This window comes from Chryseobacterium sp. CFS2 (genome assembly GCF_036543225.1).
Taxonomy (GTDB): Bacteria; Bacteroidota; Bacteroidia; order Flavobacteriales; family Weeksellaceae; genus Chryseobacterium; species Chryseobacterium culicis_A.
The window spans coordinates 57,672-173,014 of record NZ_JAZHQU010000010.1 but is presented as its reverse complement, the minus strand read 5'-3'; the positions used below and the strand labels follow the sequence as shown (position 1 = coordinate 173,014).

Annotated in this window: 112 protein-coding genes and 1 tRNA gene (2 of these 113 cut by a window edge); 77 read left to right on the top strand and 36 right to left on the bottom strand. The window is 35.7% G+C overall.

What is annotated here, in order from left to right; all coding sequences use genetic code 11:
• From ODR02_RS20820 to gcvP, 25 genes are all read left to right on the top strand, one after another.
• A protein-coding gene (locus tag ODR02_RS20820) for a VOC family protein (protein WP_209784003.1) crosses the window boundary here: on the top strand, positions 1-250 show its 3' portion. 98 nt of this gene lie to the left of the window's left edge; 250 of the gene's 348 nt are visible here — the last part of the coding sequence; its start codon lies off the left edge, out of view; it ends in the stop codon at positions 248-250.
• A gap of 12 nt (positions 251-262) precedes the next feature.
• Positions 263-667: a glyoxalase superfamily protein gene (locus ODR02_RS20815; protein ID WP_209784004.1), complete on the top strand. Its 405-nt coding sequence runs from the start codon at positions 263-265 to the stop codon at positions 665-667.
• A 36-nt stretch (positions 668-703) separates the two neighbouring features.
• Entirely contained in the window at positions 704-1,537 is an 834-nt protein-coding gene (locus tag ODR02_RS20810; RefSeq protein ID WP_309513336.1) for an AraC family transcriptional regulator, read from the top strand.
• A 49-nt stretch (positions 1,538-1,586) separates the two neighbouring features.
• On the top strand, positions 1,587-2,717 hold the full coding sequence (locus ODR02_RS20805) for an FAD-dependent oxidoreductase (protein ID WP_309513335.1): 1,131 nt from the start codon (positions 1,587-1,589) through the stop codon (positions 2,715-2,717).
• Positions 2,718-2,808: 91 nt separating this feature from the next.
• Positions 2,809-4,020 carry a DUF763 domain-containing protein gene (locus ODR02_RS20800; RefSeq protein WP_209784007.1) on the top strand — a complete coding sequence of 404 codons (1,212 nt, stop codon included), beginning with the start codon at positions 2,809-2,811 and terminating at the stop codon, positions 4,018-4,020.
• 260 nt (positions 4,021-4,280) lie between these two features.
• Positions 4,281-4,871 (top strand): Crp/Fnr family transcriptional regulator, encoded by a 591-nt coding sequence (locus ODR02_RS20795; protein WP_209784008.1) that lies wholly within the window; start codon positions 4,281-4,283, stop codon positions 4,869-4,871.
• A 77-nt stretch (positions 4,872-4,948) separates the two neighbouring features.
• Positions 4,949-5,356, top strand: coding sequence for a VOC family protein (locus ODR02_RS20790; RefSeq protein WP_105681848.1), 408 nt, complete (start codon positions 4,949-4,951; stop codon positions 5,354-5,356).
• A gap of 119 nt (positions 5,357-5,475) precedes the next feature.
• Complete coding sequence (locus ODR02_RS20785; RefSeq protein WP_105681849.1) at positions 5,476-5,886, top strand: VOC family protein; 411 nt, start codon at positions 5,476-5,478, stop codon at positions 5,884-5,886.
• 29 nt (positions 5,887-5,915) lie between these two features.
• On the top strand, positions 5,916-6,377 hold the full coding sequence (locus tag ODR02_RS20780) for a hypothetical protein (RefSeq protein ID WP_209784010.1): 462 nt from the start codon (positions 5,916-5,918) through the stop codon (positions 6,375-6,377).
• Between the two features lie 224 nt (positions 6,378-6,601).
• Entirely contained in the window at positions 6,602-7,102 is a 501-nt protein-coding gene (locus ODR02_RS20775) for a DinB family protein (protein WP_245169676.1), read from the top strand.
• Between the two features lie 2 nt (positions 7,103-7,104).
• Positions 7,105-7,881, top strand: a complete 777-nt coding sequence (locus ODR02_RS20770; RefSeq protein WP_309513334.1) for an alpha/beta fold hydrolase — start codon at positions 7,105-7,107, stop codon at positions 7,879-7,881.
• 129 nt (positions 7,882-8,010) lie between these two features.
• Positions 8,011-8,442: a VOC family protein gene (locus tag ODR02_RS20765; protein WP_105681853.1), complete on the top strand. Its 432-nt coding sequence runs from the start codon at positions 8,011-8,013 to the stop codon at positions 8,440-8,442.
• A 78-nt stretch (positions 8,443-8,520) separates the two neighbouring features.
• On the top strand, positions 8,521-8,934 hold the full coding sequence (locus ODR02_RS20760; RefSeq protein WP_309513333.1) for an SRPBCC family protein: 414 nt from the start codon (positions 8,521-8,523) through the stop codon (positions 8,932-8,934).
• Between the two features lie 35 nt (positions 8,935-8,969).
• Complete coding sequence (locus ODR02_RS20755; RefSeq protein ID WP_245169677.1) at positions 8,970-9,209, top strand: hypothetical protein; 240 nt, start codon at positions 8,970-8,972, stop codon at positions 9,207-9,209.
• 144 nt (positions 9,210-9,353) lie between these two features.
• Positions 9,354-10,220, top strand: coding sequence for a VOC family protein (locus ODR02_RS20750; protein ID WP_309513332.1), 867 nt, complete (start codon positions 9,354-9,356; stop codon positions 10,218-10,220).
• A gap of 47 nt (positions 10,221-10,267) precedes the next feature.
• A complete protein-coding gene (locus ODR02_RS20745) occupies positions 10,268-11,101 on the top strand; it encodes an SDR family oxidoreductase (protein ID WP_309513331.1) in 834 nt (277 codons plus the stop codon).
• A 130-nt stretch (positions 11,102-11,231) separates the two neighbouring features.
• Positions 11,232-11,660, top strand: a complete 429-nt coding sequence (locus tag ODR02_RS20740; RefSeq protein ID WP_209784017.1) for an SRPBCC domain-containing protein — start codon at positions 11,232-11,234, stop codon at positions 11,658-11,660.
• Positions 11,661-11,747: 87 nt separating this feature from the next.
• Positions 11,748-12,206: an SRPBCC family protein gene (locus tag ODR02_RS20735; RefSeq protein WP_209784018.1), complete on the top strand. Its 459-nt coding sequence runs from the start codon at positions 11,748-11,750 to the stop codon at positions 12,204-12,206.
• A gap of 138 nt (positions 12,207-12,344) precedes the next feature.
• Positions 12,345-12,803 carry a DoxX family protein gene (locus ODR02_RS20730; RefSeq protein ID WP_309513330.1) on the top strand — a complete coding sequence of 153 codons (459 nt, stop codon included), beginning with the start codon at positions 12,345-12,347 and terminating at the stop codon, positions 12,801-12,803.
• A gap of 175 nt (positions 12,804-12,978) precedes the next feature.
• On the top strand, positions 12,979-14,982 hold the full coding sequence (locus tag ODR02_RS20725) for a S9 family peptidase (RefSeq protein WP_209784020.1): 2,004 nt from the start codon (positions 12,979-12,981) through the stop codon (positions 14,980-14,982).
• A 787-nt stretch (positions 14,983-15,769) separates the two neighbouring features.
• A complete protein-coding gene (locus ODR02_RS20720; RefSeq protein WP_228421575.1) occupies positions 15,770-16,324 on the top strand; it encodes an RNA polymerase sigma factor in 555 nt (184 codons plus the stop codon).
• An 11-nt stretch (positions 16,325-16,335) separates the two neighbouring features.
• A complete protein-coding gene (locus ODR02_RS20715) occupies positions 16,336-16,668 on the top strand; it encodes a hypothetical protein (protein WP_105681861.1) in 333 nt (110 codons plus the stop codon).
• A gap of 91 nt (positions 16,669-16,759) precedes the next feature.
• On the top strand, positions 16,760-17,017 hold the full coding sequence (locus tag ODR02_RS20710) for a hypothetical protein (protein ID WP_309513329.1): 258 nt from the start codon (positions 16,760-16,762) through the stop codon (positions 17,015-17,017).
• Between the two features lie 355 nt (positions 17,018-17,372).
• Positions 17,373-18,020 carry a J domain-containing protein gene (locus ODR02_RS20705; protein ID WP_309513328.1) on the top strand — a complete coding sequence of 216 codons (648 nt, stop codon included), beginning with the start codon at positions 17,373-17,375 and terminating at the stop codon, positions 18,018-18,020.
• Positions 18,021-18,657: 637 nt separating this feature from the next.
• Positions 18,658-21,516: an aminomethyl-transferring glycine dehydrogenase gene (gene gcvP, locus ODR02_RS20700; protein ID WP_309513327.1), complete on the top strand. Its 2,859-nt coding sequence runs from the start codon at positions 18,658-18,660 to the stop codon at positions 21,514-21,516.
• Positions 21,517-21,761: 245 nt separating this feature from the next.
• Here the strand turns inward: gcvP and ODR02_RS20695 are convergent, their stop codons facing one another.
• From ODR02_RS20695 to ODR02_RS20675, 5 genes are all read right to left on the bottom strand, one after another.
• Positions 21,762-22,595, bottom strand: coding sequence for a hypothetical protein (locus ODR02_RS20695; protein ID WP_309513326.1), 834 nt, complete (start codon positions 22,593-22,595; stop codon positions 21,762-21,764).
• 439 nt (positions 22,596-23,034) lie between these two features.
• On the bottom strand, positions 23,035-23,457 hold the full coding sequence (locus ODR02_RS20690) for a hypothetical protein (RefSeq protein WP_209784025.1): 423 nt from the start codon (positions 23,455-23,457) through the stop codon (positions 23,035-23,037).
• Between the two features lie 6 nt (positions 23,458-23,463).
• Complete coding sequence (locus ODR02_RS20685) at positions 23,464-24,210, bottom strand: YggS family pyridoxal phosphate-dependent enzyme (RefSeq protein ID WP_309513325.1); 747 nt, start codon at positions 24,208-24,210, stop codon at positions 23,464-23,466.
• 9 nt (positions 24,211-24,219) lie between these two features.
• Positions 24,220-24,627 (bottom strand): hypothetical protein, encoded by a 408-nt coding sequence (locus tag ODR02_RS20680; protein ID WP_309513324.1) that lies wholly within the window; start codon positions 24,625-24,627, stop codon positions 24,220-24,222.
• Between the two features lie 150 nt (positions 24,628-24,777).
• Positions 24,778-25,494, bottom strand: coding sequence for an AAA family ATPase (locus tag ODR02_RS20675; protein ID WP_309513323.1), 717 nt, complete (start codon positions 25,492-25,494; stop codon positions 24,778-24,780).
• Between the two features lie 1,127 nt (positions 25,495-26,621).
• On the opposite strand from ODR02_RS20675, the gene ODR02_RS20670 reads away from it, so the two are divergent.
• Positions 26,622-26,957 (top strand): DMT family transporter, encoded by a 336-nt coding sequence (locus tag ODR02_RS20670; protein ID WP_209784029.1) that lies wholly within the window; start codon positions 26,622-26,624, stop codon positions 26,955-26,957.
• Here the strand turns inward: ODR02_RS20670 and ODR02_RS20665 are convergent.
• The 3 genes from ODR02_RS20665 to ODR02_RS20655 all read right to left on the bottom strand — a co-directional run bounded on the left by ODR02_RS20665 (position 26,954) and on the right by ODR02_RS20655 (position 29,273).
• A complete protein-coding gene (locus ODR02_RS20665; RefSeq protein WP_209784030.1) occupies positions 26,954-27,610 on the bottom strand; it encodes a glycosyltransferase family 32 protein in 657 nt (218 codons plus the stop codon). The genes ODR02_RS20670 and ODR02_RS20665 overlap by 4 nt on opposite strands.
• 255 nt (positions 27,611-27,865) lie before the next feature.
• Positions 27,866-28,837 carry a DUF6268 family outer membrane beta-barrel protein gene (locus ODR02_RS20660; protein ID WP_309513322.1) on the bottom strand — a complete coding sequence of 324 codons (972 nt, stop codon included), beginning with the start codon at positions 28,835-28,837 and terminating at the stop codon, positions 27,866-27,868.
• A 7-nt stretch (positions 28,838-28,844) separates the two neighbouring features.
• Positions 28,845-29,273 (bottom strand): hypothetical protein, encoded by a 429-nt coding sequence (locus ODR02_RS20655; protein ID WP_209784032.1) that lies wholly within the window; start codon positions 29,271-29,273, stop codon positions 28,845-28,847.
• A gap of 191 nt (positions 29,274-29,464) precedes the next feature.
• Between ODR02_RS20655 and ODR02_RS20650 the strand changes: the two genes are divergently transcribed.
• On the top strand, positions 29,465-30,541 hold the full coding sequence (locus ODR02_RS20650) for a sensor histidine kinase (RefSeq protein WP_209784033.1): 1,077 nt from the start codon (positions 29,465-29,467) through the stop codon (positions 30,539-30,541).
• A complete protein-coding gene (locus ODR02_RS20645) occupies positions 30,541-31,263 on the top strand; it encodes a LytR/AlgR family response regulator transcription factor (protein WP_309513321.1) in 723 nt (240 codons plus the stop codon). The genes ODR02_RS20650 and ODR02_RS20645 overlap by 1 nt, the downstream gene beginning before the upstream one ends.
• Positions 31,264-31,458: 195 nt before the next feature.
• Here the strand turns inward: ODR02_RS20645 and ODR02_RS20640 are convergent, their stop codons facing one another.
• Positions 31,459-32,193 carry a DNA-formamidopyrimidine glycosylase family protein gene (locus tag ODR02_RS20640; RefSeq protein WP_309513320.1) on the bottom strand — a complete coding sequence of 245 codons (735 nt, stop codon included), beginning with the start codon at positions 32,191-32,193 and terminating at the stop codon, positions 31,459-31,461.
• Between the two features lie 89 nt (positions 32,194-32,282).
• Complete coding sequence (locus ODR02_RS20635; RefSeq protein ID WP_309513319.1) at positions 32,283-32,912, bottom strand: class I SAM-dependent methyltransferase; 630 nt, start codon at positions 32,910-32,912, stop codon at positions 32,283-32,285.
• 202 nt (positions 32,913-33,114) lie between these two features.
• Between ODR02_RS20635 and ODR02_RS20630 the strand changes: the two genes are divergently transcribed.
• Positions 33,115-34,470, top strand: a complete 1,356-nt coding sequence (locus ODR02_RS20630) for a deoxyguanosinetriphosphate triphosphohydrolase (RefSeq protein ID WP_309513338.1) — start codon at positions 33,115-33,117, stop codon at positions 34,468-34,470.
• A 7-nt stretch (positions 34,471-34,477) separates the two neighbouring features.
• Here the strand turns inward: ODR02_RS20630 and ODR02_RS20625 are convergent, their stop codons facing one another.
• The 6 genes from ODR02_RS20625 to ODR02_RS20600 all read right to left on the bottom strand — a co-directional run bounded on the left by ODR02_RS20625 (position 34,478) and on the right by ODR02_RS20600 (position 38,233).
• Positions 34,478-35,551, bottom strand: a complete 1,074-nt coding sequence (locus ODR02_RS20625) for an NAD(P)H-dependent flavin oxidoreductase (protein ID WP_309513318.1) — start codon at positions 35,549-35,551, stop codon at positions 34,478-34,480.
• Positions 35,552-35,581: 30 nt separating this feature from the next.
• Positions 35,582-36,034 carry a nuclear transport factor 2 family protein gene (locus tag ODR02_RS20620; RefSeq protein WP_309513317.1) on the bottom strand — a complete coding sequence of 151 codons (453 nt, stop codon included), beginning with the start codon at positions 36,032-36,034 and terminating at the stop codon, positions 35,582-35,584.
• A complete protein-coding gene (locus ODR02_RS20615; RefSeq protein WP_309513316.1) occupies positions 36,031-36,765 on the bottom strand; it encodes an SDR family NAD(P)-dependent oxidoreductase in 735 nt (244 codons plus the stop codon). The genes ODR02_RS20620 and ODR02_RS20615 overlap by 4 nt, the downstream gene beginning before the upstream one ends.
• Positions 36,766-36,773: 8 nt before the next feature.
• Positions 36,774-36,992: a tautomerase family protein gene (locus ODR02_RS20610; RefSeq protein ID WP_105681882.1), complete on the bottom strand. Its 219-nt coding sequence runs from the start codon at positions 36,990-36,992 to the stop codon at positions 36,774-36,776.
• Between the two features lie 27 nt (positions 36,993-37,019).
• Positions 37,020-37,553 (bottom strand): YceI family protein, encoded by a 534-nt coding sequence (locus ODR02_RS20605; RefSeq protein ID WP_309513315.1) that lies wholly within the window; start codon positions 37,551-37,553, stop codon positions 37,020-37,022.
• A gap of 107 nt (positions 37,554-37,660) precedes the next feature.
• Positions 37,661-38,233: a Crp/Fnr family transcriptional regulator gene (locus ODR02_RS20600; protein ID WP_105681884.1), complete on the bottom strand. Its 573-nt coding sequence runs from the start codon at positions 38,231-38,233 to the stop codon at positions 37,661-37,663.
• 196 nt (positions 38,234-38,429) lie between these two features.
• Between ODR02_RS20600 and ODR02_RS20595 the strand changes: the two genes are divergently transcribed.
• A complete protein-coding gene (locus tag ODR02_RS20595; RefSeq protein ID WP_309513314.1) occupies positions 38,430-39,368 on the top strand; it encodes an SPFH domain-containing protein in 939 nt (312 codons plus the stop codon).
• A 128-nt stretch (positions 39,369-39,496) separates the two neighbouring features.
• Here ODR02_RS20595 and ODR02_RS20590 read toward each other — a convergent pair whose 3' ends face one another.
• Positions 39,497-40,111, bottom strand: coding sequence for a DUF4377 domain-containing protein (locus ODR02_RS20590; protein ID WP_245169678.1), 615 nt, complete (start codon positions 40,109-40,111; stop codon positions 39,497-39,499).
• A gap of 135 nt (positions 40,112-40,246) precedes the next feature.
• On the opposite strand from ODR02_RS20590, the gene ODR02_RS20585 reads away from it, so the two are divergent.
• From ODR02_RS20585 to ODR02_RS20575, 3 genes are all read left to right on the top strand, one after another.
• A complete protein-coding gene (locus tag ODR02_RS20585) occupies positions 40,247-42,268 on the top strand; it encodes a hypothetical protein (protein ID WP_309513313.1) in 2,022 nt (673 codons plus the stop codon).
• 136 nt (positions 42,269-42,404) lie between these two features.
• Positions 42,405-42,863 carry a lipocalin family protein gene (locus ODR02_RS20580; protein ID WP_309513312.1) on the top strand — a complete coding sequence of 153 codons (459 nt, stop codon included), beginning with the start codon at positions 42,405-42,407 and terminating at the stop codon, positions 42,861-42,863.
• Positions 42,864-42,888: 25 nt separating this feature from the next.
• A complete protein-coding gene (locus ODR02_RS20575) occupies positions 42,889-43,353 on the top strand; it encodes a hypothetical protein (RefSeq protein WP_309513311.1) in 465 nt (154 codons plus the stop codon).
• Between the two features lie 333 nt (positions 43,354-43,686).
• Here ODR02_RS20575 and ODR02_RS20570 read toward each other — a convergent pair whose 3' ends face one another.
• The 4 genes from ODR02_RS20570 to ODR02_RS20555 form a co-directional block, all read right to left on the bottom strand.
• Positions 43,687-44,019, bottom strand: coding sequence for a DUF962 domain-containing protein (locus tag ODR02_RS20570; protein ID WP_209784045.1), 333 nt, complete (start codon positions 44,017-44,019; stop codon positions 43,687-43,689).
• Positions 44,020-44,173: 154 nt separating this feature from the next.
• Positions 44,174-45,856, bottom strand: a complete 1,683-nt coding sequence (locus tag ODR02_RS20565) for an APC family permease (protein ID WP_209784046.1) — start codon at positions 45,854-45,856, stop codon at positions 44,174-44,176.
• 104 nt (positions 45,857-45,960) lie between these two features.
• Positions 45,961-48,213 (bottom strand): CocE/NonD family hydrolase, encoded by a 2,253-nt coding sequence (locus tag ODR02_RS20560; protein ID WP_309513310.1) that lies wholly within the window; start codon positions 48,211-48,213, stop codon positions 45,961-45,963.
• Positions 48,214-48,362: 149 nt separating this feature from the next.
• Positions 48,363-50,603 (bottom strand): CocE/NonD family hydrolase, encoded by a 2,241-nt coding sequence (locus ODR02_RS20555; RefSeq protein WP_309513309.1) that lies wholly within the window; start codon positions 50,601-50,603, stop codon positions 48,363-48,365.
• Between the two features lie 257 nt (positions 50,604-50,860).
• On the opposite strand from ODR02_RS20555, the gene ODR02_RS20550 reads away from it, so the two are divergent.
• The 10 genes from ODR02_RS20550 to ODR02_RS20505 all read left to right on the top strand — a co-directional run bounded on the left by ODR02_RS20550 (position 50,861) and on the right by ODR02_RS20505 (position 60,743).
• On the top strand, positions 50,861-53,824 hold the full coding sequence (locus tag ODR02_RS20550; RefSeq protein WP_209784049.1) for a tetratricopeptide repeat protein: 2,964 nt from the start codon (positions 50,861-50,863) through the stop codon (positions 53,822-53,824).
• A gap of 3 nt (positions 53,825-53,827) precedes the next feature.
• Complete coding sequence (locus tag ODR02_RS20545) at positions 53,828-54,319, top strand: hypothetical protein (RefSeq protein WP_209784050.1); 492 nt, start codon at positions 53,828-53,830, stop codon at positions 54,317-54,319.
• Between the two features lie 34 nt (positions 54,320-54,353).
• Complete coding sequence (locus tag ODR02_RS20540) at positions 54,354-56,117, top strand: TonB-dependent receptor (protein ID WP_209784051.1); 1,764 nt, start codon at positions 54,354-54,356, stop codon at positions 56,115-56,117.
• 69 nt (positions 56,118-56,186) lie between these two features.
• A tRNA-Arg gene (locus ODR02_RS20535) sits at positions 56,187-56,258 on the top strand.
• A 168-nt stretch (positions 56,259-56,426) separates the two neighbouring features.
• Positions 56,427-57,065, top strand: a complete 639-nt coding sequence (locus ODR02_RS20530; protein WP_309513308.1) for a peroxiredoxin — start codon at positions 56,427-56,429, stop codon at positions 57,063-57,065.
• Positions 57,066-57,117: 52 nt separating this feature from the next.
• The gene (locus tag ODR02_RS20525; protein WP_309513307.1) at positions 57,118-57,843 is read left to right on the top strand and encodes a carbonic anhydrase; all 726 of its coding nucleotides are present in this window, start codon (positions 57,118-57,120) and stop codon (positions 57,841-57,843) included.
• A gap of 428 nt (positions 57,844-58,271) precedes the next feature.
• Positions 58,272-58,607, top strand: a complete 336-nt coding sequence (locus ODR02_RS20520; RefSeq protein WP_309513306.1) for an HvfA family oxazolone/thioamide-modified RiPP metallophore — start codon at positions 58,272-58,274, stop codon at positions 58,605-58,607.
• Positions 58,608-58,677: 70 nt separating this feature from the next.
• Positions 58,678-59,514, top strand: a complete 837-nt coding sequence (locus ODR02_RS20515; protein WP_309513305.1) for an HvfB family MNIO-type RiPP peptide maturase — start codon at positions 58,678-58,680, stop codon at positions 59,512-59,514.
• A complete protein-coding gene (locus tag ODR02_RS20510; RefSeq protein ID WP_309513304.1) occupies positions 59,504-60,244 on the top strand; it encodes an HvfC/BufC N-terminal domain-containing protein in 741 nt (246 codons plus the stop codon). The genes ODR02_RS20515 and ODR02_RS20510 overlap by 11 nt, the downstream gene beginning before the upstream one ends.
• A gap of 61 nt (positions 60,245-60,305) precedes the next feature.
• Complete coding sequence (locus ODR02_RS20505) at positions 60,306-60,743, top strand: HvfX family Cu-binding RiPP maturation protein (protein ID WP_309513303.1); 438 nt, start codon at positions 60,306-60,308, stop codon at positions 60,741-60,743.
• A 501-nt stretch (positions 60,744-61,244) separates the two neighbouring features.
• On the opposite strand, the gene ODR02_RS20500 is transcribed toward ODR02_RS20505, so the two are convergent.
• Positions 61,245-61,463 (bottom strand): hypothetical protein, encoded by a 219-nt coding sequence (locus tag ODR02_RS20500; RefSeq protein WP_309513302.1) that lies wholly within the window; start codon positions 61,461-61,463, stop codon positions 61,245-61,247.
• Between the two features lie 851 nt (positions 61,464-62,314).
• On the opposite strand from ODR02_RS20500, the gene ODR02_RS20495 reads away from it, so the two are divergent.
• From ODR02_RS20495 to ODR02_RS20415, 17 genes are all read left to right on the top strand, one after another.
• The gene (locus ODR02_RS20495) at positions 62,315-63,334 is read left to right on the top strand and encodes a hypothetical protein (protein ID WP_309513301.1); all 1,020 of its coding nucleotides are present in this window, start codon (positions 62,315-62,317) and stop codon (positions 63,332-63,334) included.
• 348 nt (positions 63,335-63,682) lie between these two features.
• Positions 63,683-64,018, top strand: a complete 336-nt coding sequence (locus tag ODR02_RS20490; RefSeq protein WP_309513300.1) for a hypothetical protein — start codon at positions 63,683-63,685, stop codon at positions 64,016-64,018.
• A 227-nt stretch (positions 64,019-64,245) separates the two neighbouring features.
• The gene (locus tag ODR02_RS20485) at positions 64,246-64,476 is read left to right on the top strand and encodes a hypothetical protein (RefSeq protein WP_309513299.1); all 231 of its coding nucleotides are present in this window, start codon (positions 64,246-64,248) and stop codon (positions 64,474-64,476) included.
• A gap of 205 nt (positions 64,477-64,681) precedes the next feature.
• A complete protein-coding gene (locus tag ODR02_RS20480; protein ID WP_309513298.1) occupies positions 64,682-64,942 on the top strand; it encodes a hypothetical protein in 261 nt (86 codons plus the stop codon).
• A 48-nt stretch (positions 64,943-64,990) separates the two neighbouring features.
• Entirely contained in the window at positions 64,991-65,680 is a 690-nt protein-coding gene (locus ODR02_RS20475) for a hypothetical protein (RefSeq protein ID WP_309513297.1), read from the top strand.
• 104 nt (positions 65,681-65,784) lie between these two features.
• Complete coding sequence (locus ODR02_RS20470; protein ID WP_309513296.1) at positions 65,785-67,749, top strand: type IV secretory system conjugative DNA transfer family protein; 1,965 nt, start codon at positions 65,785-65,787, stop codon at positions 67,747-67,749.
• Between the two features lie 133 nt (positions 67,750-67,882).
• Complete coding sequence (locus ODR02_RS20465) at positions 67,883-68,290, top strand: M23 family metallopeptidase (protein WP_309513295.1); 408 nt, start codon at positions 67,883-67,885, stop codon at positions 68,288-68,290.
• A gap of 3 nt (positions 68,291-68,293) precedes the next feature.
• Positions 68,294-69,472, top strand: coding sequence for a conjugative transposon protein TraM (gene traM, locus ODR02_RS20460; RefSeq protein WP_309513294.1), 1,179 nt, complete (start codon positions 68,294-68,296; stop codon positions 69,470-69,472).
• 52 nt (positions 69,473-69,524) lie between these two features.
• Positions 69,525-71,882: a TraG family conjugative transposon ATPase gene (locus ODR02_RS20455; protein ID WP_309513293.1), complete on the top strand. Its 2,358-nt coding sequence runs from the start codon at positions 69,525-69,527 to the stop codon at positions 71,880-71,882.
• Positions 71,879-72,739: a DUF4138 domain-containing protein gene (locus tag ODR02_RS20450; RefSeq protein WP_309513292.1), complete on the top strand. Its 861-nt coding sequence runs from the start codon at positions 71,879-71,881 to the stop codon at positions 72,737-72,739. Before ODR02_RS20455 ends, ODR02_RS20450 begins: the two co-directional genes overlap by 4 nt.
• A 21-nt stretch (positions 72,740-72,760) precedes the next feature.
• Positions 72,761-73,258 carry a hypothetical protein gene (locus tag ODR02_RS20445; RefSeq protein ID WP_309513291.1) on the top strand — a complete coding sequence of 166 codons (498 nt, stop codon included), beginning with the start codon at positions 72,761-72,763 and terminating at the stop codon, positions 73,256-73,258.
• A 309-nt stretch (positions 73,259-73,567) separates the two neighbouring features.
• A complete protein-coding gene (locus ODR02_RS20440) occupies positions 73,568-74,155 on the top strand; it encodes a hypothetical protein (protein WP_309513290.1) in 588 nt (195 codons plus the stop codon).
• Positions 74,156-74,184: 29 nt separating this feature from the next.
• Complete coding sequence (locus ODR02_RS20435; RefSeq protein WP_309513289.1) at positions 74,185-74,739, top strand: hypothetical protein; 555 nt, start codon at positions 74,185-74,187, stop codon at positions 74,737-74,739.
• A gap of 20 nt (positions 74,740-74,759) precedes the next feature.
• On the top strand, positions 74,760-75,317 hold the full coding sequence (locus tag ODR02_RS20430) for a hypothetical protein (protein ID WP_309513288.1): 558 nt from the start codon (positions 74,760-74,762) through the stop codon (positions 75,315-75,317).
• Positions 75,304-75,882, top strand: coding sequence for a hypothetical protein (locus ODR02_RS20425; protein WP_309513287.1), 579 nt, complete (start codon positions 75,304-75,306; stop codon positions 75,880-75,882). Before ODR02_RS20430 ends, ODR02_RS20425 begins: the two co-directional genes overlap by 14 nt.
• Before the next feature lie 56 nt (positions 75,883-75,938).
• Positions 75,939-76,784 (top strand): hypothetical protein, encoded by an 846-nt coding sequence (locus ODR02_RS20420; protein ID WP_309513286.1) that lies wholly within the window; start codon positions 75,939-75,941, stop codon positions 76,782-76,784.
• Between the two features lie 62 nt (positions 76,785-76,846).
• On the top strand, positions 76,847-77,719 hold the full coding sequence (locus tag ODR02_RS20415) for an EboA domain-containing protein (RefSeq protein WP_309513285.1): 873 nt from the start codon (positions 76,847-76,849) through the stop codon (positions 77,717-77,719).
• A 201-nt stretch (positions 77,720-77,920) separates the two neighbouring features.
• On the opposite strand, the gene ODR02_RS20410 is transcribed toward ODR02_RS20415, so the two are convergent.
• The 4 genes from ODR02_RS20410 to ODR02_RS20395 all read right to left on the bottom strand — a co-directional run bounded on the left by ODR02_RS20410 (position 77,921) and on the right by ODR02_RS20395 (position 85,166).
• A complete protein-coding gene (locus ODR02_RS20410; protein WP_309513284.1) occupies positions 77,921-78,751 on the bottom strand; it encodes a hypothetical protein in 831 nt (276 codons plus the stop codon).
• Positions 78,752-78,924: 173 nt separating this feature from the next.
• The gene (locus tag ODR02_RS20405; protein WP_309513283.1) at positions 78,925-80,601 is read right to left on the bottom strand and encodes an SGNH/GDSL hydrolase family protein; all 1,677 of its coding nucleotides are present in this window, start codon (positions 80,599-80,601) and stop codon (positions 78,925-78,927) included.
• 949 nt (positions 80,602-81,550) lie between these two features.
• Positions 81,551-82,186: a response regulator transcription factor gene (locus tag ODR02_RS20400; protein ID WP_309513282.1), complete on the bottom strand. Its 636-nt coding sequence runs from the start codon at positions 82,184-82,186 to the stop codon at positions 81,551-81,553.
• Positions 82,179-85,166 carry a ligand-binding sensor domain-containing protein gene (locus ODR02_RS20395; RefSeq protein WP_309513281.1) on the bottom strand — a complete coding sequence of 996 codons (2,988 nt, stop codon included), beginning with the start codon at positions 85,164-85,166 and terminating at the stop codon, positions 82,179-82,181. The genes ODR02_RS20400 and ODR02_RS20395 overlap by 8 nt, the downstream gene beginning before the upstream one ends.
• Before the next feature lie 1,039 nt (positions 85,167-86,205).
• Here ODR02_RS20395 and ODR02_RS20390 point away from each other — a divergent pair.
• On the top strand, positions 86,206-87,342 hold the full coding sequence (locus ODR02_RS20390; protein ID WP_309513280.1) for a hypothetical protein: 1,137 nt from the start codon (positions 86,206-86,208) through the stop codon (positions 87,340-87,342).
• Between the two features lie 132 nt (positions 87,343-87,474).
• Here ODR02_RS20390 and ODR02_RS20385 read toward each other — a convergent pair whose 3' ends face one another.
• Both ODR02_RS20385 and ODR02_RS20380 read right to left on the bottom strand, forming a co-directional pair.
• Positions 87,475-88,113 (bottom strand): response regulator transcription factor, encoded by a 639-nt coding sequence (locus tag ODR02_RS20385; RefSeq protein ID WP_309513279.1) that lies wholly within the window; start codon positions 88,111-88,113, stop codon positions 87,475-87,477.
• Complete coding sequence (locus tag ODR02_RS20380) at positions 88,106-91,075, bottom strand: ligand-binding sensor domain-containing protein (RefSeq protein WP_309513278.1); 2,970 nt, start codon at positions 91,073-91,075, stop codon at positions 88,106-88,108. Before ODR02_RS20380 ends, ODR02_RS20385 begins: the two co-directional genes overlap by 8 nt.
• 590 nt (positions 91,076-91,665) lie before the next feature.
• Between ODR02_RS20380 and ODR02_RS20375 the strand changes: the two genes are divergently transcribed.
• The 4 genes from ODR02_RS20375 (at position 91,666) to ODR02_RS20360 (ending at position 94,241) form a co-directional block, all read left to right on the top strand.
• The gene (locus tag ODR02_RS20375; protein WP_309513277.1) at positions 91,666-92,133 is read left to right on the top strand and encodes a hypothetical protein; all 468 of its coding nucleotides are present in this window, start codon (positions 91,666-91,668) and stop codon (positions 92,131-92,133) included.
• Between the two features lie 39 nt (positions 92,134-92,172).
• Positions 92,173-92,592, top strand: coding sequence for a transposase (locus tag ODR02_RS20370; protein WP_309513276.1), 420 nt, complete (start codon positions 92,173-92,175; stop codon positions 92,590-92,592).
• Positions 92,568-92,900 carry a helix-turn-helix domain-containing protein gene (locus ODR02_RS20365; RefSeq protein WP_309513275.1) on the top strand — a complete coding sequence of 111 codons (333 nt, stop codon included), beginning with the start codon at positions 92,568-92,570 and terminating at the stop codon, positions 92,898-92,900. Before ODR02_RS20370 ends, ODR02_RS20365 begins: the two co-directional genes overlap by 25 nt.
• A 312-nt stretch (positions 92,901-93,212) precedes the next feature.
• The gene (locus ODR02_RS20360; protein ID WP_309513274.1) at positions 93,213-94,241 is read left to right on the top strand and encodes an alpha/beta hydrolase family protein; all 1,029 of its coding nucleotides are present in this window, start codon (positions 93,213-93,215) and stop codon (positions 94,239-94,241) included.
• Between the two features lie 292 nt (positions 94,242-94,533).
• Here the strand turns inward: ODR02_RS20360 and ODR02_RS20355 are convergent, their stop codons facing one another.
• A complete protein-coding gene (locus ODR02_RS20355; protein WP_309513273.1) occupies positions 94,534-95,019 on the bottom strand; it encodes a hypothetical protein in 486 nt (161 codons plus the stop codon).
• A gap of 247 nt (positions 95,020-95,266) precedes the next feature.
• Here ODR02_RS20355 and ODR02_RS20350 point away from each other — a divergent pair, with 247 nt between their 5' ends.
• The 3 genes from ODR02_RS20350 to ODR02_RS20340 all read left to right on the top strand — a co-directional run bounded on the left by ODR02_RS20350 (position 95,267) and on the right by ODR02_RS20340 (position 98,797).
• Positions 95,267-96,088: an SDR family NAD(P)-dependent oxidoreductase gene (locus ODR02_RS20350; protein WP_309513272.1), complete on the top strand. Its 822-nt coding sequence runs from the start codon at positions 95,267-95,269 to the stop codon at positions 96,086-96,088.
• A gap of 52 nt (positions 96,089-96,140) precedes the next feature.
• Positions 96,141-97,511, top strand: a complete 1,371-nt coding sequence (locus ODR02_RS20345; protein ID WP_309513271.1) for an NAD-dependent succinate-semialdehyde dehydrogenase — start codon at positions 96,141-96,143, stop codon at positions 97,509-97,511.
• 71 nt (positions 97,512-97,582) lie between these two features.
• Positions 97,583-98,797: an epoxide hydrolase family protein gene (locus tag ODR02_RS20340; protein WP_309513270.1), complete on the top strand. Its 1,215-nt coding sequence runs from the start codon at positions 97,583-97,585 to the stop codon at positions 98,795-98,797.
• Between the two features lie 122 nt (positions 98,798-98,919).
• On the opposite strand, the gene ODR02_RS20335 is transcribed toward ODR02_RS20340, so the two are convergent.
• Positions 98,920-99,792, bottom strand: coding sequence for a helix-turn-helix domain-containing protein (locus ODR02_RS20335; RefSeq protein WP_209784096.1), 873 nt, complete (start codon positions 99,790-99,792; stop codon positions 98,920-98,922).
• Between the two features lie 305 nt (positions 99,793-100,097).
• On the opposite strand from ODR02_RS20335, the gene ODR02_RS20330 reads away from it, so the two are divergent.
• Both ODR02_RS20330 and ODR02_RS20325 read left to right on the top strand, forming a co-directional pair.
• Complete coding sequence (locus ODR02_RS20330; RefSeq protein ID WP_309513269.1) at positions 100,098-101,897, top strand: POTRA domain-containing protein; 1,800 nt, start codon at positions 100,098-100,100, stop codon at positions 101,895-101,897.
• A gap of 207 nt (positions 101,898-102,104) precedes the next feature.
• Positions 102,105-102,674, top strand: coding sequence for a hypothetical protein (locus ODR02_RS20325; protein ID WP_209784100.1), 570 nt, complete (start codon positions 102,105-102,107; stop codon positions 102,672-102,674).
• Between the two features lie 104 nt (positions 102,675-102,778).
• Here ODR02_RS20325 and ODR02_RS20320 read toward each other — a convergent pair whose 3' ends face one another.
• The 4 genes from ODR02_RS20320 to ODR02_RS20305 all read right to left on the bottom strand — a co-directional run bounded on the left by ODR02_RS20320 (position 102,779) and on the right by ODR02_RS20305 (position 106,330).
• Positions 102,779-103,237, bottom strand: a complete 459-nt coding sequence (locus tag ODR02_RS20320; RefSeq protein ID WP_309513268.1) for an organic hydroperoxide resistance protein — start codon at positions 103,235-103,237, stop codon at positions 102,779-102,781.
• Positions 103,238-103,268: 31 nt separating this feature from the next.
• The gene (locus tag ODR02_RS20315; RefSeq protein WP_309513267.1) at positions 103,269-104,567 is read right to left on the bottom strand and encodes an epoxide hydrolase family protein; all 1,299 of its coding nucleotides are present in this window, start codon (positions 104,565-104,567) and stop codon (positions 103,269-103,271) included.
• Between the two features lie 274 nt (positions 104,568-104,841).
• Positions 104,842-105,648 carry an SDR family NAD(P)-dependent oxidoreductase gene (locus ODR02_RS20310; protein WP_209784104.1) on the bottom strand — a complete coding sequence of 269 codons (807 nt, stop codon included), beginning with the start codon at positions 105,646-105,648 and terminating at the stop codon, positions 104,842-104,844.
• Between the two features lie 94 nt (positions 105,649-105,742).
• A complete protein-coding gene (locus ODR02_RS20305) occupies positions 105,743-106,330 on the bottom strand; it encodes a TetR/AcrR family transcriptional regulator (protein WP_209784106.1) in 588 nt (195 codons plus the stop codon).
• Between the two features lie 194 nt (positions 106,331-106,524).
• Here ODR02_RS20305 and ODR02_RS20300 point away from each other — a divergent pair, with 194 nt between their 5' ends.
• From ODR02_RS20300 to ODR02_RS20270, 7 genes are all read left to right on the top strand, one after another.
• Positions 106,525-107,457 carry a helix-turn-helix domain-containing protein gene (locus tag ODR02_RS20300; protein WP_309513266.1) on the top strand — a complete coding sequence of 311 codons (933 nt, stop codon included), beginning with the start codon at positions 106,525-106,527 and terminating at the stop codon, positions 107,455-107,457.
• Between the two features lie 95 nt (positions 107,458-107,552).
• The gene (locus tag ODR02_RS20295; RefSeq protein ID WP_209784108.1) at positions 107,553-108,293 is read left to right on the top strand and encodes an SDR family oxidoreductase; all 741 of its coding nucleotides are present in this window, start codon (positions 107,553-107,555) and stop codon (positions 108,291-108,293) included.
• 25 nt (positions 108,294-108,318) lie between these two features.
• The gene (locus ODR02_RS20290) at positions 108,319-108,804 is read left to right on the top strand and encodes a DUF1097 domain-containing protein (RefSeq protein WP_245169680.1); all 486 of its coding nucleotides are present in this window, start codon (positions 108,319-108,321) and stop codon (positions 108,802-108,804) included.
• 37 nt (positions 108,805-108,841) lie between these two features.
• Positions 108,842-109,594: an SDR family oxidoreductase gene (locus ODR02_RS20285; protein WP_209784111.1), complete on the top strand. Its 753-nt coding sequence runs from the start codon at positions 108,842-108,844 to the stop codon at positions 109,592-109,594.
• Between the two features lie 9 nt (positions 109,595-109,603).
• Positions 109,604-110,029, top strand: a complete 426-nt coding sequence (locus ODR02_RS20280) for a nuclear transport factor 2 family protein (RefSeq protein ID WP_209784113.1) — start codon at positions 109,604-109,606, stop codon at positions 110,027-110,029.
• A gap of 189 nt (positions 110,030-110,218) precedes the next feature.
• Positions 110,219-111,094: an AraC family transcriptional regulator gene (locus tag ODR02_RS20275; RefSeq protein ID WP_209784114.1), complete on the top strand. Its 876-nt coding sequence runs from the start codon at positions 110,219-110,221 to the stop codon at positions 111,092-111,094.
• Between the two features lie 66 nt (positions 111,095-111,160).
• Positions 111,161-112,327 (top strand): iron-containing alcohol dehydrogenase, encoded by a 1,167-nt coding sequence (locus tag ODR02_RS20270; protein ID WP_209784115.1) that lies wholly within the window; start codon positions 111,161-111,163, stop codon positions 112,325-112,327.
• A 100-nt stretch (positions 112,328-112,427) separates the two neighbouring features.
• Here ODR02_RS20270 and ODR02_RS20265 read toward each other — a convergent pair whose 3' ends face one another.
• Both ODR02_RS20265 and ODR02_RS20260 read right to left on the bottom strand, forming a co-directional pair.
• Positions 112,428-113,663: a PKD domain-containing protein gene (locus tag ODR02_RS20265; protein ID WP_309513265.1), complete on the bottom strand. Its 1,236-nt coding sequence runs from the start codon at positions 113,661-113,663 to the stop codon at positions 112,428-112,430.
• Positions 113,664-113,890: 227 nt separating this feature from the next.
• Positions 113,891-115,343: the 3' end of a reprolysin-like metallopeptidase gene (locus ODR02_RS20260; RefSeq protein WP_309513264.1), read on the bottom strand. The gene runs 1,550 nt beyond the window's last position; the window shows 1,453 of its 3,003 coding nt (coding positions 1,551-3,003); its start codon lies off the right edge, out of view — the gene reads right to left on this strand; it ends in the stop codon at positions 113,891-113,893.

The window sequence follows — 115,343 nt, the reverse complement described above, 5'->3', positions numbered from 1 at the left end:
TGGATGGATCAAAACATTGGGAAATAACGAAGAGGCAAAAGTTCAGATCAGCTTTGCCGGACAGGGAGGAAACAATACAGAAGTTCCTGATTTCTCCATTGAAGTGGATAACGTAGATGAAATCTATGGTAAAATGAAAGATGCTGGTTTTGAAATCGCTTATGAGTTGACCAATGAGGAATGGGGCGTTCGCCGTTTTTTTGTTAAAGATCCATTTGAAAAACTGATTAATATACTGTCTCACCAATAAATATTTTTCCCAATGAAAGCAGAAAAAATTATTCCTGTACTAAGAATTTTCGACTATCAGAAAACAAAAGAGTTTTATGTAGACTGGCTGGGATTTGAGATTGTATGGGAACATTATTTCGAAGAAAATACACCAGTTTATATGGAAGTGAAAAAAGAGAATATCATTTTCCATTTAAGTGAACATCATGGTGATGGAACACCTGGAACAAAGGTGTCGATCTGGGGTGAAGGCGTTCCTGAATATCATAAGGAACTGATTGAAAAAAAATATAAATACAACCGCCCGGGACTCGAAAAAACGTTTTATGGAGCTGTATCCTTTACGGTAATTGATCCTTTTGGGAATACAATCACTTTCGAAGAAGAATATGATGAGGCAAAACACAAAGACCTGCAATTGTATTCTAATGATTGATTTCGCTCAAACAACATAACTGATTTTTAGTAAATTATGTTTTCAAATATACATCAGGAATTTGAAGTCCCGGAAGAACTTCGGGATACCATAAAATGCTTTTGGTATAACAGAAGAGATTATGGAGAAGAACTGTCGGAATTTACAGTACTGCCGGATGGTTATACCGAAATTATCTTTCACTTTGGCAACGGATGCAGTATTTCTCATCAGGGAATTTTACAGGCTTTACCTTCTCCGTTTATCATGGGGTTACTCAACCAGCCAGCTCTTTTTTATGCTCAAAATCAACTGGAAATCATCGGAATCAGGTGTTTTCCATGGGCAGTTTTTGATTTATTGGGACTTTCATCCGAAAAAACAGAAAACGGAGTTCATAAGTTTGAAAATCCCGTTGCACAGCTTCAATCTGCCTTGAATGATCTTATTACTCAGGGAAAAATGGAGGATGCTATCTTTCAGGTGGAACAATATTTTCTGAAATTACACTCACAGATTACGATAGACAGTCTGCTTTTCAAAGCCGGTGCGGCTATGAGAAAAAATTACGGAGCTATTCCAGTAAACCAGGTTGCTGATTCTGCCCATACAACAGTTCGGACATTAGAAAGAAAATTCAAGCAGTCTTCGGGACACACGGTAAAAGATGTATCCGGAATTATGCGTTTTGAACAGATAAGAAACCGTTTATGGCATGCTCCTGAGACTTCTATTGCAGCACTCGCACAGGAATTCGGATACACCGATCAATCTCACTTAAGCAGAGAATTTAAACGATACAGCGGTTCTACACCCGCAGCTTTTGCAAGAGAAGCAAGAAAAAGAAAGCAGGCGATAAGCAATGATTTTGTCGCATTTGTACAAGCATGATACAACTGTATTCCTGAATTTTGTGGCATAATAAATACATCACAAAATTATGGTACTGAATCATAAAAAAGTAGCCATCATTGGCGCTGGCCCTGTGGGTTTAACCATGGCCGTCTTATTACAGCAAAAAGGCGTTGAAGTCAATGTTTATGAAAGAGATGTGAATGCACAGGCGAGAGTCTGGGGCGGTACATTGGATCTTCATCAGGACTCAGGGCAGAAAGCGATGGAAAAGGCGGGATTGTTGGATAAATATTACGAGATTGCCTTGCCTATGGGAATCAACATTGCTGATGAGCAGGGCAACATACTCTTTACAAAGGAAATTACCCCAGAAAATCAATATGACAACCCGGAAATCAACAGAAATCATTTAAGAGAAATCTTACTGGAAAGTCTGGCAGATCATACCGTAATCTGGGATATGAACTTTACCGGAATGGAAGAACATGACGGAAAATGGCTGCTTCATTTTAAAGATAGACCTGATGTGGCTGCAGATCTTGTTATTGGTGCAAATGGTGGGATGTCCAAAGTAAGAAAATACGTGACAGATGCTGAAGTGGAAGAAACAGGAACGATTATTATTCAGGGAGATATTCCTCAGCCCGGGAAGGCATGCCCTGAATTTTTTGAATGGTGTGACGGAAAAAGACCAATGGCTGCGTTTGAAGGGAATTTATTGGTGGCTAATCCATTTAATAACGGAGCTTTGACGTATGGAGTCATATTCAAAAAGCCTGAGGAATGGAAAGATGGCTGTAATTTGGATTTTAAAAATACAGAACAGGTCCGTCAGTTTCTTTCTGAAAGACTGTCTTCATGGAAAGGGCTTTATCAGCAGTTATTTAACTCAACTTCCTTTTTTGTAGGATTGCCGACAAGGAAAATTCCATTAGATAAACCCTGGAAAAATAATCGCCCTTTACCTGTAACATTGATTGGGGATGCCGCTCATCTCATGCCTCCTTTTGCAGGACAGGGAGTGAACAGCGGACTGATGGATGCTTTAATTTTATCGGAGAATTTAACGGAAGGAGCCTATCAAACTATATCCGAAGCCATTGAAGCTTACGAACAAAAAATGTTGATCTATGCCGGAGAAGCACAGCTGGAATCCTCCAAAAATGAGTTGGAGATGCGCGATATCAATTTCTCTTTTACAAGCCTTATCCACTAGTTGCTGATTCAATAGCACAATTAATGATCCGGATCATTAAATAGTAAGATGAATAAAACTTACCTTTACATTTTAATAATAGAATAATAGAATGAAACGTTCAGGAACAGCAGATTTACCTCTTCACTATGGCAAAGTACCACCATGGCTGTATGAGCGTATGTCTGTTCTGGGACTTTCTATTATCGAAGTAATTCTCATGGATTACGGTAAAGATGAGGTATTACGCAGATTGGCAGATCCGTTTTGGTTTCAGAGCTTTGGAGCGGTAATGGGAATGGACTGGCATTCTTCAGGAATTACCACTTCCGTTATGGGAGCATTGAAACGTTCCATTAATCCGAATTCACAATCGTTGGGACTTTATATCTGTGGCGGAAAAGGGAAGTTTTCCCGTGAAACTCCGTCAGAACTGATCAGAATTGCCGATAAAACAGGACTCAACGGAACAGAGCTGGTAAGAGCCAGCAAGCTTTCCGCAAAAGTGGATAATACGGCTATTCAGGATGGCTATCAACTATACCTGCACAATTTTATTCTGTCAGATAACGGAAACTGGAGTGTCATTCAGCAGGGAATGCATGAGTCGGACGGAACAGCAAGACGCTATCACTGGCATTCTGAAAATATCACATCATTTGTAGAAAAACCTCACACAGGAATTAATGGAATTTCAAGAGGGAAAATTCTGAATCTTACGGATACCGAAGCTTCAGAAAACAGAAAAGGAATTTTAGATATTTCCCATACCGATTCAGCAGAAGTGATGAAAGATTTTGCCAGACTGATTCTTCCTGCCCACCATGATGTTCAGGCTTCAGATGTAGATTTAAAACGTCTGGGAGCACTTCTGTATGTAACCCGGGAACAGCAGCCTCAGAATTTTGAAGATTTGCTGATGCTGGAAGGAGTAGGCCCCAGAACCATGCAGTCCTTGGCTTTGGTAAGTGAAGTGATTCATGGAGCACCCTCAAGATTTGCAGATCCTGCAAGGTTTTCCTTTGCTCATGGAGGTAAAGACGGACATCCTTTCCCTGTTCCCATCAATACCTACGATGAAAGTATCAGCATTCTCAGAAAAGGAATAGAAAAGTCCAAACTGGGAAATTCTGATAAATTAAGCTCTTTAAATAAACTTCATCAGATCATAACCGAAGCAGAAAAAGATTTCACTCCGGATTTTGATATTCAGCAGGTCATTGAAGAAGAAAGACAAAACTCCTGGCGTTTTGGTGGGAAAACTGTATTTGGAGATGCCCAGAAACCCAGCCCTCCAAAACCTATACAGCTTTCTCTGTTTTAAAATTTCTTTTCCTTTAAAAGTCTAAGATCACAATCATCAACAAATAGTCATTCCTATTCTTTGGAGGGGTGGCGAAAATTCAAAGAATTTTTGACAGGGTGGTTTTAAATAACTGTTTAAAAAAATAATAAGTTTAAAATTCCTTTATTTCAATAGGGTATCTGATTGTCTGTGAAAGTATTCAATTCACTGTTTAATGTTTTTTTGCTCTTAATTCAATTAAAAATTTTATTTTTAAAGTCTTAAAAAAATTGACACCAATGACCAGTAAAGCCTTAGAAATCTGCTATGACTTTCCATTTTTTTTCAAGGAAGAACTTGAAGAGATATTTCAGGCTCACGAAAAAAGATCCTTCCAAAAAGGTGATTTCATTCTTGAAGAAGGTAAAACAGCCAATGAATACTATATTCTGGAAAGTGGGCTGGCACGCTCGTATGTGAATGATTTCAATGGGAATGAAGTAACCACTCATTTTTTCACGGAGAATGAAGTGATTATTGAAGTTTTATCAATGTTTCAGAGAATACCTTCTCAGGAAAATATCGTTTGTATTACAGATTGCGAATGCTGGAGGCTGGATTATGATACTTTTCAGGAGCTATTCCATAAAATCCCGAATCTCAGAGAATGGGGAAGATCATGGATGTCTCAGGAACTGTTTGCCTATAAACAAAGGTCGGTAGAAATGTTTACCCTTTCAGCCACCAAAAGATATCTTAATCTGCTGGAGCAGAAACCTAAAGTAATACAATTTGCACCCTTGAAACAGATTGCTTCCTATCTGGGAGTTACGGACACTTCTTTGAGCCGAATCCGTAAAGAAATCGTTTCCCATCCTAAGAAAATTTAAATCTTGCCTTATGACAAGTTGATTTTCATTGCACCTTGGTAATTTTGGATAACAGTTTAACACTAAAATTACAAAAAATGAAAGTCAATCAAATTTATGTAAACCTTCCGGTAAAAGATGTACAGAAAACAAAAGATTTCTGGACCAGGGTAGGTTTCCCGATTAATGAACAGTTTTCAGATGATAAAGCAGCCTGCGTTGTTTTGAATGATACCATCTATGCAATGTTTTTGCAGGAAGATTATTTTATGACCTTCACCAATAAGCCTGTGGCAAAAGAGAATACCAGTCAGGTTCTTGTTGCGGTAGGACTCAACAGCCGTGAAGAAGTAGATAAAATAGTAAACACTGCGGTAGAAAATGGGGCGTGGCAGCATGAAGAACCTCAGGATTACGGATGGATGTATCAGAATTCTTTCTGGGATCTGGACGGACATGGCTGGAATATTACTTTTGCAGATCTATCGCAAATGCCAACAGAATAGTTTTCATTTCAGATAACAAGACTTTTCTGAAGTTTAACAAATAAATCTTGTCTTATGGCAAGCTCATTCTTATCAGACCTTGGTAATTTTGAGTACAATTCACCACTAAAATTTACAAAATGAACATTACCGATATTTACGTCAATTTACCCGTAAAAGACGTTCAAAAAACCAGAGAATTCTGGACAAAGCTTGGCTTTTCTATCAATGAACAGTTTTCAGATGATAAAGCAATATGTGTTGCAATGAAAGAAAATCATATCTATACGATGTTTCTTAAAGAAGAGTTTTTCCAAACCTTTACTAACAGACCTTTTGCGAAAGGAGATACAACGCAGGTGCTTTTGGCTATTGGAGTCAGCAGCCGTGATGAGGTAGATGATATGGTAAAAACAGCTATCGAAAACGGAGGTTCAAAATATAGTGAACCAGTGGATTACGGATGGATGTATCAGAGCAGTTTTGCAGATATCAACGGCCATCAGTGGGAAGTGATGCATGGAGATGCCTCTCAAATTCCTACAGAATAATTCTTTATTGTTCTTTAAATACCAATCACATGGAAACACAATCAAACGATATAGAAATCATAAAAAATCAGGTAGCCAGCAACTATTATGTGATTACTATGAATATTGACGGCATCTCCCACGAAGAGTCTATGATTTTTCCGAATGGTGAAGCCAACTGTATGAACTGGGTTCTGGGACATTTAATCTACATCAGAAATCCCTTACTGAATATTTTAGGAGAAGAATCTGTCTGGGACAGCGAAAAATTTTCCTTCTATAACAGAGGTGAAATTGCCTTGAACCGAAAAGATAAACTGGTAAGCTTTGAAGATTTGCAATCCTATTTGAAACAATCTCAGGACAAACTGGAAGCAAAACTCAACACTATTGAAAGTTTTCAGCCCGAAACAGTTAAAGATATATCCACTTTAAGCCTTCATGAAATTTACCACAGCGGGCAGCTGGGCTATCTCCGCAGAATTTTAGGAAAACCTGGAGCAATAAAATAGCATGCTATTTTTAGATTCCTTGCTTGGCTCGCAATGACAAGTACATCGCTGACATATTAGTATTACATTTTTAGAAGAGTACAATTTTATCGAAGATAAAATTCTCGCGCCTTAAAACATACAGTAGGTAAAACACTTTGCGCCTTTGCGTTTCTCCAAAATTCTAACCTCTAATTTCTAACTTCTAATCTCTAATTAAAATGGACACATCAAAATCAAAAAAAATGGAAGTCATTATTCCGGCTTACAGAATGCATTCCCAAAGCTTTATGAATGTTTTGGACGGCATTTCAGAAGAAGATGCATTGAAAAGAATTGAAAATAAAACCAATCACATTGTATGGATGGCAGGAAACTTTGTCAACATGCGCTACGGCTTAGGCTGGGTGCTTGGAATACAGGAAGAAGATCCTTACAGCGACTTGTTTTTTCAGGGAAAAGCTTTGGATGAAAGTTTTAAGTATCCCACTTTAACTGAACTGAAGGAAAACTTTCATAAAATTTCCGCTAAAGTATACCAAAAACTTCATGAAGTAACAGATGAAGAACTGGATGAGATATTTGAAATAGGAATGAATATCCCCTTCATCAAAGAAACAAAACTCAATTTTGCCGGAATGTGTATCGGCCGTGAAGACTATTTATGCGGGCAGATTGGCCTGATGCGTAGAATTTTGAACTACCCGGGAATGAAGTATGATGTAGACGAAAAACTTACCTATTAACAATGACTCCAGTAGAAAAAGGCTATAAAAAAGTCAATGGAATCCAGCTGTATTACGAAATCTACGGATCAGGAAAACCTTTGGTTTTGATTCATGGCGGAGGTTCTTCCATTCTGTATGATTTTAAAGAAGTCATAGTCAGGCTGGAAGACAAATTCCAACTCATAGGGATCGATCTGCAAAACCACGGACGTAGCGAACACCGTGATATTCCTGAAACATTTGAACAGGATGCTGATGATGTTGCCGGACTTTTAGCAGAATTAAACATAAGAAAAGCTTCCTTTTGGGGATTCAGCAATGGAGGAAGTACCGTAATGCAAATTGGCCACCGCCATCCCGGAATTGTAGAAAAACTGGTCGTTGCCTCAGCATTTTATAAAAGAAACGGAATGATAGACGGCTTTTTTGAAGGAATGCAGGACGCCACTTTTGAATCAATGCCGGAACCTTTTAAAATCAATTTTTTAAATCTCAATCCGGATTTTTCAAAACTGGAAAACCTTTTTGAGAAAGACTGCAAAAGGATGCAGACTTTTGAAGACTGGGATGATGAAGTACTGACTTCCATACAATCGCCCACATTGTTCATCAGTGGGGACCAGGATGTCATGAAACCGGAACATACCGCAGCAATGTGGCGTCTGGTGAAAGATTCCCGGCTTATAATACTTCCCGCTACTCATGGTATTTATATGATGCCAGACTTTGACGGAAGTATTGATACAAACTTAATAGACTTTACCGTCAACGAAGTAGAAAAATTTTTAAACCATTAAGACTTTAAGAATAGCAAGCTGGCTTCCGGGAATGGAAACCGCCTTTACGATTCATATTAACTTAATTAATTCTTAATGAACCAGCAGTAGAACCTATATTTTATAATAATAACTTTAAAATTAAAAATCATGGCTAAATTAAATCCGTATCTAAATTTTGATGGAACAGCTGAAGAAGCGTTCAATTTTTACAAAACTGTTTTCGGTGGTGAATTCGTCGGAGGAATTCATAAAATGGGAAATGCTCCCGGTACTGAAAACCTTTCTGAAGAAGAAAAAAACAGAGTTATGCATATTGCTTTGCCTATCGGAGGTGACCTGTTAATGGCATCGGATATTGTACCCGGATTTGGACAGACTCTTACCGTAGGAAATAATAATTATGTATCTGTTTTCCCGGACTCCAGAAATGAAGCAGACAGAATCTTTAAAGAGCTTTCTGACGGTGGAAATGTAGAAATGCCGATTGAAGACCAGTTTTGGGGAGATTATTTTGGTTGCTTTCAGGATAAGTATGGTGTTCATTGGATGGTGAACTATAATGAAGAATATGCAAAATAATCTTATATTTAACTAATAATAATAAAGAGGTGCTCATTTTTGGGCAGCTCTTTATTCAAACGTAAAAAAATTAGAACTATGGATCCAATTAAAATAGACATTACAATTTTAGCACCGGTGGAAAAGGTTTGGAATTATTTCAATGAACCCAAACACATCACAAAATGGAATTTCGCCCACGAAAGCTGGCAGTGTCCTAGTTCTGAAAACAACCTTACAGTAGGAGGCAAATTCAAAAACAGAATGGAAGCTAAAGACAAAAGTTTCGGATTTGATTTTGAAGGTGTATATGATGAAATTATCCCTCATGAGATTATCAAATACCACATGGAAGATGGAAGGAAAGTAGAAGTTGTTTTCGATAAAATAGATGAAAATACAACGAAAGTGATTGAAATTTTCGATCCGGAAAAACAAAATTCTGTGGAAATGCAGCGAGATGGCTGGTATGCTATTTTGAACAATTTCCATAAGTATGTTGAGAATCATTAACAATATTTTTTGTAGCCATGATCAATCTAGTTATCATGTCAAAGAGTTTAAATTCCATTTATACTTTTAATTATGACTCTGAAGAAGAATTTCTTCACGGGGTTATTGCAATACCGGCAAGAAGAGCCTTAGAAAAAGAAAAGATAAATTCTTTGGAAAAACTTTCGGATTATTCCGAAAAAGAAATTATGCAGCTTCATGGTTTTGGTAAAAATGCAATGATGAAACTGAAGAATTACATGCAGGAAAATCAGGTCTCTTTTAAAGAAGTATAATAAGTAAGTAACTGAAAGCTTGTTGGAATGTCTTGCCATAAAACGGAATCATTTCGTTCAAATTCAAGGACATAAGATATCTTTTGCTGTTGCTTCATGAATAAGCTAGAAATATAAATACACCCCTTATTAAAATGTAAAATTATGAATAAAGATATTTTCCCATGTCTCTGGTATGATGGAGACGCCAAGCAATCTGCCGAATTTTATTGTAAAGTTTTTGGAGGCGAAATTACGGCAGATACTCCTGTGGTAATGAACATTGATGTGTTCGGGCAAAGATTGATGCTTCTGAACGGAGGTCCTCAATTCAAAAAAAATCCTTCCATATCTTTCATGGTGATCTGTGAAACAGAAGAGGAAGTTCAAAAATACTGGGATCAGTTACTGGATGGCGGTATAGCGCTAATGGAACTGGGATCTTACTCATGGAGCCCAAAATACGGATGGGTTCAGGATAAATATGGGGTAACATGGCAGTTGTTTCTGGGTGAAAAAGCAAATGATCAGAAAATAGTTCCTACCCTGATGTTTATCCATCAGAATAATGGGAAAGCAAAAGAAGCAATGGAGCTTTATACCAGAACTTTTCCAAATTCCAGCATAGGAAACATATTAACCTATGGAGCAGGAAGTGAGGGACATGATATTCCGGAACCGGCAGAAAATGTTCAGCATGCTCATTTTGTGATTGACGATTACAGCTTATTCTGTATGGATAATTCCTATGATCACCCATTTGATTTTAATGAAGGAATATCATTGGTCGTGATGACCGATGACCAGGAACAAACCGACAGATATTGGAATACCTTTACAGCAGACGGAGGCAGAGAAAGTATGTGTGGCTGGCTGAAAGATAAATATGGATTGAGCTGGCAGATTGTACCTAAAAGACTCATTCAGTTAATGAACGATTCTAATCAGGAAAAAGCTTATAAAGTAGTTCAGGCAATGATGAAAATGCAGAAAATTATCATCCAGGATCTGGAAGATGCTTATCAGTCATAAATATTTTCGGCGTATTGTTTGATGTAATTTAGAGAAAAGATTTGCTTATGAAAACACAGAACAAATCACAATCTAAGTCAAAAGTCCCTAAAGAAGGGGTGTTTCCGGAAATTATCCGGAACGATTATCGGGGAAGCCGGAAGTTGGAAAATAAAAAAGCAGTTATTTCCGGGGGAGACAGCGGCATAGGACAGGCTGTGGCTGTTCATTTTGCCAGAGAAGGAGCTGATGTCGCTATTATCTATAAAGAAAGTGATGACGATGCCAAAGAAACAAAAAAACTGGTGGAAAAAGAAGGGCAGAAGTGCCTTTTGATTAAAGGTGACCTTACCTGGAAAGTTTTCAGGGAAAAATGTGCAAACAAGATCAAAACCCAATGGAAAAATGTTGATATTCTTGTGAATAATGCAGGGATTCATACTTCCAAAAGCAGTCTGGAGAAAATCTCTGATGAACAGATTCAGGAAACATTTAATACCAATATCATTTCCATGATTTCTTTCACCAGAAATTTTCTTCCGATGATCGGAAAAGGAGGACGGATTATTTGTACAACTTCTGTCACAGCATATCGTGGAAGCGATCACTTGATTGATTACGCAGCTACAAAAGGAGCTGTTCTGTCTTTTATCCGTTCATTGGCTGATAACCTTGCAGAAAAGGAAATCCTGGTCAACGGAATTGCACCGGGGCCTATTTGGACTCCTCTTGTAAAAGAAGCTTTTGATGATCTTTCCCAATTTGGAAAAGATACTCCGCTGAAACGGGCGGGGCAGCCATCAGAAGTAGCACCGGCCTATGTTTTTCTTGCTTCCAAAGACGCAAGTTATATTACGGGAGAAATTATTCATATTAACGGAGGTGATTTTGTCGGAGGATAATTAGAAGTTAGATGTTAGATGTTAGATGTTAGATGTTAGATGTTAGATGTGTCTATAAAATAACTCTCTTACCCTTAAACCCTACAACTCACCAACCACCTATTATCTACTATCTAAAACTTAAAAATATATGGAACGATTATCATATGAAATAGAAATCAATGCCGAACCTGAAAAAGTATGGAGTGTCCTTTGGGGAGATATTACCTATAGGCAATGGACAACGGCATTTACAGATGGTTCTTTTTATGAAGGAACGTTAGAAGAAAACAATATCGTTAAATTTCTTGATCCCAAAAATAACGGAATGTACAGCAAAGTACTAAAAGTCATTCCTAATGAAGAAATTAAATTTCTGCACCTGGGAGAGATTTATGAAGGTATTGAAGTTGCGAAAGATTGGGGAGAAGCAACAGAAGCTTATTTTCTTGAGGAAAATGACGAGGGAACGTTACTGAAAACAGAAATTCAGACTCCCGCAGAATTTAAAGATTTTTTTGAAGAAAAATTTCCAAAAGCGATGATGATTGTTAAGCATCTTTCAGAAAATCAGCTGTAAATAATTTCGTTAGAACGAAAGAAAAAATCATTGAGCTTGAGATTGCTTCGCCTGGCTCGCAATGACCAATCTAAAAAAATGAAACAAATGGAAACCTTATCATACGAAACAGTAATTGATGCTCCTTTACAAAAAGTATGGGACATCCTCTGGAATCCGGAAACCTATAGTGAATGGACAAAATATTTCGGCGCAGGATCTGTCATGAAATCAGACTGGAAGGTAGGAGGGAAAACCTATTTTCTGAATGCTCATGGAGAAGGAATGGTTTCAACCATAGACAGCCTGGATGAACCTAATCAGATTGTTTTTAAACATCTGGGAATGGTAGATAAAGAAGGTAATGAGGATACACAAAGCAAAGAAGTAATGGAATGGAACGGAAGCTTTGAAAAATACTTTCTGATCGACTTTGACGGAAAAACAAAACTTCATGCCGAAGTTCAGGTAGAAAAACAATGGCAGGATCACATGAATACAGGATTTACAAAAGGACTCATGGTTGTAAAAAGCCTTGCAGAAGGCGTTAGCCTTGGCTCAGTATAATGAAGTTCAAAGTTCAAAATTTAAAGTTTAATGTTTAATGTTTAAAGTTGAGGTTTTGATGCTGAAAACTAATCCCTAATCCCTGCAACCTACTACCTACTACCTGCGACCTATAACCCATCATCCATACCCTAAAGAATGAAACTACTCGTAATACTTTTCATCACATTTATTCTGGCTTTGCTGGGAACTTTTTTGGTTCAGGGAAAGCCGGATTTTATATTTTCAGGCAATCTTGGAATGGCTGTTTTCATCATATTTACAGGTTTTTCCCATTTTAAATTTCAGAAAGGAATGGCGATGATGATTCCGGATGTTATTCCTGCCAGAATGTTTTGGGTATATTTTACAGGAGTACTGGAAATTGCAGCAGGAATTGGATTGATGATTCCGGCTATTCGTGAAATCACTGCTATTTTACTGATCATTTTTTATGTATTGGTTTTTATGGCCAATATCAATTCTTCCAGGAAAAAGATTAATATTTTTAAAGCCGATTACACAGGCCCGGGAATGAAATACCTTTATACTCAAAGAATTCCCATGCAGATTATCTTAATCATCTGGACATGGTATTTCGGGATATACTTACACTAAATAATAAAGACAGTCATTGAGGCTGTCTTTTTCATATAATTGATGTTTTTTTAAAATTAATTGTTAAATAGTGTAACGTTTTATAGGGATGGCGTGTCTTATTATATAAATGCATTTATTTTTTATTGTTTTGAAAATAAGTGCCTATATAACTTTAACCTTAAAAACAGAAGTTATGAAACTAAATCACAACATTTTCGGTACAGCATTTATTGTACTATCTACTATCATGACCAATGCACAGAGCTCTACTGTCGCACTGCCGGGAGATCCTACTTTACCATCTTCCAAAGCCAATCTTGAGAAACTTATTTCTTATGACAAAGGCAATTTTAAATACAAAGTGGAAGACTACTTTGCGAGACCAAAAGCCTCAGCATTTAAAATCTCTCCTGACGGGAAGTACCTTTCCTATAAAGAAAAAGATCAGGATAAAAAGAATCATGTCTATGTAAAAGACCTGAAAACAGGAAAAATTACCAAAGCTATTGTAGAAAAAGATGACCTGGTAAGAGGATATGGCTGGCTGAACAAGCAACGTCTTTACTACACTCAGGATAGAGGAGGGAATGAAAATATTCATTTGTATGCCACAGATATCGATGGAGGAAATCAGAAGGATTTAACGCCATTTGACGGAGCGAAAGTACAGTCCATTATTCCTATAAAAGATACAGACTTTGTTGTGGTTACCATGAATAAAAACAATAAGCAGATCTTTGAACCTTTTAAAATCAATTTCGTTACCGGAGAAATAACTCAGCTGTATGAAAATAAAGATGTCAACAGTCCTATTGACGGCTATATTTTTGATAAAGACGGAACTTTGAGAGGATACAACATTCTTGAAAACGGACTGACTACAAAGACATATTATAAAGATTTGCAGACAGGAAAATTCAATCTGATTAAATCTGCTGACTGGTCTGATACCTTTGGAATTATTGAGTTTAATGAAAATTCTAAAAATAAAGATGAAGCGTATGTCGTAACGAACCTGGATAGCGATAAAGCCAGAATCGTATTGTATGATCTAAAGAAAAATGCAGTGATTAAAGAAATCTATTCCAATCCTGTATATGATGTAAGCTCAATAAGTACAGCCGGTAAAAACAGAAACTATGAACTGGATTTTATCAGCTATGAAGGGATCAAAGGAGAAACAGTTCCGGTAAGTAAATTTTATAAAGAAATAGATGACAAATTAAAATCTCAATTTGGAGACAAGGAATTTGGAATCGTTTCTTCTGATGATAATAATGATAAACTTTTAGTGGTTGTAGGAAGTGATAAACTGTATGGAACCTATTACGAATATGACACAAAAACCAAACAGACCAAGCTTCTTTACAACCTGATGCCTCAGCTGAAGGAAGAAGATATGGCTGAAATGAGACCTATCGAATTTAAAAGCAGAGACGGATTGACTATCCGTGGATATATTACACTGCCTAAAGCCGCATTGGAAGGGAAAAAAGTTCCTTTAATCGTTAATCCTCACGGTGGTCCTCAGGGAATCAGAGACCGTTGGGGATTCAACCCGGAAACACAGTTGTTTGCCAGCAGAGGCTATGCTACACTTCAGGTCAACTTCAGGATTTCCGGAGGCTATGGGAAATCATTCCAGAAAGCTGGTTACAAACAGATTGGAAGAAAAGCAATGGATGATGTGGAAGATGGAGTAAAATATGCCATTGAACAAGGATGGGTAGATAAAGATAAAGTAGCCATTTACGGAGGAAGCCATGGTGGATATGCAACCTTAATGGGATTAATCAAAACTCCGGATCTGTATACCTGTGGAGTAGATTATGTAGGAGTATCCAATATTTTTACCTTCTTTGCTTCTTTCCCGGAATACTGGAAACCATACAAAGAAATGGTAAAACAAATCTGGTATGATCTTGACAACCCTGAAGAGGCCAAAATTGCTAAAGAAGTTTCGCCTGTCTTTCAGATTGATAAGATCAAGAAACCTTTATTTGTGGTACAGGGAGCTAACGATCCAAGGGTGAATATCAATGAATCTGATCAAATTGTAAAAGCAATGCGTGCCAAAGGTTTTGAAGTTCCTTATCTGGTAAAATATGATGAAGGACACGGATTTGGAAAAGAGCAGAACAGAATTGAGCTTTACAAGTCGATGCTGGGATTCTTTGCAGAAAATTTTAATAAATAAACTATTAATTAAATAATATTTGAACGGAGGACATAGGTCTTCCGTTTTTTTTATGACAAAGTCATTGCGAGCAAAGCGAAGCAATCTCAATATAATGTATAAGTCTAATAAATGGAGTTGGAAAAGCGCAAAGGCGCCAAGGTTTTACAAGCGGTATGCTTTAAGGCGCAAAGATTTTATCTCCGATAAAATTGTACAGTTCTAAAGATTTACGGATATTTTAACGGCGCATTTGTCATTGCGGGCGAAGCGAGGAATCCCGACTCCGTTTTGGCAATAATCCCTCTTAGTAATTATGCAAATACTGATAATAATTATTTAATAGAAAATAAAAAAATCTCACTTGCTGAAAATCTTTGATTTTCTTGCGTCTTACAACTATATAATATAATAATGATAAAAACTTTGCGCCTTTGCGACTCTCCCACAAAAATCATTTTATATATGCTTTATCATTCATCATTTATCAATTACCAATTATCAACTTAGCCCCGATAGCAGCGGTTACCCCGGAGCATGAGTGGGAGAGTTGGAGGGGAAGAGTGTAGGATGGTGGGGCGTGAGGAGTATGAGCGGATAGCGGGAAAAAGCTCCCTTAAACATAAGCAATGAGTAATGAGTAATGAGTAATGAGTAATGAGTAATGAGTAATCCGGGAATAATTGAGAAGAGAAAAGGCTGATGAATAAAAGAAAAGTTGAATTGTAAGAAAAATATTTTAAATTTATTAAAGTAAAACAAAAAGGATAGCCGTCATATCAGTATGGAGGTTGTCGAAAAAATAACAATGCCACAGAAGGATAAAGAAAGTATCATCTCACAGACCGTTTCGAGCTACGGAGGGAAGCTGATGTCTTATATTCGTCCGAAAGTGAAAAATACGGAGGATGCGGAAGATATCCTGCAGGAAGTGTGGTATCAGTTCAGTAGCCTTACGAATATTTCGGAAATCGTAAATGTTGGTGGGTGGCTGTACAGGGTAACAGCGAATAAAATTACAGACCGTTACCGTAAAAAGAAAACAGAAAATCTTGAAGATTTCGTCTATGAGGATGAAGACGGCAGTTTTTCTATCAAGGATATTCTTTTGATGGATGAAAGCGCAGGCCCTGAAGTGAAGATGTTTCAGGATGAGATCTGGAAGAAACTGTTTGAAGCACTTGACGAACTTCCTGAAAAACAAAGGCTGGTTTACGTAGAAAATGAACTGAATGACAAAACCCTCCAGGAGATTGCCGATGAACAGGGAGAAAATATCAAAACCATCATCAGTAGAAAAAACTATGCTGTGAAGCACTTGAGAAACAGGCTGAGAAAGCTATACGAAGATTTAAAAAGTTAGAAAAAGAAATTATGAATCATAAACACAAAAAGGGCTGGATTTTTTTATTGTTATGCCCGCCATTAATTTTAGCCGCTGTTACATGGATTGTAATGCTGCTTTGGAATTGCCTTCTCCCGGAGATTTTAGGAGTGAAAACCATTAATTTCTGGCAGGCAATGGGAATACTGATCCTAAGCAAAATTCTTTTCGGTGGTTTCCATTTCGGTAAAGGAATGAGAGATTTTAAGGAAAGAAAAATGAGAGAAAAAATGGAAAGCTGGTCGCCTGAGGAAAGAGAGAAATTCAAAGAAGTATGGAGAAATAAATGCTCAGGTGGATTCTTCAACAGAAACAACGAATAATTTGAAATTTTTAAAGAAGTAGTAAAGTAAAATTAGAATTCATTCGTCTCTATAAAAAATAAGAAGTAGTAAAATTTAAAATTTTGAAAAAATGAAAAATTCAGCATTAAAAGGTGCTCTTGGAGCATTAGCCGTTGTAGGCGTAGCCTTGATCGCTAAAAAAGCAATACAAAGAAAAAGATTTATCAAAGGTATTTTTGATGAGTATGGAATCAAAGAAAAATCACCTTTCGGACTGGCAGATAAGATCAGAGAAATGAATGACGAAGACTATCAGGAACTGAAAGGAAAATTTAAAAAAGAATTCAGTTCAAGATGCTGCAAAAAGGATAATACCTGCGAAGCATAATATCCTAAGAACTAAATTGAAATTGTTTAATTCCGGCGCGGGAAGCTCTGCTTCCCGCGCCGGAATTTTTTATTGAGATGCCTTGCTTCACTCAGAATGATAAGTACACTGTAGAAATAGCCGTAAACTTTTAGAGAAGTACAGTTTTATCGGAGATAAAATCTTTGCGTCTTAAAAATATTCAGGTAGCTGAAAAAAAACTTGGCGCCCTTGCGTTTTTCAACAATAGATTACGAGCTGTATTGAGATTGCTTCATCTTCGGTTCGCAATAACTTTTTGATCTATACTTTCAACAAAATTTTACCGTAAACATCAAACACAAAGAAAAATAAATCCTTATTTTTGTATTTCTCAATGAAAGATTACTACTATTTTCTCGGTATATCACAGGATGCTTCGGAAGAAGACGTCAAAAAAGCGTATCGAAAACTGTCTTTAAAATATCATCCCGATAAAAATGACAATGACGATTTTTTTGCAGACCGGTTCCGTGAAATTCAGGAGGCTTATGAGACATTGAGTGATCCTGTCAGAAGGCGTTCCTATGATCAGAATTTAGAAAATCATCAGAGAAGTTTCAGGTATAATATTCCGCCTGCCATCAAAACTTTTACAGCGAATAAAATTCATGCGAAAAAAGGGGAGGAGATTATCATCAACTGGCAGACGAGCAATGCTGATGTGGTAAAGGTATTGCCTTTCGGATTAGAAAAGCCGTATGGAGAGAGGATCTTTAAGATCACAGAATTTAAAGATGGAAAATTCCAGCTTTTGCTTCATGCTACGAATTCTCTTTTGCACAAAACGGTTGTTCAGGGAATTACCATCACGGAAGTTTTTGAAAATGATTCTGAAAAGTTCAAAAACTCGGTGGAAGAAATGTTTAAGCCACAACCCAGAACAAGAATGAACAAATCGGGTCAGCCTAAGATTATGATGCTGATTTGGGGAATTATTATCTTAGCAATTGCTGTTTATATGCTGATCAGAAACTTCAGCTAGTTTATGCCATTTTCTTTCTTCCAGGGCATTTTTTACATCTTTTCCCTTTCTTGAATTTTTTACAACACGATTTCTTTTCACAAAACATCTCTTCGTTATTGAATGAGTAAGGTGCCAATGGCGGAACTTTAAATGGGACAATCATATTCATGTTGCAAATATATTAATTTAGAATAAATATAATTAATAAATTTTCATAAAATTCTTAAAACCTGATGTATAGCAGAAGGAACCTGCTTTCAAAGGTATTCAGAGTCTCACTTTTTATACCTGATAGCTTCTTTTATTCACATAAATAATGCCCTAATTTATACTTTGAATACAATTAAGCTGTAGGGGTTATTTTGAAGGTAGACTTAATCAATAGAAAGAGACTGTTGAAAAATTCACATTGTTTTTAATAAAGTGGAAAGTGTTTAATTGTGTGAAAAATGATGTTATTATTGTGTATTATGCATAGAATAGGGAGTGTGCTTGTTGGAATTTATATAAACCCTGTTAAAAGTTTATTTAAAATAGAATGTGATAAAAATCACAAATATTTTTGTGAATGAGCGCCCTGGAAATGCTCTTGTACAATCGTCCAAAAAATTGTAATTTTACGAATCTTTTTACAAACAAAATCTAATAAATAAAAATGAATACAGAACAGTTTGTGAGCCGTCACATTTCCCTTAATGAAGCCGATAAACAGGCGATGTTGGAAAAACTTGGCGTTTCTAGTATTGAAGAGTTAATTTCTCAAACCATCCCTTCTTCTATCCGTTTAGAGAAAGATCTTGAGATCTCGGAACCACTTTCTGAATACGAAATGTTGAACCACTCAAAAGAATTGGCATCTAAAAATACAGATTATACAAGTTATATTGGATTTGGATACCACAACACCCTTTTACCTTCAGCAATCCAGAGAAATATTTTTGAAAACCCTAGCTGGTATACAGCGTATACTCCATATCAGGCAGAAATTGCACAGGGAAGACTTGAAGCTCTTCTTAATTTCCAGACTGTAGTATGCGATCTTACAGGTTTTGCATTAGCTAATGCATCTTTATTGGATGAATCTACTGCTGCTGCTGAAGCAATGCATATGTTCTTCAACAACAGATCTAAAGACCAGAAAAAAGCAGGTGCTAATAAATTCTTCATTTCTGATCTTGTTCTTCCTCAAACAGTTTCTGTATTAAAAACAAAAGCTGAAGGATTAGAAATCGAAGTGGTAGTAGGAGATCATAAAACACATCAGTTTGATGGTTCTTATTATGGAGTTTTATTACAATATCCTGGTAAAAACGGAATCGTTTTAGACTATACAGAAGATATCGTAGGATATAAAAAACTTGACCTTCAGGTAGCAGTTGCTTGTGATCCGATGGCTTTGGTAAAACTAAAGTCTCCGGCAGAAATGGGTGCAGACTGTGCAGTAGGAACTACACAGAGATTCGGTATTCCATTAGGATACGGAGGTCCTCACGCCGCTTTCTTTGCTTGTAAAGAAGATTACAAGAGAGATATTCCGGGAAGAATCATTGGGGTTTCCCAGGATATGTACGGAAGACGTGCTTTAAGAATGGCGTTACAGACAAGAGAGCAGCATATCAAAAGAGAAAAAGCGACTTCAAACATCTGTACAGCACAGGTTCTTTTGGCAGTAATGGCAGGGATGTATGCTGTATATCACGGTCCGAAAGGATTAAACTATATCGCAGATCAGATCCACTTTAAGGCAAACGCTTTGAAAAACGGTCTTAAGGCATTAGGATATCAGGTAGTAGAAGAGCCCATCTTCGATACAGTGAAAATGACAATGGCTGAAGATGAGAAAGCAAGATTAGTAAGACTGATGCTTGATCACAGATTAAACCTTAATTATTTCACAGAAGGAGTAGTAAGTATTGCGATCAACGAAAGTACTACATTAGAGAAATTAAACTATCTGATGGCTTCTTTTGCTCAGTTTAAAGACAAGCAGACTTTCAAATTAGAAATAAAAGAAGGATACAGCATTCCTGAAGAAAACTTAAGAAAAGACGAAATTCTTACGGAATCAGTATTCAACAAATATCATACGGAAACAGAATTGATGCGTTACATCAAGCGTCTTGAGAGAAAAGATTTATCATTGACTCATTCAATGATTTCTTTAGGATCTTGTACCATGAAACTGAATGCAGCGACTCAAATGTTACCGCTTTCATGGGAAAACTGGGGTGCAGTTCACCCATTTGTACCAGTGAACCAAGCTGAAGGATACCAGGAAATGATCCGTGAACTGGAGAAAGACTTAGCAGAAATTACAGGTTTTGCAGGAACTTCTCTTCAGCCAAACTCTGGAGCTCAGGGAGAATATGCAGGATTAATGGTGATCAGAGAATATCACATTTCAAGAGGAGACCACCACAGAAATGTAGTATTAATCCCTCAGTCTGCACACGGAACAAACCCGGCTTCTGCGGCTATGGCAGGAATGAAAATCGTTGTCGTGAAAAACCTTGAAAACGGGGAAATCGACTTCGAAGATCTTAAAGCTAAAACAGAACTTCATTCAGCAAACTTATCTGCTGTAATGATTACTTATCCTTCAACTTATGGATTCTTTGATGCTAACATTAAAGAAATTACCAACCTTATCCACGAACACGGAGGACAAGTATATATGGATGGTGCCAACATGAACGCTCAGGTAGGATTTACAAGTCCTGGAAACATCGGAGCTGACGTTTGCCACCTTAACCTTCATAAAACTTTTGCCATTCCTCACGGAGGTGGAGGCCCTGGAGTTGGTCCAATCTGTGTTGCTAAACACTTAGTGCCTTTCCTTCCTTCTAATGCAAATATCAGAATTGGTTCTAAAGAAGCTATCGAAGGTATTTCGGCTGCTCCTTACGGTTCAGGATTGATCCTTAACATTTCTTATTCTTATATCAAAATGTTAGGAACTGAAGGTCTTAAAAAGGCTACTGGTCATGCAATCATGAATGCCAACTACCTGAAAGAAATTTTAGCAGAGCATTTCCCAATCTTATATTCAAACGAAAACGGAAGAGTAGCTCACGAATGTATCGTAGATTTCCGTCAGTTCAAATCTTTAGGAATTGAAGTAGCGGATGTGGCGAAGAGATTGATGGATTATGGATTCCATGCTCCTACCGTTTCTTTCCCGGTTGCTGGTACCTTGATGATTGAGCCTACAGAATCTGAAAGCAAGTCTGAAATTGACCGTTTTGCAGAAGCATTAATCTCTATCAAAAAAGAAATTGATGAAATCGCCAACGGTGAAGCAGATGCGGCAAACAACGTATTGAAAAATGCTCCTCACACAGAACAATTGGTAATCTCTGATTCTTGGGATAAACCATACAGCAGAGAAAAGGCAGCTTATCCATTAGAGTGGGTAAGAGACCACAAATTCTTCGCTTCTGTATCAAGAGTAGATGAAGCTTACGGAGACAGAAACTTAGTATGTACTTGTGAGCCGATTGAAGCTTATATGTAATCTCAGTTTTTTAACTATAAAAAATCCCTTTCAGTAATGAGAGGGATTTTTGTTTTTATAGTCATTGCGAGCAAAGTGAAGCAATCTCTTTAACGCAAATGTCGCAAAGATTTTTCGACTACTAATTGTTTCAATGTTGGCAAAGGTGTTGCAATCAGCAAAGCTTAAACGATATGTTTTTTCGACAAATTGCGAACCTTGTACAGCCATTGTCATTGCGAGCGAAGCGAAGCAATCTCAATTTTCTATTCATCTAATTTATATTTCTCTACATAATCTTCTTTTGCCTTAAAATGCCCTGCTTTTTTATCATACAGAAAAATATATTCTACAGGAATCTTTTGAAAAGGATGATCAATGGAATAATCAACTTGTTTACCATCTATTGTAGTACCGTCGCACCAGTCACCTTGAGGAGTACGACCCTGTATGAATACGAGTTTTCCCGTGAAAGCAATATCGTTAAACCCGTCATTATTGTAGTCTTTAATTTTTAATTGCAGCTCGTACGGTTCATAAATTTTGTTGTCTTCATGAGCATCATATGTTCTGACGTTACCTCCATAAATATTTTCTAAAGAGTCTGATGTTACCTTGTAAATTTCATGACCTCCGTTTCCACGCGCTGTGACCAAGGTTGTCAGTAAGAATGGATTTTGTTTTGGGAAAATAGAAACAAATTCATATCGTTCTGCTGATAAGATTTTAACAAGTTTCCCTTCTTGTGTTAATAAGAGTTGATTTTTCCATGGATATCCGGAATTGGGTCCCGTTTTCCAATCATACTCAATAAAATAATACTCATGATTTGAACCATTAATTTTCACCTTTTTGAATGCTGTTATTTTTTCACCTTTTTGCTGAACAGAACTTTCATGAATGTTCAGATTAAAGGTTTGCCGAAGGTTTTTGATGAATTTCGAAGAATCTTTGATTGCAGGATAATCTGTAAGATATTCAACTGGTATGGACATTTTAAGATTGGGATTCTCTTTGCCTGTATGTTGAACATTTTCTTTTTTGTGACTACAATTCAAAATGAGTAAAGGTAAAAGTACTGCCAGAGATATTTTTTTCATGGGTTTATGAGTTGCGAAAGGAAATTCTTTGAAATTTATTATATTTTAATGAAATGTCAATCATTTAATTACTATTTTAAAACAAAAATCACCTCCCAAAAATTGAGAGGTGTCTTAGTGTTTAAGTTCCGGTTTTTTTACCTTCTTTTAAAGCTATAAGCAAGCAAAATGGCTACGCCCATAGTAACGCAGGTTATAATTGAAATGGTTTCAATTGAAATTCCACTTTTCATCTGTGTGTTTTCTTTTTCACATGAAAAAAAGAATAATAATGTCATGAACAGACATACCGATAGTAATTTTTTATTCATAAATGCATTTATTTGGTTATGAAAGATTTATAGCAAAAAGTATACCGGATTTGTAGACTAAAAAAGCCTTTGTTTAAAGGGTTTTGAACACATTGATTGGCTGGAAATAAATGATTTAACGTAAAGAATTAGGATAAATAGTTAATCTTATGGACAATTTTTTTTATCAATCCCCGGTTTCCAAAATAGCAAAGTAAATGATTGATCAAAAGTGCTGAAAAAGGAAACAGATTACCGAAGAAATTTTTAAAACTAGCCATGGTAATAATGAAAAAAATAAGCGAAAAGAGGTTTAACTTCCATAGCTTTACTTCGTAAGTAAGCGTTTTGTTGTTTTCATGATAAGTGAATTTTCCATTATCAATTAAAGATAAATAATGCCAATTGGATCTTTCTGTGAAAAGACCTTCACTGAAAGAAATAAACTCCGGTCCGCAAAGGATATTTTGAATGTTTTTTTCCTTTAATAGATCGTGTACTGCATAAATAACCTGATCAGATGTTTTATCTCCGATGATTTCTCTTTCAAAAGTATAAGTAAATGGAAACATGTGATTTTATGCTTTTTTATTCGCTTTACCCTCATCCCAATAATAGCTGTCAGGATAAACCCTGGCTCCAAAAACAGCGGTTCCCACCCGTACAATGGTGGCTCCTTCCTCAATAGCTGTTTCCAGATCTCCGCTCATTCCCATGGAAAGTTCTTTCATTTCCACACCGGGAATATTTTCAAGGATAATGTCCTGTTGGAGTTTTTTCAGGATTTTAAAGCATGATCTTACTTTTTCAGTTTCTGCACTGAACAGACCAATGGTCATTAAGCCTTTTATTTTTAAAGTAGAAAATTCAGAAATCTTTCTGGTGAGCTCAATCGCTTCAGCAGGGTCAACTCCAAATTTGCTTTCTTCATTGGAGGTATTTGCCTGAATAAAGACATCCATCGTTTTGTTTTCCACCAGAAGCCTCTGATGTAGCTTTTCGGCCAGTTCCAGACGATCCAGAGACTGAATACAGGTGACATTATATTTTAGAATATCTTTGATTTTATTGGTCTGAAGATGTCCTATAAAGTGATTTTCATGAGGGATATCTTTCAGATCTTCATATTTCTCCTTCAATTCCTGGACTTTGTTTTCTGCAATTAAGGTTTGTCCGTTTTCTAAAGCAATTTTGATCCGGTCTGGGGAAACTGTTTTGGTAGCCAGTAATAATTTAACTTCATCAATGTTCCTTCCAGATTGTTCACAGGCGGTTTTTATCCGGTTATTGATGATGGTTAGATTGTGGAGAATGTCTTCTTTCATGATGGATGTTTAAATATTTTCGTCTTCCCAAATAACTGAATTTATTTTCCAGCCTTTTGCAGTCTTAACATACTGAAAAAATTTAGTGCCATTTCCTTCAAAATAATTACCATTAAGGTATCCATGCTTTTGGTATTTAGAAAAACGTTGAGCAATATTGTTAACTATTTTTGTTTCCTCATTGACTTCATATTCCTCAAATTCGGTAAGTGTTCCGTCTGTTAAAATTCTTTTTCTTGGAGTAATAAAACTGTCAAGGGTATAAATTTCTTCGTTGCCTTTATCCTTTTTGATTATTATTGTTTCATTTAAACAAATATCATCAATACTTTCAAAGTCCTGCTTTTTTCCATTAGTATTAGTAAACAAATTAAAAAATGATGTGGTTAGCTGATTGAGTAAAAAAATATCGTCCATTGGTATTCATTCTAGTGTTTTAAAATTAATAAATTTTCAAATTCAAAATGGGTTTAATTCAGTACTTACGCAATTGACATTTTTCAGCAAAGAAAAAATTCGTTTCCAGGAAAACGGATCCGTATAATTTTGGCAATTAATTTAGTGATCTCAATTCTCAACTATTTTTGCTTCCAACTTTTTTATCAAAGCACTTTTAACCACGGTAAATGCATAATCTTTAGCTTCAGCAAAAGAAATAGAATACCGTCTTTCAACTTTTCTCATTTCTTCAGGAAACTGTGCCAGCAACTGATCGTAGAATATATCCAAAACTTCGGCAGAAGGCATTTCATAATTAATCTTCAGTTGAAAACGTCTTAACAGTGCTGTATCAATGATTTCAGGGTGGTTGGTAGCACAGATTAAAAGGGCATTCTCAGGGTAATAATCAATCAATTGAATCAAGGTATTAACCAGCCTTCTCATTTCGCCTACATCTTTATCATCGCTGCCTCTTGCTTTCCCAATCTGATCCAGTTCATCAAGAAAAAGTACTGATCTTTCCCTTGCTGCTTTATCAAATATCATTTTGATATTCTGAGAAGTTTCTCCGATTCGTGAGGAGACAATATTGCTCAGATTCAGGATGATAATATTTTTCCCTAAGGCATTGGCGATAGCCTTTGCGGTCATTGTTTTCCCGCACCCTGAACTTCCCTGAAGTAAAATCTTGTTATTAACCGGAAGGCCGTATTCCTGTAGTTCTTTAATATAGGTATGCTCCTTGATTAGCTGTACAAGCTCATCTCTGTTGGTTTTTCCTAGAAATACTTGGTTTAGGGTAACTTGTTCTTTATCTTGAATAATGAGGTTGTACAGATTCATAATGACGTTTAAGGATTATTGAATAAGCAAAGATAAAGCTTTATTAGATGCCGGAAGAAATCCTGAATCATAATAAGTATCTGGTCCAGCGTAAAATGAATGATGAATGGATGCTGGTATTAGAAAACAATCTGTGAGATCTGTGGGGAAAAGACTCAATAAAAAAAGAAAAGCCAGACTTGCGACCGGCTTTTCTCATTTGGATATTAAAATTTGTTATGAAACTAAGATCTTTTTTGTTTATGTTTTTGGGCCCTTTTACCCGATGGTAAAAGAGCAATCCGATCTCTCAGACTAAAAACATAAAACAATATAATTAGTATAGATATTCTATAGGCTTGTTTTATTTTAAGATTAGTTTCTTTCTCTTCTTACTGTCATGAAATATGATGTAATTACTACTAAACCTGTTACGATACCGATATAAGTTACCATTTTGTATTATTTTTAATTATTTGACTTTTTTTTATCAATCTTTCAATTGCAATATTACTACTTTCAAATCATGTGCCAAAGTAAATATTTATGATGTATATCAGTGTATTACGGGATTGTAGGTTCATTTATCAGTGAATTTTTGTTTACATTAAATTAATGTGTTATTGAGAATTTATTAATACTTTTATTATTCTATCTGTAAAATTATGTGAAAATGTTAATCGTTTATCGACTTCTATATTGGAGTTGATAAAACAAATAATAAATAATGCTTAGCATAATATTGTTGTAATCCACTTTTTTTGAATGTAAATTTTTCACGCGAAAAGGATTTTCATGTTAAGAAAATTTATTTTTAGTCTCGTTTTTGATTCGGAATTTTTGTCATCTGTCACACTTCATGACATGGAGAAATATTTTTTTTATGCCAGATCTGAAAAATAAGTTTGCACAATGGTATACTTTTTCAAAATATTTAAAATATTGAATGAAGCTAAAAATAAAGCACTTAAGATGAATTAAGTGCCTGAAAGAAGTATAATTGTAGGATTAGTGGTAAAAAACTGAAGGTTTTCAAAGCGTTAAAGAAAGAGAAGCATTTGCTGTCTCTTGATCAGCAGAGAATTTTCCCATTATCCCTTTTTGAATTACCGGAGTGCTTTTGTTACTTTTGTACAAAGAATGAATTTATGGGACGCAGTTATATTTTTCTTGCTTTGGCTATTATATTTGAGATCATTGCTACCACTTTTTTGAAAAAATCTGAGGAATTCTCGAAGCTATGGCCATCGGTGGTAACAGTCATAGGATATGCCTGTGCTTTTTACTTTCTGAGTCTTACTCTTCGTCATATACCGGTAGGCATTACCTACGCCATCTGGTCCGGAGTAGGTATTGTCTTTATAACGATGATCGGAATTATAGCATTCAAGCAGGTTCCGGATCTGCCTGCCATTATTGGGATTGCTTTGATTGTTGTTGGAGTAATTATTATTAATGTATTTTCAAAAATGGGAACTCACTAAAAAATAATTTCCTGACGCTTTTCCATCTGTTTCCAATGTTGGGACCTTGATTTGTATAAAAAGAACTTTCCCAGTTTATATTTAAACCTTAAATATCCACGGAACTCAATGCCGTGAAATAATCTAAAGGGAATTGCCGGATTTTCCTCTAATGATTTCCTGATTCCTTTACTGAATACAGTAGGGCCAGTAGTGGCATGGATATCATGCGGATAGCGGTGATGGTTTATATTATCAATCATCAGTTCTAATGTTTTCTCTAGAAAAGGATGGTTTTTATTGAAAATAAGAGCCCATTGAACATACAGATTTTCGTGTCTTTCTGCACTGATCACAGCTTCATCATCTTCCTGAATAAGTTTTTTAAACGGTTTTATAATACTGCTGTCTATATCCAGGTATATTCCGCCTTTTTTATATAAAACAGCGTATCTGAAGAAATCAGCTTTTGAAGCTCCAATTCTCAGTTTTCGATAGCTTTCAATATATTCAGGAGGAAATTCTTCCGTGAGAAATTGCTCTATGTCATGGTCATCATAAAAGAAATAGCTGTACTCCGGATTTTTCCTTTTCATATTCCAGATGTGATACCGTGTAATCAAAGGAAGTTTTTTAGTTTTAAAAGTCTGAAATATTTGTTTGGGTACTGCCATTTTCTATTTTTTAAAGTCTATTCTTATATAAAATCCCGAAATTATTTTCATCAGCAAAGTGTAGCAGTAATAAGATTTTTCAAGAAAGAGAAAGGTTTCTATATTTGAAACAGCTTATGCTTAGCTGAACTTTTGATTCTATTTTAGGAGAATAGTTAAATCTTGAAGGAGGGAAATTTTAATTTTTTTTTAATATTTTGGTTGAGAAAATTTATAATAAGTTCGGAACTTGTAAAATCCAATTGCAGTTGGATATTATTTTACTTTTCGTCTTTCAAAAGGATTATATGAAATTCCGGCATTGAAATAGAAAGAAGGCTTATAAGTTCCTTTCCATATATAATCATTAAAGGACTCCTGCTTATTAAATGCTCTTGAATTAATATTCGCTCGAAGTCCGGTTTTAAATGTTCCTATAAAATTTCCTCCAAGATTGTGTTCATAAATAACTCCTGAATTGAGGGCAGCCTGCCGGAATTCATACGTGTTATTATTGCGGTAGGTATAAAAAGAGGTATTATCCATCTCTGTTCCCAGAGAAAGCCTTCCGCTTGAAGAAATGTCTTTTCTTACCAATACTTTTTTCGGGAGCAGTACATCCAGTACCCATCCGTTATTAAATCTGTTTTCTAAAGTGAAAATAGGGAGAACGGGAATTTGAGTGCTGGGATCAATAATACCAGCCAGTCCGAGAGACATTTTTGTTTTAGGAGTTGCTTTTAAAATTAATGAAGCGGTAACCAATCCTCTGATACGTTCAAAATGCTGATCGCTTCCATCTGTAGAAATACTGGCGGAATAGATTGCCGTTTTTTTGAATAACCTTGAGAAATAACTAAGATTAATCGCTTCCGAATGATAATGAAAGTTTTCTTCCCCTTCAGTTCCGGGGATTACCGGATTTTCGTTGCCTATCGAGGTAAAACGATAACTCAGGGAAGTGCTAAAAAGCCAGCTTCTGTTTTTGATGAAATAAATATTGGCATCCGCTTTTACCTGTTGAAAGCTTTTCACTTTGTTATCCGGCAGATCTTTTCCCTGAAGTTGTGAAGAGAAAGAGGAGGGAGTAACCAAAGTGTATTCAAGGTTGAAATTTCGGGATTGTGGAATTTTATCCGCAAAAAAAGCACGGACTTTCAATGGAATACTATCCTTTTTCTGGGCGTAAATACTGTTTTTTAAAGGAAGTATGGCAAAAGGAACCAGCATTCTTCTCAATGTTTTCATGGTGAGTTTATTTTAAGGGTTGGATTATAGATTGGAAAAAATTGAATGTAAAAATCCTGTCATAGAAAATATCCAGACTGTTTTCAATAATCGCATCAGCATATCCGGAAGTATCCGTAACAAATGTTTCCTCCACAAAAACAAACCAGAGTTCTGAGAGTCCGTATCTTCTTCTAAACTCTTCAGAAGCATTGCTGTCAGGAACGGCAGAATGCTTGAGGTCACAGAATAAAATTCCTTTTTTATCTCCCTGGTGTTCCACAATATTAATAGGATGATGGAGGTAGCTTAGAATATTCATTTTTGGGTCAAAACATTCTACAAAATGATGTAAATCAATAAGCTGTATTACTTTTTCTTCCTGTTGAGATTCTGTCATAAAAAAGCATTCTAGTGATATTTCCTGAGTCAGTTCGTGAAAAGCTGTTAATTCCATAAGTGTCATTTTACGATGCAAAGGAATAGAGAAAAGTACAGCGTGATTGTGTTTTTATACGAAATGGCAGGTATTTTATACAAAATCCGGGAAACCCAAAATTGGTATAATAAAATGCAGGTTTTGTATAATAAAGTAGTAATAATTTCCGTTAATGTCTATTTTTGTTACTCATAAAACGAGCCTATCGCATGAAATACAGTCCTTGGAAATTTGAAGAAACCTTTGTCATGGATTTTCTGGTGGAAGGGAAGTACCGATTTCGAAGACATCTGCTGTTTCTGATCTTCTTTTTCCTGTTGATCTACAGTGCGAGATTTTGGCACTGGTACTCAGGGATCTATCAGTATTATGTTTTATTCTTTGTGTATACCGTCCTGATCACCATGGTTTACATAAATATATATGTATTGGTTCCGCGGTTTTTCTTTAAAACAAAATATGTCACTTATCTTGTCCTGCTTGTTTTGATGGGAGTACTGGGACTCAACTTTATCGGATATGGTTTTAAGCTTTTCTTCGAGGAATTCAGAATTAAAAATATTCTTAGAGAAAATGAGAAAGGAGGAATTTATGAAGGCGTTCTGATGTGTATTCCGATTATCATGACCACCACTACAGTAAAACTTTTACAGAAATGGATCAGTGACAACAAAAGGATTAATGAACTGAGTAATCTTACATTGAATATGGAGTTGAATGAACTGAGAAACCAGATCAATCCTCATTTTCTTTTTAATATGCTGAATAATGTAAAAGCACTCATCAGAACAGATCCCGCAAAAGCTTCGGTAGTGATTGTCAAACTTTCCGAATTTCTACGGTATCAGCTTTATGAAAACAGTGAAGAGAAAACGTTACTGACCTCAGAGATTGATTTTCTGTCTAACTTTTTAAACCTTGAAAAAATCAGGCGTGACAATTTCTTATTTGATATTCATGCAGAGGTGGACAAAAGAGTTCTCAACAGTACTTTTATTCCCCCTAATTTATTTACCACATTCGTAGAAAATGCGGTGAAGCACAGTGTGGATATCAGTGGGGGAGAATCGTATGTGAAAATAGAAATCAATATTGAGAATAAGCAGCTTTATTTCAGATGTGTAAACTCAAGAAGTTCGGGCTATGCTGTTTCGGATAAGAAAAACAGTGGGCTTGGCCTTGCCAATATTACCAGAAGGCTGGAACTTCTCTATAGTGATACTTTTGACCTGCAGATAGAGTCCGGAGATAAAGAATATATTGTAAATTTAAAAATTCCCGTGTGATGAACTGTATTATAATTGATGATGAACCGCTGGCAAGATCCGAAATGAGATCGCTGATTGCTGAAATCTCCAGTATTGATATCCTTGGCGAATTTCCCAATGCGCCTTCTGCTCTTGAATTTCTTAAAGATAATGATGTAGATCTTATTTTCCTCGATATAGAAATGCCGATGGTGACAGGTCTTGAGTTTGCGGAAATGCTCCCCAAAAAATCCCTGATCATTTTTACTACAGCCTATTCCCAATATGCATTGAAGAGCTATGAACTGGAAGCCGTTGATTATCTTCTGAAGCCCATTGATCCCCAAAGACTGGAAAAGGCCATTGATAAAGCCATACTGTATACCGAACTTTTATCTAAAGATACCGTGAAAAATACGGTAGAATCCAATACCGCAGATTTTTTATTCATCAAAGCTGAGCGAAGGTTCTATAAAATCAGTTTTTCAGATATTAAATTTATAGAAGGACTTAAAGATTATGTAGTTATTCATACCCGACAGCAAAAGCTGATCACCGCAATGAATTTAAAAACCATTCATCAGAAAATCTCAGGGGAAACGTTCATCAGGGTCAGCAAATCATACGTTGTGAATATGAATTATATTGATTCATTTGATAATCACAATATATACATCGAAGATTCCGAAATTCCTCTGGGAGAAGTCTACCGCGCTGAATTCTTTACAAGATTTGCCGGAGGACTTCTCAACTCAGACTAGCTTTTTATCAATAATGAATAATAAGCAATGAGTAATAAAATCCTTGAACCCTTCTGTTACCAATCAAAAATATACATTATCATCTGTGGAAATCTGCGTAATCTGTGGGAAAAACTATTCAATAGAAAAACGGGCTTTAGCCTGTTCAGATAAATAAACCATTCAATGGCTTACAAAACTTAAAATAGTGTTGAGCTAATACAGCTTCTGATCCTTTTCACAATAGAAACTCCTTCTTTTTCCTTTACCGGTTTGTTTTTTGATCAATTTCTGTCCACATAGGGGACACACAGATTTAGTATGAGCAAGCCAATGTTTTTTCAACACAAATTCTCTTTTCCATTTCAGAAAATCAAAACTGTAATTCCTGGCTTCAGTTATAAGTTCTTTCCTTTTTTTGACAGGAAGGTTTCCCAACATACTTTCCGGCTGTACTCCAATTCTGAAAAGCACTTCGTTTTTAATGATGTTGCCGACACCAGAGAAAATATCCTGATTCATTAGTGCATCACAAACCATCATTTTCGGATTCGATTTTAATTTCTCTTCAGCTTTCTTAGGATTCCACTGATCGCTCATTACATCGGCTTCCCAATCAATTGTGGAGAGAAATTCAAGGTCTACAGACTTTACAGAACAGGTGTAAAAATAGATGCTTCCCGTAGAGAAAAACAATGCTAAACGCAAGCTTTTATCCGGTTTGGTTTGTTCATCAATGCTGTAAGAACCAAACATTAATAAATGAATCCGGATCGCTGCTTTTCCAAAAACAAGATAAGTTTGTTTTCCAAAAGTTCGGATTTCCAGAAGGGATTGACCAATGAAAATTTCTTTCTCGAATTTGGCATTTCCTGAAACTTCTGTTACTTGCTGACCTGCAAATGGCTGCAGGTTTTCTTTCATTAATATGATGGATGGACCTTCAGGCATACGTTTGTTTTGAGATAAAGATTCAAATAATATTCCATAACCCAATAAAATCTGAGCTTTATCCCAAAACAAGCCTGTTTAAAATATCCTTAGACCAGTTTTTGCCCTACAAAACGAATCACAGAGCCAGTCCCATTATGAAACAATCCCTCGTTGAGCTCAATTTCTGTTTCTGCTAATTGAATAATATCATAATCCGGAAAATCAGCTTTGATCTCTTCAATAGAAAATAAGGATTCAATATCCTTTGGCCCACCTACCTTTTCGTTCTTTGCAATATATTCAAGATGGCTTTTACTGAAAGCTTCAAAAATAATAAAACCGCCTTTTCGCAGATACTGATTCAGCATGTGATGGATGGAAGATTTTATATTTCCCGGAAAGTGAGCATAGATAAGGGCAATAGCATCAAACTGTTCTTTTTGATAATTCAAAGTAGAAAGCTCTCCCACCTGATAATCAATGCTGGTTTTTTGTTGTTCAGCCAGTTGTAACGCTTTATTCCTGCCATTTGCACTTATATCAAAAGCTGAAACCTGCCATCCCTGCGTTGCTGCAAAAACAGCATTCCTGCCTTCACCTTCTGCAGGGAAGAGTATTTTCCCGGGAGTTAATCTGGTGAGCTGTTCTCTCAGGTAATTATTGGGTTCTGTTCCATACGCAAACTCTTCGCTGCTGTACCTTTCGTCCCATCTGTTGAGCCATGTATTGTCCGTCATTGTAAAAAAGAATTTAAAATTGGAAGAAGAAAAATGATATATTCTTCAGTTTTATTAGTCGTATCAAATGTAGAATATTTCTTCAAGCTTTCTAATTCCGAAAAAACGTTTATTATCATAGATTTTTTGAATGACAGATCTCTCTAATAAAAATCTAAATACTATTCCGTACAATTAAAATTTGGAGTAATTTTGAAAAATGATGAATTTAAACCAGATTTTCACCAATCAACGTACAGGAAACAATCCACAGACTAAAGCTTCACGAACTGATTTTCAAAGGGATTTTGACAGAATTATCTTCTCTTCTGCCTTCAGAAGACTGCAGAATAAAACTCAGGTTTTTCCTCTTCCCGGAAGTGTTTTTGTACACAACAGACTGACGCATTCTTTAGAAGTATCGTCTGTAGGAAGAAGTCTAGGAAGTATTATCGGTGAATTTATTGCGGATGATTTTAAAAATGAACTGACTGAAGATTCAAAGAATTTTTATCTCTATAACTTAGGAAATGTAATTGCAGCCGCATGTTTGTGTCATGATGTGGGAAATCCGGCATTCGGACATTCCGGAGAAGATGCCATTGCAAGCTATTTTGAAAGGAACGAAAAAGACCTGAAATCAAAGTTCAATGAAAAAGAGTGGGCGGATCTGGTTAATTTTGAAGGAAATGCCAATGCAATCAGAGTGTTGGCGCAGCAACAGCAAGGAAAAGATGCCGGAGGTATTCAGCTTACGTTCTCAACACTGGCAAGTATCGCAAAATATCCGTGCGAAGCTGTAGCAAAGAAAAAAGGAATCATTCACAGGAAGAAATTCGGTTTTTTCCAGAATGAAAAAGATATATTCCTCGAAATTGCAAAAGGAACTCAGCTTATTTCTGAAAGCGAAGAACCGCATATTTTCAAGAGACATCCTTTTGTTTGGCTGGTAGAAGCGGCTGATGATATCTGCTACAACATCATCGATATGGAAGATGCTCACAGACTGGGAATTGTTTCAACTGCAGACTGTAAAAACTTATTTTTCGAACTGGTAAAATCTGAAACAGATGATGTTCAGAGAATTGAGACCAAGTTAAGCTCTATCTCCAATGAGAACGAACAGATTTCCTATTTGAGAGCAAAAGTAATCAATGCTTTGATCAATAAATCGATTGAGATGTACAAATATAACTTTGAAACGATTCTTGAAGGAAATTTAGACAATGGTTTACTAGATATCTACAAAAAAGAAAATAAAGCTTTACAGGATATTGAAAGTTTCTCCGTAGAAAAAATCTACAATCACAAAGCGGTTGTTGAAATTGAAAATGCCGGTTATAATGTAATGTATGAATTGCTGGACCATTTTATTCCTTCCATTCTGAAAACTAAAGACCACAGAAAATCTTATGATGAAAAAGCTTTGAAACTAATTCCAAAGCAATTTATTTACAATGACGGAACCGATTACCAGAAAGTGCTGGGTGTGATTGATTTCGTTTCAGGGATGACGGATAACTATGCGACCGATTTGTATCGAAAAATTAAAGGAATAGACATCGGAATGACGGTGTAAATTCTATTTATTGTAATAATTCAGAAGCCTCTTCGATTAATGACAGCATTAAAGTGGAGGCTTTTTTATGTTTTAAAAGCGGCGCAATCTGACCCGACCAGAAAAATACCAGATCGTTCTTTTGCTGTTCCAAAGCTGCTTTCCTCAATGCTCCCATGAAATGAGTCTGCAAAGGAAAGGGCAGTGTTTTGTCTGTTGCAGCCAATACATCTCTTGTGATTTTTGTAGTAATTCCACGTCCCAATCTTCCGGTATAAGCTCTGGAAAGCGTGGTGGATTTAGCAGCATCAGAAAATAGAAATTCTTTATGGATTGGAAGGGCTCCGGATTCTTCAGTTGCCAGAAAAGCGGTTCCAATCTGTACAGCATCAGCTCCCAGTTTAAAAGCTCCCGCAATGCCACGGCCGTTGGCAATTCCTCCGGCAGCTACAACAGGAATTTTTACTTTATCCTTAATTAATTGAATCAAAGCGAAAGTTCCCATTGTAGAAAGTTCAGCCTGATCCAGAAACGAAGGTCTGTGGCCACCACTTTCGAAACCGGAAGCCACAATAGCATCCACACCCGTTTTTTCCAGGGCAATCGCTTCATCCAGCGTTGTTGCATTTCCCAATACCACTGTTCCCTGACGATGAAGTTCCTCAATGATATTTTCATCCAGTAAACCAAACATAAAGCTGAACACCTTGGGCTTAATATCAAGAACAACCTCCAACTGATTCTGAAACCTTGATTCAAAAGAGGGTAGTGCTTCAGGAATATCGATATTTAAAAAATCAAAATACGGTTTGAAGGTTTCAACGGCCTTTTGATATTGCTCTTTCGTGTGTTCTTCGTCAATAATATCGTGATCATTTACCCAGAGATTAAGGTTGTAAGGTTGATCTGTTTTGGATTGTATGGCTTTGTGAATGTCATAGATTTCCTGTGGTGACAATGTGTAAGCTCCAAACCCTCCCAATCCGCCAAGATTACTCACTGTTGTTGTCAGCGCAACGGTAGAAAGACCTCCTCCGAAAGGACCTTGCAGAATAGGGTATTCAATTCCCAATAATTCCGTAATTCTATTTTTATTCCACATGACTTTACTCTTTTTAGTTAAAAATTTGAATTAAAGGTGTACGTTGGTTAATGTCTTGTTAATGATGAACCATTTTTCGTTTATATAATTGAAAGTTATGAAATTATAATAATTAAAATCATACATTCTGACCTGTAATTTTGCAACAGCAATCGAATTAATGACCTCAATAGAAAGAATTATTGCTTTAAAATCTTTTCCGGATTTCTGTGGGCTTACACGGTTTCCGACTCCTTCAATATATTGTTCTGCTGTTTTGAAATACGGAACTCCATCAACATCTCCGAAAAGCAAAGCGCCTTTATAGAATGCTTTTTTAAGAAGTTCAGTATTCCCTTCATAAATTCCTTTGAAATAATAATTCTCTATGACATTTCTTATTTCGGTTTCTGGGGTTGGGTAGGTTTTCATATCCTTTACATTTTGTGCATGGCCGCTCAACGGAAAGCTGAACAGCCATGCTATAATTAATGATAGTTTCATGATAAATGATGTCCGGCTCCCATTCCTCCATCAACATTGATGATGGCACCGGAAATTAATTTGTTTTTGGCGATAGCATGAATCATCTGAGCGACTTCTTCAGGCTCACCAATGCGGTTAATCAGGTGTATTCCTGCATTATTGTCAAGATCCGCACCATGCATCGGAGTTCTTATCAATCCCGGAGCAACCGTATTAACTCTGATATTATCTTTTCCAAACTCTGCCGCCAGCTGTAAAGTAAGAGCATGAATCGCTCCTTTGCTTGAAATAGGTGCTGTAGAAGGAGATTCTGCAATCGCATGATATACCAATGGCGTTCCTACATTGATAACCACTCCGTCTTTTTGCCTGATCATCTGAGGAATGACAGCTTGCGTTGTGAAGAACGTTCCTTTTAAATTGGTTGTTAAAAATCGGTCCAGATAATCTTCAGTGACTTCCAGAAAGGGTTTGTTCTCATAAATTCCGGCATTATTGATAAGAACATCAATGGAACCAAACCTTTCAAGGGCTGTCTGCACCAATGCTTCTCCCGTTGACTTTTCTGAAACATTTCCGGCCACCATGGCCAGATGGTCTCCGGCTCCCAGTTCATGATAGACTTCTTCTAATTTGGATGCTGTTTGCGAATTGATGATTACATTGTCACCTCTGTGCAGAAAATAACGTGCTGTTTCTAGCCCTATTCCTGAAGAGGCTCCTGTTACAATTATGGTTTGCTTTTTCATTTTTATGCTTATTTTTTAACTGTTGAAAATCCTTGTTCTTTTAACACTGAAACCTGTTCTCCGGCATATCCCCAGTTATCATCTTCAATTTCGTTAATCACGATATGGGTTAAATGAGGATCCTTATTCAAAACCGAAGTGACTGCTTCACTGATTTTTCTGATTAATTGTTGTTTGGTTTCGCGGGTAAGATCTTCGCGAAGCACCTCTACTTTTATAAATGGCATAATGGTAATTTTTTAAGGTGAATAGAATTAATAAGCTTCCGCAACAAGATGAATATGTAAATCAAAATTGTTGTAGATCAAAGTGTCTCCGAGATTGGTGAAGAAATTGGAGGATCTGAATTTGATATTGAATTTCGTTCTGTCGACTATGATTTTGGTTTTTAAAACAGCCGTATCGTTTGTTGTTATAATATGCAGGCTGGTGTCGATAGGATGGGTAATCCCTTTTATGGTAAGATCTCCTTTTACATAATAAAGGTTTTCATCACCAGGTTCAGCGTGAGTGATTTCGAAGTAGGCTTCAGGAAATATTTCAGAATTAAAGAAATCATCAGAAGCCAGGTGATTGGCAAACTGCGTATTGGTTTCAGCATCTTCAATATCAAGAATCCTGATGGTGCGGGTATCAATGGCAAACTTGCCAGATACAGTTTTTCCTTCTCCTAATGTAAAGTTTCCTTCTTTTACATTAATTGTACCGTTGTGAGCTCCGGTTACTTTTCTGCCGATCCAGTTGATGGTACTGTTTCCGGCATTGACTTTAAAATTTTTTGTGTCCATTTTTATTGGGTTTAAATATTGACACAAAGTTCAGTCGATCGAAAGAAAAAGTTACGTGATGTACCTCACAAAATAGAGGCGGAGATCAATCATTGTAAAGATGTTAATTATTGGTGCAGTCTGCTCAGAGTTTCTCTCGTTACCCCAAGATAAGAAGCAATCAGATGCTTTGGAACCAGATTATACAATTGAGGATACATGGATAAAAGCTCCTGATACCGGAATTTGGCATCGTTATTCATAAAAGATAGCAGACGTTTCTGCGCAGCAACATATCCTTTATTGGTTCTCCATCGGAAAAAATGTTCAACCTCGTGAATTTCATTGCAGATTTTTTCTCTGTCTTCATTGGAAATAGAGAGTATTGTTGCGTTGGTGATACAATCTACATTGATAGTAGCTCTTGTTTTGTTATAAAGTGCATCAAAATCGGTAACCCACCAGGTCGGCATAGCAAACTGGAGAATAAACATTTTCATGCTGTCATTAAGATAAAAAGCTTTTAAACAGCCTTCAAGCACAAAATATTCATGGTTTACAAAGTCACCCTCCAGGATCAGGCTTTGTCCTTTCTTTAAAGTAATCAGATTAAAATGGCCAAAAACATAATCCAGCTGCTCGTCTGTGAGCGTCGTAAATTTTGAAATGTGATCTTTTAATATTTCTTTAGAATTAACCATGATGAGTAATGAATATTCAAAAGTAAGTCTTTTTCAGAATAATTTTAATTTAAATAATGCGATACTTCCGATGTTTGATTTCCTGAAGATGATCCCCTAAGTCTTAAATTTATTTTTCATATATTTAAGCAAACACCAGTAAAAATGTTTTTAACAAAACAGGATTTATTGCGACACATTAGAAAAACTTAAAACTATGGGTATATATTTAGCGCCCGTTATTTTCTTCGGGCTTATCATTTTATTTGCTTCGTTTTTTGTTGTTAAACAGGAAACTGCAGTTATTATTGAACGTTTCGGAAAATTTCGGGGTGTAAAACATTCAGGGCTTCATCTTAAACTGCCCATCATAGATCAGATTGCGAAAAGACTTAATTTGAGAATTCAGCAGCTGGACGTAATGATTGATACGAAAACATTGGATAACGTTTTCATCAAAATGAAAATTTCTGTTCAGTACCAGGTGATCCGAAGCCAGGTAGGAGATGCTTATTATCGTTTGGAAAATCCGGAAAATCAAATTACTTCATTTGTATTCGATGTAGTGCGTGCTGAGGTTCCGAAACTGAAACTGGACGATGTTTTTGTAAGAAAAGACGATGTGGCAATTGCGGTGAAAAGTGAACTTCAGGAAGCGATGAACAGCTACGGATATGATATTATCAAAGCGTTGGTAACAGATATTGATCCTGATGAGCAGGTAAAACACGCTATGAACAGAATTAATGCGGCAGAAAGAGAAAAAACAGCTGCAGAATATGAATCAGAAGCACAGAGAATCCGAATTGTAGCCGTTGCAAAAGCAGAAGCAGAATCTAAAAAACTTCAGGGACAAGGGATTGCAGACCAAAGAAGAGAAATTGCAAAAGGACTTGAAGAGTCTGTAAGAATGCTGAATAATGTAGATATCAATTCTCATGAAGCATCAGCGCTTATCGTGGTAACACAGCACTATGATACGCTGCACTCGGTGGGAGCAAGCAACAGAAGTAGTCTTGTACTTCTTCCCAATTCGCCTACTGCAGCCAGCGGAATGCTGAATGATCTGGTTGTAGCCATGACAACCGCCAATACAGTAGGAGAGACTACCAAAGGAAAATATCCTGATCCACCTCAGAAAGAAACCGGATTTTAAGATAGAAAGGAAAATGAAATATATAATTGTTAACTTTTCCGGATTGACCAAAAGTAACTTCTGACTTCATTCTTCCAGCTTCCAACATAAAAAAAAGTTCCTGAAATTTTCAGGAACTTTTTTATTAATTATTTCTTCGTTTTAGAAACTTGTTCTACCAATGTATATTTAATTGAAGAGGCGTCTGCCGGAGGGTTTTCGATTTTTTCTGTTTTTACTTTTAAAACATATTCGTAACCCGGTTCATAAGTAAATCCTTCAATACTGCTGTAGAAATTAGTCCAGTTTTCAGAAGCATTTTCTTTTACCTGCATGCATTTCATACGACCTGCTCCTGCAGAACAGTCTACGGTTTGTGGCCCTACGATAATTGTTTTTTCATTAGCTGCCAGTTCTTTCTTTTTTGTTTTAGAAACCTGTTTTACCAATGTGTATTTTATAGAAGATCCATCAGCTGGCGGATTGGCAATTTTTTCTGTTTTTACTTTTAAAACATATTCATATCCCGGTTCATAAGTAAATCCTTCGATATTGCTGTAGAAATTGGTCCAGTTTGCGGAAGTGTTTTCTTTTACCTGCAGACATTTCATAGGAGCTACGCCTGTACAGTCTGCTGTCTGTGGTCCTACGATGAATGTTTTTTCATCACCTGCGGATGCATTGGCTGTGGTTGTACATTGCGTCATTGCAAATAATGCTAATGCGGGTACAGTCCCCTTTAGAATTGTTGCTATACTTTTCATAAACTTGATTTTTTTCCCATACCTCGCAATTACTATGCCGAAATTGTAGTACTTCTGCTATTGCTTTTTATTTTTTTAATCGTTTAATTTGAATTTCTTAAACACTAACCACAAAACATAATTCTTATAATAAATATGGAAAATCAAATGCAAGTTGAAAATTACAGGATTCAAAAACCTGAAATGTGGGCAGGAAATATCGGGGATGAGGAAATAAAAAACCGAATCAAAGACTCCGAATTTGCCAAGAGACAAATTGATGAAGGTCGTGATTACTGCTATTTTTTAGACAAAAAATACTATACAAGCAATAAAGAAAACAGTGAATATGTCTGTATGGCATATACTCTGAACGAACCTGGAAACCTGGAAAGAGCCTCGGTTTCTGATGTCATTGTGGAAGAGAATGAAGTGTATCAGATTCACAGAATCAGTGTGTTGAGAGATGGCGTTTTGATTGATAAGATTCCGGATACGAAAATTAAAGTTCTTGACAGTGAGAATCAAAGTAGTGGAGGAGTTTTGAGCAGTAATAAAAAGATCAATATTACCATCAAAGATCTCAGACTGTATGATGTACTGATTCTGGAAGATTCAAGAATTAAAGAATTCACAGACCGTGATTTTCTAAGAAAGGAATTCTCAAAATACGTTTGGGTAAGTCCGGATAACTATTGGGCTTACGGCAGTTTTACATTCACTTTTATCAACGAACGTGAGCAGACTATTGCCTACAAAAAAACATTTTTCAGAGACGAACAGGGCCATGTTCTTGAGCCGGAAACGAGCTTCCTGAAGAAAGGAGAACAGTTTGTCATTGAAGAACAGAATTATATCAATCCTGTAGATTCCGGACGTGAAATTTTTCCTTATATAGATTTCGCTACAGACAGTAACTGGAAAGATCTTTCCAACTATATTGTACCCATCTATGAGGAGATTTTTAATGCTTCTTCTTTAGAGGATTTTGCTCCGAATCTGGTTGAAAAACTGGACGCTATAGCTGATCAGGATGAAAAACTGCAGTTTGCGATAGAATATGTGCAGAACCACATCTATTATATTTTCAATGCTGATGAAATGAATGGGCATAAGCCGCAGGAGCCGTCAGTAACCTATGAAAATAAACAGGGTGACTGTAAAGCAAAATCCGTTCTGTTAAAAGTAATCCTTGATTATATAGGAGTAGATGCATCCGTTGTACTGGTGAATTTTAATACCGATTATTATATTAAATATTATCTGCCATCATTGCTAAACTTTAACCATGTTGTCGTAAAAGTGAACTATAAAGGCGAAGAGTATTTTATTGATGCTACTATCCGTGATGAATTCGGGCTTATTGAAAACAGAGGATTTATGTATTTTATGCATTATCTGGAAGTGAAAAAAGATCAGGAACTGCAGGTAAGGAAATCTTATAAATTCCCTTATTTCTGTATTGATGAAAAAGTAGATCTGAATGCACAAGGGAATACCGGAAATCTTACTTTGTCAACTACTTACAAAGGAAGCAGAGCCAATGCGATGAGAAGATATTTTAAAAGTACCAATAAAAGAGAAATTATAGATACCTGGAACAGTTTCCTTTTCTATGCGCTTAATTATTCAGGAGACAGAAATGGTACTGATGTCAGAAATGTATTCAAAGATGCTGCAATTGATGTGGTAAGTGATGATAAAAGGCTGAATGAAGTCAAGATTCAATATACAGCGGTTGTTGAGAATCCGTATTTTGTAGATCCTCAGAAAAACCGTTTTCTGATGTACTTTGACCGAAATGTAGTGAAGGCAGGCGCAAGAGACTTTATGCACAAAGATTTACCATTCTGGCATAATTTCGACAGTGAGAAATATGAAATCAATCTCCATACAGATCAGAAAATTGATACGGAAGAAAAATATACCATTCAGGAAAGTACCATTGCAAATCCATATTTTGACTATAAAAGCCGTAAAAAAGTACATAAAAACGGGGCAAGTGTATCTATAGAATACCACCCTCTGGTCAATCTTGAGATTCCGCAAAATGAGTTTGAACAGTTCAGAACTGACCATCATACTGTTGCAGATAGTAATTTCGGACTGGGAATAGACATTATTGAACCAGGGCTGATGAATATGCTGAAATTCAGTTTTAAGAAGAAATTTAAATAAAACTTTAAATTCATAGTTTAAAATTTAAGGTTCAAAGTTTTAAGTTTAAAGTTTCAGCGGGCGGCTTCGCCGCCCGCTGAAACTTTTTATTCTAAGGATATATTCGTTTAAAATCATACAATTATAAGATTAACCCATGCACAAGATATTTGTTCTTGCGTTTTTTATGGCGGTTTCTCCATTGGTGAAGGCGCAAAAATTAACCAAAGAAAATGTTACAGGATTCTGGAAACTGAAGGAATCCGGATTTTATGAAGATAACAAGAAGGTAGTAAAACAATTTGATAACTGCCGTTTGATGAGGAATTATGCGATCCGGGAAGATGGTTTTGCCATTTATAGTTATGTGGAAGGAAAAACAGGTGACTGCAGTCCCTCAGAGCCCAGACTTTCTTTTTGGAGGATTGTAGAAAACAGAATTCAGTTCTATGTAGATGACCAAAATATTCTTGAAGAGGTGGAAGTGACATTGAATAAAGATCATACAATAACTTTTTCAAGTTATATTCCTAAACGGACAAGTGTGAATGGAGACGCTCTTGCTGAAAAAATAGTAAATACGGTTCACTACGACATACTTGAAAAAAAATATTAATGGTAAACCCTAAACTTTTTGACGTATGAATTATGTAACAATAATCTATCTCCTGAATATTCTGCTATATGCTTTATATTTCTTTGGAAGAACCGGAAGTGAGGTAGCAATGTCCAGCCTGGATTATACCGTTTCCGGAATCCTGTCCCTTTTTCTGATCTTTGCAGGATACCTGAATGCAAAGCAGAAAATGATCTACAGAACTGTTCTGTGGGTATTTTTTGTGAATGTATTTTTATTCATCTGTTCCGGTTTATTTGATCAGTTTGGAAGCCATTTTAATATCCTTTCCAATGGCAATAGTGACAGTTTTTTCTTTACACTGGCACTGCTTGTGTATAACGGGTATCTTTTCTCTCTAACGGTTATTCTTGAGGGTTCAGGACTGGCATTGATATTCCCGGTAGTATTATCTTTCATTCTGCCTTCATTGGGATATCTGATTGGGAAGAAGCTTCATCAGAATAAACAGAATTCTACCGACGCATAGTCATTGCGAACTGAAGGTGAAGCAATCTCAATAGAGAAATAGAATTTGGAATACTAAGTATAAGTTTTTTTGAACACGCAAAGGCGCTAAGATTTTTACAAACCAAGTGTATGTAAGACGCAAGGATTTTATCTTTGATAAAATTGGATACTGCATATTCTTAACCTCTCACTTCTAATGTGATCTTTGGGAAATTGATAATATTACTTGCTGAAAATCTGGGATTTTCTTGCGCCTTAAAATATACGCAAAATATGAATTCTTGCGCCTTTGCGTTTTCCAACATTAAATAATTTTAAGCAAAAAAAATAAGAGAAAAGTTTAAGGTTACCCTTAATTCTGAGGCTGATTATTGGATGTAAAGAATTTCTGTTTACCAATAAGCAGTTCAAAAAACAGTCTGAAATCTGAAATTAAAGACCATAAAGGATATTTGAAAGTAGCAGGTTTGTTTCTCTCAATCACAGCGTGACTGAACCACGCAAAGCCATAGCCTACAATGGGAATATACCATAGAAACCTTTCTTTTCCGGAACTTATGACATACCATATTACGAAAAATACGAGAAATGTTCCGATAAAGTGAAAAATACGGGTTCCTGTTTTACTATGTTCAGTAAGATAAAACTGGTAAAACTCTCTATATGTTTTAATTCTTTCAGTCATGGCAATCTAGTTTATTGATTCTATTGAAGTTAAAGCAATAATTCTGCCGATTTTGAAAGTGAATAAAAAAAGAAAAAGGCAAAATCGCAAATCAGTTTCTCCATCAGGTTTAACCTCTTTGCCATTTTGCCTTTTTACAATTATGCTTGTTTATTTAGCTATTCTTTAATTCTTTTCCCAGTTTACTGTTTTTGTATCCGTAGCAGAAGTAAATCACCATACCAATCAGGAACCACATCCCGAACCAGAACCAGTTCTCATGGCTCATTCCTGTAAGAAGGTACAGACATGAACTTAATCCAATCAATGGAATTAATGATAAATTCTTTACAAAAGTCACAATACATAAGATCAGGTTGATGATGATAAAGAAGAAAATAGAAGCTCTGAATTCTCCTTCATTAGGATCTGACCAGTTCATCAGGTTGTCAAAAAACTCTGGCTGCCATTTGTAGAAAGCCAGCAAACCGCCGATAAAAATAACAGGGAAGATGATTTTACCATTCACATAAGGAAGGTGAAATCTGCCTTTTATTTTTTCTTTAGCAGGAAGAAGAAGTACCCCGGCACACACCAATACAAATGCAAAAATAGTTCCGATACTTGTAAAATCAAGGATGAATGTTTTATCTGTAAATAGAATAGGAATTCCTACTACAACCCCGGTAACGACTGTTGCGTAAGATGGTGTTTTATATTTAGGATGTACTTTTTGAAATCTTTGAGGCATCAATCCGTCACGGCTCATTGCGTACCAGATTCTTGGCTGTCCCATCTGGAATACCAATAATACAGTGGTAATGGCAACAATCGCTACAAACGAAACAATAAGTTCCATCCAGGCTACATTAGCATTTGTTTTTTCAAATATGAATGAAAGCGGGTCTCCCACACCATCGAATTTCTTGTAATCTACCATTCCTGTTAATACAAGCGTCAATGCAATATAGATCACCGTACACAGTACAAGAGAGATGATCATTCCTTTTGGTAAGGTTTTTTGTGGATCTTTGGTCTCTTCAGAAAGTACACTCAAAGCATCAAATCCGATATAAGCGAAGAATACACCGGATACGGCACTCATTACTCCTGCAAAACCATTAGGCATGAAGGATGGTGTTCCGGTTGTAGGGCTTATTGGGGTCCAGTTTTCAGTGTTGACATAAGCACAGCCTACAAGAATTACCAGTATGATCACTGCCAGTTTTAAGATAACCAGAGAGTTGTTGAAGTTCTTGCTTTCCTTTACTCCTACATAACAAAGCCATGTAATCAAACCATTGATGACCAATGCCGGAATATCTACAATGAACTTTAAGCTTCCAATCAATGGGGCAGTATTCCATGCACTTAAAAGTTCTTTGTTTTCTGAACCATATTGAACGGCTTTTCTGGCTTCCGTATAACTGCAGGTCAGATAATCAGGGATATGCATTCCGAGACGTCCTAAGAAGCTCGTAAAATAATCTGACCAGGAAAAGGCTACGTAAATATTTCCGAAAGAATATTCCATGATCAGGGCCCAGCCAATTACCCAGGCAATCAGCTCTCCAAAGCTGGCATAGGCATAGGTGTAGGCAGATCCTGCCGTAGGAATTCTGCTGGCAAATTCAGCATAGCATAAAGCCGTAAATCCACAGGCAAAGCCGCAAATCAAATATAGTAGGATTACACCGGGACCACCTCTGAAAACGGCTTCTCCTAAACTACTGAAACTTCCAGCTCCAATAATGGCCGCTATACCAAAAAATACAATGTCCCATACACCTAAGACCCTTAAAAGTCCCGTTGAAGTATCTGTATCTGAATAGATTTTTCTTCTAAAAAGTTGACTCATTCAATAACTATATTTGATTTGAAAAAAAGCAAATGTAATGATTTTTTATTTTGATGTTAACAGTTGTTAAGAACATTTGGGGAAAAATGCTCAGACAAAAGGTTTTAATCTTTATAAACAGGGATTTCCACGTAGCTGTCATTGTACCATTTTATCTCCAGAGGTTCCCCGGAATCCTTTATTGTTTCATCACTTACATCTTTACCGGATCCATAATTGACCTGCCAGTTTTTACTTTTATTAACTCCTACCACTAATACCAGTTTGCTTCCCTTTTCTATTTTTTTGCTCATAAACAATGAATTTTTGATCGGGATCTGCTCCTTTTTGCCAGGCTTAAGAAGTTGGCGTTTGGAATTGTCTTTTGCAAAGCTGGCTCTTGTAAGATGTGTAGATAGTAAAAACGTCTTGCCATCCGGTTGTACCTGATACAATGCAGTACTAGGGTCAAAATCTTTCTTATTAATGGAAACGTTGAATACTCCGGATAAATTTCCACTTAGTATAATATCCCTGTCCAGAACTTCACTTTCAAAATGAACAGAATTGGTTACATATACACTATCCTGTTTGCTTACTTTATGATAAAGATACTTTGGATTTCTGTCTTTAAAGTCAATGGTCTGTTGGGTAAATTGCTCGGTTTGGGGTTTTTCAAAAACCGAAGATCCGTCTTTATGATCCTGAAGATAAAATTTAAGCGTAGAAGAGTGCATTTTATCAAGACTGGGAACATGTTTCCATGTATTACTGCTCATAATCTGGAAATTGACTTTATCTTTTAGAAGTTCCGGTTTTTTGCCGTCTTTCAGAATATAATCGAACCATGAAAAAGCGAGTTCATCAATACTTATCCTGGCTACAGGATCTATGAGGGTGCTCCCGGTACCATAGACATAATTGTATCCATAACTTTGAGCTCCTGCGTGATCATAAGGGCCTATCACTAAATAATGGTTAGGGTGTTTGTTGTATTGGTGATGTTGTTTATAATAATACAATGCTCCGATCTGATCAGCATCATAATAGCCTGTAGTCGTTAAAACAGGAATGTTTATTTTAGCAAAATCCTTTTTATAAGGAACCATTTTTTGCCAGTATTTATCATAACCGGGATGATCCAGCCATCGTTGGAAAATTTTATTGGGTTTCCCGCTTATGGAATCCAGGGTTCTGAATGATTTGCCGCTTTTATACCACGCTGTATTAATAGAATCCCATTTTGGATAATTAGTGAAGGTTGCTTCATCGGTCAGCTTATTATTGGTGACATAGCGAATCCACTGCATCATATAGCTCATGAATACATTGTTTTGAGCAGGATAATCGATCCCGATTCCTACCGCTACCTGAGGTACGATTGTTTTCAAAGCCGGATGCAGTTTTTTTGCCGCTGCCCATTGGCTGAATCCTAAATAACTTCCGCCTATCATTCCTACTTTACCATTGCTCCAGGGTTGTTTGCTTACCCAGTCTATGACTTCATAAAGATCCTGTGCTTCATCTTCAAATGGATTATTGGGGTCATTACTGTTTCTTTTTCCACGGGTATTCACCACGGCTCCTACATAATTGTAAACGGCTGCTCTTTTTCCCATCCCTGCATCTGCAAGTTCTCCGGCATAAATATTATTGGTAAGAATAACGGGAAGAGGAGAGGTGTTTTCTTTTTTTCGTACAATAGTAATCGTGAGCTTCGTTCCGTTTTTTAAGGTAAGGTTCTGGGTATCGATGATGAATTTTTCCTGCTCCTTTGCTTTAAATAGCTGCATAATCTGAGGCTTGATGCTGGAATAAGTCTTATAATTGACATAATTTTTACATAAAGCCAGTGCGGAAGCGTAATCTATACTATCCTTATCTTTTTGTTTGGCAAGGGCTGTTTTCAGAGATTTTTTATAATCCTTTACATCACCATCCAGAATGGTCCCTATTTTGGCAATCAGCGGATCGGGTAAACTTTCATATTTTGTAGTGAAGGCTGCTTGAAGAGCATTGGGAAAAGAAACTTTTTTATCTTTTTCCATCAGTTTGGCCATGCTGTAGATTTCATAAGCGAGAGATTTGTTCCCTGCCATATTATGATCTGCATATTCTTTACGGTAATCAGTTAAGCTGGCAATAGAATTTTTGTAATCTTTTGCAGCGAGCTGTAAACGAAACAGGTTGTCTAAAAATGTGACGTTAGATTTCGGTTTATTTTTAGGAGACTGATGTTCAGTAATCACCTTGAGAGCAAGTTCCGGGATTTGTTTTTCCAGAATGACAGAATCTGTTGCTGCTGTTTTCGGAAAGTAAAACTTCTGGGCCTGCATTAGATTGACAAAAACTAATGCTAAAAGTATCTTAAATTTCATTAATAGTGTATTTTGAGCTGCTGCTGAAAAAGCCTTACATTAAAATAAGGTCTTGATCATTGATTACCCAATTGGTTATTTTTTTTAGCTGACTAAAATAAGAATTTTTATCATATAAAGTCTGCTGGAATTTGCTCAGACAAAAGGTTTTAATCTTTATAAACAGGGATTTCCACGTAGCTGTCATTGTACCATTTTATCTCCAGCGGTTCCCCGGAATCCTTTATTGTTTCATCACTTACATCTTTACCGGATCCATAATTGATCTGCCAGTTGGGATTTTTATTGACACCCACTAATAACAGGAGCTTGCTTCCTTTTTCTATCCTTTTGCTCATAAAATAGGAATTGTTGATCGGAATCTGTTCTGTTTTATTGGGTTCCAGAAGCTGTCGTTTTTCGTTATTCTTTGCATAGCTGGCTCTCACGATATGAGTGGACAATAATGAAGACTTTCCATCCGGTTGAATCTGATACAGGTAAGTATCGGTATCAAAATCTTTTTTATTGATGGAAACATTGAAGATCCCTGACAGATTTCCACTGATGATCATATCTTTATCCAATACTTCACTTTCAAAAGTGATAGAATTCGTTATTTTTATGCTGTCTTTTTTGCTGACTTTGTAATAGACGTCTTTCTGATCCCTGTTTTTAAAATCAACCGTTTGTTGAGTGAAATTGTGAGTCTCAGGCTTATTGAATACCGAAGATGTATTTTTCTTGTCCTGAAGATAGAATTTCAAAGTAGAAGTATGCATTTTGTCAAGATCAGCTACATGCTTCCAGGTATTGGTATTCATCACCTGAAAATTGATTCTGTCTTTTAATATTTCCGGCTTTTTTCCGCCTTTTAGAATGTAATCAAACCATGAAAAGGCAAGATCATCAATGCTTATTCTGGCCACCGGATCAATAGGATTGCCATTCACGTAAGTAAATCCGAAACTTTGTGCTCCTCCGTGATTGTAAGGACCTATGACAAGATAATGGTTTGCATTTTTATTGTACTGATGATGTTGCTTGAAATAATACAGAGCCCCTATCTGATCATCATCATAATATCCTGTTGTCGTTAGAATAGGAATATTGATTTTAGAGAAATCCTCTTTATAAGGGACCATTTTCTGCCAGTACTGATCATATCCCGGATGATCCAGCCATCGTTGGAATATTTTGCTTGGCTTACCGCTTATTGTATCTAAAGATCTGAATGATTTTCCGCTTTTGTACCATTTTGTATTGATAGAATCCCATTTTACGGCATTGGCAAAATCCTTTTCATCGGTAAATTTGTTATTGGTTACATATTGTATCCATTGCAGCATATAGCTCATGAAGATATTATTCTGAGCCGGATAATCGATCCCGATTCCTACGGCAACCTGAGGCACGATAGTTTTTAATGCAGGGTGCAGTTTTTTTACTGCCGCCCACTGGCTGAATCCCAAATAACTTCCTCCAATCATTCCTACCTTTCCGTTGCTCCACGGTTGTTTGCTTACCCAGTCTATTACTTCATAAATGTCTTCAGATTCATGCTCAAAAGGATTGTTCACATTATTGCTGTTTCTCTTACCCCGGGTATTAACAACAGCGCCTACGTAATTATAAGTAGCAGCCCTTTTTCCGAAGAAATCATCAATAGGCCCAGCATAGATATTATTAGTAAGAATAACAGGAAGCGGAGAGGTATTATCTTTTTTTCGAACAATGGTAATCGTTAAGGTATTTCCATTTTTTAATTTTAAATCTCTGGTTTCAGTAATAAATTTTTCGTTATTTTTTGAAGCCAGCAGCTGCATCACCTGAGGTTTGATGCCAGAATAGGTTTTATAACTCAGGTAGCTTTTGCATAATGCAAGAGCCGTTCTGTAATCAATGCTGTCTTTATCTTTTTGTTTATCCAGTAGTTTGTTCAATTGTTTTCGGGATTCTCTTACATCTCCGTCAAGGGCAAGGATAAGTCTGGGAATCAGTTTTTCCGGAAGGCTTTCATATTTTTGATTGAATACTTTCTGGAGTGCACCGGAAAAAGAAGTGTTATTTTCTTTTTGGGCCATCTTAGCCATGCTGTACAGTTCGAATCCTATATATCTGTATCCTCCCATATTATGATCAGCAAAAAGATTACGGTTTTCGGAAAGAGAAACTAACGAATTTTTATAATCCTGTGCCACCATCTGTAAACGGAAAAGATTGTCCATAAGATCCACCGTATTTTCCGGTTTGTATTTGGCGGATTGAAGTTGGGGTATCACTTGCTGAGCAAGTCCCGGCATCTGTTTTTCCAATATAACAGAGTCTGTGACAGCTGCCTTTGGAAAGTGAAATTTTTGCGCCTGCAGGAGGTTTACAAAAATTAATGCTAAAAGTATCTTAAATTTCATATATAGTTTGTTTATGGTATGTTTTTCGCTGCTGTTCAAAAAAGTATCCGGTCAAAATAGGTTTTTGATAACTATCTATTAAAATTGTTTACATTTTATCAGACGAAAGTAGTAAATTTTATCATTGTGTAGTGAGAAAATTTTCATTGTTATGGAATGAATATTAACAACCATTAACGCTGTTAAAACTTGCTTAAACAATAAGTTTTTAATATTTTCGTTAACTTATTTAGACTAATTTTCTTATATCAAGAAGAATGAAATCAAAAAAAATACTCTTAGCGGCTGCTGTAATCTATTTCGGAATCTCCGATGCTCAACAGTCCCAATATTTTACCCAGAAAGAAAATTACAGGTTTAATCTAGCCGAAAATCTTTATCAAACTAAAATATACAACGCTTCTCAATACGAATATGCAAGACAATACTTCTATAATCAGAATTTGTCCCGCTCGAAAAAGGAAGGTGCGCAGTTTTTTGATAATGTAATTGGTGTGATTCTTCAGAAAAATCATGCTGAAGAAGGATTAACCGCTTTCATGAAAGAATATCCGAATTCTGCTTATTTTGCGCAGGCTAATCTTCCTTTGGCGGATTATTACTTGGCAAAAAAAGACTTTGACAAGGCGCTGGAAACTTTGAAAAAAGTGAATCAGTATCAGCTTTCAAAAGAAGAGAATACACAGTATATTCTGAAGCTTGGCTATGCAAAATTCATGACGGGTGATTCTAAAGGCGCCATTGATGCTCTGGAAGAAGCTTATAAAACAGCAGATCAGTCTCAAAAAGGAGATATCGCTTATATGCTTGGGCATTTATATTACAGCAACAGACAGAATGATAAAGCTTTCCAATATTTTGATTCTGTAAAAGATCAGGATAAATTCTCTAAGCTGGTACGTCCTTATTATGTACAGATGTATTATAATGACAAGAACTACGATCAGGCGATTACAGAAGGAAATGCTCTGTTAAACGAAAATATTTCAGATTCTTATAAAGCGGAAGTTCACAAGATCATCGGAGAGAGCTATTTCATGAAGAATGATTACACTTCTGCCTATCCGCATTTGAAAGATTATCTCAGCGTACAGCAGAATCCGTCTGAAAACGATTTGTATGAGATGGGATTTGTGGCTGCACAGCTTAAAAAATATGATGAAGCGGTTTCCTATTACAACCAGCTTCTGAACAGTAATTCTGCGTTAGCTCAAAATGCTTACTACCAGTTAGGAAATGCTTACCTGGCAGTAGATAAAAAACAGGAAGCTCTTTCAGCATTCCGTTCTTCTTATCAGATGGATTATGATGCGAAAGTGAAAAAGCTGGCTCATGAGCAGTATGCTAAACTAAGTTATGATATTGGTAACCCGTTTGAAAGTCCTTCTGCGGTAATCCAAAGTTATATCAATGATAATCAGAATGGAGCCAATGCCACAGAAATGAGGTCATTATTGGTGAAATCATATCTGTATTCCGGAAACTATAAAGAAACGCTGAACGCTATTGACAGATTGCAGAGCTCAACGCCTGAAATCAACAAAGTAGATCAGGAAGTTTCTTATTTATTGGGAACTGAAGAGTTCAACAAAGGAAACTATGATGAAGCTGAGAAATATTTCTTAAGAAGTCTTGGTTTCAATATCAATAAGGAATTCAACAGCCGGGCTTTATACTGGCTGGCACAGGTGTATTACCAGAAAGGGAATTATCCGTCTGCCATTGTTCGTTACGAGAAACTTCTTACCGAAAGCTTCCCTGAGAAACAACAGTTGCCTTATGATTTAGGATATGCTTATTTTAAATCCAAGAAATTTGATCAGGCATCAACGTATTTCAAACAGTATCTTACCAATCCGAAGCCGGAATTTAAAAATGATGCAGAACTTCGTCTTGCAGATATTCATTATGCGAATAATGACCTGAATGAAGCAATTGCCATCTATGATAAAAATGAAGATGCTACGGATTATACTTTGTACCAAAAAGCCATGGCTTTAGGATTTAAAGGAGATACACAGGCGAAGATTACCAACCTTAAAAACCTTTTATCAAAATATCCGGATTCCGAATATTACGATGATGCTCAATATGAAATAGGAACAGCCTATGCTGCTCAGGATGATTTTGCCAATTCCAATGATTATTTCGGAAAAGTAATTAAAGGATCTTCGGACAAAGATCTGATCGCCAATGCTTCTATTTACAGAGCGCAGAATTATATTGATCAGAATCAAAACGATAAAGCACTTTCTGAGCTTAAATCTTTGGGTGAGCAGTATAAAAATACAGCCTATGCTCAAAAGGTTGTTCAGGCTGCAAAACCTATCTTTACGAAAAACGGAGATGTTTCCGGATATGAAAATTTTGCAAGAAATATTGGGGTGAATGTAGATGCTGCAGAAATTGATGAAATCAACCTTTCTACCGGTAAACAATATTTCGCGAAGAAAGATTATAAAAATGCAATTTCTTACTACGAAAAGTATCTGACACAGAATCCAACAGGTGAGGGATTGTATCAGGCGAAGTATGAATTAGGAGAAAGTTACTACCAAACCAATAATTCAACTAAAGCTTTACTTGTTCTTCAGGAAGTTGCTGGAATTCAGAATGATTACCAGGATGACGCACAAACTCGTTTAGCTCAAATCTTTATCGCACAAGGTAATACTGCGGAAGCGAAAAAGTACCTTGAAGGCATTAAAAACTCTTCCAATATCAGCATTAAAAACTATGCAAATGTAGAGCTGATGAAACTGTATGCTGAAGAAAATAACTTCTCTGAAGCTGAAAAATTAGCTAATGCAGTAATCGCTAATTCTAAAAACTCAGCAGCGGTAATTGAAACGGCAAAAGTGATCAAAGCAAGAAGTCTGATGAACTCAGGAAAAGATAAAGATGCTCAGGCGGCCTATGTTTCTCTTGAGAAATCATCCAACACTTCAGTAGCTGCGGAAGCTTTGTATGCTAAAGCGTATTATCAGAACAAAGGAAAAGCTTTCAAATCTTCTAATGAAACGATCTTTAAGCTTGCCAATAACTATGCATCAGAAGAATTCTGGGGAGCGAAAGCCCTGGTATTGATGGCGAAAAACTATATCGGTCTGAAAGATAACTATCAGGCAAGTTATACATGTGACCAGATCATTACCAATTATAAGGATTTCCCTGAAATTGTTGCTGAAGCTAAAGAAGTTAAAAAACAGATTAAGAAATAGGACATGAAGGTGTTTAAAATTACCACATATTCTTTTTTAATTTCTGCTTCTCTTTGGAGCTGCATTCCATCGTACAGTGCATATCCTAAAGAGTATAACCACGCAAAAGCTGATTTTCCTAAGCAAAAGGCTTTTGTAGTGAATAAGGATCTTGAGAAAGAGTTTAAGATTTTAAAACATTCTGATATTTATGAAATTGTAGATGACAGTACCCATGCAGTTAAAATAACACTGCATCCCATGCTGACCCGTACTCCGCCATGTGGAAATCCTATGATTGGGAGTATGCTTACAGTGGGATTACTGCCTTCAGGATTTCCTTACGATATTTCTTACAGTTATGATGTAGCTGAGAACAGCACAACAAAAAATTATCAATACAAATTACAAGTTTATCAAAGCCTTTGGCTGTTTAATATATTCAGACTAGGGAGAACTTTTTCAAAACAGTCAGGGAAAGCTTTATTAGGCAATTATATTGCTTCCAATAAATAAAACCCGTTATATATTTTTTTCAAATAAAGAAAATATGAACAAGAAGATTCAAATATTATCCATATTATTTTTAGGAATTTCGTCAGTGGCGTTTTCCCAGATCAAGGAGGAAAAACTGGTTCTTAACAAAAAGAGAGAGCCGGAAGTGAAGAAGATCGAGAAGAAGAAAACTTCTGTGGAAACCATTAAAAATTATCCGCCGGAAGAGAAATCGCAAACCCCTGTGAAGTATACCATCACAGATGTTCCTGCTGTTTCAGACTTCAAAACGTCTACCATTCAGGGGGAAGATGTTGCTCCGAAATTTGACGGAACGGCTCAGAATAATTACTTCCAGTTCGGGATGGGTAATTACGGAAAAGTGCTGGTAGACGGAAACGTTTCAAAAACCCTTGAAAATAAGTTTGAAGTAGGAGCAGATGTTCATGTACTTTCCACCAATGGTCTTAAAAAAGATTACGACTGGAAATCCGGGCAGACTTCAGCGAATATCGGAGCTTTCTTAAACTCTTATGGAGAAAAAGGAAAATTCAATATCAATGCAGAATATGGTTTAGACAGCTATAATTATTACGGTATTTATGCCATGCAGCCAACGGGTGAACTGGATCTGAAGCAGAAAGTCAATCAGTTTAAAGTAAACGGTTACTATGATTTTTATTCCAACGAAATTTTAAATGATGTAAGGGTAAAATCTTCTTTCCTTAAAGATCATTTTGATGCTCAGGAAAACCAGGTTTCCATCCTTGCCAATTTCTCCAAACATGCGGTGGAATTAGGAAAATCAGGAATCAATCTGAATGCTGATCTTGGAGTAGGATTGGATGCTGTTAAGACCGATTTTGCGATCAGGGATAAAAACTCTTCCAATTTCTTCAATACCAGCCTGACCCCGAAAGTGACGTTCAGAAAAGGGGATTCTTATTTAACCTTAGGTTCTTCATTCTCTTTCCTGAATGCTAAAAACTCTAATGATCAGCTGGAACAGCAGAAAAATAATAAAACGTATTGGTTTCCACAGGCAGAATTTCAGTTTGCGGCTGCCAAAGAATTTAAATTCTACGGAGGGGTAGACGGAGGTTTGAAGCTGAATACTTACGGGGATATGCTGCAGGCGAATCCATTCATCCTTTCTGACCAGTTTTTAAAGCCTACAGAGACGAAATATCATTTTTATGTAGGATTGAGAGGAGATATTGATGAAACGCTGAAATACGACTTCTCTGCAGGGTACGGAAAAATGAGAGATATTATGTTCTTTAAAGCCAACGGTCTTTTTGACAATACCTCTGTTAACCGTTCTGCCTACAATTTTGCCAATACATTCTCCGCAGTATATGACGATGGAAATGTAAGTGATATCAAAGGTAGCGTGCAGTATTTCCCATTGGCTAACCTTATTTTAGATGGAGAATTAAGATTTACAAAGTACGATCTTAAGAATTACGACAATATTTATAACGTTCCATTGTTCAATGCGAGCATCGGGGCAAAATATACTATGCTTGACAAAAAGTTATTGTTAGGTTTCAAAGGAATCTTTGCAAGTGACAGAACTACAAATTCTTATGCAATCGAAGGGGTAGGAGCTCCGAATGTAATTTTCCAGTCTACAGAAAATACAAACGATAAAGTTGGTGGTTATGCTGATTTAAATCTTTCTGCAGAGTATAAAATTCACAAAAATTTCAGTATTTTCGCACTCGGAAATAATCTTCTGAGCTCAAAATACCAGACGTACAAAGGCTATAAAGTCCTGGGTGCACAGATTCTGGGAGGTGTGAAAATTACTTTCTAAAGGTAGAAGGATAGATGTAAAAAGGCCCGGCGCCTGTTACCTGAATCCTACAATCTGCTACCTGGAATAGGCTGCATAGTTTAATGGATAGAACTTCGGATTTCGGCTCCGACAGTGAGGGTTCGAATCCTTCTGCGGTCACAAAGCTCCTTTTTAGGAGCTTTTTTTATGCCTTTTTTTCCAGAAAATTTATTCCTTCCTGCCATTAATATTTACATTGTTATAGTGTAATGTTTACGGGCTACATTATTTAATCCATCAGTTTATAAATAGTTTTGCAAATAATAATGATCAATTAAAATAAAAATAATGATGTCAATTAAATTAGGTGATACTGCCCCAAATTTTCAGGCTGATTCGTCTGTTGGTACAATAGATTTTTATAATTATCTTGGGAATTCATGGGGGATTTTATTTTCTCATCCTGCAGATTATACCCCTGTATGTACTACGGAGTTGGGAATGACAGCAAAGTTGCAATCGGAATTTGATCGCCGCAATACTAAAGTGATTGCATTAAGTGTTGATAGAGTAGAAGATCATCAGAATTGGATCAAAGACATTAATGAAACGCAAATGACTTGTGTTCATTTTCCAATCATTGCTGATGATGATCTTGCCATTTCAAAGCTTTACGATTTCATTCATCCTAATGCATCTGCAACATCAACAGTTCGTTCTTTGTTAATTCTTGATCCCAATAAAATTATTCGTTTAATGATTACTTATCCTGCATCTACAGGGCGTAATTTTGATGAAATATTGCGCGTTCTAGATTCTTTGCAATTAGTGGATACTTATACGATAGCAACTCCGGTTAATTGGAAAGCTGGTGATGATGTCATTATTCCTCCCGCTATTTCAACAGAGGATGCAAGACAATTATATCCCAAAGGAGTTAGAGAAATTAAATCTTATTTAAGATATACGCCTCATCCTGTTGACTAAGATACACTTATTAAGGTAACCCGATTTAAAGATAAATTAACAAGCACAGCTCATGATGAATAAGAAAAAAATTATTTTATTAAGTCTATTACTCTCTGGATTGGCAGTTTCATGTAAAAAAGCAGAAAATAGAAAGACTCAGTCAAAGATTTCTTCTCATGTACTGACAAAAGAACAACAGGATAAACTAACAGGTGAAGAGGTTCTGAAAGATTTTATGGAAGGAAATAAAAGATTCCAGGATGAAATTGTAATTAAGAGTGCGCCTACAAAACATACAGGAAAGCTTGTAACGGGTCAGTTTCCTAAAGCTATGATCGTAAGTTGTTCAGATAATGCTGTTTCCGTAGATGATATTTTTGATCAGGGTTTGGGAGATATTTTTGAGGGAAGAGTAGCTGGAAATTTTGTAGATGAAGAGGTGTTGGGAAGTATTGAGTTTGCTTGTATAGTAGAGGGTGCCAGACTTGTCGTGGTAATGGGGCATCAACATTGTGAAGCTGTAAAAGCAGCTATTGACAATGTCAGGTTTGGTAATATTGCAGCGACACTTTACAGGCTAAGACCAGCGGTGAATATCAGTCTAGGTTTTACAGGAATGAAAACCTCAAAAAACAATGAGTTTGTAAAGTTCGTTTCTGAAAATAATGTCAAAATAGCACTCAATGATATACGGAAGAAAAGTCCGATCCTTAAGGAAATGGAGGATAATGGAAAGATAAAAATTGTTGGGACATTGTATAATCCTGCAGATGGAACATTGGAGTTAGTACAGTAATTCAGACTGCTAATTTGTTTCGAATTCATGCTATTCAATATGCTGAGTTGTCTGAAATCAGTTGACATAAAATTGAACAATATTAAATCCGGAGAAACTGTTTTCTCTGGATTTTTTTTTGAGTTTCATTCTAATGACCGTTTTACCATTTACACAATAATCCTTTTTTGACTACAATCAGGTAGTACTATTATGTGGGCTCAACAACTTATATCTACACGATATTTTTTTTGGAAAATGCTGGATGATATACTTTTACAAAATGAAAATTCACCTTTAATTCTTGTGCCAGGATAAAAAATACTGATTTCCGGCGGTGAAAAATACGGATGAGTTCCCATTTTTAAAGTAAATCAGGAACAGGGATTTGGATGAGAATTACATTCCCGGAATCAAATAATACAACATAATTTTTAAAATTTTAAATAATGAAAAAACCATCAATTTTATTAGGAGTTCTGACTCTGGGAGCGTTTACATTAGGAGCCAACACTGCTTTCGCCAATGTAAAATCAATAGAAACTCATTCTACGGAGGCTGCTTGTGGAGGTAAAACAGGAAAAAGTGGTGAAGCTAAGTGCGGAGGGAAAAAAACTTCAGAAGGAAAATGTGGGGAAGGAAAATGTGGAGGAAAAAAAACAGAAACGAAAACTAAAGAAGGGAAATGTGGGGAAGGAAAATGCGGTGAAGGCAAATGTGGAGGGAAAAAAACTAAGAATGAAGCCAAAAAAACTAAAAAAACAAAAACAACATCAACTAAATAGTTTTTTGGAATCAACAGACTTGTATAACAGGTCTGTTGATTTTTTAAGTACCATCGGTAAATAGACGATTATGGTAGGAATTGGTTATCGAAAAGAATTTTCCAAAACATTTTTAAATACGGATGTTTTAGAACCTGATTTTGTGGAAGTAGCGCCCGAAAACTGGCTGGGAGTTGGAGGGTACTGGAAGAGGGAATTAAAGAAGGTACTGGAAAAATACCCACTTTACTGTCATGGATTATCTCTTTCTGTAGGGAGTCCGGAAGGAATAGATAAGGGTTTTGTGAAACAGGTAAAACAGTTTTTGGAAGATACTCAGGCTGTATTGTATTCCGAACATCTTACTTTCTCTAAAGTGGATAATGCCCATTTATATGATCTGTTGCCTATTCCTTTCACCCAGGAGGCAATAGAACGGGTTTCTGAAAATATTCTTCAGGTTCAGGATATTTTGAAAAGACCACTGATTTTAGAAAACGGAAGCTATTATACTGTTTTAGAAGCTGAAATGTCAGAAGCAGATTTCATTAACGAAATTGTCAACAGGACGGGCTGCGAATTGCTGCTGGATGTAAACAACGTGTATGTTAATGCTTTTAATTTCAAATATGATGCTGAAAAATTTATCCAAAGCATGCCCCTGGATAAAGTGAAATATATTCATATAGCTGGTCATTACAAGGTCAATGATTATTTAATTATTGATACCCATGGAGAAGATATTATTGATCCCGTGTATAACTTACTGGCGTGGGCTATAGAGAAAATAGGCAAAGATATTCCTGTTCTTTTGGAAAGGGACTTTAATATTCCGGAACTGGAAAATCTACAATTTGAAATTGAAACTTTGAAATTGTTAAAAAACGAAATCTTAACACTTCAATTGGATACTGAATATGGACAATAAAACATTTTCCCTTCAAACCGATCTTGCTTTGTATTGCAGAACCGGTTTGCATGAACCGCCAACCAGTGTTCAGGAGCATACATTTCATTACAGAAGGCTGGTGTATAATGTGATAAAAGATACCTTGAAAAGAGCATTTCCTATGGCAAGGAAATTAATCGGAAAAAGAAGATGGAAAAGGATGGTAAAGCATTTTTTTGAACACCACCAATGTCAAACTCCTCAGGTGTGGAAACTTCCGCAGGAATTTTCAGATTATTATCAGCAACATGATTTTCCTTTTAAGAAAAAGTTTCCTTTTCTTGTTACTCTACTGCAGTATGAATGGCTGGAGATTGAAGTTTTTATGATGGAGGATTTGCCCATTGATCAATTCAGTATAGAAAAAAAATCAGAAGAAGATGGGATTATCCCTAATCCGGAAATTAAGATTTTATCTACAGAATATCCGATTCATCTAAAAAATGTGAAAGAAATTACAGAAGAAGACAAAGGTCAGTATTTTGTTTCTGTACATCGGGACTTCTATACAAAACAAATACAGTTCAACGATCTTTCGTATCCTTTTGTGGAAATCATTTTAAAAGCCAACGAAGGCTGTTTCAGCAGAAAAGATTTCATAGAATTACTTGACGGATATGATAACGACAGGGAAAAAATCATCAAATTATATCAGGATTTTGAACAGTTCGCATTGCAGAATACTATTTTTTTAGGATACCGGATATAAGTAGAATTTACTTTTATAAAAGATCATTGTCCTGGTCTTTTCTTAATATTATTACATTAAAATGAAAAAAATACACGAAATAATGAACAGGTCTTATAGAATAAAAGATTTTGTTTTATTAGGTTTACGTTTGGTGCTGGCATATGGCTTTTTTAACCCGGCAATAATGAAGTTAAAAGATATTGACAGTATTGCGGAATGGTTTGAGATGATAAACATTCCTTTACCTGTATTGAATGCCTATTTAGCAACAGGAACAGAGCTTTTGGGAGCAATTCTGTTAACCTTAGGCCTGCTCAACAGATGGATTTCCATTCCTTTGATCATTACGATGATTGTTGCCATTGTTACTGTACATTGGGGAAATGGTTTTGATGCGGGAGATAATGGTTTTGAAATCCCATTATATTATATTCTGATGCTCCTTACTCTTTTATCTTTTGGTGCCGGAAAATGCAGCCTGGATCAATTTTTAAAACTAAACAGAATTGAAAACTGAATCTGTTTTCTTCGGATTTCTTAAAATTTCAAAGAATTTTTAGAGTTAAAAAATGAAGCTAACCGATTAGTCCCTATTCTCTAAATAATATTTGTTAGAGTATCATAAAATGAAAAAAGCAGGTGTTCTGACACTTGCTTTTTTATGATCGTCTATGGCTGACTGATTCGTATTTGTAGAAATATAAAATCAGTTTTAATAAGCCCTGGGTTCACTTTCATCTGAAAAATATACCATTTCTGGTAAGGTTAGTTTCATTTACAGATTTTTTTTGAAAATTGTTTCAGATTATTTTGAACCCAAAGCACTATTGGTTGAAGAAAAAATATTTATAATAAGTGATTTTTACAATGGTAAATTTAGGAAAATAGTTCCCATTGTAAGTTGAAAATCAGTAGTTATAAAACTACATAGATGACATTATTTATTGTGTTTCCCGTTGTTGCTTACATACTTAAGGATGAATAAGGCTTTGATTATAGGAGAAACAAATCTCTTTATTTATCTTCTGTGATTTTGGTTTTTGAAAGTAGTCTTTCCATTCCTGAGATTCCTTTTAAAAAGAATGTGTAATACTTTCGTTTTGCCTGCCGCCGTTTGTATGGGTTGAAGTAATAGTTTTCCAAATGAATGGTTGCTGGTCTTCAAACTCATGATCAAAAAAGAGGTAGTAATAACAGATGCAGTTATAATTGCAATAGTAAGTAAATCGTTCATCATATCTTTCTTTTTTTAGCCGGCTTGAATAATTATATTATTCCAGATAAGTGGCTTATTATATTCTGGGCAAAATTATCGATTAAGTAATTGGTAATCTGATTATTATTTGTGGTTATTAAACTACTGGAGTGAAAATATAAGTTGGGTTTTTATGCATAGATTAAACTAGTGGCAGAGCTACTAAGGTCATCCATTTTTTGTGAAGAGTATTTCTCAGCAGTAGTTAAACACCGAAGATCGTGTCATTTTTTCCCCATTATTAACACGAATAAAAACTATATACCTGCCTGTTTATTCTTACAGTATTTTTTTTGGATAAAATATTAAATCAGGTAGTTTTGAAATTATTAATAATTAAAAAATAAACACATTTTAATGATAGGTAATGCAATGGATGATCTTCTTAAAATACATTGATTGGGGTCTGTTATCAACCATTTTGGTACTGTTCAAAATGGTAATGATGGTATGCGGAAATAGTTGTCAATTAAGCAAATCCATCCAGGTGATGTAATTTTTTTTCAGCTAATGAACACAAATAAAAACTACACGCCCGCCTGTTTATTCTTACAGTATTATTTCTTTGCGAATTATCAAATCGATTAATTTTGCAAGTGATTAATAGTTAAACAATAAGCACATTGTAATGACCTATTATGCACAGGATGATTTTCTTAATACGGTTTCTGCTTTTTCTCCAGACTTGTATTGTATAAGTATATTTTCTTTTCTGTTGTAAATAATGTAAAGTATTGATTATTAATATTTAATCGGATGATGCCTCGTCGGGATTTAAAATCTTATAGATTTTAGTAATGTAAATAAAGAGTATTAATAAATAAGTAAAAAAAATGAAAACAAAAACAAAAACAAATGTCTTTTTAGACTTCGATAACACACAATTTGACGGCCACCTTCATAATACTATGATGAAATATTTTTATAATTCTGATGACATTCTTCATGAATTACAAAAAGTTGAGCCGGAATTAACAAAAGATCAGTTAATAAAGGAGCTTAAGGGTGAAGCTCCTCTTACACCAACTTCTAAGTATGCGGTACAGCTTGCATTGAAGAGTGCTAAAAATGACGTTATAAAAGAAAATGAAAAACTTAAAGCAGAAGGAAAACGTGAAAAACCTGTACACACATTTGATTTTTTTGAAGGACAGAGCCTGAATAAACTTGTTAAAGAACGTAAAGAGCAAGGTGTTGATGTTGCTATATTAACAGCCTCCATGTTTCCGGGTGCAATTAAGGCAATAAATGAAATAAAGGGCTTAATTCAGTTAAACGATATTCCAATGATTGTTGTTCCTATTGTTAGTAATGGTACTACCCAGCAAAATAAGCTTAAAATGGCTCAGTATAAGAATACGGAAATACAAAAATATGAAAGAGCACAAAGAGCAAACATTGAAGGGTTAATTGATGTTAAAAATATTTTTGTTGATGATAGTAAAGAAAATATTGAAGTATTTACCAAAAGTAAAAATCCGAATAGTATCGGGATGTTAGCAGCGAAAGGGCTTAATAAGGAACTTATGGAAAAGCTGAATAATGCGATAGAAAAAGCGCTTGAGCAGCAAGCGGCGATATCTAAGCAACGTAGTAAGGAAAAAGCATCGTATGTAGAAGATGATATATATGCAAATGTGAATCAAGACATATATGCAAATGTGGATCAAGGTTTATATGCAAATGCAAGTGAATTGAGATCAGGTAAAAATGATCTTTCAAAGTTTACAGAAACACAGAATAAACCTGCAATATCACCAAAACTTTCTCCTAAACCATCACCAAAACTTCCTCCTAGAGCTAAAGCAGAGCAGGCTTCAGCAGCTCCTGCCAGAACACAAAGAAGGCCTTAGAATTTTAATACATAAAAATATACTATGAGTAGCATAGTTAGGGATTGAAAAACTATTGCAACTGTTTGTATGATCAATCATTTTGTTATCTACTCAAAGAACTATTAGCAGGACATTAAAAGTTCTGATGAATAGAATATAAAGTAAAATCTGTTGGTGTTTAATCTGCAAGTTTTACCATTGTGAAGACATTTAGTATTCATCAATATAGGTTGGGTATGTGCAGGCTGAGAAAATTTTATCCGAGTTATACTCGGCCTGCCATTCCTTATTACCAAAACAGATTTCCCTTAAGCGGACTGTTTGTAATGAGTAAGACTTTTTTCAATTAAAATAAACACAAATTATATGGAATACAAAACCCCAAAAACGTTAGAAAGAACTCCTTTAGTCTTCGGTTATCCTGTTATCACCGCTATGATAGTTGTTATATGTCTGATGCTGTTTCTTTTTATTGTATTTAAAAATGTACTGTTATCATTAGTCTTTTTAGTAGTTCCCATCCTGTATTTATACATCATCAAAAAGTACCCTAGAAAAGGGGAGTTTAAAGAATATTTTTTTGATTTTAAGATGGGAGTACAATGTATCAGATTTGATGAAAAATTAGAAAATCTGATTAGCATCAATTCAAAAGATAGTAAGGAAATTTTAAAAAAAACGATTCCATTATCAGATTCTTAATTGATCTGAGTTGAATAACTGGACTTATATCCAATGTCTCAATTATTAAAAGATTGTTGACAGACTGTGAAAATGCTGCGGAATATTGGTGATAAAGAATAAGATATTACATTTTCAGCAGGTATTCCCAGTTACAGATAAACATAGACAAACAAAAATTTAAAATATTAGAAAAAATGAAAAATCTGAAATTTAATAGAAGGAGCTTGATTGCATTATTACTACCCATGAGTAGTTTATTATATTCTCAAGATATTAAGGCAAAAATTGATGGATGGACAACCACCCTTAAAACCTCATTGAATGCGGGCGTTGCCGCTTTTGCGGTGGTGGGTGCTTTTCTGATATTTGTTCAGTATATGCAGGGTAACGAACAGGCTCAAAAGAATTTTGTCCGTTTTGTGATAGGGTTAGCTATTTTTGGGCTGGTTGATGTTATTACCCATGTATTCATTTAGAATAAAGAACGCTTTAACCAGTTTAGATTTAAGCTATACGCAATTTAATATAGCTTAAATCTAAATTAACACTACCTACTTCTGCAGGAATCTTGAATACTTAAAGCATAAATTATTCAATACCATATTTTTTAGCAGTTTTCCTGAAATTTTGTTGGTGGCCTGTATCCTAATCATGCCCATTAAGAACGTCTTTAATTGAACTATGAAATTTAAATCTTTTGTTGAACCTTCCAATAGGGAAGAAGAAAACGTGAAGTTAGCTTTAGCAGAAGCTGGTAAAAACGCAGTGGTTGCTAAGCTTGATGTTTCCAATAGTAGTGTTGTGACATGTGTGAAGTGTAAAAGCGACCAGAATGTTAAGCTGGCTAATATTGCTCCTCTATCAGAAAACAAAGATGAAAATCAATATCCCTTATGTGAAAATTGCAGAAAAGTGTCTTTTAAAGTTAAAATATTCAGATAGAATGCTTTTCTGTTATCTGTATCATCATTTATCAATATTAAAATACCAATGGATTTAAAAAAATTACGTGAAATTCCTTCTACTTACTCTTTAGTTAAAAAAGCATTATTGCTAAGCTTTTCTATTACAATAGTAGCAATTGTTTCCAGTTCAGTCTGGGCTGTGTATGTAAGTAAAGTTTTTACTAAAAAAATATACATTATCACTGAAAAAGGACAGGCAGCCATTGCAAATTCTATGAATAATGATCAGGATTACGAAAATTACAGACTGCCTGAGATCAAGAATCAGATTAAAGTGTTTCACAGATTATTTTTTGGATATGATCAGTTCAGTTATGATAAGAATATCAATGAGGCGCTCTATCTGATTGGAAACTCTGGAAAACAATTGTATTTATCGCTTAAAGCCAACGGGCATTTTGCCAGGATACAATCTCAGAACCTGGTTCAGAAACTGGAGATAGATTCTATAAAAGTTAACGATAAAGAATATCCTTATCACGCATCTGTTTATGGAAAACTCAGTGTCTCCAGAGTCGATCAGAATGTGAGTGCAAAAAATCTGTTTTATTCCTCTTTCGATTTATATAATGTAGCAAGAACTGAAAATAATCCGCATGGTTTACTCATTGAAAATTATTTATTCAAAAGTAAAGGGTTTGAAAATGCTTCAGTTAACGATGGCGGCAATGGAGTAAAGGCAGAGGACGCTCCTAATGAAGAAGATTCCCAATAGACCGGGGATAAGGATACACTATTGTATTGTAATGTCCTTTGATTGCTAAGTATTGATGATAATCCGGAATTTCAACAACGGGATTCTATTATAATGTATGTGTAATGAAAAATGATAAATATTCTTTAGATATTTTAATTATATTTTCCTTTTTAGTAAGTATACTATTTATTTTAGTAGATATTTATTATTCTAAATATAGTTATGTAGCTGAAAAAGGATTGGGTAACGAATATATCAATATATTCATCATAAAGTTATTTAAAACTTTTCCACTCATTAAGAATCCTTTGCTATTACGAACGATAAGCCTTGCCATTGTTTCCTTTTGCTGCTTTGGGTTTGAAGTCAAGAGAGAAGTAGAAGAAAATTCTTCTTTTATGAGGAATATTATCATAGTAGGATCATCTCTGATCACCTTCTTAATCGTATCGGTTTTGAAGATTGAAATTATCTCTTATACTGTTATCTCTTTTGCTTCTTATATTATTTATATCGTCGGGTTTTTAAAATTTAGAAAATACTTCAATTTTTATGATAAGAAGGATGAATTTAATGATAAAAATCAAATTTTTGAACAGGAAAAAGTAGTGAAGAAAAATCCGTATTCTGTGAATTTCAAAACAGAAAACGGGGTGATTAATGTGGTGAATCCTTTTAGGGCAACGATGGTTTTGGGAACACCGGGATCAGGAAAGTCTTATTCTGTAGTTGAAGAATATATTCGGCAGCATATTCAAAAGCAGTTTTCGATGATGGTGTATGATTTTAAATTTCCTGCACTGGCAAAAGAAACATTTGCTTTCTATGAATATTATAAAGAGAAATACGACATTGAACCTCGTTTCTGTGTGGTTTCTTTAGATGATCTGGAGAAATCTAATTTTGTGAATCCTCTGGATCCTCAATTGATAAGAAAAGCTGCAGATGCCATTGAAGCATCACAAACCATCTTATTTAACTTAAATAAAGAATGGATTACTGAAAAAGACTTTTTTGCTCAGTCAGCTATCTCTTATTTCGCGGCCTGTATTTATTTCTTAAGAATTTATGAAGACGGGAAATTCTGTACGCTGCCTCATGCCATCTCTCTAGCTTCTTTGCCGGATGAAAAAGTATTTAAAGTTTTTGGTCAATACTCAGAACTAAGGTTTTTTATGACTCCTTTTGCAGATGCTTTAGCAAAACAGGCTTACGAGCAGCTTTCAGGTCAGACAGCCTCTGCGAGAATACCGCTGTCTCAGTTGGCAACAAAAGAATTATTCTGGGTAATGGGTAATAATGTTTTTCCGGAAGAAAATATTTCATTAAGCATCAATAATCCCGAAAGTCCCTGCATATTAATAATTGCCAACTCACCAAGTACCCAAACAACCAATTCACCAGCTTTAGGGCTTGTGGTTACCCAACTTCTGAAAGAAATAAATCAACAGGGAAGACAGCCTTGCTCTGTCATATTGGATGAGCTGCCAACCATGTATTTTATGGGGTTAGATAACCTGATTGCAACAGCAAGATCCAATAAAGTTTCTACAACCATTGGAATGCAGGATCTTGAACAGCTGAAGAGAGATTATGGAGATAAAGTAGCGGAAACCATATTTAATATCGTAGGTAATATTTTCAGTGGTTCAGTAAGAAGTGAGACCGCAAATAAGCTTCAGGAAATATTTGGAAAGAAAAAACAAAAATTAAAGAATGTAACCATTGATACGAATAACTCATACTCTATCAATGAGAATTTAGAGTATGCCATTCCGGTATCTGCTATATCTCAGCTTTCCCAGGGAGAATTTGTAGGGGTGGTTGCCGATAATTTCGGAGAAGAAATTAACCGGAAAATTTTCAGGGGGAAAATAAAAGTAGAGAAGCGTACGGACCAGATAAAGAATAAGATACCCACCATTATAGAAGGAGAAATGATCAGTGAGGTTTTAAATGGAAATTTTGAAAGAATTGTAAAAGAGGTAGATATTCTTATTGAAAACGAATTATATAGAATTTCCCAGGAGGAAGAAGCTGCTATGGGCAGTGAATCATCCGCTCATGAGGAGACTCAACAGAATTGATTTTTGTAATTGAGAAAACATAAAATGATGACCACTTCTTATGGATAGAGTTCTTAGTAAAAGAAGTAGGATCCTTCCTGCGTGTTGTATTCTTTTTATCGTATTTACTTGTCAGAGAGTACAATCACAAAAGATGATACCACCGGTTGAATCCTATAGTAAAATTGTTTCATCCAATTTCGGGTATAGAAAACATCCTATTGATGGAGTAGTTAAAAAGCATCAGGGTGTTGACTTTTCTGTACCTCAGGGAACTGCTGTATTTTCTACCTATTACGGAATCGTATTAAGTTCAATGTACGAAAGAGGATATGGCAATACCATCTTAATTGATAACGAGGGAGGCTTTAGAACCAGATATGGACATTTAATGGCCTTATTTGTTGGAAAAGGTGAATTTGTAAAGCCTGGACAACTGATAGGCTTGAGTGGAAATACAGGACATTCTACGGGTCCTCATCTCCATTATGAAATAATAGTGGAAGGTAAAAAAATTGACCCTTTATTGTTTCTGAATATTATGTGTAAAAATAGTTTATAAAATATGTTTGCAAATCTTGACAAGAAAAAAAAGATCATCATTGGGGTTGTTTTTGTGGCTGCATTAGGGACTCTTATTTTGATTATGAGCCTTATACTATTCCCAAAAATAAAGGAGTCTGATGATAAGTTGATTTTAACTCCCAATGTAGATGAGAAACAGCTTGAAGAAAAATCAAAATTGGAGATTTATAATCAGGATGAAAGAGATTTAAAGAAGTACTTTTCAAAAGATGGAAAGTATGGTATAGATACAGAACTTCCCGAAGATGAAAAATTATTGCAGGGACAGTTTCAGAATTTTGACGGCAAAACTGAAGAAAATGATTATGCCAAAAGGCAGGAGCGCTATATGAAGGCTTTATCCAACATCTCTTCACAAGGAAGAAGTTACCCTTCCGGTTCCGGTTACAGTTCAAATTCAGGTTATAGTTCCGATTATGGGTCAGGCTCTGAAAGTAGTCTGAACAAAATATTTGCGCTTCAGGATAAGATTCGTGCAGGGTTAACAGAAGGTGCGGCCTCCCGTAATTCACTGGATTCTGCTGATGCATCAAAGACCAGGGAAAGTAAAAAGGATTTGGTTAAAAACGATGTTCGTGATCAAAAGAATTTTTTCCAGGGAACAACAGCCGGAAACAATAAGAAGATTTTACAGCTGATTCCTTCAGAAACCATAGAGCAGAAAAGAATATTAGATAAAAATATTATTCCGATCCGGATAAAAGAAGATATGAGGCTTACAGATGTTCCGGGCGGACTGGTAATTCCTAAGAATTCTATTGTGTATGGAAGAATATCTTTAGGAGAAGACCGGATCAATATTGATATTGAAAGTTATAAAAAAGATAATGTTCTTTACCAGTTAAACTTTAAAGTTTTCGATTATGACGGAAGAGAAGGTATTCAGGTGAACAATCATTCGTGGCTTAAAATCCCTTCAACAGTATCGAAAGATGTTTTCGATTATGCTATTCAAAGAGGAACAAATGCCGGCGGTTCTGTTTTAGGGGGTAGTACCAATACCGGAGTAGATTTGAAAGAGGCAAGAAACGTGGCCATTTTATCAGCAGGAAAAGAAATAAGCAGAGAAGTATTTGAAAAAAGGAGAGTGTTCTTACCTAAAAAATACCAGTTATGGATCAATATAAGATCCTCCAATAATGCTTCTGGTTTTAATTAGAACATTCGTGTAGAAGTAAAGTACAATAGTTTAATAGTTATTTCCTAAGATTATGAAAGATATAGATATCAAAAAAGCTTTTAACATATTAGCGGTAGACGATGATTTGTTAATGAGCAAAAAAGGAGATGTTGGCTTGGTGTATAAGGTGATGCTCCCTCAGATATATTCGCTTGATAGCGATCAGATGGAGCAGATCAGTGTTATTTTTGATAAAGTAATCAGATCTTTACCTGCCGGAACAATTTTGCAGAAACAGGATTTCTTTTTTGTAGACTCCATTAAAGAGCAGGTATCAGACAGTCCTAATTTTTTATCAGCAAGTGACAACAGGTTTTTCCATGAAAAGCCGACCATGAGTCATGAGTGTTATCTCACGATAATAAAGGACTCCAAAAGTAAAGTAAGTATCCTTAATAATTCCAGCCAGTACAATAAATATTTAGATGGAATAGATGATTTTATCAAAGCTGTAGAATCGAGTCTTTCATTTTTAACAAAGGAAGGTTTTTTTGCAGTAGAAAGGTTGAATAATAACCAGATTATCGCTCTGTTAGGGAAATATTTATCTCTTTCGAAAGAAGGGGAAACCAATCTGAGGGATATGTTTTTTGATAAGAACTTACAGATAGGAAATAAATTTGCAGAATTGTATACCATCTCTTCTAATAATCAGCTTCCTATTACCATTAATAGTACCATCAAAAGCATTGAATATTCCACCCCAAAAACTGATTTTAGAATTCCTTTTATACAGCCGGTATCTACAGGGCTGGATGTAAACCATATCTACAATCAGGTGATTTTTATTGAGGATTCAGAAAAAGTTTTTTCTTCTCTGAAAACCAAAATGAATCAGTTTAAAAGTATGGCGATACTTTCCAGAGAAAATCAGGTTACGTATTCCCAGGTAGAAGATCTTGTAGAAGATGTGCTGGAAAGGGAGCTGACGTTTGTTTATCAGCATTTCAGTGTGATTGTCTGGAATGTTTCACAAAGGAAGCTGGAACATGATGTCAACTTACTGGAAAATGCTTTCAGAGATCTGGGAATTACGCCTTATCAGGTAAAGTATGCACTCAATGAATTATATATGAATAATTGCCCTGGAGCACCAGCCTATATTTCAGAGAATCATAAATTTATCGGGATATCCGAGCAAACCTCTTCATTACTGAATTTTGAGTCTTATTACGAGAGTAATAAAGATGGAATTCTTTTCTGTGACCGTAAAAATGAATCTCCTTTACGTCTTGACTTATGGGATGAGCCTGTGAAAAAGGGAATCATCGTGAACCGAAACAGATTAATTTTCGGGCCTTCAGGAACCGGAAAGTCTTTTTTGATCAATCACATTGCGAGCCAATATTATGAGCAGGGTCACCATATTGTCATGATTGATATCGGAAACTCTTATAAAAAGTTATGTGAACTGGTGGAAGGTGTTTACTTTACCTATGACTTAAATTCACCATTACAGTTTAATCCTTTTTATTACTACGATGAAGATGAAATCAATATAGATAAGAAAACCTTTCTGCTTTCACTGATCTTTTTCTTATGGAAAGGAGAAGAGGGAGCTTCAAGAGAAGAAAAACAAATATTGTCCACCTATCTGGATCTTTATTACGAGCATGTCGTTAATAACGATGTTTTTCCTTCCATGGCTACTTTCTATGAGTTTATATCAGAAAATACGGCTGTTGAGGAAGAATCAAGTTATTTTGACAAGGTCAGCTTTAAACTCTCTCTCAGAGATTTTTATGATGGGCATTATAAAGATATACTGAATGCAGCAGAACCTGCCAACCTGATTCATGAGCGTTTTATTGTATTCGAAATGGATAACATTAAAGATCACCCGACATTGTTTCCATTGGTTACCATGTTGTGTATTAATCTGGTGATGACTAAGATCCAAAAGATTCCCGGCGTAAAGAAATCAATATTTATAGACGAGTGCTGGAAGCCTATTTCCAAAGGAGAGATGGCGGAGTTTATCAAGTATTTGTACAAAACCGTTCGTAAGTTTTATGGAGAGGTTGCCATTGCCACCCAGGATCTTGAAGATATCTTAGATACCGCTGCCGGACCTGCCATGGTGAATAATACTGATACGTTGATTATGCTTTCCCATAAAAAGAAAATGGCCTCTAAAGACAAGTTTTCTAAATATTTATCACTCAGTGAATCTGATCTTCAAAAACTTTACTCTACAGACAAAGGAGAGGTATATGTTAAAGTAGGAAGTATGTCTAATGTATATAAAGTGAAAGTATCCCCGGAAAGATATGCCTGTTACTCTTCCAATGCCGATGAAAACAAAGTAATCCGGGGCATATACGAAGCCAAAGGAAATATGTCTGTAGCCATTAATGATTTTATTGATTTAAATTCTCAAAAGAAATGAAAAAACACATTGTATTATTTATTCTATTTTTTCTCTGTTCTCAGGTCTCTTTTGCCCAGGAAATATTGGAACCCTTATCTCAGCGCCAGGCCATTGAAGTTTCAGATGTGAAAACCACACACATTATTTTTGATGAAAAAATAAAATATGTGGATGTGGGATCTACTTATTTCGTTGCCGATACCATTGGGAATATGCTTAAGTTAAAGCATACAGGTGAAGAGTTGGAAGATTTAAAAAGCCAGCAGGCGAATCTTACCGTGATTAATGGTAAAGGAAGCTATTATTCTATTGATATGGAGTATAACAGAAACCCTGATATCACAACGTATAAGGCGGTGGAAACCCTTACTACGATCGATTATTTTGCAAAAGAAAATATTTACAAAATTGAAAAGGAAGAAAGGACAGCACAGGATCTTCAGGAATTATGTATGTTATCTGAAAGTGCTCCTTCTACCGTAAAAATCAAAGATAATAATGATGGATTGAACCTGACTTTGAACGGAATCTATTACAGGAACTTTCAGAATAAAATGGTCTTACGCGTAGAAATTTATAATACCTCTAAAATCACTTTGGATATAGACCAGATCCTTTTCAGATCAAAACTTAAGAATCATAATGCTGCCAAAAAAGATTATGTCTATCAGGAGAGAATCCTGACACCGGTAAAATCCTGTGGCGAGCAGCGAAATATTAAACTGGGCGAAACAAGGGTTCTTACCTTCATCTTTGACAAATTCACATTGAATGAAGATGAGATACTGAGTCTGGAAGTAGGAGAGCATGCCGGAGGAAGAAGCGTCAATATCCGCATTCCCAGAAAGAAACTCTTATTCCCGGAATATATATAAACATCATTAACATATGTAGTTATGAAATATCTGATTCTGCTATTGCTGTTTTTTTCACTGCAGTATAAGGGGCAGTTACCATACATTGATCCCATAGGTCTGGCGGAAAGGTACTTTGAGAACAATGTCACTAATGACTATGAAAAAGCGACCAAAAAAAGCCTGGATGAGCTAGGTCAGATTGCGGTTATCAATGAAGTTGAAAATGCAGCCAGGACTACCATTTCTAAAAAAGACCTTATCAACTTTTCCACGTACTCCAAGGTATGCACCCCTTATTTTAATCCTGTTAAAAAAAGGAAGTGCAGAAAGAAACTGGAATATATTAAAGCAGCGAACAGCATATTGGAAGATACGTTTATAGCTGGCGTAGGGATAAAGGTTAACCGCGGAAACAGAGAAAAGCTGGATGCAGGATTTATGAGTACTTTAAATTTTCTGATTCAGGAACTGGATGAAATGAAATATGAGGCGGAACAAAGCAATCTGTTCTACAAATTAGGCCTCATACCCAAGTAACATCAGTATTGATCAATAAAGTTATTTAAACTTTACAAAACCACAAAAGTCACAAAAGGTTTCATTGTAAAACTCTTGAGTTCACTTAAGTAAGTTTAATATGATACCGCAGAAAAGTTTACATAAGAGGAACATTTCGACTTCGCTCAATAGGTAAGGATTTTCACAAAACTTAGGTGTACTTATGCATAAGGCTTGGTTCTCAAAAAAACTTAAGTGTTTCAAACTTTTGTGCCTTTTGTGGTTAAAACAATGAATATAAAAGTTTAAACAACCTCAATATATAATAAGTTTTAACAATACAGTATTATGAGAGCATTACCATTTTTGTTTTTTTTTACATTTCAGCTGTTTTCAGCTCAGTTTGTACATGTTGCGATCCATTTGAATAATACCGATTCAGACACAAGGAAAAAGCTTGCAGAAATTCTTGCACATACCACGGCAAGAGCTGCGCAGCTAAAGTTCCAGAATGATTACCTGGAAGAAATGATTAAGAATGATGAAGAATTTTTAGAAAGGAATTATAAAAAGTCAGCTCAATTCGATAAGGAAAATAGTACGATTAATTCTGTAAAGACCGGAATTTTAGGGGTAGGATCTGAACTATTGAATGAGTTTAAAACACTTCCTTATATAACCAATGTTAAGAAGAAGTACTTACGATCGTTAGCGTATAATAAAGCTGCGCTTCTTTCCATCCAGAATGTGGATGCCTCAAAAATAAAGGCAGCCGAAAGACAGGAAATTTACAGAATCCGCGAGCAGCTGGTAAGGGTATATTCTAAAAATGACAAGGAAGTTATCGGGGTAATGACTTTGCCTGCTTTAGCACTGCTGGTACAAAGCCATCCGGAGCTTATCAAAATGATCAAGAATCTTGAAATTATATTTTAGTTTTTATTTACCAATAAATGTATTCCCATATGTACAGGTTTCTGATAATGTTATTTGTTCTTGCTTCCTTAAGAGCTTATTCTCAACCCTTTGCCAATAATCCTATTGGTCCTATTTCAGACGTCCCGTCGAATCTTGGATCAGGTGGAATTATTATAGAAAAACACTTGTTGAAGAGCAGAGAAGAAACAACGGAGAAAAGGACTAAAGATTTTTTGAAAGAGTATGGAAAAAGACTTCCATATTATACTGGTGCTGCATGGCTGTTTACGGTAAATAATATTATCAATAATGTGAAAGACAGATCCCGGAAACTGAGGCAGGATAATGAAAATCTTTCTTTCCTGTATTATTCAAAAAAGAAAGAAAACAGAGTGTATCTGCAGTCAGCAGACAGCCAGATTGAGAATATGTCTTCCCATTTCTTAAACGGTGAAAAAGTGGTCATTTTGGGAGAAAAATTTAATCTGTATGAAGACCTGAGAACGTCGTTGTCTGCGATTAACCGGCAGCTGGATAGGGTAGAAGATAATATCAAAGAAAGTACGCTCAAGAGGAAAATAGTCCGGCAGTTTACTAAATAATTAATCTAAAATTTAAAGTAATGAATATACTGTATATTGATTTCAAATCATTCAGTGGTAAGGTATTTCTCGTAGGGGTATTCTTCTTATCCGTATTTCCCAAAGCTCAGCTTGTCACGCTTCATTTCACCTGGAATTGGTCAGCTAATGATGTTCTGTCAAAGTCATATTACAAAGATATGGCCTCAGCCCATAGAAAGCTGAATGGGTATGCTTTAGCAAAAACAGGTATTATGAAAAGAACAAAAGATATTTATATAGAACCTAACCAGGAACTTACCCGGATATCACCTGGTTTAGCTTCAAAAAAAGACGATATACTGAGATTTCTATCCGGAACAAGTTATGATTATGTAAAGGATAAATATCAGATCGTGGCTGTTTCTCCGCTTTCAAGTGGTAAACCTTCAAATGTTTTGGTAAGAAGAAGATTCAAGAAGAAATTTGATGCTGAGAAAGAAAATATTACCAATTATCTGAATGCTGCCAACTATATTCCTGAAGGAGAAAGGCTGCGTTTCATTCAGCAGGCCTTAGATAAAGTAATACGAGTAACACTGGAAGATGAAACATATTAAACCAATATCCGCATTCCTGCTTCTTTTTAGCTTCAGTTTTTTTTATACACAGACCTGGTCTTTTGATATTAATGATTATACTGTTGCTGCAACCAAAACTGGAATTATTGGAGGATTAGCAGCAGAAATTGTTTTAAAAGATAAACAAAATGAGTTGTTTGAAAAGCTGATCAGGCTGGAAAAAGAGATTGATGACAAAAAGAGCATTAAAAGCGTACAAAGCCTTGCGCTTGCTGCTGCGGCTATCGCTACGATTGAAACGACCAAAACAGATATAAAAGATCTCAGAAAGGTGATCAGTATCATCAGATACAATCCGTTTTTTCTTAAACATTCCCTGGGAAAGAAATCTGAAGAACTGGCCATTGAAAACAGATATTTAGAGGAAGCCGATTCTGACTACAAACGATATCTGGCATCAGGACTTCTTTCGGGAGGTTTAGGGCAGTTTTATAATGTGTTTGGAAAGCTTTTAACAAGAATTTTGAAAATCAGAGCCACTGTTTTGTCTATAAAGAAAGACCTTCAATCCCTGTCGGTAATCAATAAAGTCTTAATAAAATAATGTACAGCAGGATGATCGAAATGCAAAAATCAATCACGACTAAAAATATAAAGTAAATGACAGTAAATGAAGTTCTAAATCAATACAGGACAATTCTTAAAACTAACTTTGACCAGTTTATTACTGAGCTGAGACCCTATGTTCTGCTCATAGCCGTTACATTTACCTTTGTTTATGTCGGGTATAAAGTAATGAAAGCCATGTCGGATCCGGATGAAAAAATTGGACGGGAGGCACTTTTAAGACCTATTCTCACTCTTATGGTGATCACATTATATATTCCTTTGGTCAAATTATTATTATTTGATACCGTAGATATTTTATCAGATATCGTAAAACACGGGGCTTATAAAGTGACCAACAAAAGCCCTGCTGAGTTTGAAAATTTCTTTCAGAAAGGGATATCGCATGTGCAGTCAAAAGGGGCAGACGGAAACGGAGTATATGATATACTACAGGTCAATCCTTTTTTAGAATTTTTCCATATCCTTGTTTATCTTGTTGCTTCTTGTGTTGGAGCTTATATATTATTGAGACAATTGCTGATGATATTTGTGTATTATGCTTTGGGAATATTTGTTCTGCCGTTTTCACTTATTGTGTCTAATGAAAGAATTTTGAAGACATGGTTCTTTGGTTTCCTGTCTATTCTGCTATGGGAGCCTATATTAACGCTTTTAAAAGTGATTATTGTTCTTTTACCTATCGGAACTACAGAATGGACTAATGTTCTCTTTTCTGTTGCGCTTCAGCTTGTCATGATATTTATGATACTAAAAGTTCCGCAATTTGCGAATCTTCTGGTAGATCCTGAATCAGGTAATAAATTTAGTAACAGGGCAGGTTCTGTTCTGAGAGGTTTACCCGGAAAAGCTTTTAATGCTTTAAAATCAAAAAAATAAGCAAGCAAAAGACGTATTGTCAATGTATCTCCCATTCTATACATTCAAAAAACAACACTAAGATGACAGATCACACTTTTAAAAATAATTCCTGCGAAATAATATACTCACTCATTCAGATCAGGCTTTCAAAAGACCGGATGGATTGGATGGAAACGGTTATGCTGTTTGAAAATGAGACCCTTCTCTTGAAGAACTTCGGACGGATTTCCGAAATGATTCCATCCGTTTCACCAGACTGGAGTTCACCTGAAAAAATCATCCTTGAACAGCTTTATCCGGGCCTTACCTCCGGTCAATGGAACCTTCAGCAGTTCTGCCGATGTCTGTTGATGATTTATATTCCTGAAGATCAAAATGTAACCGTGGTGAAAAAGCTTATGCAGTCAGCAGATATCAATGAACTGATCAGTATCTACAAAGGAATTTTCTTCCTTGAAAATGCCTGTGAGTTTGTGCCTATTGTTGAAGAGGATATCAAAACGAATATCATTTCTGTTTTTGATTCTATCGCTCTTTTCAATCCTTTTGCAGCCCAATATCTGCCTCAGGATTCCTGGAATCGGTTGGTTCTGAAAGCATTGTGTATGGGACGCCCGCTTTATCGGATCATCAATCTTGATCTGCGTAAAAATGAAATGCTGGCTTTCATCGCCACCGATTATATTCACGAAAGATGGTCTGCGGGAAAAACAGTATCTCCGGAAATCTGGCGATTGATGGACGGATTTGTCAATAAAGAGATTACCGCAGATCTGTTGAAAGTTATTGAATCTGGTGATCCATTGTCAAGGCACGCAGCCATCATCGTACTCAGAGAAAGTGCTTCCAACACGTGCAACAATATATTAAGACCTATAAATACTACTTTATGGAACTATATCGGAGAACAATATAATATTCAAAATAAAGAAATAAAAGATACAGATCTATAGAAATTCTTGCTGTTTAATTCTCTGCCTTGTACAGGGTTTAAAAGTAGTAAAAAGTTATTCCGGAAAAATCTTAAGTTTTGAAAACCCAACATTTTTCCGCAATAACATTTCAATGTATACAGTTTGTAAAATACTGTCTTTACATTATCATTTTTGCCATTAATTAAGCTACAAGAAGACAATAATAAATGATCACAGACATTATAATGTATTGCGTCTCATTCCCATATTTTTATGGACACTTTGTGTTTCCCGCTGAGCTTTGGGTTTTGAAGCGGTATTTCCTCTTTTTATATTAGGATGAGGGCTGTTTAATGGTTGGGTAAACATAGCCATCCTGGATTCATTCATAGGGGTTGACGGCTTTCTGTTATGATCAGTCCCTGCATTCTTTGTTCTCGAATTAAAAGATAATTTGGGGTCATTATCCACTCCCTTTTTTATCCCGTTTTCAGGAATATGCTCTGCTTTTTTTCTTGTGCTTCCTGCTAATGTTTCCATATTGTGTTGAAAATCCTCTTCAACACCATTCTTTTTATCCTGTTGCTTACTTTCCTCTTTATCTTGTGATAATTTTTCTTTCACTAATTCCCGGACAATCTCACGAAGGATTTCAGACTTTGCTTCAGTATGCTCTTCATTATAACTGTTTTCCGGTCTTGTTCTATTATACGCTTTTGTTTTATTATAAATCTGCTTTACTTTCACACCTATAGCGATAACCCCGGCAATTGCAGAAATAGCCATGACAGCAAGCCCCAATGGTGGAAAAAGCATACCAAGCGCAAATCCCGCAGCCAGTCCAATCGCAGTAGTTTTTAACGTACCTTTAATAGAAGAACCGTTTGCCATAATAGAATGGAGAAAATTAGCTTTTCCTTTTTTTGGTTTTTCTACCGGAGAGGTATCCGTTTCTGCATTTTTATTTTTAAAATCAGTACTCTCATGCTTATCTGTCTGTTGGGTATGAGAACGGTTATTTTTTGCTTTCTCAGGACGCTCGTGTAATTCTTCGGTTTCTGTTTGAGGCATATTATAGTTATATTAAAGTTGTAAAAAACGAGTTGTTGGTTTAGGGTAATAACTGTAAAAGTTTACAACATTAGTAATGACATGTACAACTTAAATTCTAAGTATACTTCATGTAGCATAACAGTGTTGTAAACTTTATCTAACAGTTAATTAGTGTTCAGGATTCCTTCGGTTTAATTTTTAAAAGTCACCGTTTTAGGCCTGTCTTGTTGTATTCTGTCTTTTGGCTGCTGCTGTTTCAGGGTTTCAGAAGCGAGAACAGCCTCTGGATTTTCTTTCACAGCAGGCTTAGTAAATTTACTAAGGTCTGATTTATCATTGAAACGGGTAAGTGGAATATTTACCTTATTTTCAAAAATTTCAGCTTCAACGAGTGCGTTCTGTGCATTCTGTATAAAATCAGGACCTGGCAAAACAGAAAAGCCTTGAATAAGGTGAGAGGCCATCGTTAAAGCAATCGCTTTGTAAGCTGCCTGAGTAGGGTGTGCTCCATCTGATGTGGCTACAAATCCCAGGTTATTAGCGGTTACATTATCTAATAATTTTCTGAATGTACTGTTATCTTTATTTTCCCCATCTTTATTGAGCCCGTCATTCAATATAGCACCAACCGTATCATATAATCCGGTGTTGGCTATATTTAAATTATCATCCAGCTGCTTCACAAGGTTTTGTGAAAATATTGTATTAAGTTCTCCCTGAAGTTTCGCAATATCTGCCTGATGTTTTTCGGGTCTTATCTGTTGATAATACTTTGTTACAAATTCAATCTGACTCGGATATGTTCCGGTAGCCATTAATGCATTTTTAACAGCCTTTATGCTTTCCAGCTTTTCAGCAGATTGGTGACCCTCAGCCATTTTCTTAATGATTAAATCACCCACTTCCCTGTGAAGTGTAATCTCATTATCAGTTTTATTTGCTTTATCCAGAAGCGGCTGGATTTCATCAAATATTTCATTACCTCCTTTATCTTTATATATTTCTTTAAATTCTTTCAGGGTATTCGCCAGAGAAGTATCCTTGTCCTCCGGCTTATTGAATTGTACCTTTCTTCCGCGGTGCTGTGCTGCTTTTATAAGACGTAAATTATACAAGTTGGTTTTAAGTGCCTCATACATATCAACCACCATCGTATCATCATATTTATCGGGAAACGCTTCTTTAAGCTGTTTGTTAAACTCCAAAGTAGCTGCCTGCGCTTTCTCTACTTCCGCACGTTTTTCAGGATCCTTATCCGCATGCGTATAACGTACAGCTTCTTCCGGAGCAGGATTATTGACCACCATGAAATATGCTTTTCCTCCATCCCTGGCAACACGGGCACGAATCTCATCAGTCATACCTTTAACCTGGTCAACGATTGCCTTCATTTTTGAAGCGTCTTTACCGTCGGTAACCGTATCGTTCAGACCAATCCAGACAATATGCATCGTATTTTTAGCCTTAAACGTATCACTGTCTAATTCCTTGAAATATTTTTCTTTCTGCTCCAGTATAGTGGTCAGTGCTAATTTATGTTTCAGCTTTTCCCTTTCATTGACTACTGCACCGCCAACTGCATAGTTTACGAAAGATAATCTGTTGTCAGGGCTTCCATGAGTTGACTCTTTCAAAGATATTTTCTTCTTCGTTAAAGCATTAGTTTCTTTTTTACTTCTATCATCTATCAGACTCTCCATACCGGACCATTCCGAAATGTAGTCGGCCCAGTTTTTTGAGTCACTGAAACGTCCTACAGCATTAACACGCATCAGACCGGCAGCTCTTGCTACCATACCCATAATGGTATCCTTTTTAATACCAAAGTCAGACATACTGTCTCCTAAAATTACTATTCGATCTATCATAATTAAAAAAATTAAATTATCGGATAAACATTTTATCCTATGTGTTTATTGATACACAAATTTATTTTTTTGAGTGAACAGGCGAATATATTTTCTGTCCATTTAAACCTACATGTTTGTAGATATAAATTATAGAGAATGACGAAGTTAATAGGGTGGTGAGATAACAAAATTGTTTCCTTACTGTGCCAGTTTGTATTCATTCAAAAATTAGAATAATGCTAAGAATTTGGGTACGGAAAACGGAAAAGCCAGGTCTGGAAAATTAAACTCTTTTGGAGTAGGGCAAAAAGAAAGATGGGCAAAATGCCCATCTCTCATTGTACACTTAAATACTGATAATTTGCTATATCCTTAAAATATTTTTTGGTTCATATCCGACTTATACTATAAGCTTAAAATGATGAAATTTAATATTATGAATAATGTTGTAGTGCTAAAAACCGGAAATTAACCATGTAGATATAGTTTTTGTACTCAAAGAAGCCCTTCTAACTTTTATTGATTTTCAGTATTAATAGTAAAGCATACATAAACAATTTAATGTTTAACAAAACTATTGAAATAGCTTAAGTAATAAGAAATATAAGTTGTAGATATTAAACTATATCCGTGAAGTTATAAATTGTCATGAGGTATAGTTTTTAATTGTATGGAAGATCAACAAAAAGATGAGCTCACTGAGCTCACCTTAATCCTGTACCATCGTAAAAATACAGGTAAAATAGAATGAATGTTTAATGAATGCTTATTTAAGGCTTGTCAATAGAAATAGATATAAGCAAATAACTTATAATATTATTTTTATGAAGCAAAACTATACAATTACATAGCTTAAAAGGGTATCGGATCTGTAGTTATTTAATGACAGGTACGACAGTTTTTATCGTGATTATTAGAGATTTGAAGTGGTAAGAAGCCCTGCTTTTAATAGGTCCGGGGATTTTAGCTATTTTTTATAGGCCTGATTGCGGTCTCCCAACCGGACAAGATCAACGGTGTTCTTAATATTGAGTTTTTTGTAAATTCTGGCCTTATAAGTACTCACCGTAGAAAGATGAAGGTTGAGTTCGTTTGATACTTCAATATTCCCATACCCTTTCACCAGCAGGTTAAATATTTCTTTTTCTCTTTCGGATAATGTTTCCAGTGGATTGATAGGAGTGTCTTTTTTAACTGAAGAAACAAGTTTTTTTACAATATCCGGAGAGTAATAAGTTCCGGTTTCAAAGATTTGCTGAACGGCTTCCAGAATATTATTTTCATCCGATAATTTATTTATGTATCCATCTGCTCCTTCAATGATATATTGTACGGCAATATCATTGTCATATACTGAAAAAACCAGGATTTTAAGATCGGGCTGTATTGTTTTTATTTCACCGATCATACTCAAATACTTGCTTTCCGGCATATTGATATCCAGAATTAACAGTTCAAATTGTTCAGCGTATAACTTATCCGTGAGTTCCGTGTAGGATTCAGCATATGAAATTTTCACCTCTTTGTAGTGTGATTCCAAAATCAGGGTAGTCCCTAATCTTACTACAAAATGATCATCTGCAATAATAATTTTTTTAGTCATATTTTTTTTTAATTTTAATGGATACAACAGTTCCTTTTGGAGTATTGTTTTTGAACTCAATTTTACCATTGATCATCATGAGCAGCTGAAGAATAAGATGTAATCCTAAACTGTATTTTTGTAAAACCAGCTTTTCATTTTCAATATTATTCTGAAGTTTTTCATAATAGTTCATTTGTTCCCTGCTCATTCCTTTGCCCGTATCTTTTACCTCCAGGAAAAAGGTGCTGCTATCTTCACTGGTAGAAAGTTCTATGACTCCATTGGTAGTATTTTTAATGGCATTGTCTATGAGATTATGAATGATAACAGCGATCACATTCTGATTGCTTTTTGAATAAGTGGGATCTTTAATATTATTGATAATAAGCGTATTTTGTTCTTTGGCAGCACCTTCGAACAGAGCTTTTTTAGCTTCCACAACTTCGTAGACATTATACTGCTCATTTTTTTCAGAAACGTTATAGATCTCCGCGTATTCTTTTAAGGTTTTCACGAAATTGTAAAACTCCACAGAAGATTTATAGAAACTTTCAAAATGTTTCTTTTGTATGTAACGGTCGTGTTCGTCTGTTTCATAGAGTTTTTGGGCGGTGATGGATAAAAACTTTATGGGAGTAATGATATCATGGCTGATGGTCTCCAATAGTTTTTTCTGCTGTACACTCTCTTTTCGGAGCTGTTCCTTGGTATCCTCCAGTTTGGAGACTGCTTTTGACAGTTTCCGGGTTCTGATGTCAATTATTTCTTCAAGTTCTCTTTTGTTCTGTTCCTGCCTTTTTATTCTTATTTTAATGATAGTAAACACAATAAGAGCTAAAATTAAGACACTAAAGAGTTTAAAAATAAATGTCTGATAAAACAAATGTTTTACATTAATATTAATTGTTTTATAGATGTATTTCCCTTTCGGAGAGACCAATACCCTCACTATTAGTTGATATTGGCCTGGCTCCAGGTTGGCGACATAATATTTGCCATCACTGCTTACCCTTTCCCATTTTTCATTCTTACAGCCTTTCAGTTTTCCTTCAACAACCAGATTAGCTCTGTTAGCATAATAAGGAACATCTATTAAAATGACCGCTTTATAAAAATTGTTTTCCAGATGAATATGCTGTCCTTTTATGCTGCTTTTGGAATCATAAAATATAACCCTTTCCAGAAAGAAGTTATTAGGATAATAGCTTCTTATTTTTTCAGGATCAAAAAATACCAGTCCTTTGATAGAAGGAAATACGAAGTTTCCATTGGGGAGAGCCGCGGCACCCGGAGAACACCCTCCATTGAATTCATTGGTATTAAAGCCATCCTCTTTGCTGTACCGGTAGTAGCTGGGTAAAGTTTTTTTGTCTTTAGAATATTGCAGAAGACTGTTTTTCAAAACCTTAAACAAACCATTGTTGGTGCTGATCCAGAGAAAACCGTTTTTGTCTTCCAGAATTGTATGTGAAAATAAAAGATATCCGTTTTTATCTTCGGGCATTTTAATGAGTTCCCCTTTTTTATACAGAAAGAAACCATTTCCCTGAGTCATGATCCAAACATTTCCATCCTTTGTCTTTGTCATTTCCCTTATATGTAATGGCTTGGCAGAGATTTTTTTAGGAGAAAAAGAGGGACCTTCTATTGAATACAAAGCATCTCTGGTACCTACAAGCCATTTATCATGGTCATATTCATGAACAGTAGTTACAATATTAGGGATGGAAAACTGTAAAAAAGGATTTGTAAAGCCGGAATCTTTATAAAACCTAAGAGTAGATTTTAAAATAGGTTTATGAAAGGTTACAATAAAATAATTTTTCAGTTTCCATGCACGGGAGGGCTCATTTTTAAAAACAAGATTTTCTTTTTTAGAATAATCAGACTGTTTAAAAAAACGTCGTAAACCTGATCTCTGCTGAACAAGAATATTCTGTTGATTATCATACAGTAAAAAAAAATGATTGGTTGTGTTAAAATGATATTGTTTTACCAGTCCGGTTTCGTTGTATACATCGCCTAAGGAATTAATCACCTTATCATTTCCAAAAGGAAGTATGGAATAAAAAATATTTTCATATGATTTATCCGATTTGTTGGAAACATGGAAATTGTTGAATTTTATGACATTCAATCCGTCAGATAATGTACCCAGGTAGAGCTTATTGTTCGCTTCATCATGATAGATGGAAGATAAGGAATTTTTGTTAAGGTCATAATCAGCTAATTTTTTTATAGTAAAGCTATTGTACTCGTACTGTATTCTATACAATATATGATTCTGGATAATAAAAGATTGATTGTTAATCTGGCTCCAGTATATTTTTGCATCATTCCTAAAAAATACTGCAGGTGCATCCAAGTAAGTAATCCGGGTTGGAGAAATTTTAATTATTTTCTTTGAAGCTCTGCAAATAATAAAAATAGTCTTGTCAAAACAAAATGTATCTGAGATATAGCTTTTACGCAGATTTTTCAGCGTTGTGATTTTCTTATTCTTGTATTGTATTGTTCCGTCATGCAGCAAATGATAATAGTTATTCTTACCAAAGTAAATAAAGAAATCTGTATCTTCAAACTTATCTTCTATTGTATTCTTAGTAAAAATAAGGTTCGATCTGCTTTCACGTAATACTCTTTGAAGACAGCCCAGTCGATGGCTCAGAATACTTACATTTCTTTTGGATATTAATGCAATATTTTCTTCAAAAGCTGTTGTAATAAAAATAGTATCTTTCTTTGCATTTCCAAAAAAAGAGGTGAATCTGTTATTTTTAAAGTTAAGGTGATTATAGGTGACAAAATTATTTCCGTCATAACGTACTAATCCATTTTCTGTGCTGATCCAGATAAATCCGTACTTGTCTTTGGTAATGTCCTTTACGCTGTTCTGAGGAAGTCCTTTATCTGTATCATACCATACCGAAGCTGCCTGCTGGCTGTAATACAGTTGTATATTGATGAAAAATAAAACTATAAATTGTTTATAACGCATTTTTAATACTTGTAATGATAAAGTATTCATGGTATAGAATTATAAAACACCAAATTTTAAAAGCTGGATGAAGTATCGAGTGTCATTTTAAAATGATAGCTGTATCAATTTCTAAGGCTTTTAGAGTAAGCTGGGAGTATTGCATTCAGTGATGATCTGCAGCTTATTTTTATGGTATTCTGCTAAATAGTTTTTGATATTTATATGGTTATGTAAAGCTGTTAACTATAATCGTTAACTGAGCATCCTTGTAAAGAATGATCCTGAAAATTGCTACGATGTAAATGATACTTGAATCCTGTTAAAAATTCATATTAACTCTCTACTATTTTCATCAATACATATTAGCCGCAAAAGTACATAAATGCTTTTATATGTGCTTTTAAAACCTGTAGTTATAAAACTACATAAGCAAGATATATCACTATACTTATGGTAATTTGTTTTTACAAAATAAATTTGCATTTTTAACATTCCCTATTTTTAATTGATGCTATTAAAATGCATCAGTTTCATTCCTGAAAAATAAAAGGAGTATTAAGATCACACGATATAATATTAACTGTCTTCTTATTTATATTTTCATGATCTACAGAGTTGCGTAGTTTTTAAACTACTTAAGTGAGATGTAATACTACATTCGTAGTGATGTATTTTTACGCAGTATGCTTAAATTTTTTGTATTCTGAGGTTTAAATTTGTACTATTAAAATGAATGAGTTCCATTCCTGAAATTAATAGAACTATTAATTCAGTAATGATAAAAATGCAAATGAAAGAATAATACAAGATATTTAAACTTCAAAAAGTAGAAAAAAACATCTGTAGAACAGTACATTTATCTTAGCTTATAAAGCCTCTGTAAAAAAATATTCTTTGTTTATCCTTAAACAAAAGGCCTTTTTTCTATTCTATTTTTTAAGCAAAGGGATATTTTCTTTTTTCTACTCATAATGCACAAGTTGATATAAGAATTATATGTACCGACTTATCTCGTATTCTCCACTTCAGAAAAAGTGTAAACACAAATATAAAAACAATGAAAAAAAATGTAACAACTTTATTAACAGTAGTCCTGTTGGCAGCTTCTGCCGGAGTTTTTGCGCAGACGGCAGGTGTAGGTATTAATACCGCAACTCCCAATTCCACATTGGATGTCAATGGAAAACTGGGAACCGCTGATCCGGACGGATTTCAGGCACCACGGCTTACACGGACACAGCTTTCTTCTAAAGGAGATGCTCTTTATGGAGCTGATCAAAAAGGAGCATTGATCTATATTACAGATATCTCGTCGGGTGATAATACCGGACCAAGAGTGAACATCGAAAGTGTTGGATATTATTATTTTGATGGTGCACTATGGCAGAAAGTAATCAGCAATAATATTTATAACGCCGATGGTACCCTTACCAATACCAGAACGGTTACCCAAAATGGAAAGGATCTGAAATTCGTGAACCAGCAAACCACAACTATTAATAATAGTGTAGGTCTTGGTATTTTACAGGATTCAGGGACAGGAACAAGATCAACAATATCCTTAACAAATGGAGGCGATCCCAGTTTGCATATTTTTACAGATACCAACGCCGCAGCACAAATCAAGGCTGCAGGAAACAGCACAAGTTTATCAATAGGGACAGGTAATACTTCAGCGCCCAGTGGTATTTTATTTACTACAACACCTACCAGTGGATCTCTTGGTGCTGAACAACTCCGTATTGCACCGGATGGAAATTCATTTTTTGCCGCAAATGTTGGTATTGGATATGCCAGCACAACGTTTGCCCCGGGTGAGAAATTAAAAATAAGCGGAAGCATTACGACAGCAACCGCCAACTATCCTGATTATGTATTTGAAGAATACTACAATGGAAAGTCTTTACTGAATTCTAAATATAAATTTTTGAATATTTATGATACAGAAAAATTTATTAAGAATAACAATCATTTACCTGGAGTAACTTCTGTTAATGATTTGGCCAAAACGGAAAATGGACTCTATTCATTTAATTTATCTGAACTTTCAACCCAGACATTAGAAAAGGTAGAAGAGCTGTACCTGCATGTTATAAAGCAGCAAACGCAGATTGACGCTCAAAAAGAACAAATTAATGAACTCCTTCATTTAACCCAAAAATTACAAAAGAAAAGTAAATCAAAAAAACATTAATACAATCATCATAATAATTTACTATTATGATAAAATACAATTAAAAAAAACGGAATATTTATTCCGTTTTTTTCTTTTACATACATTCTGTGAGCTTTAATTATTTTTCATAATACTAGGTTTTTTGTGCATTTATTTATGTTTGTGCGTTTGGTTTCTATCGCCCAGCCTCACAAGATCCACGGTATTCTTAATATTGAGTTTTTTATAAATTCTTGCTTTATAAGTACTCACCGTGGAAAGGTGAAGGTTGAGTTCATTCGATACTTCAATATTTCCATACCCTTTTACTAAAAGATCAAATATCTCTTTTTCTCTTTCGGATAATGTTTCAAGGGGATTGATGGGAGTGTCTTTTTTAGCAGAAGAAACAAGTTTTTTTACAATTTCCGGGGAGTAGTAGTTTCCGGTTTCCAATATTTGCTGGACTGCTTCCAGGATATTATTTTCATCAGATAATTTATTTATGTAACCATCCGCTCCTTCAATGATATATTGTACGGCAATATCATTGTCATATACTGAAAAAACAAGGATTTTAAGATCGGGCTGTATTGTTTTTATTTCACCCATCATACTTAAATATTTGCTTTCCGGCATATTAATATCTAAAATTAGCAGGTCAAACGACTCTGCATATAATTTTTCTGTGAGCTCCATGTAAGATTCTGCACAGGAAATTTTTACATCTTTGTAGTGAGATTCCAGAATCAGGGTAGTGCCTAATCTTACTACGAAGTGATCATCTGCAATAATAATTTTTCTAGTCATCTTTTTGTTTTTTTATTTTAATGGATATTATCGTTCCGTTGGGGGTATTATTTTTAAATTCAATTTTACCGTTGATCATCATGAGCAGCTGAAGAATAAGATGTAATCCTAAACTGTATTTTTGTAAAACCAGCTTTTCATTTTCAATATTATCCTGAAGTTTTTCATAATAAATCATTTGTTCCTCGCTCATTCCTTTACCTGTATCTTTTACCTCCAGGAAAAAAGTCCTGCTGTCTTCAGTGGTAGAAAGCTCTATAACTCCATTGGGGGTATTTTTAACGGCATTGTCTATGAGATTATGAATGATAACAGCAATCACATTCTGATTGTTTTTTGAGTAAGTGGGATCTTTAATATTATTGATAATAAGAGTGTTTTGCTCTTTAGCTGCACCTTCAAAAAGAGCTTTTTTGGCTTCTACTACCTCATAAATATTATAAATTTCATTTTTTTTGGAAATGTTATAAATCTCTGCGTACTCCTTTAAGGTTTTCACGAAATTGTAAAACTCTACAGAAGATGTGTAGAAACTTTCGAAATATTTCTTTTGTATGTAACGGTCATGTTCGTCTGTCTCATACAACTTTTGGGCGGTAATGGATAAATATTTTACGGGCGTAATAATGTCATGACTTATCGTTTCCAAAAGTTTTTTCTGCTGTACACTCTCTTTTCGGAGCTGTTCCTTGGTATATTCCAGTTTTGAAACTGCTTTTGAGAGTTTCCGGGTTCTTATGGCAATAATTTTTTCAAGTTCTCGTTTTTTCTGTTCCTGTCTTTTTATTCTTATTTTAAAGAATGTAAATACAATAAAGACCAATAGTAAAATGATAAAGAATTTAAAAATAAGTGTTTGGTGAAATAAGTATTTTACACTGATATTAATTGTTTTATAGATGTATTTTCCTTTCGGAGAAGTCAATACCCTCACTATTAGCTGATATTGGCCTGGCTCCAGGTTTGAGATATAATATTTACCATCACTGCTTACTCTTTCCCATTTTTCATTCTTGGAACCTTTCAGCTTTCCTTCGATAACCAGATTAGCTCTGTTAGCATAATAAGGGACATCTATTAAAATGACTGCTTTATAAAAATTGTTTTCCAGATGAATTTTCTGTTCTTTGATACTGCTTTTGGAATCATAAAATATAACCCTTTCCAGAAAGACGTTTTTAGGATAATAACTTCTTATTTTTTCAGGATCAAAAAATACCAGTCCTTTGATGGAAGGAAATACAAAATTTCCATTCTGGAGAACTGCCGAGCTTGGAGAAGATCCTCCATTGAACTCATTGGTATTAAAACCGTCTTCCTTACTGTACCGGTAGTAGCTTGGTAAAGTTTTTTTGTCTTTAGAATATTGCAGCAGATTGTTTTTCAAAACCTTAAACAAGCCATTGTTGGTGCTGATCCAGAGAAAACCGTTTTTATCTTCCAGAATCGTATGTGAAAATAAAAGATATCCGTTTTTATCTTCGGGCATTTTAATGAGTTCCCCTTCTTTATAGAGAAAGAAACCATTTCCCTGAGTCATGATCCAAACATTTCCATCCTTTGTTTTTGTAATTTCTCTTACATGTAATGAAGCACCAGATATTTTTTTAGGGCTGAAAGAAGGTGCTTCTATTGAATATAAAGCGTCTCTGGTAGCTATCAGCCATTTATTTTTGCTCAGCTCCTGGACTGATGTAGCGATATTGGGAATGGAAAACTGTAAAAAAGGATTTTTAAAGGTAGAACCCTCATAGAAGATGAGTTTAGACTGTAACGAGGGCAGATGAAACACGATAACATAGTTGTGGTTGATATTTAAAACATAAGGTGTTGTTTTTGTGAAATACAGAGATTCATTTGTTGAGTAATTGGAATCTCTGAAAAAACGGAGTAATGAAGTACCATTTTGAACAAGAATATTTTTTTTGCTGTCATAAAATAAGAAATATTTGCTTGTGGTAGTAAAATGATACTGTTTTACCAGTCCGTTTTCATTGTAAACATCTCCTGAAGAAGTAATTACTTTATCATTGTCAAAAGGGAGTAGGGAATAAAAAATATTTTCATAAGATTTATTGGATCGGTTGGCCACATGAAAATTATTAAACTTCACTACATTCAATCCGTCTGATAATGTTCCCAGATACAATTTATTATTAATCTCATCATGATAAACAGAGGCTAAAGAGTTTTCATTAAGATTATAATCTATCATTTTTTTTAATCCAATGATATTGTTGTGATAGGACACCTTATACAATGACTTATGATGGAAGATAAAACATTGATTGTTTATCTGGTTCCAGTATACTTTCACATTATTCTGGAAGAAAATCTCGGAAGCATTTAAATAACTAATTTGCCCTGAAGATATTCTGATGATTTTTTTTGACTTCCTGGAAATGATAAAAATATTTTGTCCCAAACAAAAAGTTTGGGTTATATAGTTCTCATGAAGCCCTTTTACAGGTGCTATTTTTTTATCATTATAGTGTATAGTTCCATTATTAAACAGATGATAGGAATTCTTTTGATCAAAATAAACGAAGAAATCTTTATGATCTGTTTTTTCCGGAGTTTCATTTTTTACAAATAATCCATAGTGCTTGTTTTCATGCAATGCTTTTCTGATACAATTGTTCTGGTGATGTAAAACGCTTACGTTTCTTTTGGATACCAAAACAACATTTTCAGTATACGCTGTAAAATTATAAATAGAGTCTTTTTCAACACTTCCAAAAAAAGAAGTAAATCTGTTGTTTTTAAGATGAAGATGATTATACGTTACAAAATTAAACCCGTCATAACGCACTAGTCCGTTTTCTGTGCTGAGCCATATAAATCCATATTTATCTTTAATGATATCTTTTACACTATTCTGTGGAAGGCCATTATCTGTGTCATACCATACAGAAGCTTCTTGCTGGCTATAACAAAGTTGTACCCAGAATAGTAATAGCAATATGAATGCTTTATGATACATTAGGAGAGGTGATACATTTGTGTTTTAATCAATTGAATGAACATAAATGTAGTAAAAATAAATCATTGTTCAAAGAATTAAATGTCATTTATAAACTACATAATTCACAATTAAAAACTACAATATTACTAATCTATTTTTACAGTAATTATTTTACCTTTTGTCCGTATTAGTAGACATTTGTGCCAGTAATTTTAATGCTTTATTTAAACCTTAAAAGTTAAATAAATTCTCAAATTTTTTAAATGAAATCTTTTATATATTTCACTTATTTGGGATTATTTGTATTTGTTTTTAAAGGTAATAATATGTTTTGCTTGATTAAATTATGAATGAAATTTATTGGTCTTAAAAAACAAAAGATGGGCAATAAGTGAATAAATGCAAATAGAAAAACTAAGTATGGTTAAAATTATAAAATTACATTTTTGACATCATTGCTTTTTAGGGAGTTCAACCGGTGTTTTTTACAAACTTGCAGGATGAATAGGATAATAATATTCCGTCTGAAATCAAAATATATACAAAGAAAATAAATAAGAATAGGCAATTTTAATAATTGAAGGGTAATGAAAATAAATAATAAGAAGAGAGTAGGTTATTTTATGACTTTTCAGCTGGTAGTTTTAGCGCTGCTTTTTTTAGCGATTAGTATTCTCATGTATTTGGGGTATATTTTTGTTTTAGGAATTTTTTCCTTAATCACTTTATTGATACTTGTATATAAACTGTTAAAAATACAGTTTGTATTTGAATATGAGAATTCCGGACAGGTGATTTCCATTAAAAATTATCATTGGCTTTCAGTGGGGAGAAAAAATCCGGTCTTTGAAATGCCGCAAAAAAAAATTATAAGGATAGAAGTAAAAGAACAGACTTTTAGAAAATACTTAATCCTTCTTTTTTTAAATTCTTCAGGGAGGGTGTTAAGAAAAAATATTGATATCACATTTTGTAGTGAGAATGAAACCCACAAGCTTTTAGGAGATATATCCAACAATTTAATAAAGGATGGGTCAGGAACTTACTTCTTGTAAAAATATTACTTTTTGAATACAGATATAAATTAATTTAAGATGGAAAATTTGAAAGACATTCATATTGGTGCTTTGGTATATGAATGTGTTAATGAACAGGATATTGGTATGAGCAGAATCTGCAGATTCCTGCATTCAACAGAAAATGAGATTCTGGAAATGTATTCTAAGAAATCATTAGACGTGGATATACTTCTAAAATGGTCAAAATTATTGAGATATGACTTTTTTCGCCTCTATTCCAATCATTTGATATTATACGCTCCCATTGCCAACCAAAATAAAAATGGAGTGAAATCAAAACTGCCTCAATTCCGGAAAAGTTTATATACGAAGGAAATTATAGACTATATATTGGAGCTCTTGAAAAATAAAAAGAAGACTCCGATAGAAATCATTAATCAATACAGAATCCCAAAATCAACATTGAATAGATGGATAAGCAAGTACAAACAATAAATACTGGTCCTGATTACAAACGGATTTATCATGATTTCATAGAGTCTAAATGCCCGGATAAACGGGAATATGTAAAAAAATATCTGTCAAAAGATACAATGTCTTTGTCCGATGTTTTAAAGATTAATAATATTATATTTTTTGATGAATTATCTAAAAGTCAAAAATTCAAATCCTATGATAAACAGGCTATTTTCGAAATACTTGATTACCAGAAAAAGCATAAATTAAATAATAGTCAGCTAGCTAAGCATTTTAAATTAAGTAGAAATACCGTTACAAAATGGAAACGTATATTTTTAGTATAATCAGCTTTTTTATCCTAAAGTAAGTAAAGTGGTAATTATATACGGATTAACCCTACAAAGTTCATTAAACTTTGGTAGTATGATAACGAGATAATCATAACCTTTCAGCTCCAAGACTAAGGATGAAAAGAAGGCAAAATGAAAGTAGCTGAAGAACAAAACCGAGAAGCAATATTTGAAGAAAAATATTCCATTAACTCCAATCATCTCCTAAAGAGAAGTGTAATGGTAATCAATTAAAAAAAGATAGTATTACCAAGCTCTGCTTACGGAAACTGACTAAAGATATTCAGGATAATGGTAAATAACCGTATGGCAGATATAACCGAAGAAACTATGAAAAAGAAATTACTATTGAGTACTGTAGCCATCTTAATTATGCTCCTTTTATTATTAGTCGGGTATAAAGAAAGAAGTTATATCCCCAAAATAATTAAATATATCCCATTTGAGCACATACAAGCGGAGAAATGGACAGAAGATTTTCATGTCGTGAATATTAAATCAACTAAAGACTCTTCCATGCAAAAAGCGTATGTTTTCCAGTCAACAGCAAAAGCATCGCAACCTCTGGTTGTCAGTCTTCATCAGTGGAGTAGCAATTATCAAGAATACGACAAAATAGCAAATAAAGTAAAAGAAAAGAACTGGAATTATATTCATCCTGATTTTAGAGGTTCCAACAAGAATGTTGAAGCTTGTGGTAGTGATTTAGCAATACAAGATATAGATGATGCTATTGACTTTGCTCTGTCTAATTTCAACTGCGATAAAGATAAGATATATGTTATTGGCGTAAGTGGGGGTGGACATGCGGCATTAGCAAGTTTTATGAAATCAAAACATAATATTGCTGAGTTTTCTGTGTGGTGTCCAATCTCTGATATTTATTGGTGGTATCACCAAACAAAAATACGACACTTAAATTATTGGAAAGATATTTTGATATGTACTAATAGTTTGAATGGGCAACTAAACGAAATTTATGCGAAATCAAAATCGCCTATCTATTGGAAAACTCCAACTCAAAAACTGACAACTACCAAACTAAAAATATATGCAGGAGTATATGATGGAATACGAGGTTCTGTCCCTATTACTCAATCCATAAATTTTTACAACAAGGTATTAACCGATATAAAATGTTCAGATAGTTCTCAATATGTAAATGACTGTGAGATAGTTCATCTTTTAGAAAAACAAACGCCTTTACACAATTACGGACAAATCGGGAATAGGAAAATTATCTTCAAAAAAGAATACAAAAACGTCGATATTACTATCTTTGATGGAGCACATGAATTATTGCCAGATATTGTATTGCAGACGCTGAACAAATAAAATACATATAAGTAAATTAAGACTCATTAACAAGGCTCGATTTTCCAGTATTTTATTGAGATATAATGATAAAGGGAGCGTCTTCACAGATTGTTCCCTGTTTCCATTCCATAGTTTGTTCTGAAAGCTATTATTTATCAAGATTAATTCGTATATAATTCCCAAAACTAAAAGTGGAAAACTCAGAGTGAAATTTCACTCTGAGTTTTTGTATTTGAATATATACTGATAAGAATGTTGTCGTTTTTCTTAGACTTGTTTTTTGTTGGTGCTAAAAGGCATTATCCTAAATCTACTTCTTCGACTGCAGAGACAGGTTATCCATATAAACAGCCTGATGTACTCCATTCAGTAAGACTTTCAACCCTAAATGTGAATCTTTTTTCAAAGAAACAGTAAATACTTTTTTCTCTCCTGTTATCTTGGAAGGTTTAGTGATTGAAACATACGTTTTTACTTCGGAAGGATTGTCTACTGAGAACAGTTCTAATGTTGTTTCTCCTCCATTATCCGAAAGATCAAGAGAAAGCGTATAGGTTCCGGCTTTGATTTCCGGTGTTACCAGATACATATTTTCTCCAGGATTAGTCATTGAATAAAATACAATTCTTTTGTCACTTGCATACAGCATGGCTTTCCCGGCTTGAGCAGTCCAGCATTTATTGATATCTTTCCAGGTATCAAAGTTTTCCGAAAGAGTGGCTACAGGTTTACACTGTGCATTGGCTGTCAGAAATCCTCCTACAACTGCTATTCCCGTAAGTACGAATTTTTTCATGTATTATTTTTATTTATAATGAGTAAAAATAATCAAAAAAAGATTGTTCCGATGGTATTACTTTATGATTTAAGTTAGCTTTTAATGATATGAATATTATCCGGAAAATTAATTTCCTGTTCAAATGTCTCAAATAAATTAAACCAGCCTACAAATTGAGCTGATTTATCAACATAAATGAGCCGATTGAGAAAACTGAAAATAAGGGCTTGCTCTAAATTTGTACTGCTAAAAAAGATAAATAAAAATGAGCAAAACAATATTTATAACAGGAATTTCCAAAGGTTTTGGAAGACTATGGACTGAAGCTTTTCTTAAAAGAGGAGATCGGGTAGTGGCAACTTCAAGAGATGCAGAGAGCTTGAATGATCTTGCACAGCAATATAAAGGACAGTTATTGGTTATTACACTGGATATAACAAACAGAAATTCTGTTTTTCAGGCCGTTCAGCAGGCAAAACAATACTTTGGAAGTATCGATGTCGTTATCAACAATGCAGGTTATGGTGTTTTTGGAGCTGTTGAAGAGTTAGATGAACACACCATTAAAGATGTATTTGATGTCAACGTTTTTGGAACACTGTGGGTAACGCAGGCTGTACTTCCTATACTAAGAGAGCAAGGTCACGGGCATATTATACAATTATCAAGTGTCCTCGGGATTTACAGTATCCCTACGTTAGGAATTTATAACGCTACAAAATTTGCCGTTGAAGGTTTCAGTGAAGCGCTGGCTGGTGAAGTGAAAGAATTAGGAATTCATGTCACGATGATAGAACCTAATGGGTATACTACTGAATTTGGTGGATCATCTGCCGTTATCGGAAATGAAATCTCAGCGTACAATGATGTTAAATCGAAACTGCATGAGATTGAAGGCGTTCCTCCACAAGATTATGGAAATCCGGAAGCAACGGTTCCTGCCATTTTACAGCTTATCGATTCAGAAAATCCACCATTGCGTCTTTTTTTAGGAAAAATAGGCCTTCAAAAAACAAAGAAAGAATATGCTTCGAAATTTCAGGTCTGGGAAGACTGGAATGATATCGCGGTAGCGGCACAAGGTTAGACTTTTTTCCCGTAAACAACCCAAAATTCTAACGATTCATAAAATTATACAAATGAAATATCATACGATTAATCCCGCTACAGGTGAATTCATAAAAGAATTTCCTTATCATACAGATGCGGAAGTAAATGAACTGCTTAGTACTGCACAATTAAGGTTTCAGGAAGACTGGAAATGGCGTCCGGTTTCTGAGCGAATTTCACTGGTGAAAAAAGCCGGGGAGATTTTGAAGGAAAAAAGAGAATATTTTGCAAAACTTGCGACTCTGGAAATGGGAAAGATGTCCAGATTCAGTGATCTCGAGGTGGATCTGGTCATAGGTATCTTTGATTATTATGCCGCGAATGCTGAAAAAATGCTGGCTCCCAAAGTTATTGAAGAAGAAAAAGATGCAGTGATCCTTTCTGAGCCATTGGGTGTCATACTGGCCATTGAACCCTGGAATTTTCCTTACTATCAGCTGGCTAGGGTAGCTGTTCCTCAGTTAATAGCAGGAAATGTTGTCTTAATGAAGCATGCTGAAAATGTTCCTCAATGTGCTCTTGCTTTCGTGGAACTGTTCAGAGAAGCAGGGATTCCTGATGGTGTTTATACCAATTTATTTTGCAGTATCGAACAAACAGGCCATCTCATTGATGATTTCAGAGTGAGAGGAGTAGCTCTTACAGGCAGCGAACGTGCCGGAATATCCGTAGGTGAACGTGCCGGCAGAAATCTTAAAAAAGTAATTCTGGAATTGGGAGGAAGTGATCCGGCACTGGTTTTAAAAGGAGCATCTCTGGATGCTGCTGCAGAACAAATTGTTATGGGCAGAACCTATAATTCCGGACAAGGCTGTGTAAATATAAAACGGGTGATTGTAGTAGGACAGGAACGGGGACAAAAAATGCTGGAACTTTTGAAAGAACGCTTTGCTGCCATTAAAATTGGTGATCCAAATGATGAATCAACAAGTCTTGGCCCGTTAGCGAGTGAAAGAGCACTCGATGGATTAGTAAAACAAATAGAAGACGCTCAGTCTGCCGGTGCGAATATAGTGGTTGGCGGTAAACGGGTAGACCGTCCCGGATTCTATCTTGAGCCTACAATTTTAACCAATATATCCAAAGACAATCCCCTTTATAAACAGGAAGCATTTGGCCCTGTATTATCCTTTTATATTGTAGATACGGAAGAACAGGCTATCCATCTTGCTAATGATATCGATTACGGATTGGGCGGATATATATTTGACGAAGATGTTGAGCATGCTAAACAAGTGGCATCAAAAATCGAATCCGGTATGGTCTATATCAATTCCTGTTTCTCCGATGCTCCGCATTTACCTTTTGGCGGTGTTAAAAATTCCGGTTTTGGCAGAGAACTTTCAGAACTGGGAATCGGTGAATTTATCAATCGTAAAATGGTTCGGGTAGCTGGCTAGATCTTCCTATGTAAAATTATTTCAGCATAGTAAAAAATGCTAAAAACAAATACTCAGTTAAACTTAAAAACATGTCACAACAACCTCATTCATACTTTGTGTTGCCGGAAGCAACCGAAGAGATCGAATCCTTTACTGTAAATATATCCGAAGAAGCTATTATGGATCTGAAACAGCGCTTACACCAGATTCGCTGGCCTGATGAAGAAATCGTAGACGACTGGTCACAGGGCGTTCCTCTCCATGCTGCAAAAAAACTCATAGAGTACTGGAAAAATGATTACGACTGGAAAAAATTTGAAAACCGAATCAATCAATATCCTCAATACCGTACATTGATTGATGGAGTAGGAATTTATTTTATTCATGCAAAATCTCCTCATCCCAATGCTATACCTTTATTGTTAACTCATGGCTGGCCGGGTTCAATTATTGAATTTATCGATGTCATCGACCGTCTGACTGATCCCACGAAGTTTGGAGGAAATGCTGAAGACTCTTTTCATGTAATTATTCCTGCAATGCCAGGTTTTGGTTTTTCAGATAAACCTAAAGAACAGGGATGGAATCCCGGCCGAATTGCAAAAGCCTATGCTTACCTGATGAACACAAAATTAGGATATAAAAAATGGGTAGTACAAGGTGGCGACTTCGGTTCTGCCGTTACCCATGCTCTGGCAGACATGAAGCCTGACGGATTGGCTGCAGCGCATGTCAACTTACTTTTTGTAGTGCCGGACGAATATCCGGCGAATCCCACAGAGGAGGAAAAACGAGCTATTGACGGTATTGAAACGTATATCAATAAAAAATCAGGATATGCAGATATCATGAATACAAGACCTCAGACCATAGGCTACGCCCTAAACGATTCACCGTTAGCATTGGCTGCCTTTATATATGAAAAGTTCTGGGAATGGACCGATAACAATGGCAAACCTGAAGATGCTTTAAGCATGGAGCAAATGCTCAATGATATTTCCCTGTACTGGTTTACAGAAACAGGCACATCCGCTTCACGTCTGTACTGGGAAGGGGTAGGCAGTACCATCAGAACTCATGCTTTTTTCTCTGCAAGCAGGGCTGCATCAGAGATTATTACAACGCCAATGGCAGCAACATTATTTCCCGCAGAAACTTTTACTCCACCCAAAAAATGGGCAGAAGCAGCGTGGTCAGATATCTTTTATTGGAATGAGGTAGAAAAAGGAGGTCATTTTGCGGCGTTTGAGGAACCGGAAATCTTTGCTGCTGAAATGTGGAAGGTATTCAAAAAATTCAGATAAAATTACAGCAGAAAATCTATTGCTTTTTACTACCATTCAAAATAGTAAATTGTGCCCCCGGAAGTATTAATCTGCCGGGGATAGATTTTTTTAGCAGGGAAGGTTTAAAAGGACAGGTTGTTTTACAAATTTTCATTCCTGAAAACAGTAGGAGATATTCCATACAATGTTTTAAATGCCCGTGAAAAATGAGAAATACTTTCAAAACCTACGGCATATCCTACTTCATTGACAGGCCAATCCGTGGCCGTTAGTAAATCTTTTGCTTTAGTAAGCCGTTTTTCCTTTATAAACTGAGCAGGCGGAACTTTGTAAATGGTATTAAAATCCCTTTTGAAACTCGCCAGGCTTCTTCCCGACAGATAGGCCAGATCTTCAAGTTTTAAGGGATTCATGAAATTTTCTTCTACGACTGTTGATATATCCGTCACAAACTGTTTTTTCAGTTGGAGCAACTGTAAAAGTAAGTTATGATCAACCTGAGTTAAATCAAATAAAAGTTCCATAATTTTCATTCTGAGAAGCCGTTTATCAATTTTATCAGGAGCATTAAAGTGTCCCTTAATAGAAGTGATAAAGGACAGTAGAGGCTCTTCTACAGGTTTTACATTAACATCTGCCAGTTTCTCTGTTTTGCTGTTGGTAATGCCAGCCATCTTAATGAAGTCGGAAATAAATTCATCTTTCAGAAAAAACATGATACTATCGTACATTTCACCGGTTTCTGCAGATCCTGTTTTGTCGTAAGTAATACTGATGTTTTTCTTCAAAATCACCATTTCATTCTTTTTTACCAGATAGGTTTTTCTGCCGTGGGTGATAAGATTTTTTCCCTGCAGTACAAACAGCAGCATATGATCTTTGAGAAACATGCCTCCTTTCTGATCATCAATACTGTGAGAGCAGGATTCTACCAGATTAACGGAATCTATCGATAAAAAATTTCGATAATAGGGTGCTCCAATGAGCTCTTCAGGCACGATGGTGGCTTTCATGGCAACATAAAATTATAAATCAAATATAAAGAAAGACACTCATATTTACAATGAGAATACATCTATCAGCACGATTGACATCTTCCTTTGATATGAATAAGCGCTGAAACAATTAATGTAAAAAATAAATTGTATTCATTTTATTTTAATTGAGAAAATTAAAAAGAGCGTCTTAAATTGTAAAAAGGAACTTGTATAGAAAGCAACTTTAATCATTATTTCCCATAAAGTTGCTTCTTTTATATATTTTAAGCCTTATTGGCTTGCAAATTGATACTACAAATTGAATTGAATTTTGATGACTAATGACTAGAACGACTGTAACTCTGATTTTCTTTTTAAGTGGTTTTTTCTTTTTAAATGCACAAGAGAAGAAAGATTCGCTTTATTACAAAATAGAAGAATTTTCGGATCAAAGAAAAGTTACCAAATTCATTCACCGTTTTATATTTCGTAGAGAACCGGATTCCACTTCCGTGAAGTCCAATACTGAAAAGCTTTCCCAGGAGACATATAATAAAAAAATTATCAGAAAGGTCAGGATTGAAACCATTGACCCTTTCGGATATGGCTCGCAGGACAGTAAAGAAAGAACGAAATGGTATGACTGGGTGGCAGATCATCTTCATGCCAGTACTAAAAAATCAACCGTCAATAATTTTTTGCTTTTTAAAGAAGGAGAAGAATATAATGCCCAGAAACTCTACGAATCTGAACGTTTGCTGAGAACAATGCCTTTTATAAACAGGGTGAATATAAGTGTTTCTGACAGTACTTCCAGTAAAGATTCCATAGATGTTGTTGTACGGGTTCTTGATTCCTGGAGTCTGAAACCGAGAATCAGTTATTCCGGAAGCAAGATTGGTCTGGGGGTTACGGAAGAAAATGTACTGGGACTGGGACACACATTGGATTTTCTTTACAGAAATGATTCCAAAGAGAAGCAGGATTATCTTTTAGGTAGCTATACCACCTATAATCTTTTTGGTACTTATATTAACGCCCAGCTTCTTGGGGAAAGGGATTTTTCGAGAAATGAAAGAATCAATTTCAGTCTTAGAAGAGACTTTTTCTCTCCTTTAACGAAATGGGCAGGAGGTTTTACCTTTGAATATTTTATGCGGAAAGTGTTACTTCCGATACAAACAGATACCACTTTTCCCGAAGTTCAGATCAAAGTATACAGTCAGGATTTATGGGGAGGTTATCAGATTCCGGTTTCAGCGGATCCCAATGAAAAAATATCCAGTAATATTGCCATTATAGGAAGATTTCAGAATTACAGGTACAAAGACAGTCCTGGAATTGACCAGTACCAGTATTTCAGCTCTTACAACAGCTTCCTGATGTCTGTAGGGTTTATCCACAGAAACTTTTCGGTCCAGAAGAATATATTTCAATATGATTTGCCTGAGGATGTTGCCTACGGTAATTCTGTGAACATTATTGCAGGAGGCTTATCCAGAAATAAAGAAGTGAATCCGTATGTAGGAATTTCTGCATCTTACGGCCGTTTTACAAAGTTGGGATACTTTACAGTGAAAGGCCAGTTTGGAAGGTTTTTTAATGAAGACAGCCAGAACAGGGAATCTTTCCGTTTTGATGCAACCTATTTTACCCATCTTATGGACTGGAAATTTGCCAAAGCAAGACATTTCTTTTCTCCCACGTTAGCCTTGGGAAATCCACAGCATAACTACTCTTATAAAGATAGAATAAATCTTTCTTCCGCAGATGAATTTCCTGTTTACAATACGGATTATATCGGAACTAAAAAACTGGTTCTACGATACCAGCTTCAATTATTTATTAATAAGACCTGGAAGAATTTCCACTTCAGTCCTTATTTGACAACAGCAGTCGGCTGGCTGGGAATGCCTGATGATAAACTGTTTAAAACAAAAGTAAATACAAAAATCGGAATAGGTGTTTTAATTAATAATCCCTATCTGGTTTTCAACAGGATTCAGATTTCTTTCATGTATTATCCCCGTGTTCCTTTTGATAATAATTCCGTTTTTGATTTTAACAGCAACAGGAATAATCTTTTACCGATGAACAATTTTGCTACGGATATTCCTCATTTTGTCAATTTTGGGAACTGATAGTGGAAAGTCAATTCGGTATTTGAAAAACTGAAAAAGATCGATTTTCAGGTTATATATTTTCTCATTTTAGGAAATGATATTACCCAAATGGGTAATTGACAGGTTATTATATAATGACAAAATTTGTGATGAAATAAGTGGTGTGCTGTAAAATGCATTCCATGCCATTCAAAATAAATAATAATAACCTGAAAACTAATACCTATGAAACCATTGACTCTTTTCCTATCGTTGACCGCATTTTTTACATCTGCCGGTCTTTATGCAAACCCAACTGACACAACACTGCCTGTACCAAAGGTAATTCCTATAACTGATGCTGAAAAGTGGATTGCATTTTCTCCTATTTTACTCTTTCTTTTAATTACATGCCTGGTATTTTTTAAGCTGAAAAAAGATAAGGTATCTTTAAAAGACCTGCTTTTGGATAAAGATGCGAATGTTCAGATGGAGGAAGAAAAAACAAAACAGATGGAGGCTTTTTTAGCTGCTCCTCTGGCTAGCCAGCAGGCAATGAATGAAGCAGCAACAACACTGAATACCACTACAGAATCCAATGCTCAGAAACCTAATACAAGTGTTAGCCGTTTTCTTGCCTTTATAAGCGGGCTGGTATCTGTAGGTCTGGCATGTGTTCTGACCACTTTTGCCATCTGGAATTATTTTGATGTCAATGTCTTTCCCAATCTTAATGACCTCGTTGGTGTTTTATTGACCTTGGGAATTGGAGTAGTGCCTTACGCATTTAATAAAGTCACTACTGCCGCTAAATAGTTATATCTTAAATCAAAATTACTTACTTCAATCATAATTAAGCAAAAACCTTCCTTGTTTGTGGCAAGGAAGGCTTTAATCAGCATGGTAAAAACATTCTCAAATTAGACTACTACATCTATCTTTACATTAATATTCCCACGGGTAGCTTTGGAATAAGGGCAGGTTGCATGGGCTGTTTCCACAACTTTTTTTGCTTCATCTACCGGCATTCCCGGTAAAATGACCTGTAAATGAGCCTGCAGAAAAAATCCGTCATCATGGGTTGCCAGATCTACTGAGGTATTGACAGACAGGTCTGAAGGAAGAGTAATTCTCATTGTAGCAGCACCCAAATGCATAGCTCCAATAAAACAGGCCGACCATCCTGCTGCTAATAGCTGTTCCGGATTTGTTCCGTTTCCTTTTGTGCCGGGTGATGTCAGTTCAATATCCAGTTTTCCGTCACTGCTTTTCGCTGCTCCGTTACGACCTCCTGTTACGATGACATTACCGGAATACAACACTTTACTGATATTGACTATGGTTGTATTTTCTACTTCCTGAATGGTATTTAATTCCATATTTTTATTATTTAGATTGAACAATATTGTTTTAAAGTTTTTTTCTTAGATCTTTGAAAGCTGCCCGAAGCTCTTCTGTAAAGACTTGTGGCTGTTCCCAGGCTGCAAAATGTCCACCCTTTGAAGCTTTATGATAGTAATACAAAGTAGGGTAGGCACGTTTTGACCAGCTTTCAGGAGCCTGATAAATCTCGTGAGGGAATACCGAAATCGCTACAGGAACTTTTATGTCTTTTGTCTTCTGTGCTTCTACACTGAAATTATTTTTATTGTTTTCCCAGTAGAAACGAGAAGAAGATGCTCCTGTATTGGTCAGCCAGTACAATGTAATATCGTCGAGGATAGCATCACGGCCAATTACATTTTCAGGATGAAGATCACTTTCACTCCATTCTGCAATTTTTTCATAGAGAAAAGCGGCTAAAGCACTTGGAGAATCGGAAAGTAAATAGCCCGTAGTTTGTGGTCGCGTAACCATCATTCCTCCATAGGCTGCATTTCTTCCAAAGAAAGTACTCATAGCATTATAAGCCTGTGCTTCTGAAGCAGAAAGTCCGGCAGGAGCAGGATCACCTGCATTGATCGGTTTTACAAGCTCAGCAGGAATAGTTGCGGGCATTGTAAGATGAATTCCTAAAAGACCTGAAGGAGCCTGTTTTGCCAGCGCATCAGAGATTACCGAGCCGTGGTCACCACCTTCAGAAACATACTTTTTATAGCCGAGTCTTTTCATCAGTACATCCCAGGCAAGGGCAACACGGTCAGGATTCCATCCCAGTTCGGTAGGAATTTCTGAGAAACCATAACCCGGAATTGCTGGTATAATCACATCAAATGCATCACTCGCTTTTCCTCCATACTTTACAGGATCAGTCAAAGGACCTATTGTATTGATAAACTCCAGCGGAGAGCCCGGCCAGCCATGAGTGAGTATCACAGGCATTGCATTAGCTTCCTTTGAACGTACATGGATAAACTGAATATCAAGTCCGTCAATATTGGTTACAAACTGCGGAAGAGCGTTCAGTTTGTTTTCCACCTTTCTCCAGTCGTATCCATTGCCCCAATAGGTAATCAGTTCTTTTAACTGCTCAAGCTGAATTCCCTGAGATGCATCTTTCACAGTCTCTTTATCCGGAAAACGGGTTTCGGAGATTCTTTTTTTAAGATCATCCAATTGGGATTGCGGGATACTGATGTGAAAAGGGCGTATACTGGTATCCGATTTTGATGAAGATGTAATAGCCTTGTTAATCTGTGCTTTTGAAATAGCAGGTGTACTTAGAATAAAAGTTGCTGCTAACATAATGGTTGAAATTGTTGTTTTCATTGCTTTGTTGTATTAGATTTTAGATCTGTTTTTCTTTTTGATGGGACAAAATTATGCGCTGAAAAACAGCTGATAAACGGGTAATTTGTTCAAGTAGTCATATTCATTAGTGAAATAGACATTACCAGAGGTGAACAGGAAAACTATATAAGCATGAAACAGTTGAAAATAAGAACTGGAAAAGTGTGCAGTTGCTCATCTTGAAAAAGAATAAAAAAATAAGCTCCGTTCTTGATAAAAACGGAGCTTATTTTGTGAGTATATTTTGGGGAAATTACCCGTGGGCTTCTACAGATAAATCATTCCATTCTTCCCATACTTTTAATCTTTGCTCATAATTGTGTTTTACAAATGGCAGGGCTACTTTCCCAAGCAATAAACGCAATGGCGGATTTTCAGTTTCTGCTAACTTTATCAGGGCAGGAGCTGTTGCTTCTACATTTCCAAATGAGGTTTCAGATTCAGAGAAAGCCTTTTTCACATCATCGTAAGCCGGATTACTTTGGGTATTGATTCCTGTATGCCAGATGTTGGATGCATAGCCGTTAGGTTCTACCAAAGTTACATGAATACCGAAGCTTTTCACTTCTGTAGCTAAGGTTTCGCTTAATCCTTCCAACGCAAACTTAGAAGCATTATAAAGTCCCATAGTCGGTAAAGTTGCCAATCCTAAAATAGAAGAAACCTGAATGATATGACCGCTTTTCTGATCTCTCATAATAGGAAGTACTGCTTGTGTAAGCCATAATGTTCCAAAGAAATTCGTTTCGAATTGTGCTCTGGCTTCCTTTTCATTTGTTTCTTCAACTGCTCCCGTTAATGCATATCCTGCATTATTAATCAGAATATCGATGCTGCCAAAATGCTGATGAACTTTCTGAACCACTGCTAAAGATTCTTCCCTTTTATCTACATCTAACGTTAAAGGCAACACAGAGTCTCCATATTTTTCTTTTAAATCATGAAGGGTTTCTACATTTCTGGCTGTTGCCGCTACTTTGTATCCTTTTGCTAAAAAAGCTTCTGCCCATGCTTTTCCGAAACCTTTTGATGCACCTGTAATTAAAACTGTTTTTGACATTGTTCTGTTTTTTAATTGATTGTTATGATTATACTTTTTCTAAAAGTTGTTTTTATATTAAATGACCGATCGGTCATATTTATAGCAAAAAAAATTATAGCCCATTTTCCTCTATCATTTTTTTTAAACTGTTGCCAATCACTTCCATTCTATCATTATTACCGGACATTCTTGACATCAGGTGCCCACCTTCCAGCATGGCAAATAAAACCGTTGCAAATTCTGCCGGATTCCAGTCTGCTCTGAATTCTTTATGGGCAATTCCTTTCTCAATGATGCCGGAAAGTAAATCCTGACCCTGCTTAATGGAACGGTTTACCTTTTCTTTTACAATGGGATTGGTATCATCAGCTTCCGTTCCGAAATTTAATAAAGGACAGCCTCCCGCCACCGGAGGATGATTAGGATCACTAAAAAAATCAATGTAAGCGAATAACTGCTCTTTAGAAGTTTTATGCTGGGTTAAAGCTCTTTGAAGTCTGTCGCTTAGCATTTTCATATTATGCTCCACAGCGGCACAGGCCAAAACCTCTTTATTCTCGAAATGGACGTACATACTGCCTTTAGACAATTTGGTTGCCTCCATAATATCACTCATAGAAGTAGCTGCAATCCCTTTTGTATTAAAAATAGGTGCTGCTTTTTCTATAATGAACTGTCTGGTTTCTTCCCCTTTTGCCATGATAAGACTAAATAATGATGCAAATATATGACCGATTGGTCATAAAAACAAACTTTATTTGATGTTTTTTATGAAAAATGATGGAATATCTGCTTCAATCCCCTGATAGAAGGAAAATGCTGGAGAATAATTTTTTAGTGTTTACAATGGCTATACTTTAATTAAATTTCTAAATTTACCCGAAAATTAATGCAATGGCAAACGGTAATCTGAATGTACGCACTTTGCGCGAGCTCTATCAGCAACTGGGACTTCCTGTAGATGATCTGGAAGAAGAATCCGGCTTTACCATTCATTACCTGGAAGAAACTTTCCATGATTTGCCTTTTCGTTCAGAACCTTTTCGTCCTAATTATTTCAGCTTCTTATTTATTAAAAGTGCATTCGGATATTATACCATTGATGATCAGAGATTTGAAGTGACTTCAGACACCGTTTATTTCACCAATCCCGGCAATTACCGGATTTTTGAATGGGAAAAACTGGAGCATACCTGCCTGATAACCTTTGGGGAAGGATTTTTGAAAGAATATGTACATGATGATGTCTATAATGACTTCTCGTTTCTTTTGTCCGAAGTGGTTTCACCGCGTGTTTTAACTTCCGATCAGTTTAGTCAGATAGAAGAACTATACACGTTGATTCATAAGGAATATAGAGGAAGTTCACTCTATAAAAATAAAATTATCGGAGCTCTTGTGATTGCGTTACTGTTGAAAATTAAAGAATATTTCTTCCAGAAATATAATCCTATTTATGAAGGAAACCGCAGTTCTCAGATTGTAAAAAATTTTAAACAGAACATTGAACGGCATTTCAGAGATCTGATTAACGGAAAAACCAATACCCAGTTCAGAGTTCAGGATTATGCAGATCTGCAGTCACTCCATGTTAACTATCTGTCAAGTGTGATCAGCAGTAAAACCGGAAAAACAATCAGCTCATGGATTGCAGATAAAGCGACTACCGAAGCAAAAGTAATGCTGCAGGATGAAGGACTCAGTATCAAAGAAATCGCTGCCCGCCTAGGCTTTCTGGAAACCTCTCATTTCAGCAATTATTTCAAAAAACATACTTCCATCAGCCCTGTTGAGTACAGAAAACAATACTTCAGAAAGGAATCTTAGAAATTTGCAACATCTGCTATAATTCTTGTACGTTCTCCGGAGGTGTAAAGTGCCAACTTTGTCCTATCAAATTAACATTGATAAAACAAAGTAATATGAGTACATTAAACAACAAAGTAATCCTTGTGACCGGAGCGTCAAGAGGTATCGGGGCTGAAATAGCACAACAATTAGCTTCAGCCGGAGCAAAAATTATTGTTAACTACGCTGGCGGAAAAGAGGCTGCAGAAAAAGTAGTTGCATCCATACAAGATAATGGGGGGAATGCGATTGCCATACAGGCAGATGTGAGCAATGCTGAGGCTGTAAAACAGTTATTCGATCAGGCAATCAGTCATTATGGTAAGATTGATGTATTGGTGAATAATGCCGGAATTATGATTACAAAACTGATCAAAGACACTACTGATGAAGACTTTTCCCGTCAGTTTGACATCAATGTAAGAGGAACGTTCAATACCCTGAGAGAAGCTGCCACTAAGCTTGCTGATAACGGAAGTATTATCAATTTCTCTTCAACAACTACCAGAGTGATGATGCCCACGTATGGAACGTATGTAGCGACTAAAGGAGCTGTGGAACAATTAACCCGCGTTTTCGCTAAAGAAGTGGGAAGCAGAGGAATCAATGTGAATGCAATCCTTCCGGGACCAACTAACACCGCATTGTTTACAGAAGGAAAACCTCAGGAAGTAATAGACAGACTGGCTTCTTTAAATGCTTTTAACCGTCTGGGAGAACCTGCTGATATCGCCAAAATTGTGGTCTTTCTGGCTGGTGATGATGCCAAATGGATCAGCGGACAAACGATTGGAGCCAATGGGGCTATGGCTTAATATCATACACCAATACTATTACATTATGAAGACTTTACCAATTGCTATTGCTTTCGGATTTTTCGGAGCGGTTGCTGTCTCTGTTTCTTTTTCTTTGCAGTGGCCTACATGGGTGATGTTTGTAGCCTGGGTCAGTTTCTATATTTTCGGTAAAAAGATAGAAACCTCACTTTGGGCACTTTTACAGATTGTACTGGGAATGATGATGGCGATTCTGATACAGGTGACTGCAGGCGGATTGCAGCAGCTGATCGGAGGGTTAGGTTTTCCCCTGGCAGTTTTCCTGTACATTGGATCATTAGCCTACTTTGCAGGAACAAAAAAACTGAACAATATTCCTGCCTGGTTTCTGGGTTTAATCATCCTGTTTGGAGCTCACCCTCCACTGGAACCATTGCCTGTACTCAACTTATTAATACCCATTTTAGCAGGATTTCTATTTGCCTGGCTGAACAATAAGGTAGTTGATATGATTCATGAAAGACAGACATCAAAATCAACTGTTCAATAACAACTATTACACACAATCATTATTAAAATTTACAAAAATGAATTCATTACAAAATAAAGTAGCCGTTATTACCGGCTCAGGAAGAGGTTTGGGAAAAGCTATTGCAGAACGTTATGCTGCGCTGGGGGCAGATATCATATTAAATTATTCCCGTGACAAAGCTTCCACAGATGAGGTAGAAAGCAATATCAAGGCTATGGGAAGAAAGGTTATTTCCGTTCAGGCAGATGTGAGCAAAGTGTCTGAGATAAAATATCTTTTTGATGAAGCTAAAAAAGCATTCGGGAAAATAGATATTGTTGTTGCCAATGCCGGAATTGAAATGGTGGAAACTCCTGTAACGCAGTTCACGGAAGAGCAGTTTGACAGACTTTTCTCCATCAATACCAAAGGGGCTTATTTTACGATGCAGCAGGCAGCTTTGAATGTGGAAGACCATGGACGTATCATTTATGTTGCCTCAAGTACTACAGCTTTTCCTGTTCCCGGGATGGCAGTGTATGGCGGAAGTAAAACAACACCAAGATATTTGGTAGATGTATTGTCCAAAGAAATTGGCCATCGTGGAGTAACGGTGAATACAATTATTCCTTTTGCGGTAGATCATTCGGGAATTTTTGCGGAAGAAGGAAGCTATCCTGAATTGAGAAAATCCCTGATTGACAGCTGTCCGATGGGAAGACTGGCGGAAGTAGAAGATGTAGCCAATATTGCAGAATTCTTTGCCAGTGATCTTTCTTCATTTGTGAACGGGCAGCATTTATTAGTCAATGGCGGAGCTAATCAGTAAAATAATACTATGAATATTTTTAAATTATTAAGTATGGTATTGATGATGGCTTGCAGTCTGAATGCTTGTGGACAGCGGTATCAAAACCATCAACACAAAAAAATAAAGAGTATGGATACTTCGAAAATTAAAAATATAAAAGTAAAACAGGCTATTGAAGCTTTCCAGGCAAGTGATATAGAAAAATGGATATCTCTTTTTGCTAAAGACGCAGTGTTGCTTGATGACGGTAACCCAAGAGATCTGAAAGAATTTTCAACCCATGCCATTCTTATTGAAAATTTCGTAAGCATTGATAAAGTGGAGGATAACGGAAATTCAGTGTATGGAGCATTCCACAGTGATAAATACGGAGATTTTAAAGCCTATTTTAAATTCCATTTTAATAAAGAAGGGAAAATAAACAAGCTTGAAATAGGGCAGGCAGATAATTAAAAACTCATGAGAAACTCTCTCTCAATACATTGTTTGGGAGTTTCTGTTTGTATGGAATGAACTATGAAAAAGATCACGATTTTTTTTAACAGAGAACTTTTGGGGGCACTCTATTTTAGGGGCTTTTTATTTAGGGCAGATAGACGTATAACTTTTTTTAATCCTAACTTTGCTGTGGTAAAAGGAACTATGAAGAAACTGGAGATTAAAAAAAATATTCAGAAGCAGGAAGATAAAAACTTGTCTTTCAGGGTTTTTGATTTGACTAAAGATCACTTGGATCAATATGCAAAGCCTCATAAAAAAGATCATTTCTGTATTTTTATTGTAGAACAGGGAAAACTTCAGGTGTATATTGAAGATAAAATTCATTGGATAAAAGCAGGGAAAATCTCTGTGATATTTCCGGAACAGGTGCATTTTGTAGGGGATTCAAGCGAAGATCTGATGGGGAAGATTATCCTGTTTGAGGAAATACTCTTTTGTTCTGATATTCTGAAAAATGAATTGAGTACCTATAATGTTAATCTTTCTACACAGCTCAACTGTACGATACTTTCACGGGAAGACTTTGAACAAAGCTTACGCAACACTTCAATCATCAAAGAAATTTACGAACAGCCAACTCTTATAAAGAAAGAACAGGCCAGATTTTACATTAAAATTGTCCTTCTCGGACTTATTGAATCGATTCACGGACTGCATCCGGTTCTGCATGAAAAAACAGCAGACCAGCCTATGTACGTAAGGTTTAAAAAGCTGTTGAATGAACACTATAAACTACACAGAACGGTTCAGTATTATGCAGAAGAACTGGCCATTACTTCCAAAAAATTAAACTCTATTACGAAAAAACATTGCGGAGAGACTGCTATTCAGGCTATACATAACCGTATTTTAACGGAAATTAAACGGCAGCTGATGTTTTCAGACCTTTCCCATAAAGAAATTGCTTTTGATCTGGGTTTTAATTCCCCTTCTGCTCTCAATAAATTTGTAAAAGCAAAGCTCAAAGAAACTCCCACCGAACTTCAGCAGGAACTGGCGCAAATGTATAACGCGTAGTCCTGTTTGTATAACAGGGCTTATGAAGGCTTGTCTAATTTTGTATCATTAAAATCAGATAAGAAAATGAGCAAACTATTTATTGCAGGTGAAGTCTTCCATGGCGCGGGAAGTCTTGATGAATTAAAAAATATCAAAGGAAAAAAAGCAGTTATTGTAACAGGAGGAAGTTCCATGAGAAAAAGCGGAACCCTTGATAAAGCAGTGGCTTACCTTCATGAGGCAGGCATCGAAACACAGATTTTTGAAGGAGTAGAAGAGGATCCTTCTTCAGCAACGTGTCTGAAAGGTGCAGAGGTGATGAATACCTTCCAACCCGACTGGATTATCGGTTTAGGTGGATGCTCCGCAATTGATGCTGCAAAAATTATGTGGGTATTTTACGAATATCCTGAGGTAGAATTTGATGCTTTAATCAAGCCTTTTACAGTTCCTGTTTTGAGAAATAAAGCTAAGTTTATTGCCATTCCTTCTACCAGTGGTACAGGAACGGAAACTACTGGTCTTGCGGTGATTACAGATAGAGAGAAAGGCGTAAAATATCCTGTTGTTTCTTACGAATTGACACCGGATATTGCTATTATTGATGGGGAAATCTGCGCTTCAATGCCGGCACATGTGACATCCAATACAGGTCTTGATGCATTGACGCATTGCGTGGAGGCTTATGTTTCAAATATTGATAATAATATTGCAGATGCTTTGTCTAAAGGTGGGTTAGAAATTGTTTTTGACAATCTAAAAGAAGCAGTGGAAAATCCCAATAACATCCAGGCTCGTCAGAATATGCATGACGCATCATTTATGGCTGGTTTAGCCTTCAACAATGCATGGCTGGGTATTGTTCACTCTCTTTCTCATCAGGTAGGAGCATTGTACGGAATTCCTCACGGAGCTTCCAATGCTATTTTCCTTCCGAATGTGATCCGTTATAATGCGCTGGCTACAGAACGTTATCCTGAACTTGCAAAGGTCATCGGGAAAGAAACAACGGAAGAACTGGCTCAGGCTATTGAGACGCTGCGTTCTGAAGTTAACAATCCTTCAGCGATCAAAGATTTCGGAATTTCAAAAGAAGATTGGGATAAAAATCTTGACTATATTGCAGCCAACGCTTTAGCAGATCCTTGTACGGGTTTCAACCCGAGAGTGCCTGTTTTAGAGGAACTGAAAGCAATTTACAATGCCTGTTATGAAGGTGCTGTATATGCAGAGGAAGTAGTTGCAGGATAAGATTTGAAAACACTTCAATGTGTTGATATCTATAAACATACTATTTGTATGGTAAAAAGAAAGAGAACTCAGATTGGGTTCTCTTTCTTCAGTTATTTAATTATTTGACCATGATTTTAATGTTTTCCCTACGATCATTTTCATATAGAATACTCATCATGTAAGCACCTTTCTCATACGTTGAAAAATCTATTTTGAGATCAAAAACATAGAGGTTTTTCCAGTCGGCAAGCTTCCTTTGAGCGATATCATAAATAATAATGTTCTTTATTTTTCCTTTACTTTTCAGGTAACAAAAATCGTTGACCGGATTAGGGTAAAAGGTAAGTCCGGACTCAATGGCAGGATCTGCAGTTCCCAAAGAACCGATAGTAATAACCTTACTCAATGTTTCTGAACAGGCATTTTTATTAACTGTCAGGGTGACGGTATAACTTCCGGGAGAGGCATACTGATGAGCCGGATCTGATGAGTAATCCGTGGTGCCATCACCAAAGTTCCATAATATTGAAGTGTAATTGGTGGAGTGATTGGTGAAATTCACATTCGTTCCATTGATTGCAGCAGTAAAATCCGAATGAAGATGAAACGCATTGCTGTTCCATTGTGCAGGATTATTAAAAAAGACCTGATCAGCAATCTCCTGAAAATTTTCAGCCGTGTTTTGAGGCAGTCCGTTATAAAATGCAGAAGGGAAAACATGATCCTGGAAAACCGCAGAATACATAGAAGCTGCTACAAGGTAACTTCCTTTCGGCCCCGGATGAATATCATTATACGATCCATGAAGAGCCAGATCCTGCGATGAAGTGTAATACTGCCTTGCTGATTCTCCGGCAGGAACCATTTCCACCTGCATCAGGTTAGACATCTTAGTAATGGAATCCTTTATTTTCTGCTGAAAAGTAAAATAGACATTATATTCATTAGCGGATGGTACTCCATAGGGAATTTCATATAAGAATATTTTGGAACATGGGCTGTATTTTCGGATGGAATCCCTGATTTTGCGGCCACGTTCTGCGGTCACGGAAACAGGATAAGAATGACCTGCAGATTCACCAGTACCGGGCTGCATGATAACATACTTGTAGTTTTTTGATTTTATTTTTTGGTACAGTGCAGGATCATCTACATGATTAACAAATCCGGTTCCTCCCGGAGTATGGGTTGTTATGGAAACATTCTTTCCTTTAGAAGCAGCTATATTTTTGAAAATTTCAGGCATATCATTAAAATACGTGACACTGTTTCCTATGAACAGAACGTCATCGGTCTGACAGAAAGATAAGACTGAAAAACCAGTACATATCAGAAAGAGTAGTTTTTTTATCATATCATATGTTTTTTAGATTCTTATTTAAAAAAGGTACCTGCGAAAAACCACTTCCAGCGCAGGTACACAATACAAACGATGATTAAAAATGTCAATTTACTTTGTTAGAGATTTTTTTGATTTATTATGAGGTATTGATTGGGCTGTATTATTTTAAAAGTGGCTTATAAAAGTACCTGCAGGTATTGCAAATGACCAGCAGGTACACGGTACACTAATTATTACAACTATTTCTTGATTAATTTTGTATTATAAGTCGTCGTATCATCCTTTATGGTGATTACATACATTCCTTTGATCAGTGAAGCAACATTGATCCTTTGTCCATCCAATTTCCCTTCCTGAACAAGTCTTCCGTCTGCACTGTAGATTTTGTAATCAGCTTTGCCTTTTATATTTTTTACTTCTACAAATGTATCTGCAGGGTTAGGATAGAGCCCAATATCAGATGTTGTCTGTACAGATTCCTTCGTTCCAAGGGCAGCACTGATCTTTACAGAGAAATCCCACACCGAACCTCTTGAGAAAAGATCACCATTATCATCTAAAGAAGGGCTTGTGCATGCATCAACTGATGCATTGAAAAACCCACTTGCTACTCTCATTCTTAACGTCTTATCTCCGTTGTAGGCATTGGCCGGAACTGCAAACGCAAAACTTCCCTGGTGTCTTTTATTGGCATCCGGAGCTGCTCCGTTAATACCAATTCTTTCTGAAGCCTCAAATACTCCGTTTCTGTTGTAATCAATCCATACCTGTATCCAATCCTGATAATTTCCTCCTGCACGGTTGGCATAAACAATGTAGTTCAGATTATACTGAGCGCCCTGAGTAAGCTGAATCAATTTTGAAGGATCTTCCGAATAGTCTTTATAGGCATGCTGAACGGTAATTCCGTTTCCTGCTAAATCCACATTGGCTAAAGTTACCCTTAATATCCCGCTGAAATAGGGACTGTTTGTAGTGTTTCCTCCTGTAGTCATCAGACAGTAATCATATCCTGTGCGTAAACCTTTAGTTTTAAAATTATACGTAGGAGAGAATGCTCCGGCAACATTATTAATAACGGATGCAATGCTGACTTCATAAGACGTTTCATCCTCAAGGTTATTCAATAATACTGAATTAACCGGGCTGACAGCATTAGACCAGTTGGCTGCTCCCACTTTTCTATAATTGACAGAATAGGTGGCTCCCGGGACATGATTCCAGGAAACGGTTGCAGATGTTTTTAATAGGTCATTTTCAAATGCTGCGATTCCTGTTGGAGCATTATTTACAGAAGCGGGTGCACTTCCTACAGTTATTGTAGGAGAAACAGCATAGAATATATTTCCAACGGCTGAAATTCTCAGTTTGATATTCCCTTGTAAGGAAGCAGGCATCTGTATTTCAAAACTTCCGTCATTAGGCGTTGATGCCGTAAGTTCTGTCCAGGCTGCTCCATTATTGACATCAGTAGTATATTCTATTTTTACGTTGGCAGCGTTGTAAGGAGCAAGGTTTGTATTGGCAACATCCCATGAAATAGTATTGGATGCGTTATTATACAGAACAGAGGAAGTACTCAGACCTTTGAATTTGAATGGGCCATCGTTTCCTACTGTCACGGTATTTTCTGCTGAAATAGTCAATGGTCTGTTCGGGTTATTGTCCCTTACAGATACAGCATAATGCAAA

Coding starts and splice junctions, on each gene's coding strand:
- ODR02_RS20480 (WP_309513298.1), top strand. CDS start 64,682: ATGAAATTTAAATCTTTTGTTGAACCTTCCAATAGGGAAGAAGAAAAC.
- ODR02_RS20370 (WP_309513276.1), top strand. CDS start 92,173: ATGGAAAATTTGAAAGACATTCATATTGGTGCTTTGGTATATGAATGT.
- ODR02_RS20630 (WP_309513338.1), top strand. CDS start 33,115: ATGAATTTAAACCAGATTTTCACCAATCAACGTACAGGAAACAATCCA.
- ODR02_RS20590 (WP_245169678.1), bottom strand. CDS start 40,111: ATGAAAAGTATAGCAACAATTCTAAAGGGGACTGTACCCGCATTAGCA.
- ODR02_RS20550 (WP_209784049.1), top strand. CDS start 50,861: ATGAAATCAAAAAAAATACTCTTAGCGGCTGCTGTAATCTATTTCGGA.
- gcvP (WP_309513327.1), top strand. CDS start 18,658: ATGAATACAGAACAGTTTGTGAGCCGTCACATTTCCCTTAATGAAGCC.
- ODR02_RS20450 (WP_309513292.1), top strand. CDS start 71,879: ATGAAAAAACACATTGTATTATTTATTCTATTTTTTCTCTGTTCTCAG.
- ODR02_RS20470 (WP_309513296.1), top strand. CDS start 65,785: ATGAAAAATGATAAATATTCTTTAGATATTTTAATTATATTTTCCTTT.
- ODR02_RS20780 (WP_209784010.1), top strand. CDS start 5,916: ATGGAAACACAATCAAACGATATAGAAATCATAAAAAATCAGGTAGCC.
- ODR02_RS20525 (WP_309513307.1), top strand. CDS start 57,118: ATGATGAATAAGAAAAAAATTATTTTATTAAGTCTATTACTCTCTGGA.
- ODR02_RS20335 (WP_209784096.1), bottom strand. CDS start 99,792: ATGAAAGCCACCATCGTGCCTGAAGAGCTCATTGGAGCACCCTATTAT.
- ODR02_RS20520 (WP_309513306.1), top strand. CDS start 58,272: ATGAAAAAACCATCAATTTTATTAGGAGTTCTGACTCTGGGAGCGTTT.
- ODR02_RS20540 (WP_209784051.1), top strand. CDS start 54,354: ATGAACAAGAAGATTCAAATATTATCCATATTATTTTTAGGAATTTCG.
- ODR02_RS20790 (WP_105681848.1), top strand. CDS start 4,949: ATGAAAGTCAATCAAATTTATGTAAACCTTCCGGTAAAAGATGTACAG.
- ODR02_RS20290 (WP_245169680.1), top strand. CDS start 108,319: ATGAAGACTTTACCAATTGCTATTGCTTTCGGATTTTTCGGAGCGGTT.
- ODR02_RS20565 (WP_209784046.1), bottom strand. CDS start 45,856: ATGAGTCAACTTTTTAGAAGAAAAATCTATTCAGATACAGATACTTCA.
- ODR02_RS20445 (WP_309513291.1), top strand. CDS start 72,761: ATGAAATATCTGATTCTGCTATTGCTGTTTTTTTCACTGCAGTATAAG.
- ODR02_RS20405 (WP_309513283.1), bottom strand. CDS start 80,601: ATGATAGATCGAATAGTAATTTTAGGAGACAGTATGTCTGACTTTGGT.
- ODR02_RS20645 (WP_309513321.1), top strand. CDS start 30,541: ATGAACTGTATTATAATTGATGATGAACCGCTGGCAAGATCCGAAATG.
- ODR02_RS20280 (WP_209784113.1), top strand. CDS start 109,604: ATGAATATTTTTAAATTATTAAGTATGGTATTGATGATGGCTTGCAGT.
- ODR02_RS20330 (WP_309513269.1), top strand. CDS start 100,098: ATGACTAGAACGACTGTAACTCTGATTTTCTTTTTAAGTGGTTTTTTC.
- ODR02_RS20600 (WP_105681884.1), bottom strand. CDS start 38,233: ATGGTTAATTCTAAAGAAATATTAAAAGATCACATTTCAAAATTTACG.
- ODR02_RS20580 (WP_309513312.1), top strand. CDS start 42,405: ATGCACAAGATATTTGTTCTTGCGTTTTTTATGGCGGTTTCTCCATTG.
- ODR02_RS20810 (WP_309513336.1), top strand. CDS start 704: ATGTTTTCAAATATACATCAGGAATTTGAAGTCCCGGAAGAACTTCGG.
- ODR02_RS20720 (WP_228421575.1), top strand. CDS start 15,770: ATGCCACAGAAGGATAAAGAAAGTATCATCTCACAGACCGTTTCGAGC.
- ODR02_RS20660 (WP_309513322.1), bottom strand. CDS start 28,837: ATGAAAACATTGAGAAGAATGCTGGTTCCTTTTGCCATACTTCCTTTA.
- ODR02_RS20400 (WP_309513282.1), bottom strand. CDS start 82,186: ATGACTAAAAAAATTATTATTGCAGATGATCATTTTGTAGTAAGATTA.
- traM (WP_309513294.1), top strand. CDS start 68,294: ATGTTTGCAAATCTTGACAAGAAAAAAAAGATCATCATTGGGGTTGTT.
- ODR02_RS20430 (WP_309513288.1), top strand. CDS start 74,760: ATGAATATACTGTATATTGATTTCAAATCATTCAGTGGTAAGGTATTT.
- ODR02_RS20500 (WP_309513302.1), bottom strand. CDS start 61,463: ATGATGAACGATTTACTTACTATTGCAATTATAACTGCATCTGTTATT.
- ODR02_RS20455 (WP_309513293.1), top strand. CDS start 69,525: ATGAAAGATATAGATATCAAAAAAGCTTTTAACATATTAGCGGTAGAC.
- ODR02_RS20760 (WP_309513333.1), top strand. CDS start 8,521: ATGGATCCAATTAAAATAGACATTACAATTTTAGCACCGGTGGAAAAG.
- ODR02_RS20710 (WP_309513329.1), top strand. CDS start 16,760: ATGAAAAATTCAGCATTAAAAGGTGCTCTTGGAGCATTAGCCGTTGTA.
- ODR02_RS20755 (WP_245169677.1), top strand. CDS start 8,970: ATGTCAAAGAGTTTAAATTCCATTTATACTTTTAATTATGACTCTGAA.
- ODR02_RS20440 (WP_309513290.1), top strand. CDS start 73,568: ATGAGAGCATTACCATTTTTGTTTTTTTTTACATTTCAGCTGTTTTCA.
- ODR02_RS20425 (WP_309513287.1), top strand. CDS start 75,304: ATGAAACATATTAAACCAATATCCGCATTCCTGCTTCTTTTTAGCTTC.
- ODR02_RS20705 (WP_309513328.1), top strand. CDS start 17,373: ATGAAAGATTACTACTATTTTCTCGGTATATCACAGGATGCTTCGGAA.
- ODR02_RS20545 (WP_209784050.1), top strand. CDS start 53,828: ATGAAGGTGTTTAAAATTACCACATATTCTTTTTTAATTTCTGCTTCT.
- ODR02_RS20495 (WP_309513301.1), top strand. CDS start 62,315: ATGAAAACAAAAACAAAAACAAATGTCTTTTTAGACTTCGATAACACA.
- ODR02_RS20325 (WP_209784100.1), top strand. CDS start 102,105: ATGAAACCATTGACTCTTTTCCTATCGTTGACCGCATTTTTTACATCT.
- ODR02_RS20750 (WP_309513332.1), top strand. CDS start 9,354: ATGAATAAAGATATTTTCCCATGTCTCTGGTATGATGGAGACGCCAAG.
- ODR02_RS20435 (WP_309513289.1), top strand. CDS start 74,185: ATGTACAGGTTTCTGATAATGTTATTTGTTCTTGCTTCCTTAAGAGCT.
- ODR02_RS20610 (WP_105681882.1), bottom strand. CDS start 36,992: ATGCCATTTATAAAAGTAGAGGTGCTTCGCGAAGATCTTACCCGCGAA.
- ODR02_RS20555 (WP_309513309.1), bottom strand. CDS start 50,603: ATGAAATTTAAGATACTTTTAGCATTAATTTTTGTAAACCTCCTGCAG.
- ODR02_RS20420 (WP_309513286.1), top strand. CDS start 75,939: ATGACAGTAAATGAAGTTCTAAATCAATACAGGACAATTCTTAAAACT.
- ODR02_RS20650 (WP_209784033.1), top strand. CDS start 29,465: ATGAAATACAGTCCTTGGAAATTTGAAGAAACCTTTGTCATGGATTTT.
- ODR02_RS20285 (WP_209784111.1), top strand. CDS start 108,842: ATGAATTCATTACAAAATAAAGTAGCCGTTATTACCGGCTCAGGAAGA.
- ODR02_RS20485 (WP_309513299.1), top strand. CDS start 64,246: ATGAGTAGTTTATTATATTCTCAAGATATTAAGGCAAAAATTGATGGA.
- ODR02_RS20735 (WP_209784018.1), top strand. CDS start 11,748: ATGGAAACCTTATCATACGAAACAGTAATTGATGCTCCTTTACAAAAA.
- ODR02_RS20275 (WP_209784114.1), top strand. CDS start 110,219: ATGAAGAAACTGGAGATTAAAAAAAATATTCAGAAGCAGGAAGATAAA.
- ODR02_RS20465 (WP_309513295.1), top strand. CDS start 67,883: ATGATACCACCGGTTGAATCCTATAGTAAAATTGTTTCATCCAATTTC.
- ODR02_RS20695 (WP_309513326.1), bottom strand. CDS start 22,595: ATGAAAAAAATATCTCTGGCAGTACTTTTACCTTTACTCATTTTGAAT.
- ODR02_RS20475 (WP_309513297.1), top strand. CDS start 64,991: ATGGATTTAAAAAAATTACGTGAAATTCCTTCTACTTACTCTTTAGTT.
- ODR02_RS20800 (WP_209784007.1), top strand. CDS start 2,809: ATGAAACGTTCAGGAACAGCAGATTTACCTCTTCACTATGGCAAAGTA.
- ODR02_RS20410 (WP_309513284.1), bottom strand. CDS start 78,751: ATGCCTCAAACAGAAACCGAAGAATTACACGAGCGTCCTGAGAAAGCA.
- ODR02_RS20305 (WP_209784106.1), bottom strand. CDS start 106,330: ATGGCAAAAGGGGAAGAAACCAGACAGTTCATTATAGAAAAAGCAGCA.
- ODR02_RS20730 (WP_309513330.1), top strand. CDS start 12,345: ATGAAACTACTCGTAATACTTTTCATCACATTTATTCTGGCTTTGCTG.
- ODR02_RS20775 (WP_245169676.1), top strand. CDS start 6,602: ATGGAAGTCATTATTCCGGCTTACAGAATGCATTCCCAAAGCTTTATG.
- ODR02_RS20640 (WP_309513320.1), bottom strand. CDS start 32,193: ATGCCTGAAGGTCCATCCATCATATTAATGAAAGAAAACCTGCAGCCA.
- ODR02_RS20625 (WP_309513318.1), bottom strand. CDS start 35,551: ATGTGGAATAAAAATAGAATTACGGAATTATTGGGAATTGAATACCCT.
- ODR02_RS20320 (WP_309513268.1), bottom strand. CDS start 103,237: ATGGAATTAAATACCATTCAGGAAGTAGAAAATACAACCATAGTCAAT.
- ODR02_RS20415 (WP_309513285.1), top strand. CDS start 76,847: ATGACAGATCACACTTTTAAAAATAATTCCTGCGAAATAATATACTCA.
- ODR02_RS20670 (WP_209784029.1), top strand. CDS start 26,622: ATGGGACGCAGTTATATTTTTCTTGCTTTGGCTATTATATTTGAGATC.
- ODR02_RS20295 (WP_209784108.1), top strand. CDS start 107,553: ATGAGTACATTAAACAACAAAGTAATCCTTGTGACCGGAGCGTCAAGA.
- ODR02_RS20265 (WP_309513265.1), bottom strand. CDS start 113,663: ATGATAAAAAAACTACTCTTTCTGATATGTACTGGTTTTTCAGTCTTA.
- ODR02_RS20515 (WP_309513305.1), top strand. CDS start 58,678: ATGGTAGGAATTGGTTATCGAAAAGAATTTTCCAAAACATTTTTAAAT.
- ODR02_RS20570 (WP_209784045.1), bottom strand. CDS start 44,019: ATGACTGAAAGAATTAAAACATATAGAGAGTTTTACCAGTTTTATCTT.
- ODR02_RS20795 (WP_209784008.1), top strand. CDS start 4,281: ATGACCAGTAAAGCCTTAGAAATCTGCTATGACTTTCCATTTTTTTTC.
- ODR02_RS20585 (WP_309513313.1), top strand. CDS start 40,247: ATGGAAAATCAAATGCAAGTTGAAAATTACAGGATTCAAAAACCTGAA.
- ODR02_RS20360 (WP_309513274.1), top strand. CDS start 93,213: ATGGCAGATATAACCGAAGAAACTATGAAAAAGAAATTACTATTGAGT.
- ODR02_RS20785 (WP_105681849.1), top strand. CDS start 5,476: ATGAACATTACCGATATTTACGTCAATTTACCCGTAAAAGACGTTCAA.
- ODR02_RS20505 (WP_309513303.1), top strand. CDS start 60,306: ATGAAAAAAATACACGAAATAATGAACAGGTCTTATAGAATAAAAGAT.
- ODR02_RS20685 (WP_309513325.1), bottom strand. CDS start 24,210: ATGAAAGAAGACATTCTCCACAATCTAACCATCATCAATAACCGGATA.
- ODR02_RS20815 (WP_209784004.1), top strand. CDS start 263: ATGAAAGCAGAAAAAATTATTCCTGTACTAAGAATTTTCGACTATCAG.
- ODR02_RS20725 (WP_209784020.1), top strand. CDS start 12,979: ATGAAACTAAATCACAACATTTTCGGTACAGCATTTATTGTACTATCT.
- ODR02_RS20690 (WP_209784025.1), bottom strand. CDS start 23,457: ATGTTTCCATTTACTTATACTTTTGAAAGAGAAATCATCGGAGATAAA.
- ODR02_RS20385 (WP_309513279.1), bottom strand. CDS start 88,113: ATGACTAGAAAAATTATTATTGCAGATGATCACTTCGTAGTAAGATTA.
- ODR02_RS20745 (WP_309513331.1), top strand. CDS start 10,268: ATGAAAACACAGAACAAATCACAATCTAAGTCAAAAGTCCCTAAAGAA.
- ODR02_RS20665 (WP_209784030.1), bottom strand. CDS start 27,610: ATGGCAGTACCCAAACAAATATTTCAGACTTTTAAAACTAAAAAACTT.
- ODR02_RS20375 (WP_309513277.1), top strand. CDS start 91,666: ATGAAAATAAATAATAAGAAGAGAGTAGGTTATTTTATGACTTTTCAG.
- ODR02_RS20340 (WP_309513270.1), top strand. CDS start 97,583: ATGTCACAACAACCTCATTCATACTTTGTGTTGCCGGAAGCAACCGAA.
- ODR02_RS20680 (WP_309513324.1), bottom strand. CDS start 24,627: ATGGACGATATTTTTTTACTCAATCAGCTAACCACATCATTTTTTAAT.
- ODR02_RS20310 (WP_209784104.1), bottom strand. CDS start 105,648: ATGTCAAAAACAGTTTTAATTACAGGTGCATCAAAAGGTTTCGGAAAA.
- ODR02_RS20615 (WP_309513316.1), bottom strand. CDS start 36,765: ATGAAAAAGCAAACCATAATTGTAACAGGAGCCTCTTCAGGAATAGGG.
- ODR02_RS20575 (WP_309513311.1), top strand. CDS start 42,889: ATGAATTATGTAACAATAATCTATCTCCTGAATATTCTGCTATATGCT.
- ODR02_RS20510 (WP_309513304.1), top strand. CDS start 59,504: ATGGACAATAAAACATTTTCCCTTCAAACCGATCTTGCTTTGTATTGC.
- ODR02_RS20805 (WP_309513335.1), top strand. CDS start 1,587: ATGGTACTGAATCATAAAAAAGTAGCCATCATTGGCGCTGGCCCTGTG.
- ODR02_RS20770 (WP_309513334.1), top strand. CDS start 7,105: ATGACTCCAGTAGAAAAAGGCTATAAAAAAGTCAATGGAATCCAGCTG.
- ODR02_RS20605 (WP_309513315.1), bottom strand. CDS start 37,553: ATGGACACAAAAAATTTTAAAGTCAATGCCGGAAACAGTACCATCAAC.
- ODR02_RS20740 (WP_209784017.1), top strand. CDS start 11,232: ATGGAACGATTATCATATGAAATAGAAATCAATGCCGAACCTGAAAAA.
- ODR02_RS20635 (WP_309513319.1), bottom strand. CDS start 32,912: ATGACGGACAATACATGGCTCAACAGATGGGACGAAAGGTACAGCAGC.
- ODR02_RS20560 (WP_309513310.1), bottom strand. CDS start 48,213: ATGAAATTTAAGATACTTTTAGCATTAGTTTTTGTCAATCTAATGCAG.
- ODR02_RS20595 (WP_309513314.1), top strand. CDS start 38,430: ATGGGTATATATTTAGCGCCCGTTATTTTCTTCGGGCTTATCATTTTA.
- ODR02_RS20715 (WP_105681861.1), top strand. CDS start 16,336: ATGAATCATAAACACAAAAAGGGCTGGATTTTTTTATTGTTATGCCCG.
- ODR02_RS20395 (WP_309513281.1), bottom strand. CDS start 85,166: ATGCGTTATAAACAATTTATAGTTTTATTTTTCATCAATATACAACTG.
- ODR02_RS20675 (WP_309513323.1), bottom strand. CDS start 25,494: ATGAATCTGTACAACCTCATTATTCAAGATAAAGAACAAGTTACCCTA.
- ODR02_RS20270 (WP_209784115.1), top strand. CDS start 111,161: ATGAGCAAACTATTTATTGCAGGTGAAGTCTTCCATGGCGCGGGAAGT.
- ODR02_RS20390 (WP_309513280.1), top strand. CDS start 86,206: ATGAAAAAAAATGTAACAACTTTATTAACAGTAGTCCTGTTGGCAGCT.
- ODR02_RS20345 (WP_309513271.1), top strand. CDS start 96,141: ATGAAATATCATACGATTAATCCCGCTACAGGTGAATTCATAAAAGAA.
- ODR02_RS20315 (WP_309513267.1), bottom strand. CDS start 104,567: ATGAAAACAACAATTTCAACCATTATGTTAGCAGCAACTTTTATTCTA.
- ODR02_RS20530 (WP_309513308.1), top strand. CDS start 56,427: ATGATGTCAATTAAATTAGGTGATACTGCCCCAAATTTTCAGGCTGAT.
- ODR02_RS20620 (WP_309513317.1), bottom strand. CDS start 36,034: ATGAAACTATCATTAATTATAGCATGGCTGTTCAGCTTTCCGTTGAGC.
- ODR02_RS20765 (WP_105681853.1), top strand. CDS start 8,011: ATGGCTAAATTAAATCCGTATCTAAATTTTGATGGAACAGCTGAAGAA.
- ODR02_RS20300 (WP_309513266.1), top strand. CDS start 106,525: ATGGCAAACGGTAATCTGAATGTACGCACTTTGCGCGAGCTCTATCAG.
- ODR02_RS20490 (WP_309513300.1), top strand. CDS start 63,683: ATGGAATACAAAACCCCAAAAACGTTAGAAAGAACTCCTTTAGTCTTC.
- ODR02_RS20350 (WP_309513272.1), top strand. CDS start 95,267: ATGAGCAAAACAATATTTATAACAGGAATTTCCAAAGGTTTTGGAAGA.
- ODR02_RS20655 (WP_209784032.1), bottom strand. CDS start 29,273: ATGGAATTAACAGCTTTTCACGAACTGACTCAGGAAATATCACTAGAA.
- ODR02_RS20365 (WP_309513275.1), top strand. CDS start 92,568: ATGGATAAGCAAGTACAAACAATAAATACTGGTCCTGATTACAAACGG.
- ODR02_RS20355 (WP_309513273.1), bottom strand. CDS start 95,019: ATGAAAAAATTCGTACTTACGGGAATAGCAGTTGTAGGAGGATTTCTG.